This is a genomic window from Streptomyces sp. AMJ-169 (assembly GCF_055597585.1).
In genome coordinates, this window is the sequence record NZ_JBVLTJ010000002.1 from 228,885 (window position 1) to 341,824 (window position 112,940).

A 112,940-nucleotide genomic window follows, 5' to 3' on the forward strand; every position below is an offset into this window, starting at 1 on the left:
AGCACCGGCAGCACGACCTGTCCGGTGAACGTCACATCGACCTTGCGCATCTTGGAGACGATCAGCGCCTTGCCCTGCTCGACTTTTCGGAACAGCCGGGACATGAGAAAGAGAGCCGCGATCAGAAGGATCAGGGCCACGACGGCCAGCACAGCGATGACACCCATGGAGCACGTCCTTGAGACGGGAAGCGAAGGTGAGGTCATCGTGGCCCGGGCGCGCGGACCGGCGCATTGCCGGAATTCGGCAGTGTTCGGTGGGTGGTTGATGCCGGTAGACGTTAAGAAGGCATAAAGAGCGGGCCCGGCGGCTCCTGCTCCCGCCCCCGCGCCGCCAGCGCGCTCCCCTTCACCCACTCCCCCCACTCCAGGTTCCAGTCGCCGACTCCGTTGCTGAACGGCGGCATTCGGGGCCCCTCGGTGCCGACGGTCCGCGTGACGTCCCCCTCGCCCAGCACCCGGAACAGCCAGGCCGCGTCCTCGTCGCTCATCCCGACGCACCCATGGCTGACGTCCCGCTCCCCGAACGAGGAGGTCGCCCAGGGCGCGGCGTGCAGATACTCCCCGCTGCGGGTGATCCGGATCGCGTACCGGACGGGCAGGTCGTACGACTCGACGGTGTCCGACGGGATGCCGATGGTGTCGCTGCGCATCCGCAGCGTGGACTGCTTGTCGAGGACGACCTTGATACCCGCCCGGGTACGGTAGCCGGGCTTACCCGTGGTCACGGGGATGACCCTGAGGGTCGTCTCGTCGCGCAGCACGCTCATCCGGCGGGCCGCCGCGTCGACGACGGCCTCGACCCGGGCGCCGGTCCGCACCCGTAGGGGTGGCACGGGGGCGACCCTGAGATCCTTGCCCAGCCGCAGCCCGGCCAGGGCGTCGGCGCGTACGTCGATCACGGCGTGCGCGGGCCAGAAGTGGCGCGGCCGGTAGTGCAGCGTCGTGTCGTCGACCCAGTACCAGGCCCCGTCCCCGGCCGCCGGAACGGAGCTGACCCGCAAGTGCTCCTCCAGATAGGCCCGGCTCTCACGGGGGACGGGCCGGCTGAGGTGAGCGGTGATGACCTGCCCGACCCCGTAGGTGCCCACCCCGCCGATGCCTACGACGCCGGCGCGCGCGCCCGCTCCCTCGGCGCCGGTCCCGTAGGGGATACCCGGCCGGGGTCCCAGGGTGATCCGCAGCGCCTCCTCACGCGGGCGCGCGGTCGTGAACTCCGTGCGGTACACGGCCCGTTGGCGCTGTGGCTCGGTGCTGACCTCCGCCGTGTAGTGGGTCTCGGCGCGCAGGGGTCCGGTGCTGTGCCACACCCGCGCGGACGGGTCGAGCCGGCCGCCGACGCGGTGGCCGGCGTCGTCCCTGACGGTGACGTCGGTGAGCTGGCCCAGTCCCCTAAGGGTCACCAGGACGGGGGCGTCCGGGTCGGCTCCGGGTCCGGCGGCCGGTCTGGCGCCGACCCTGACCTCCGGCTCGGGGGCGGGCGGCTTGGCGTCACCCTGAGGCGTCTCAGGGCCGGTACTCAGGGTCGCGGTCAGCGCGACGGCCACCACCGTGGCGGCCGTCGCGGCGGCGCCGCACACCTTCAGGGCCTTCTTGCTCGACGCCAACGGGGCCTCCTGGGAACCGAGGGGGGAAAGGTGCTCGGCATGTAACCGGTTCCGCCGGGCGATCGCGGACCGACACGTCGGCGCGTCCGCGACGCCGGGATGATCAGCATCCGATCAGACGATCCGACGTCCGAGGTCCGCCACTCGTCTGACGTAGCGTCACCTCCGGTCGGGCGGGGGGGTTCCGGACGCCGGGGCGACACGTCGGAAAGCGGCCACCCCGGACGCCGTATCCGTCCGGGGCCGCCGCCGCGCACCCCGAACGGCGGCACCCGCGAGTCCAACTCCCTTGATTTCCCTGCTGGGTTACCCGGTCTCAACCCCCTCCGGGCGCCCCCCGAGAGAGTGGGGTGAATCCATGCGGCCATATGACGTCCGCCGCGCGTGCCGCGCCCGTTCCCGCAGGCCGACGTAATGATCATCACGATCATGATCATCCGACCTCCCCTGCGCCCCGGCCGCCTCACCGCCGGAGCCCTGGCCCGGCGGACCGTCGTACGGCTCGTCGTCCTCTGCGCCGCACTCGGCGCCTGCTGGCCCGCACCGGCGGCCGGCCTCTCCGGGGCGGGTCTGCCCGCCGACGGCACCGGCAAGCGGGGGCTTGAGCTGCGGGTGATCGTCAACAAACGCGAGGGTGTCGGCGCCGTCAGCCCCGGTATCCGCACCGGGCACCCGGTCGTCAAGGAGTACCGCCTGGTCAACAAGGGCGGCGCCGACATCCACGACATCGCCGTCAGCGACCCCGGCATGAAGGGCGCCCGGATCGTGTGCCCCGGCGGCGCGGGCTCGGGCCGGCTGCGGCTGCTGCCCGGGCTCGCCACCACCACCTGCACCGCCGAGGGCCACGCCGAGAAGGGCGCCCGCGTCGCGCACGCCACTGCCGTAGGGACCATCCCCTACCTGCACTCTCCCGTAAGGGCCAAGGCGCGCTCCGGGTACGCCGGTGTAGGGGGCACCCTCACCCTGCGGCAGACCGCGACGGTCACCGACCCCGCCACCTCGCACGGCCCGGCCCGCGTCGACGTCCGCTACGCCCTCGTCAACACCGGCAACCTGACCGTCCACGGCACCCGCATCACCGACCGCCAGCTCGCCCCGCGCGGCGTCAACTGCGCGGAGGGCGCGGCGACTTTGCGCCGGATCAGGCCCGGACAGACCGTGCGCTGCACGGCGAAGCTGCGGCTCGACCCCGGCGCCCACGTCAGCGAGGGGCTCGCCGAGGGCAGCGACCGCACCCGCACGCTCGACCGCAAGGGCAAGCTGCTCGAACCGCCCGTCCTCAGGGCACGCAGTCTGCTGCGCTTCGGCGTCGCGGCGGCGCCGGCCGAGCCGTCGACCGCGCTCAACATTCCGACGCCGGTGCCGATGGCGGTCGGGCCGGATCAGGGTCTGCCCCCAGGGGTCGGGAACGACGAGGTCCCTGACCGGCCTCAGGGGCAGGTTCCGGGGGAGGCGCCGGGGGAGGCGCCGGGCCATCCGCAGGTCCCCGGCGGAACCTCCGGGGAGCTGCCCGGCAAGCCCGTAGGGGAACTCCCCGGGGAGTATCCGGGCGAGGCACCGGGCCATCACCACCCTGAGCCGCCCCTAGGGTTCCTCCCCGGCGAATACCCCACTGGGTACGACCCGGACGCCCCTTGGGCCGAGCCCGGCAAACCTTCGGGCCACCATCACCCCACGCACCCCTCGGACCCCGGGCACGGCCACGGCCACGTCCCCGGTGAGGTGCCCCCCTTCTCCCTGCGCCCGTCGCACGACCCCCGCACCACCCCCGACCCCTACGACCCGTACGGGACGGACACGGCCACCGTCCCCGGCACCTCCCCTAAGGGTGCCGCCGAACTGGGCTGGTTCGGCGTACCCAAGCGGACGCTGTACATCGGGGCCGGCTTGATCGGGGTGGCGGCGATCGCGGGGGCGGCGCTGGTCCGCAGGGTGCGGAGGCGGGGGGATGAGCCGCCGTTGATTTGAGGGGGGCGCTGATTCGGGGGCGCTGGTCCGGGGGGGGCTGATCCAGGGGGGGCTGATCCGGGGGGCGGTCCCGGGGGGGCGGTCCCGGGGGGGCGGTCCCGGGGGGGGCGGTCCCGGGGGGCCCGGGGGCGGCCCGGCCTGGCTCACGCCGATCTGAGGCCGGCCGCCTTCAGAGGCTCCGCCGAGCTGAGGCCGGCCCCCCTTCAGAAGCGCCGCCAGCCTGAGGCTCGCCCCGCCCCAGGGCCGCCCCCACCAACGGGAGCCGAACTCCCCTCGCCCCCAAAGGACTTCAGCTGTTCCACGTCTCGTCGTACGGATCCTTCGGCTCAGCCACCGGCCGGGCCGAAGTCACGTGCAGGTACGGGATCGGGCCGTCGTTGACGGGGTCCTTCGTGCGGCGCGCGCTGTACGAACCGGTCACCAGCAGCCACGTGTCCGGCTGGAGCACCGGCGGGATCGCCCCCTCCAGCGCGACCTTCACCGGCTGGGCGTCGGCCGCGCAGCAACTCAGCGCCATGCGGACGAGATACGGCGTCCCGTCCGCGCCGAGCGCGACGAACCCGGCGATCTGCACCGAACGGCCTTGCAGCGTACGCCCCTTGTCGTACACCGCCCGCCCGGCGTAGTCGACGAGCGCCAGCCGCAGCGTTCCCGTCGCGGGCAACTTCCCGTAGGCGACGGGCTCTTGGAGCGCCGTACCGGTCCGGTTCGCGCTGTACGAGCCGAGCGCGGGCGGGGCGACGAGGATCAGGGCGAGGAGGGGGAGGATCAGCAGCCAGGCGACGCGGGGTTCGCGGTGTACGTGTACGTGGGCGTCGTCGCCGTGGGCGGGAGCGTGACCGGCGTCGCCGTGGACCTGGGCGTGGGCGTGGCCGTCACGCTCATCGGACACCGGAACCCCCGCCTCCGACGCCGCCCCGGCCCCCGCCGCCCCCGATGCCGCCCCCACTCCGGCCCCCACCGCCCCCGACGCCGCCCCCGCCCCCCGCCCATACCACCAAGCCGCCCCCGCCGCGACAACCAACACCACCCCCGCCGCCAACAGCAACGGCTGCAACCCGGCCTTCACGTACCGGAGATAGAGATCCGTGCTCCCGGCGTGCAGCATCGTCGCGCCGAGCAGGAACAGGACGGCCGACTGGGTCTGGCGATTCACAGGAGCACCGTCCCGACTAGTACCGAGATGACAATGGCCAGCACGAACGTCGCGGGTGCGAACCGGAGTGCGAAGGCCCGCCCGAACGTCCCGGCCTGCATCGCGAAGAGCTTCAGGTCGATCATCGGGCCCACCACGAGGAACACCAGCCGGGCGGTCAGCGAGAACTGCGACAGCGAGGCGGCGACGAACGCGTCGGCCTCCGAGCAGATGGACAGCACGACGGCGAGCACGGCCAGCGCGAGCACCGCAACGACCGGATTCTCGGCGGCAGTTCGCAGCCAGCTCTCCGGCGCGACGGCCTTCAGCGTGGCCGCCGCCATCGCACCCACGACGAGGAAGCCGCCCGCGTGCATCACGTCGTGCCGCACCGCGTCCCAGAACGCGGCCCCCTTCGTCCGCCCGGCGTGCGCGCGGTGCGCCGGGACTTTCAGCAGATCGGTACGGCCGAGCCGGAGCCACAGCCACCCCATCGCACATGCGACCAGCAAACTGGCGACGAACCGGGCGACGACCATCTCCGGGTCGCGCGGGAACGCGACGGCGGTGGCGGCCAGCACGATCGGATTGATCGCCGGCGCCGACAGCAGGAACGCCAGCGCCGCCGCCGGCGTCACCCCGCGCCCCACCAGCGCCCCCGCCACCGGCACCGACGCGCACTCGCACCCCGGCAGCACGACCCCGGCGACCCCCGCGACCGGCACCGCGAGCGCCGGCCGCTTCGGCAGCGCCCGCGCGAAGAACGACGGCGGCACGTACACCGCGAGCGCCGCCGACAGCAGCACCCCGAGCACCAGGAACGGCAGCGCCTGCACGACGACGGCCACGAACACGGTCGTCCAGCTCTGCATCACCGGCGCCGACAGCGCCCGCCGGACCGGCGCCTGGAACAGGGTCAGCAGAAGCAGGGCGAGCACGAAGAGGAGGGAGGAGTTGACCCTGGGCCCCTTAGGGGACGTAGGGCCCTTAGGGGACGCCGGACCCTTAGGGGACCTAGGGGTCTCAGTTGTCTCGTCCGCGCCGACAGTGATGGTCACAGCCCCCCATACGACACAAACCCCCCGCCCGTTCAACCAGTTGCTGGAACCACGCACCCTCTTGAGGCAGTCTTTCCCCTCGTGGCGACCGTACCGAATCCGGCCAGACCGGCGAGCACCCGCGCCGAGGCGCACATGGTGGTGTGCGGCGACGACGGGCTGGCCCACCGGCTGGCCGCCGAACTGCGCGGCGTCTACGGCGAACAGGTCACCCTCGTCGTCCCGCCCGACCGGCGCACCGTGCGCCCCCCGGTCGTCGGCCGGGCCCGCGCGGTGTCGGCGGCGCTGCTGGACCGGATGGTGAACGCGGCCGTCAACAGGGCGTCCGGCAACGGGAGTTCGGGCAACTCCGGGACAGGCAACGGAAGTTCACCGCCGCCCGCCCCGCCCGCCGCCGACGGAACCGTCCTGGAGGCCGCCGAGGCGACCGAACAGGTCCTGTCCGAGGCGGGAGTTGAACGCGCGGCGGCCCTCGCCCTGGTGTACGAGGACGACGAGACCAACATCCGCGCCGCCCTCACCGCCCGCCGCCTCAACCCCCGCCTGCGCCTGGTCCTGCGGCTGTACAACCGCAAGCTCGGCCAGCACATCGAGGCCCTCCTCGATCAGTCGGCGGCCCTCGCGGGCGCCGGGGAGGCCGGTACGACGACGGTCCTGTCCGACGCCGACACGGCCGCCCCCGCGCTGGCCGCCGCCGGCATCACCGGCACCACCAAGGTCGTACAGACCGACGGGCTGCTGCTGCGGGCGGTCGAGCGGCACGGCGAGACGGCGGGCCGCAGCCCCGGGCTCGCGACGCTCGCGCTGCTCTCCGACAGCGAGGGCAACGGCGAGCAGGGGCCCCAACTCCTGCCGGACGCAGGCGAGGTGAGCGCGGCGCCGGGGCGGGGGACGGTGGTTCTGGAGCAGGTGTCGTACGCGTCCGGGAGCACCTCGGCGGGGCGCGGGGCCGGGCTCGTCGCGCCTGTCGCGTCGCTGTTCTCGCGGCGGCTGCGGTGGTCGCTCGCGGGGCTCGTGGGGTGCGTGTTCGCGCTCGCGGTCACCTTGTGGCTGGCGACCGGGATCCATCCCCTAGGGGCGCTGTATCTGACGCTGCTGGACCTGTTCGCGATCAACGACCCGGCGATCGGCGCCCCGCTGATCCGGCAGATACTCCAACTCCTGTCCGGGCTCATGGGGTTGCTGCTGCTGCCGGTGCTCCTCGCGGCGGTCCTCGAAGCGCTGGGCACCTTCCGCACGGCGGGTGGACTCCGTAAGCCCCCTAGGGGACTCGGGGGGCACGTCGTCCTGCTCGGTCTCGGCAAGGTCGGTACGCGGGTGCTGATCCGGCTGCGGGAGCTGAACATCCCTGTGGTGTGCGTGGAGTCGGTCCCGGAGGCGCGCGGACTCGCCGTCGCCCGGCGGCTGCGGGTACCGGTCGTCCTAGGGGATGTCACCCAGGACGGCGTCCTGGAGGCCGCGAAGATCCACCGCGCCCACGCCCTGCTCGCCGTCACCAGCTCCGACACCACCAACCTCGAAGCCGTCCTGTCCGCCCGCGCGGTCCGCCCCGATCTGCGGGCCGTGCTGCGGCTGTACGACGACGACTTCGCGACCGCCGTCTTCCGCACCCTGCGCGCCGCGCACCCGCACGCGCAGACCCGCAGCCGCAGCGTCACCCACCTCGCGGCGCCCGCGTTCGCCGGGGCGATGATGGGCCGTCAGATCCTGGGCGCGATCCCGGTCGAGCGGCGTGTGCTGCTCTTCGCGGCTCTGGAGGCGGGCGGGCACCCGGAGTTGGAGAACCGCACGCTGCGCGAGGCGTTCCGCCCCGGCCACTGGCGGGCGCTCGCCCTCGACACCGGCACGGGCCTCAGCTGGGACCTGCCGCCGGACCGCGTCCTGCGGCCCACGGACCGGGTGATCCTCGCGGCGACCCGGCGGGGCCTCGCGGAACTCCTGCGCGGCCGGCCGCGCAACGGGGCCTGAACAAGCCGCCGGCCGCGCAACAGGGCCTGAACACAAGGACCTTGAGAGCGCCGGGCCTCGAAACCGGCGCTCTCAAGTGGTCCTCATTCTCCCAAGTACCGCTGCGCGAACTCAAGTTCAAGGCGAACTTGTTTGATCCGCTCGTCCACGACCAGCGATCCGTGCCCGGCGTCGTACCGGTACACCTCGTGCGCCGCGCCCCGCTCCTCCAGCCGGCGCACATAGTTGTCGACCTGGCGGATCGGGCAGCGCGGGTCGTTGACGCCGGCCGAGATGTAGACGGGGGCCTTCACCGCGTCGACGTACGTCAGGGGCGACGAGGCGGCGTACCGCTCCGGGACCTCCTCGGGGGTTCCCCCTAGGAGGGTGCGGTCCATCGCCTTCAGGGCCTCCATCTCGTCGTGGTACGCCGTGACGTAGTCCGCGACCGGCACCGCCGCGATGCCCAGCGACCAGAGCTCGGGCTGGGTGCCGAGGCCGAGGAGGGTGAGGTAGCCGCCCCACGAACCGCCGGTCAGGACAAGCCGGTTGGGGTCGGCGAGCCCGGAGGAGACCGCCCATGCGCGGACGGCCGCGATGTCCTCCAGCTCGATGAGGCCGACGCGCACCTTGAGGGCGTCGGTCCAGTCGCGGCCGTATCCGGTGGAGCCCCGGTAGTTGACCCTGATGACGGCGTACCCGTGGTCGACCCAGGCGGCGGGTCCGGCGGCGAAGGCGTCGCTGTCGTGCCAGGTGGGGCCGCCGTGGATGTCGAACACGGTCGGGAGGGGCCCGTTGACCCCTAGGGGGCGCTGGACCAGCGCGTGCACCCGGCCGCCGGGCCCCTCGACCCACACGTCCTCCACCGCGACCGAGGCCGGGGACTTGGGCCCCGGTGGATCGAGGACGACTTCACCGGTCGTGGAGCGGACGGCCGGCGGCTCGGCGGCCGACGACCACAGGTACTCGACACTGCCGTCGGGCCGGGCGGTCGCCCCCGAGACCGTCCCTGACGGGGTCGCGATCCGCTCCAGGGAACCGTCCCCTAGGTGATAGCGGAACAGTTCGCTGCGCGCCTCGAAGCTGTGCGCGACGAGCAGCGCGGAACCGTCCGGGCACCACTCCGCGCTGACGTCCCCCGGCAGGTCGAGCACCAGCTCGGTCTCCGCGCCGGAGGCGACGTCCCACACCAGCGGCTCCCACCGGCCGCGCCGCTGATGCCCGACGAGCAGCCGCGTGTCCCCGTCGACGGGCGCGAACCCCAGGACTTCCAGGCCGAGTTCGTCCTCGCCGCGCCGGGTGTCGTCGAGTTCGGCGACCGTCGTCCCGTCCAGGCGCAGGACCCGCAGCGCGGAGTGCATCGCGTCGCCGTGCTCGGTGTGCTCGACGGCGATCAGGGTCCCGTCGTGCGAGAGGTCGCCGACGCCGGCGGACTCGCGGTGCCGGTAGACCTCGCGCGGCGCCTCGCCCTCGACGACGACATGGATGCTGGTCCCGTCCTCGTCGGTGGAGCGCCCGACGACGGCGGTACGCCCGTCCCGCCCGAGCGCGAGCCCCGACGGGTACGAGGGCCCGAGTCCCGGGGCGGCGGTCAAGTCCTCGCCCCCGTCGAAGGGTTGGCGCCGCCAGACCCCGAACTCGTCCCCGTCCTTGTCGTCGAACCACCAGATCCAGGCCCCGTCCGGCGACAGCACCCCGTCCGTCGTCCCGTTCGCCCGCTCGGTGACCTGCCGCTGCCGCCCGCTGCCGCGATCCCACGCGTACAGCTCATAGGTCCCCGTGGCATTGGACACGAACAGAGAACGCTCCGGCGCGTCCTCGGCCCACTCAGGCAGGGACACCCGGGGCGCCCTGAACCGCTTCTCCCAGTCCGGCATGGCTTCTGCGTCGCTCATGCCCCTATTCTCACCGGCTGCGGAGGTCGCCCCGGTCGAGGGCTTCGTGCAGGAGCGTGGTGATCTCTTCGGGCAGGAGGTTGAGGGTGTCGAGGGCTTCGTGGGTGAGGGGGATCTCGTCGAGGATGTATTCGCCGCGGTCGTCGCGCTGGAACTCGGGGCCGCTGCGGTCGGCGAAGTTCCAGGTGCGGATGCGGGCGAGGTAGAAGTATTCGGTTTCGCCCTTGGCGTTCTCCGTCTGGTGGAGCAGGCGGACGATGTCGGCGTCACCGGCGATCTCCTCGCGGATCTCGCGTTGGAGGGCGTCCTCGTGGCCGGTGTCGCTGTCCTCGATGCCGCCTCCGATGACGACCCAGTAGGGGGCGATGCCGGGGCGGATGCGTTTCATCAGGAGCAGGGTGCCGGCGGGGGTGATCAGGACGGCGCGTACGCGTTGTTTCACGGGGTTCTCCTGGGTGTCTTGGGATGGGCGGGTCAGTGGAGGAGCCAGCCGCCGTCGATGTGCAACGACTGGCCGGTGATGAATGACGCGGGCGGGCCGGCGAGGAAGGCGATGGCGGCGGCGACGTCTTCGGGCTGGCCGCGTCGGGGGACGCACTGGCGGGCGATCTGGGCGTCGGGGTGGGTGCGGTGGCGGGCGGGCAGGGTGTGTTCGGCGTCGGTCTGGATGGCTCCGGGCAGGACGGTGTTCACGCAGATGCCGTGGGGTCCGAGTTCCCTGGCCAGGGAGCGGGTGAGGCCGATGAGTCCGGCTTTGGCGCTGCTGTAAGCGGTCAGGCCGGGGCGTCCGGCGCGGGCGTTGACGCTGGAGATGTTGATGACGCGTCCCCAGCGGCGGCGGATCATCGAGGGGGTGACGGCGTGGGTGGTGCGGTAGTGCAGGGTCAGGTTGACGTCGAGTGCGTGGGCCCAGGCGGTTTCGTCGGTGTCGTCCCAGGTGATGCGGGGGTAGGCGCCGGCGCAGTTGACGAGGATGTCCACGGGGCCGATCTCGCTGGTGATCTGGCTGACCATCGGGTGGGCCGCGTCCGGGTCGGTCAGATCGGCGCTGATCTCGATGCCGTCGGAGCCGAGGCGGCGGATGTCGTCGAGGACGGCGTGCACCTGGTCGTGCTGGGCGAAGTGGGCGGCGGCGAGTGTGGCGCCGGCGCCCGCGAGGGCCCGGGCGGTGGCCGCTCCGATGCCGGTCGCGGCGCCGGTGACGAGGGCGGTGCGGCCCTGGAGCGGGCGGGCGGTGAGCGGCGGATCGAGGAGAGGGGCGGTCACGGGGCCTCCACGGGAGTCGGCGGGTCGGTGTGGGTGAACGGGGCGCCGTCGGCGAGGCGCTGGGCCTGGGCGAGTCTGGCCAGGAGCAGCAGCAGGTCGGCGGTGGTGAGCCGGTGGGGTGGAAGGACGCCGAGGACGCGGAGGGTGAGGAAGGGGCCGAGGGCGGGGAGCCGGCGGTCGGCGGGGGGAAGTCCGGCGGCGTCGCCGAGGTCGCCGCTGACGCGGGCCAGCAGCCGGGTGAGGGCGGCGCGGCGGCCAGGGCCTGCGGGCCAGGTGTGGTGCAGGTCCAAGTGCCGGTGACGCAGGGACAGTTCACTGTGTCCGACGGCGGGTGTGGCGGGCGGGGGGAGGTGGAGCGGGAGGGTGCGGGCGTAGACGTCGGGCTGGTAGACGGGGACGAGCCAGCCGCCGAGCGCGAGGAGGTACCACAGGAGGTTGGCGATCTCCCCGGCCAGGGCGTTGCGTCCGGCGTGCTCGAAGTCGAGCCAGCACGCGCCGGCGCCGCTGGAGGCGATGTTGGGCTCGGTGGGGTCGCCCTGGGTGAGCGCGGAGCGCCACCGGCTGCCGGGGTGCAGCGCCTGGCGGGCGGCGTCGATGGCGGCGGGCACGTCGAGCGGGAGCGGCGGGGTGCCGTTGACCGTCACGGTGAAACCGGTGAGGTCACGGACGGGAATGGGCTCACCGGTGTGCGTGTCGGGGACCGTGAGGTTTCGCCGCAGGTACCAGGTGTCGACGCGTCCGCCGGGGCGGATGCGGCCGGCGTAGAGGGCGGGCACGCACGCGGACAGGGCCGTGGTGCGGCCGGTGCGTGCGGCGGTGCCGGCCAGGTCGTCGCAGACGGCGTCGACGAGGGCGGCCACGTCGCGGGCGGGGACGCGGCCGTGGTCGGCGAGGGCGATGAGGTCGCCCAGCAGGAGGCGGCAGCGGCCGGAGGCGAAGACGTCCTCGAAGACGAGCCCGTCGCGGTCGCGGCCGAGGAGGGCGGGGGTCTGGAGGTGGCCGGCGATCTGGAGCCGGCCGAGTTCCTCGGCGTCCGCCCGTGTGGCGGGAAGGGGCTTGTGGAAGGCGGGGGCGGTCATGCGGCGGTCTCGGCGGGCGGGATGGTGGCCAGCCAGCGGTCCAGGACGAGCTGCGCCAGCTTCTGCGCGGCGGCCCGGTCCGTGCGGGCGTCGCACACGGACACGTCGTGCGGCCGGCCGGAGCCGTGTTGCGTGAGGAGGTGGTCCAGGGCTTCGGTGTCCCCGGCCTTCTCGACGCCGTCGAACCGCAGCAGGGCCTTGGCCAGCAGCGCCGTGACCTTGAACAGGGCGCGCAGGTCCGGGGCGCCTTTGAGGAGCTGGCGGCGGATCTCGACGGCGGACTGGACGCCGGCTTCGAGGCTGGAGGAGACGTCGTCGGCCGGCGGCGGGGCGGGGATCGTCAGGCCGGGGCGGGCCCACAGCGGCTGGAGCGAGCCGGTGCCCAGGAGGGTCAGGACGTGCAGCAGCCGGGAGGTGACCGCGCCGGCGCGGCACTCGGCCCTGCTCAGGACGGTCAGGCCGAGCCTGACCTCGCCGAGTTCGCCCTGGACCGCCGCGAGGGCCTGGTGCAGCGCGGTGGTGCGGCCGGGGTCGGCGACGACGAACACGTCGAGGTCGGACCAGCCGTGCTGGTACTTGCCGCGGGCGCCGCTGCCGGTGACCGCGAGCAGGTCGATCAGCGGGTCGGGCCCGCCGGTGGTGCGGTGCAGCAGCGCGGTCAGGAACGCTTCCAGCGCCACGGGCAGTCCGAGCGCGTTGACCGGCGCGGTCGCCGGGACGACAGAGGGCCAGGCGGCGTCCAGGGTGATCCGGTCGAGGCGACGCTCCAGTGCCAGGCGCGAGCCGTTGTTGTCGACCGTGACATCGGCGATGCCGGCGATCCGCTCCGCGCCCCGGGCCGCCTTCACCGCGTCCCTCAGCGTCACGTCCTGCGGGCCCGCCGTCCCGCGCCGGGCCCGAAGCCCCGGCGCCGTGTCGAGGTAGGCGATGACCAGCTGATCGCCGAGCATACGCCGCAGCTCCACGGCCGTGTCGTACTCGTGCAACGACTCCAGGGTGACGCGGTCGAGGAAGTGATGCGCGTGCGCGTAGCGGTCCAGGCCGTCCAGGACGAGTTCGGCGCGGACGACGGGCGCGAGCGCGTACGGATCGCCGGCGCCCGCACGGTGGGCGGCCTCCTCGACCAGGTAGCCGATCTTCAGCCGGGCGTGCCGGTGACGGGTGCGCAGGTACTCGCCGGCGGTGCTCTTGCCGCTCTCGGACATCCCGCCGAGCGCGACCACCCGGACACCGGGCAGGCATCCGGCCGGTACGAGCGCGGCGCGCGGGTGGAGGCGGCGGCGCAGGTCGTCCTGGACCGCGACGACGGGACGGCCGTCCACGACGACGACCTCGTCGAACCGCCCGTCGGCGACCAGACGGTGGATCTGCCGGTGCAGGTGGTGCTGGTAGCCGGCGTAGACGGGCGTCACGCTCGCCTCGTGGGACAGCGCCCGGGCGGCGCCGGTGGCCGGGTCCTCGTGGTGCAGCAGCACGATCCCGTACTCGCCGGCCTCCGCGGCCTTCAACTCCCGCGCGTACGGCCGTAAAAGGGCGCGCGCCCGCTCGGCGGCCCGCTCGGGGGTGAGGTGTTCGCGCACCGCGGCGGTCGCGGCCACGGACGCCTCCAGCATCGGGATCCCCCGGTCCGTCAGCCGCAGCTCCGCCCCGCCGCCGTGCAGGGAACGCCGCAGGTAGGAGGAGGCCAGGACGTCCGCGACCTCCTGCATGGCGCCGGTCTCGAACCACCAGGCACCCATGCCGCCCTCCTTGACGGCCGTCCACCGCTCGTCGTGCGCGTCCAGCGGTCCGCTCAGCACCGCGGCGGGGCCGATCCGGCGGGCGAGGACGCCCAGCTGTTTCGTCTTGCCGGTGTTGTCCGCGCCGCTCACCGCGACCGCCGTCACCACGTCATCACTCACGTCGGGTCCCCGATCCGCTCCGGACTGCCCCGGGCCGGCCGGCCCGGGAAGGTGAAGTACAGCCCAACTCCCGCTGGGGGAACCAGCGTTCGAAGGTCATGCGGGGGTCATGCGACCCCCGCCGTTCCAGCCCCCGGGCGGGCCTCGCGGTGCTGTGATGGACGCGTGGACGCGACACCCCGGCACCCGCTCGTGATCGCCCGGTCCCTGCACGGCCTGTCCCAGACGGACCTCGCCGAAGGGATCAAGCAGGCGGCACGCCGCCGCGACCGCAGAGCCGGTACGACCAAACAGCAGATCTCCGTATGGGAACGGCCCGGCGCCCGCCCGCCGGACCCCTGGTACCAGCTCCTCATCGCCGACGCCCTCGGCATCGGTGAGGACCGCGTCACCACGCTGGACTGGCCGTACTGGCTGCCCGGCAACGAAGCGCCCTTCCCCCTCGGCACCGGGGCCACGGTCGCCGCTCTCAGAGAGGCCCGACGCCGCACCATGCTCAACCGCCGCACCCTCATCGGACTCGCCCCCGCCGCCCTCACGGCCCTCGCCCAGCAGTGGGCCACCCTCGCCCCCGCCCCCGCCCCCGCCACCACCGCCTCCCAAGGCCGCGCCGTCGCACCGGAGTTCATCACCTGGCTGGAGACCAGCGCCCACCACCTCACCACCATGGCCACCGCCGACCGCCAGTACACCGCCCAGCTCCTCGACAGCTACTACGACACCGTCCTCGGCCTCCTCGAACAAGGCGGCCACGACGAACCCACCGGCACCCGCCTGCACGTCCTGGCCTCCTCCCTCGCCCAGACCATCGGCTGGCACCGCTTCGACCACGAGGACCACACCGCCGCCGGCCACTACTGGAGCGCCGCCCTCCACGCCGCCCACCAGGCCCGCGACACCGACCGCGGCGCCGGCATCCTCGCCGACCTCGCCTACCAGAGCATCTGGCTCGGCCGGCCCACCCCCGCCCTCCACGTCCTCGACCACGCCCTCACCCGCACCCAGGACCCCACCGCCCGCTCCCTCCTCCACCTCCGCAAAGCCCGCGCCCTCGCCATGAACGGCGAAGCCCGCGCCTGCCGACGCGCCCTCGACGCCGCCGAACACACCCTCGACACCGCCCGCACCACCCCACCGGCCTGGTGCGCCTGGATGAGCCACGCCGACCTCGCCGTCGACACCGGCCGCTGCCTCATCGACCTCGGCGAAACCCGCCCCGCCCTCCACCAGATCACCCAGGGCGTGACCCTCCTGCCCATCACCCGCGCCAAAACCCAGGCCGTCTTCCTCACCTACGAAGCCGAGACCCTCCTCACCCAGGGCGAGATCGACCACAGCGCCGCCACCGCCCACCAGGCACTCACCCTCGCCCAGCACATCGGCGCCACCCGCTGCGTCCGCCAGATCACCGACCTCACACCCCGCTACACCCCCCACCACAAAGTCCAGGGCGTCCGCCAACTCCTCGACAGCGCGGGCCGCTGAACGGCGAAACGGCGATCGGCCCCGGGGAACGCGCCCCCGGGGCCGATCAGCGCGGAGATCCGCCTACTTGACGCCCCCGACGAAGGACGCCCACGCGTCGACGGTGAAGACGAGCGCACCGGCGGAGGGGTCCTTGCTGTCCCGGACGGGGACCAAGGAGGGGATGTTCGCGGCGACTTCAAGGCACTGACCGCCGGACTGGTTGCTGTAGCTGCTCTTGTACCAGTCGGCGCCGCTCAGCAGGTCGTCGGAGACCTCAAGGCACGCGCCGCCAGACTGGTTGCTGTAGCTGCTCTTCCGCCACGAAACGTTGCTCAGGTCGATGGCTCGCACGGTACTTCCTCCAACAGCTGCCGGATGAACTGGCGCGATTGGTCCGGCGATAGGGCCAAATCGCGTACCAGATCGTATCGGAGCTGGAGGTGCTCAACCTCCCCGTTTCTTTCTACGAGTTCACTGGTGTACCCGGTCTCGACCCAGGCGACGGTCCTCCCGCCCTCGTCACGCAGGAACATGACGTCGGTGCCCGTCAGCGCGTGCAACCCCACGGACATCGGCAGCACTTGGATGGTGATGTTGCCGCGCTGCGACATGCGCAACAAGTGCTCCAGCTGCGCGCGCCACTCGGCGGGGTCTCGCATCGAGGTGCGCAGCACCACCTCCGAGAGGATCGACCGAAAGCGCGGCGCGCTGTCCCCGGCCAGCAGCTCGCGCCGACCCATACGGGCATCGACCTGCGTGGTCAGTTCCTCGTCCTCCATACCGCTTGCCGCGAGGAACTCACGGGCGTAGTCCTGGATTTGAAGAACACCAGGCAGGTTCGCAGCGGCGTAGTGCCACATGCTGACCGCCTCGGCCTCAAGCTCCATGTACGGCCGGTACTCCACCCTGAACTGGCCCAGATCCGTGGACGCCAGCTCCCACAACGCCAGCAGCACCGGCGTCGTCCCGTAGTAGGTGTCGAGATCCTGGACGATCTCCGGCCCCCCGAGACTCTTCCCGCTCTCCATCTTGCTGAACTGCGACTGGTCCCAGCCCAGTTCAGCGGCCATCTCCCGCAGACTGACCTGCTTCGCCGCCCGTAAGGCCCGAAGCTCCTCCGCGAACCGCTGCCGCGGGTCCTTGCTGCGTCCGGTGACCGTCCGCCTAGGGGGCATCGCTCCCCTCCTCCGTCTGTTGAATTACCGGCCCTGAGTGTTTCCGTACCGCCCGCAGGGGCTGCGCGCGCCGCCGTTCTGGGTCATCCTCTTACTACCCAGAGATACGCAGAGTAGTACAACTGCCGCGATGCGTACACATGTTGGGCGAAAGGACCGAAACCATATGAAACCGGGAAATCTGTTCTACGACCCGGCGGTCAACAAGGTCGGCGAGTTCCAGGCGAAGTTCGGGAGATACGCGATGCTCCGCCCGCTCGGCGGCGGCATCGAGTGGCAGGCCGACCCGAGCGCGCTGCGGGCCCCGACGGACCAGGAACGGCTGAGCGCGAGCGTCAAGGCGCGCAACGAACTCACGTGGAAGGAGCCGAAGTTGGAGCACACGTACACGCCGCTGCCACCGCCGATCCCGGTCCCGGAGTGCGAGCGGTGCGTGGAACTGGCGCTGCTGAGGAAGAGCGCGCGGGAGGAGCACGACTACAGCGCCGAGACCGACGCGAACGTCCTGCTGCGCAGGCACCTGAAGCAGGCGCACCCCGAGTGAAGCAGCCGACCCGGGACCAGATCGAGCGGTCCGCACCACGCTGGGCGTGCCCCCCGCCCGTGATACCGCCACCCCCGCCCCCGCCCCCGCGCCGCCGCAACCCCTGCTTCAGCGAAGCCTTCTGGGCGACCGTCCTCACCGCCCTCAGCGTGGCCGCCCTCATCGCCGTACTCGCCGCGACGGCGGCCCACGCGCTGCCGATACCGGCATAGCGACCCCGCACAGGCCCCCGACACCGGGGGCCTGCCTCACCTCACCGGACAGCCCAGCCCCGGCATGGCCCGGTTCCGGGAGCAGCACACCAAGGCCAGCGACAGGAACAAGGGGCGTTCCAGGTAGAAGCCGTACGACACGTCCCCGCCCCGGCCGAGCCGTTCGGCAGCGGAGTCCGCCAGCAGTGCCATCCGCGTACTGTCGCGGTCCGCATCGGAGGCGAATCGAGGCGCGTACTCAGCGAGCCGTTCCCCGAGCCAGTACGCCGCTCCCTTCGGCTCCTCCCAGGTGCCCCGAACCAGGTTCCCTGACTTGACCAGCCAGTACGCCGTTTCGAGCGGCGGGAGGTCCACGACGGGGAACTCCGCCCTGACTTCCCGGTGCCGCTGGACCAGCTCCGGCCTGCCGTCAGCCGGAGGCGGATCAGGGTGCGGGGGCCGTCTCAACGCCTCGTCGTCGAACCGCTGCTTGGAGCCGGTCCACAGATAGCCATGGTGGTGCAACTGCCGTTCCGTTCACCGCGGGAGCAGGGGAACTACGACCGGTCCCAGCCTTCGGGGGAAGGACCAGGACCGATCACCGAGGGGAGCGGCCGCTCAGGCCGACAGGCCGAAGCGCGCCGGGTCGATACCGGCCGCGTCCAGTTCGGCGGTGGTAAAGCGCAACGGGGTCAGGTCGGGGCGCTTGCCGTCGCCCAGAGCCCACGCGTCCGGGCCGATCTTCGCGAGCGTCGCGCAGGACTCGCCGTCGGGGTGCGTGTTGCCCCCGCACGCCTTGAAGAACGTGACTCCGTCGACAGGCAGGCTGTACAGGTCGGTTCCGGGCATGGGTGTGCCTTCCTAGGTGACCATTTCTGTGTCTGCCCGACACATCCTCGGCCTGTCGCCGATAGACCTCTAGCCTCTTTCCTGTTGCCTCAAGAAGTCATCCCGGAGCCCTGCGACGAAGGCCCGCATTTCCTCACCCACGAGGGCAGCACCCTCGAACCCGTCGAACTTTCCCGCATAAAGCTCAATGTCCCTGAATTCGGTAGTGGTGATCTCGGCATGCGGGATTTCCACAATGGCCAGGCTCGTATCGAAGAGAACGAACGAGGAGGTAGGCAATTCCACCATGGACACCGAAAGGGGAAGAACTCCGATGTGCACATTCTGCATTCTTGATACGGCGATGAGCTTGTCCAGCTGCGCCGCCAGCATCGAGAGACGGACGATTCTCCATCTGAGCACGGACTCGGTGATCACGAATCGAAATGTTCGGTGGACGTCATGCAGGACCTCTTGCCTGAGCAGACGTGCGCCCAACATCTTCTCCAGCGCACCTTGCGTATAGCCGTGCCGACCGAGGATGGCGCGCGCATACTCAGGGGTCTGGAGCAGGCCAGGAATGCACGACGGCTGAAAGAGCCGCATAAGGGTTGTCTGAGCCTCTATGGCCCTGATTTCATCCTGATGTTTGTGAAGTCCGGTACGACGCAGGATTCGCCACGCTGTCGCCTCCGTGGCCGCCTTACGGGCCACTTCGGCGAACCGGCCCTTCACCTCCTCCGAGACCCCCAAGGCCGCGAGAAAAGGCGCTACGGGCGACCGCTTTAGCCTGCATCCCGCCGGCTTCCCGCAGTTCCCGTAGCGCCCGACCGATATTGATGTTGCTCACGCCGGCTTGTGCTGCTCCCACCAGTCACGGAAAGGCACAGCGATACTCATGGTCAAGTCTCGACGCTCAAGCCATTCCCGGGCCTGCTCCTCGGGGATCAGTTCAGCCCCCAGGAATTCACCACCATCGCCGTACCGCATGGTTACGACAGTGCGTTCATCGAACGCCCAGAAGTCCGGTACGCCCTCCAGCAAGTTCGGCTGGCCGGTGGTGTCGAGAATGAAGAACTCTTCTCCGGCCTCCTGGTTGCGCACATAACCCCACCCGAGTTCAAACCTCAGATAGTCGCTGAGGGGGCGGGAGAGAACGTGAACCCGGTACATGCGCTTACCGGACCGCGTAGCGCCCCGCACGGTCTTGACCCAATCGGCCGACTTGTACTCTTCCGGCTGAGGCTCTCCGGCCAAGAAAGCCCGATAGGCCTCGACGCCCCCCGACCTGCTGTAGTCGTCCAAGGTCTCCAGCCGGAATGCTTCCCGCTGAAACTCTTTGAAGAGGTTGCCGAAGTCTTCAGGCGAGATGTTCACGGGCCACCCTCAGGAGGAGAGACATGGGAACACGCACAGCGGTTTCGTTGCCGGGTAACCGCATGGTGGTGAGCGCTTCCTCGTCGTCCACCTTGAAGCCCTGCACCAGAACACTCTCCGTGCCCTCGATCGCCCACACGGTCGGGCACGGCCCCTCGTCACACTCGCTCGCAAGCTGGTTGAGCTTCACCGGCCGCCCCCTGCACAAGTTGATGTCCAGTTCGATCCTCGCGACGCTGTGACAGGCGGGTCAAGGTGGCCCGGTTGAGAGAACAGGAAACTTGGCGCGGCGATCCGTACGCTTCTCCGTCTGCCACCATCCAAGAATGCCCGAACTACACCTGCTGACCGGCCTCCCCGGCGCCGGGAAAACCACCACCGCACGCCAACTGGCAGCGGAGGAAGGCTTGTTGAGGATCACTCCGGACGAGTGGATGATCCCCCTGTTCGGTGTCTCCGAGAAGAACGGCAGGCGGGATGTCCTGGAGGGGCGTCTGCTGAGCGTCGCGCTGGATGCGGTGCGGCTCGGTACGGGGGTGGTGCTGGACTTCGGCTGCTGGTCGCGCGCGGAGAGGTCGGCGATCCGGTGGCTCACGGAAGCCGAGGGGGCGGCCTTCCGACTGGTGTATCTGCCGGTGACCCCCGAGGTCCAGCGGGCGCGCATCGCCCACCGCTGGTCGACCACTCCGGAGCAGACCTTCCCCATCACCGAGGAGGAACTGCGGCGCTGGCGGGGGCAGTTCGAGGAGCCGGGGCCGGACGAGATCGAGGGGAGCGCCACCGACGCGCCGCCGGAGGGGTGGGGGGACTGGCGGAGCTGGGCGGCGGACAGATGGCCGTCGTTCGCCTGAAGAATTCAGTGGTGCCCCCTCACGGGCCTCCGTACCGTCTCCCCCATGTCCACCCCCTCCACCCCCTCCGACTGGCGCGAAGCCAACCGGTCCCTCTGGGACGAACGGGTCCCCCTGCATGCCGCCGGGGACTTCTACGATCTTCCCGGTTTCCTCGCCGGGGCCGGCACCCTGCGGGAGTTCGAGGTCGAGGAAGTGGGGGATGTCGCCGGCAAGTCCCTCCTCCATCTCCAGTGCCACATGGGACAGGACACCCTCTCCTGGGCCCGCCGAGGCGCCCGCAAGGTCGTGGGGCTCGATTTCTCCGCCCCGGCGGTCGAGACGGCCCGGCACCTCGCCGAACAGCTCGAACTCCCCACTGCCCGCGCCGAGTTCGTCGTCTCCGATGTGTACGACGCCCCCGCCGCCGTCCCCGACCCCGGCTACGACATCGTCTTCACCGGCGGCGGCGCCCTCCTCTGGCTCCCCGATCTGCGGCGCTGGGCGGAGACGGTGGCCGCGCTGCTCGTACCCGGCGGGTTTCTGTACCTCTCCGAGTTCCATCCGCTCACCGACGTCCTCGACGACGAGACCGGCTCCCGGATCGTGCGGGACTACTTCGACGCCGGGGCCCAGGTGTACGACGAGCCGGGGACGTACGGATCCGCGGCCACCGACACCGTCCACAACCGCAGCGTCGAGTGGCAGCATCCCCTAGGGGACGTCGTCAGTGCGGTCGCCGGGGCGGGGCTGCGGATCGAGTTCCTGCGCGAACGGGACGTCTCCCTCTTCCAGCGCTTCGGCAACTTCGAGCAGCGCGACGGCTTCCACCGCTTCCCGGCCGGTCACCCCAGGATTCCCCTGATGTACTCCCTCAGGGCCCGTAAGGGATAGCCGCCCCCTAGGGGCCCGCCCGACCCTTAGGGGACCTGATCCGCCGGGCAGGCCCCCAGGACCCGTAAGGCCCGTAAGGGACGACCCCGCCTCCCGCCGCCCCGCCCCCGCCCCGTACGGTGGGATACGTGTACCGGTTTCTGCTGACGCCCCGCTGGTGGGGGATTCACGTCTTCGTGCTGCTGGCCATCCCCTTCTGCGTGTTCATGGGGTCCTGGCAGCTGAGCCGGTTCGAGGCGCGGATGGACGACCACCGGACGCTCGACGCCTCGGTGCGTGAGGGCAGGTCCGAGACGCCCCGGCCGCTCGCCGAACTGCTGCCCGTGGACAAGGCGACCGTCAACAAGAGGGTCACGGCCCAGGGGACGTACGGCAAGCAGCTCCTCGTGCCCGGCCGCCAGCTGCACGGCAAGAGCGGCTTCTACGTCCTGACGCTGCTGAAGACCGACTCGGGCACCTCGCTCCCGGTGGTCCGGGGCTGGCTCCCCGGCAAGGCCGAAGCGGCGAAGGCCCCGGCGCCCCCGGCCGGCGAGGTCACCGTCACCGGCGCGCTCCAGGCGACCGAGACCCCGGGCGAGAACGGCGTCTCCGCCCAGGGCGGCCTCCCCGCCGGGCAGACCGCCGCGATCAGCACGGGCTCCCTGGTCAACCTGGTCCCGGGCCGGCTGTACGACGCGTGGATCACCCTCAGCACCGCCGACTCCGGCATGACGACCGTCCCCGCGACCGCCCCCGCCAACACCGGCCTCGACCTCAAGGCGTTCCAGAACCTCGGCTACACCGGCGAGTGGTTCGTCTTCGCGGGCTTCGTCGTCTTCATGTGGTTCCGCCTCGTACGACGAGAGGTGGAGGCCCTCAGGGACGCCGCCCTCGGCATCGACCCGGGCGATCCCCTAGGGGGCCCCGGAAACCCCGGCACCCCCGGGGCCCCCGGCCCCCCTAAGGGAAACCCCGAGGGCCCCGGAGACCCCGAGAACCCCGAGACCTCCCCTAAGGGACCCGCTCAAGAAGCCGCCACCACACCCGTCCGGTAAACCGTCCCCGCACACGCGTCCGGCACAGTCGCCGTCACACTCGGCCCCCCGGCATCAGCGGTGTACGTCACGGCGACACTCCCCGCCGCCGTGGTCACCCCGCTCTCCGTGACCAACTGCGCCGACGTCCCGCTGCTCTGGCTGTCGCCCCCGCTGGAGGCGGCCTCGCTCGACGAGGGGCTCGGGGAGGGCGACGAACCCGTCTCCCCGCCGCTCCCGCTGCCGCCGGTGCTGCTCCCCGAGGTGGGACACGTCTCCAGCGGCACCCACGCGAACTTCACGTCGTACGCGGAACCCGGCGCGAGCAGGAGCTGGGTGACGTACAGGGAGGGGTCGGGCAGGGACGGTGCCGCGTCGCCCGCCGTGTGGGCGGTGACGCCGATCTTCGACTGGTCGGCGGCGCCCTGCGCGACGGTCGTCAGCGCGACCTTGCCCGCGACCGTGCAGCTCTTCGCGGAGTTGTTGACGACGCGGAAGGTGCCGTAGACGACACCGGACGAGTCGGGGCTGTCCACGCTCGACGTCGCCGCGCCGAGCTGGGCCGGCGTGCAGGCGGGGGCCGTCGCGCCGCCCGCCGAGGTGGCCGGGCCGCCGCTCGCCTCGTCGCTCGCGCCGCCACCGCTGCCCTTGCCCTCGCCGGAACCCTTAGGGGTCCCGGAGTCCTTGCCGGTGCCCTGGCCGCCGGCGCCGTCGGCCTTCCCCGAGGTACCCCCGTCAGGGCCCTTGCCCCCGCCGCCGCTGCCCTCGGTGCGCGAGGACTGGCCGGCCATCGAGGTGTTCGCGTCGGAGCTGTCGCCGGAGACGTTCAGCAGCGCGGGGACGGCCGTCCCCGCGAGCAGGACGGCCGCGGCGACCCCGACGACCGCCTGCCGCTTGCGCGCCCGCCGCGCGGGCACCGCCCGCCGCAGGTGGTCGAGCGCGCCGTCGCGCGGCCCCAGGTCCCGCACCGAACTGTGCAGCAGGTGCCGCAGCTCCAGCTCGTCCGAGTCGAGCCCGTCCCGGCTCTGGTCGTCGAGGTGGTCGTTCACAGTCTCGTTCCCAGCGTGTGATTGCTTCGGCTCCGATCCGGAGGAGCCCTTAGGGGGACCCGTAGGGAAGCCCGTACGGGACTCGGCTCCCCTAGGGGACCCGACCCCCCTAGGGAACTCCCCGCCCCCCTCAAGAGGTTCCTCCCAGTCCCCGGGTTCCCCGCTCACGCCGACGCCTCCATGGCGACACGCAGCGCCGCGATCCCCCGCGACCCGTACGCCTTCACCGACCCCAGCGAGATCCCCAGCGTCTCGGCGACCTGCGCCTCGGTCATGTCCGCGAAGTAGCGCAGCACCAGCACCTCCCGCTGCCGGCGCTGCAACCCCTTCATCGCCTTGATGAGGGAGTCGCGCTCCAGCTGGTCGTACGCGCCCTCCTCCGCGCTCGCCATGTCCGGCATCGGCTTCGACAGGAGCTTGAGGCCGAGGATGCGGCGGCGCAGGGCGGAGCGGGAGAGGTTGACGACGGTCTGGCGCAGATAGGCCAGGGTCTTCTCCGGGTCCCGGACGCGTTTGCGCGCGGAGTGGACGCGGATGAACGCCTCCTGGACGACGTCCTCGCAGGACGCGGTGTCGTCGAGGAGGAGGGCGGCGAGACCGAGCAGGGAGCGGTAGTGCGCCCGGTAGGTCTCGGTGAGGTGGTCGACGGTGGTGCCGGCCGCCACGGTCTCGTCGGCGCCGGCACGCGGGCTCGGGATACCGGCGCTCGCGGGCATGGGGGCGATCACCGGCAGCCCGCCGGAAGCCCCGCCCACGGCGCGGACACCGGGCCCCGCGCCCGCGCGGACGCCGGAACCCCCGCCCACGCCGGACACCCCGCCCGCGCGCGGCCGGACCGCCCGCCGGGGCGGACGCAGAACGGCCGCACGGGTCGCCGCTTGGAAGTCGAGTACGTCAGCCACGCCAGTTGGACACGCGTACCCCGGCAGGGGTTGTACGCGAGTTTTCCACCGACCCCGCACCCACAAGCGGCCCGCCCGCACGCCGAGTTGACGCACGTCGAGTTGACGCACGCCGCCCGCCCGCACGCCGAGTTCGCGTACGACGCCCCCGGCGCCCACATCGGAATCGTTTCTTCAGCACGCCCAGCGCCAGCGCCAGCACCGAACCCGACGCCGGCACCGAAGCCGAACCCGACGCCAGCACCGAACCCGACGCCGGCACCGGCACCGGCACCGAAGCCACCGCCACCGCCACCGCCCAAACCGACCCGCACGCCCGCCCGTCTACCGGCGCGCGCCCCCTCATCTACCGTCATGCGTCCCGCTCTTCCCCGGTTTCCCGTCCGAAACGGGCGTCCCCACGCCCGTTCACAGGCCGACCACAGCTACAGCCCGTGTTCACCCGCCTCCGCGCCCCGGCAAAGGTGACCGCAAAGACGCCCCGCGCGCCCCACCCGGTTGCGGGGCACGGAGGGAAAATCTTCGGCTGCGAGGCCACCCCGGGACAAGGTGTCAGGGGCATATATCCAGGCAGCGCTCTTGACCGGGATCCTACAAAGGACTTCCACCCTGGCCAGCGGCTTTTCGCCCGCAGGCGCGTCGCCCATTCGGCGGCACCCGATCAGACCGCCCCGGAACCCGCCGGCACCCACCCCGCCGGCCCCCGATCAGACCGCCCCGCCGGCCCCACCTCAGACCCCCCGCCCCCCACCACTCCCCCACTCCACCGCGACCAACTCCGCCACCTGCGCGGTATTGAGCGCGGCCCCCTTACGAAGATTGTCCCCGCACACGAACAGCTCCAGCGCCGTCGGATCGTCCAGCGCCCGCCGCACCCGCCCCACCCACGTCGGATCGGTGCCCACTACATCGGCCGGCGTCGGAAACTCCCCGGCGGCGGGATCGTCGAACAGAACCACCCCCGGCGCCGTGGCGAGAATCTCCCGCGCCCCCGAAACGGTCACCTCGTCCTGGAAACGGGCGTGAACGGTCAGCGAGTGCGTGGTGATCACCGGCACCCGGACACACGTCACGGCGACCGGCAGCCTGGGCAGCCCGAGGATCTTGCGGGTCTCGTCGCGGACCTTCATCTCCTCCGACGACCACCCGTCCTCGCGCAGCGACCCCGCCCAGGGGACGACGTTCAGCGCGACCGGCGCCGGGAACGGCCCGGTGTCGTCGCCGACGACCCGCCGCACGTCCCCCGGTTTGGTCCCGAGTTCCGCACCGGCAGCGCCCACGACCTGCGCCAGCTGCCGCCGCAGCGTCTCGACGCCCTCCCGGCCGGCCCCGCTGACCGCCTGGTACGAGGAGACGACCAGCTCCCGCAGCCCGAACTCGGCGTGCAGCGCGCCCAGGGCGACGATCATCGACAGGGTCGTGCAGTTGGGGTTGGAGATGATCCCGCGCGGGCGAAGGCGCGCGGTGTGCGGATTGACCTCGGGGACGACGAGGGGCACGTCGGGGTCCATCCGGAACGCCCCGGAGTTGTCGACGACGACCGCGCCGCGCGCGACGGCGACGGGCGCCCACTGGGCGGCGACCTCGTCGGGGACGTCGAACATCGCGACGTCGACGCCGTCGAAAGCCTCTTCGCTGAGGCCGATGACCTCGACCTCCTCGCCGCGCACGGCCAGCTTGCGGCCGGCCGAGCGCGGGGAGGCGATCAGGCGGATCTCGCCCCAGACGTCGGCGCGCTGGGACAGGATCGTGAGCATGACCGAGCCGACGGCCCCGGTCGCTCCCACGACCGCGAGCGTCGGTCGTCCGGACCCCGCCATCAGCGTCCTGTGCCTCCGTACACGACGGCCTCGTCACTGTCGGAGTCGAGCCCGAAGGCGGTGTGCACGGCGCGGACGGCGCCGGGGACGTCGTCCGCGCGGGTCACCACCGAGATACGGATCTCGGAGGTCGAGATCAGCTCGATGTTGACGCCCGCGTTGCTGAGCGCCTCGAAGAACGCGGCCGTGACGCCCGGGTTGGTCTTCATCCCGGCGCCGACCAGGGAGATCTTGCCGATCTGGTCGTCGTAGCGGAGGGACTCGAAGCCGATGCCGCCGCGGTTCTTCTCCAGGGCGTCGATCGCCTTGCGGCCCTCGGACTTCGGGAGGGTGAAGGAGATGTCCGTCAGGCCGGTCGAGGCGGCGGAGACGTTCTGGACGATCATGTCGATGTTGATCTCGGCGTCCGAGATCGTCCGGAAGATCGCGGCGGCCTCGCCCGGCTTGTCCGGCACACCGACGACCGTGATCTTGGCCTCGGAGGTGTCGTGCGCGACACCGGAGATGATGGCCTGCTCCACCTTCTTGTCCCCTCGCTGATACGGCGAACTGCTGACCCACGTGCCCTGAAGACCGCTGAACGACGACCGGACGTGGATCGGGATGTCGTAGCGCCGCGCGTACTCCACACACCGGTGGAGCAGCACCTTGGAGCCGGACGACGCCAGCTCCAGCATGTCCTGGAAACCGATCCAGTCGATCTTCTGCGCCTTTTTGACCACGCGCGGATCGGCGGTGAACACCCCGTCGACGTCCGTGTAGATCTCGCAGACCTCGGCGCGCAGCGCGGCGGCGAGGGCGACGGCGGTGGTGTCGGAGCCGCCGCGGCCGAGCGTGGTGATGTCCTTCTTGTCCTGGCTGACGCCCTGGAAACCCGCGACGATCGCGATGTTCCCCTTGTCCAGCGACTCCTGGATCCGCCCGGGGGTGACGTCGATGATCCGGGCTTTGTTGTGCACCGAGTCGGTGATCACGCCTGCCTGGCTGCCGGTGAACGACTGGGCCTCGTGGCCCAGGTTTTTGATCGCCATCGCCAGCAGGGCCATGGAGATCCGCTCCCCGGCGGTCAGCAGCATGTCGAACTCGCGCCCGGCAGGCATCGGGGACACCTGCTCCGCGAGATCGATCAGCTCATCCGTCGTGTCGCCCATCGCGGAAACGACGACGACCACCTGGTGGCCGTCTCTTTTCGCTTCCACGATCCGCTTGGCGACGCGCTTGATGCCCTCGGCATCGGCTACGGAGGAGCCTCCGTACTTCTGCACGACAAGGCCCACGTGCGCTCCTCGCTCAGTCCGGTCGTTTGCACCGGTCAGTCTAACGAGCGCCCGGAATTCCCCTAGGGGGTGCCGCATGGTGAGATTTCAACCACTAGGGTTCCCGCTGTGCGCGTACTCCTGGTGGAAGACGACGAGCCGGTCGCCGAGTCGCTCCGGCGTGGCCTGCGGCGTTACGGCTTCGAGGTGGACTGGGTGACGACGGGCGCCGCCGCGCTCGCCCACACCGACCCCCATGACGTCGTCCTCCTCGACCTCGGCCTCCCCGACACCGACGGCCTGGACGTCTGCCGGGCGATGCGGGAGCGCGGTGACGTCCCGATCATCGTCATCAGCGCCCGCAGCGACGAGACCGACCGGGTGGTCGGCCTGGAGCTGGGCGCCGACGACTACGTCTCGAAACCCTTCGGGGTGCGCGAGGTCATCGCCCGCATAAGGGCCGTGATGCGCCGGGTGCAGCCGCGTACGACGGCGGAGGCGGGCCCCGAGAGGTACGGCGCCGCCCTGACGATCGACCGCAAGGCGGCCCGCGTCCGCCTGCACGGCGAGGAGATCCCGCTCGCGCCCAAGGAGTACGACCTGCTGGCGTTCCTCACCGAGGAGCCGGGCGCGCTGATGACGCGCGAGCAGATCATGGAGGCGGTGTGGGACGCGAACTGGTTCGGGCCGACGAAGACGCTGGACGTCCATGTGGCGGCGCTGCGGCGGAAGCTGGCGGGGGCGATCACGATCGAGGCGGTGCGGGGGGTGGGGTTCCGGCTGGAGATCGTTTCTGGGGATGACGCATGATCCGCCAGCTCATCCTCAGCTACGTCCTCCTGGTCGCCGTCGCGATCGGCCTGTTCACCTTCCCCGTGGCCTTCACCCTCACCAAGCAGCTGCGCGACGACACCGAGCTGTCGGTGAAGCGGGAGGCGACGACGATGGCGCTGCTGCTGAGCGAGGGGGACCCGGCGTCGTGCCGGGCGCTGACGCAGCTCGCGCGGGCGTACGCGCGGGAGACCGAGGACGAGGTGCAGGTCACGGCGACGGCGAAGTGCGCGGCGCCGCTGCCGAGGCCGGCCGCCGGTGCCGCGCTGGACGCGGCCGTGCGGGAGGGCAAGGCCACCACCGACTGGGGCTCGGACTTCATCTGGGGCAAGGAGCTGACGATCACGGTCCCGGCGCAGGCCGAGGACGGGCCGCCGGTGGGGGCCGTGCGCATCGTCTACTCGACCTCCGGGATGACGAGCCGGCTGTGGAACATCTGGGGTTTCCGGGCCGGGCTCGCGGTCGCGGTGATCGGGGTGGCGGCGGCGATCGGCGCGGTGGTGGCGCGCAGGCTGACGCGGCCGCTGCGCCAACTCAACGAGATGGCCACGAAGTTCAGCGACGGCGACCTGACCGCCCGTACGCCGGAGACGGGCCCGCAGGAGACGCAGACCCTCGCGCGCACCCTGAACCAGGCGGGCGAACGCCTCGACACGCTGATCGCCTCGCAGCGCATCTTCGTCGCCGACGCCTCGCATCAACTCCGTACGCCGCTCACGGCGTTGAGGCTGTCGCTGGACAACATCGCGGACGGTACGGACGACGAGTTCGTGCGCGAGGACGTCGAGCAGGCGACCGCGGAAGTCGTGCGGATGAGCCGGCTGGTGAACGGTCTGCTGGTGCTGGCGCGGGCCGAGGCGAAGGTGACTGCCGCCGAGCCGCTGCCGCTTACGGAGATCGTGAACGAACGGCTGGCGGTGTGGAGGCCGGCCGCCGACGAGCGTGGAGTCACCATCACGCTCATGGGGGGTGTCGACGACCGGCCGTTCGTGTTGGCCGGCCCCGGTCATCTGGACCAGGTGCTGGACAACGTGCTCTCGAACGCCCTGGAGGTGTCACCGGACGGCGGCACGATCACCGTCCGCTGGGAGCAGCAGGGCTCGCGGACGGTCGTGCTGTCGGTCCTGGATCAGGGTCCGGGCATGTCGGACCCGGAGAAATCCCGGGCTTTCGACCGCTTCTGGCGGGGGCAGGGCCTTACGGGCCGCTCGGGGTCGGGGCTGGGGCTCGCCGTCGTCAAACAACTGGTGACCGACGACGGCGGCACGGTGACCCTTAGGGATGCTCCCGGAGGGGGCCTGTGGGTGGCGATCAGCCTTCGGGCATCATCGAGGAGTGGTGGTTGACGATCTTCCACTGGCCGTCGCGCTGCTTCTCGTACTCGTAGGTGTAGCGGGCCTTGACGGTGGTCTTCTTGCCCGTCTTGGGGTCGGTGAGGGTGAATTCGTAAAGCCCGGTGTCGATGGCGGAGTTGGAATCCAGCACCTTCACGATGGTGGTGATCTTCTTGCCCGTCGGCTTGTTGAGAAGGAACTTCTCGAAGTAGTCGACGATTTCCGCGCGGTTGGTGCGGATCTTGTTGGAGACGGTGGGGAGGAGGACCGCGTCCTCGGCGTACATGTCGGCGACCTTCTGCGGGTCGCCGGTGGCCAGTGCCGTGTCCCAGCGGTCGAAAAGTCCGGCGATCTGGGCCTTCGTCGCGAGCTTCGGCTGGGCTTTGTGCTGGGCCTTGTGCTCGGTCTTGTGCTCGGGTCCGGCGAAGCTGACGCCGGCGCCGAGGGTGCCTGCGGCGACGAGGGCGGCGGTGCCGATGACCAGGGAGCGCTTGGGACGCCGGTTCATCTCAACTCCAGTTGTCTCTGGGGCTTCTTGGCTTCCTTCCGGGGTCTGTGGGGAGGAAGTGACTCAAGAATCGCGTTTCACCGTTTAGCGCCCGTGCAGCTGTCGTACAGCGGAGATACAGGACTCACCCAATTCAGGCCCGGTCCCGGAGCAGGCTGACTCCGGCGCCCAGCGAGACGACGCCCATTCCGACGGCCGTCATGACCCCCTGCGTCCCGTCGACCACAAAAGGCGCGGCGACGGCGACGACCGCGTTGAAGAGGAACAGGAACCACAGCACGGGGCGGGAGGAGAGCAGCGACTTCATGGGGGGTTTCTCTCGTTTCAGGTCTCGTTGTCCGGGGCGGTTTTCAGCGCCGCCCTTGTGTGGTCAACAATTCCGGAATCGAGGAGGCGGAACGAGAGAGCCCACTCCCGAAGACGGGGTGTAGGAAAGTACACCCCTTGGGGGGAGGGTGAGAGCACCACCTAGGGGTTGTCCCTGGCCAGGGGAGGGGGCCGGAGGTGTGGAGGGGGCCCGAGGGCTAGCTGGAGGAGGGGCCGCACGGGGGAGCTGCGCTCGGCCCGGGGCCCCCGGACGGGCACAGGGAAGCCCCGGCTGGGGAAGGGGTGTTCCTGGCCGGGGCATCGGCGGCCTCCTGGAGAGCTCACACTGGAGGTCGGGCAAGGACCCTCGCCGTGCTGCCGGCAGGAGCTACTGTCGCCTCCATGCAGACCCCGCAGCCTCGTGGTGACGACCGCGCGGAGCTGACCGTCACGGTCCTCGTGAGTGGCTGGGCGGCGCAGCGTCTTCGCCGTGGTGCCGCGATCCGGCAGCGGCCCGTGGAGGAGATCGCCGCCGACTGTGTCAGCGACGAAATGCGCCGTCCTGTGTACGACATGCTCTACTGCGGCGGCGACGGCTACGCGGCCACCCTGGACGGGCTCGCGAAGCGTCTGGCGGTGGTCGTCCGCGACCTCGGCGCCCTGCCGTCCGCTGCCGCTGCGGAGGTCATTGTCCTGGCGGAGGCCGAGCAGGGGGTCCCGCTGCCCGATGAATGGCGTGAGCGGGTGATCCGCCAGCTCGCCGAGATGTGGCAGGGCTGCGCCACCGAGTCCGGCAAACGGTCGGACGGCTCCTTCGGGCCGCTGGACGACATCAAGGTCCACGCTGTCGTCACCCCAGCGCAGTGGGATGCTCTTGGTCGCATCGGCGATCCGGACAGCCTCAGCGCAGGCGTCCAGAAGGCACTGGAAACGGGAATTTCCGCCCTCGACGGCCAAGGCGGATGACCTGTTTCATCCAACTTCCAGCACCCGTCCAAGTGCCGCCGATTCCGGCATTGCTGATTACATCATGCTGTCCGGTACAGGAATCTTCTTGGCCATGCCGTGCGGTGCCGAGGTATTGCCACGGGAGATGAAGATGCCTCGGGCACGGTACGTTCACTACACCGCCGCAGGATCCTCGACCGGTGTAGATATTTTCGCTTTCATGTTTTGAAGACCCACTGTTGACTAACAACCGAAACGGCTCGCCAGGCGTACTGGCGAGCCGAAACAGCCTACCGATCCCGGAGCCTCTTAGGAGTCATAGCCGATCTCAAGGTCGCTGACGTAGGGCGACCCCTCCTCGTCGCTGTCATCCTCTACGGTCCGGAACGGAGTGACTCCGTCAAAAAGGTTGTACTTGAAACTGAAGCCGAGGTTGGCTGTGCCGGTCCTGCCCCCGACATTGACACGGAACGTGCAGTTTCCGTATAGCGTGTAGTCCTTGTTGCGGAGATTGTTGGGGACCGATGAATGCCAGGAATAGTTGACGGCAATATTGGCGTGGCTGTCGTGGTAAGGCAGCTGCATATGGCCAGCCGTGCATTTCATTCGGCCTACGGCTATGGCCTGCACAGCGGGAGATGTGCGGAACGACCAGGGCATAGGAGCAGGCCGACCGGCCGTCCCGGACATGTTCACCTGGCCGGTGAAGGTGCCGTTGGAGTCCGTCTTTTCGTAGTACGGGGATGACACCTTGAACGTGAACTTACCCTGCTGCGTCCCGGCGTGAGCGGGAACGGCACTCAGAGCGAGAACTGCGGCCAACGTAGCGGAGCCGACAGCAGCAACTCTTTTCATGGATGCAGAAGACACAGGATTCCTGTCTAGAGCGCACAGCAGAAGAGACCACACTACGACTGTGCGTGCCGATAGGAGAAGATCCGGCCAGTTACCGATGCTGCGTCAGGAATCGAACCTGATATCCAGGTGGGATGAAAATCCGGGCTCCTCATCCATGTCGGGCAAGCATCGCGCTCCCCCTTCAAGCCAGACAGAGACCGCACGGCAGCGGTACTCGTCCTGCTCAGCCCGCTCGGCCGAGAAAGTGACGGACTGCCCAACAGTCAGTTCACGATAGCCCTCGGCCTGAATCGCCGAATAATGTGCCCACACCTTGTCCGGGAAGGCATCGGAAGCGAGAACTCCCCAGCCCTCCTCGCTGTGCCACTCAAGCACGCGGCCGGAAAATACCTCTACAGACGTGGTGTCAGACATTTCCCCGTTCCCCCCTTGCGGCACCGGCAATTCGCCGTTCGGCGTGCGCTGTGGTCAGCAACGCTTGACCGAATCCAAGTCACCGTAACAGACAGCCCGGAGCCACACGATCTTAATTTCGCGCGGCGGGCAGACTTGACGCGATTACATCGCCTGCGGACGCGGCCAGACAGAGTGCACCCGCAGACGGATGCCAAGGTGCGCTCACTCGGCCACGTGCGGCCTCAACGTCACGTGGCGGCGTCCCCGCCAGCAGCCCCGGCCGTGTTCCACCTGGAGCAGACAGCTGCCGAAGGAACTCGCCTGACTTGCCAGATCAGCTTCTAGCTGATGTACCTGCGTCTTCGCTTGACAGCACTGGATAACGATCGCCCGCCCCCTCACGTCCGCCGCCACCCGCTCGCCGCCCGGATCGAGTCGGCCCAGCGGTGTACGCCGACGGCGTCGGGGACCGGGGCGGCCCGGAAGGTGGCCGGGATGTAGCCGGGCTCGGGCGCGTCGTCGTAGCCGTCCAGCTCCTCGTGGCACTCGCGGCACACCCCGTCGATGATCTGCGTGGTGCGTTCGTCGGCGTCGCAGGTGAGGCAGGCGAGCAGGACCCGGTCCACGCGGGCGCGCAGCGGGGCTCCCTGCGGACAGGCTTTCGGCTTCCTCGGCGGCATCTTGTCCTCCAGTCGGCGGCGGGCGAGTCCGCCCGGGTTGGTCACGGCGGACGGGAGTCCGTCGGTGAGGGCGCGCAGAACGTCGTTCGGGCTCGCGCCGCGCTCCAGCCACTGCTCCACGAGGGGTTCCAGGGCGCGGCAGTCGGCGGCGGAGAGGGGCATACGGGGGTCGGCGGCGCGGACTTCGGTGAGGGTGAGGTGGGCGAGGGTGGGTTCCGGCTGCGGCCCCGACTCCGGCCCTGGCTGCGGCTGCGGCCCCGACTCCGGCTGCGGCTGCGACTGCGACTGCGACTGCGACTGCGGCCCCAACTCCGGCTGTGGCTGCGGCTGTGGCTGCGGCTGTGGCTGTGACCCCACCTCCGGCTCCGGCTCCAACTCCGGCCCCGGCACGTCGTCCTCAGCCCGCTCCTCCTGCGCCTCTACGCCCTCCCCCTCCTCACCCTCACCCTCACCGAAGTCCACCCGCGCCAACCCCATCCCGTACGCCCCCGTCACGATCCGCCCACCCCGCGCCCGCGCGAACCCCTCCCACCACTCACGGGACTTGGCCACCCGCGACCAGTACGTCCGCGTCACCCACCGCATCGAGTTGTCCTCGACGGTCAGATGTTCGCGCAGCTGATGCAGATGCCCGGCGCCGCTCAGCAGCTTCATCGACGTCCGTACGGCCTGCTGGCCGTAAGCGGGATGCTCGGCGGCGATGACCTTGTACCCCATGGCGTGCCCGTCTTCGAGGTGGTCGATGAAGACGGCGATGTCGCGTTCACGGGGGCGCAGATGTGCGAAGTCCGGGTCGCCGTACGGGGGTTCGTCACCCGCGGAGCGCTTGCCGTACCCCGTTTTGGCGAGGGGGTGGGACGGGGAGGGGAGGGCGGGACTAGGCTTGGCAGTAGCCAGCATCGAATGAACCTCGATGTGTTCGGTGAGGCCCCGGAGCCGGTGTTGGCGCACCGACCGGGGCCGCTTTACGTTTGCGGTTGCCGCGAACCTAGAGCCGTTGAACGCTCCGACGCAACCCGATCACCCAACGTCACCCATTCGGATTAAACCCCCCGTACAACTCCGGTACAGGCTTGGTTGGTTGGATTTTTCCCACCCAGAGAAAACCCAGAAAACCCCATGGAAGAGCTCGGGGCCCGGGGCCCGGAACCCGGGGCTCGGGGTCCGAGGCGCAGGGGCGGCCTCAGCAACCGTGACCAGGGAGAACACGCGTGAGCAATGAGCAGTGGCGGCAGGCCGAGCTGATCTGGGACTACCACCGGATGCGGCACGAACTGCGGCCCGTCGACGTGGCGATCGGCCTGGGCAGCCATGACCTCGGCGTCGCGGCCCACTCGGCCCGCCTGTACCGCGCCGGCCTCTTCCCGACCCTGGTGTTCACCGGCGGCAACAGCCCCACCACCGCCGAGGTCTTTCCACGCGGGGAGGCCGTCCACTATCGCGAGCACGCCATCGCCCTGGGCGTCCCCGCCGAGGCGATCCTGTTGGAACCCGACGCGGCGAACACCGGGCAGAACATCACCCTCGCCCGCGCGGTCCTGGCCGCAGCAGGCGTCCACCCGACGACAGCGCTGCTGATCTCCAAGCCCTACATGGAGAGGCGCTCGTTCGCGACCGCCCGCAAGCTGTGGCCCGGCGTCGAGTTCCGCTGCGCGTCGGAGCCGCTGGAGTTCGACGACTACCTGAAGTCCATCGGCGACGAGAAACTCGTCCTGGACATGCTCGTAGGCGACCTCCAGCGCGTGATCGCCTACCCGAAGCTCGGGTTCGCCATCGAGCAGGAGGTCCCGGAGGAGGTGCGTGCCGCGTACGAGTCCCTCGTCCACGCCGGCTTCACCAGCCGCCTCATCACCACCTGACCTGCCCCGTCCAAGAGGGGCGGGGGTGTGGAGGGGGCCCGAGGGCTGGCTGGAGGAGGGGCCGCGCAGGGGAGCTGCGCCCGGCCCAGGGCCCCCGGACGGGCACAGGAAAACCGCGGCTCGGGGCTCGGGGCGCAGAGGCGCCAGGCCGGCGTCGCTCGCTTTCAGTTCCTCGGTGAGGGAGTACAGCTGTGTGTCCAGGGGCACCCGTGAAACAGCGGCGCGGCCCGCCGCCGAGCCGAGCCGCTGTCGGGGACCGGACCCGGGTTCACCCGATCCAGGTGTAGTTGTCGTCGGTGACGGCGTCGAGTGCGGCGTCGCCGACGGTGGCTCGGGGGTCGGGGAGGGCGGCGAGGGCGGGGCCGATGGGCGGGAAGATCGGCAGGTCGGCGGTCTTGCGGTAGTCGATCCATTCGATGACGCCGACTTCATGGGTGCCGTCGGGCTGTTCGTCCAGCTCCTGTTCGGCGAGGCCGGCGCGGACCTCGGGGGTGATGTGGAGGCGGTGGATGAGGTGGAGTTTGCGGGGCGGCGGGGTGGGGCCGGGGCGGGTGACGCGCTGGTCGACGATCCAGAGGAGGTCGCCGCCCTCTGCCTGTTCGATGTCGAGGGCGAGTTCTTCGGCGAGTTCGCGGGCGAGGGCCTGGCGGAAGTCCTCGCCGTCCTCGACGTTGCCGCCGGGCGGGGTGTAGTGGACGGAGCCGGGGCGGTCGCGGCGGATGAGGGCGACGTCGTCGCCACAGAAGACGAGGGCGCCGGTGCGGACCTTGATCCGGGAGAACGGGGCCGGGGTCTGGTCGGGCGTAGGGGTCATGGCGGCCAGTATCGGGGCCGTGCCCGTGCCCGGGGCGGGCTTTGCCCAGGTTCACCCGCCCCGGGAGAAACCGGTGCCCTTACGCGGCGGGCAGGCCGGGCAGGGCGTGGCCGGGCTGCGGCGAGATCCGCTGCCCCGGCCCTGATCCAGCCTCTCGGAAAGGCGCCGGAGCCCCGGGGGCGGGCACAGGAAAGCCCCGGCCGGGGAAGGGGTGTTCCCGACCGGGGCCTTTCAACTCCGCTCAGGCGGAGGGGAGTTCGCCTGACTTCAGGGCGGTGAGGAAGGGGGTCCAGGCGGCTTCGGCGATGAACTGGACCGGGCTGGAGGGGGACTTGCTGTCGCGGAGGGCGCGGCCCCCGAGGGGGGTGAGGGCGAGTTCGACGCAGTCGTTGTTCTGGGCCGAGTACGACGACTTGCGGAACGCGAGGGCAAGTTCGACGCAGTCGTTGTGCTGTGCCGAGTACGACGACTTGCGGAACGCGCTGACGATCTCGATCTCGGGGGTCACGATTCCTCTTACGTCGGCTAGTCCTTGTTGTCCAGCGCCTGGCGAATCCGGCGGGCGGACTGCGCGGGCGACAGTGCTGCCGAGCGTAGCCGATTGAAGACGTTGGAGTAGACGGCCAAGTCCTCCGGTCCCTCGACGACGGTGGTATTCGCGGGAGTTCGGACGGTCACGACCTCCGCGTAGGGCTCCACGCCGTAGGAGAAGGCTGTGAACGCGTCGGACATCGTCGCGGCCAGGAATGCCGACACCGGCAGGATCTGGAGCGTCACGTTCTGCCGACGCCCAACCTTCAGCAGGTGTTGCAACTGGTCCGCGTACACCTCGGAGCCGTCGGCGAGCGAAGTGAGCGCAGGCTCCCAGATGATCGCCGTGTACTGCACCGACCCCTCGTCGACCCTGCGCTGTCGCTGCATCCGGACCTCGACCAGTTCAGCCGCCTCGGCCTCCGCGACGAAGGTCGGTCCGATGGTGATGACCTTCTCCGCGTACTGGGCGGTCTGCAACAGGCCCGGAATCAGCACCGGATCCCAGGAGAGGATGTATGTCGCGTCGTTCTCCAGCGTGATGTGGTCGGCGTAGTAGGGCCGCAGCGTCTCCTCATAATCGACCCACCACCCCCGCTGATTACTACTACGCGCCCAACCCAACAGCCGAGCCCGCTCCCCCTCCTCCGTCACCCCGTACCGGTCGAGCAGGGTGTGCACTTCGAGGGCCGAGACCGAGACCTGACCACTCTCTATGCGGCTGACCTTGCTGATGGCCTTCATGATGGCCGTAGCCGCCGCTGCCTGGTCGAGGCCGGCGGCTTCGCGGTGGCGCCTGAGCGCTACGCCGAGCCTGCGACTACGCACGGTCGGCTTTCCCCCTGTGGGCATCTCCAGCTCCTCTCAACTCGTGTGGTGAGTCTGCCCTGTTGAAATGGGCGGGGTATAGATAGAACATTAGAGCGACCGCAAATTTGCGAGCAAGCACGTTGCGGTCGCGATTCGAACACGGCTAGCTTCTTGGACGTTGCCGACGTGCAGTCACCCACCTCGCAAGGGGATGAGCCATGCCCGCGAACGCCACGACCCCACACACCGTCGCCCTCCAATACCCCCGCCACCGCCGCAGCGTCACCCGAGCCAGAACCGCCCTCCACCACCAGCTGGCCCGCTGGCGCATCTGCGGTGAACTGGCCGACACAGCGGAGCTGTTGCTTACGGAACTGGCGACGAACGCCATCAACGCCAAGACGCTCCCCGGCCGGGAGATCAGGGTGGAGTTCGAGCTGACGGAAGACGAACTCCGCCTCGAAGTCGCCGACGCGAGCGAGGAGTTGCCGGAGCTGAGGAATGCGGAGCCGGACGAGGAGGGCGGCCGGGGACTCGTACTCGTAGACGCACTGGCCGAAAGCTGGGGCGTCAAGTCACGGGACGGCGTGGGCAAGGTGGTGTGGGCGGTGCTGACGCTCAACGGGGAGGGGAGGTGAGGAGGTTCGGGTTACGGAGACTGCTACTGAGGCTGCTGGTAAGCCTGTTGACGAGGGAGGCGACGCAACACGCGCTAGGAACATGCCACTTGGGAACACGAAACCCAAGCCGCACCCCACCCCACCCCGACCCGCCCTACGCCTCCATCCCCTGCACCCTGGGCACCCACACCCACTGCCAGGAAACCCACCCCCGCGACTCCGGCGTCCCCGGCGTCCACTTCCTCACCTGCACCTGCCGCTGCCACCACCCCTGGCCACCATGAGAACCCTCTTCACCCTCACCTTGCTGACGATATGGGCGACGGTCGTCCTGACCTTCGTCGCGGCGGTCGTACACCGCTGAGGGTCTCGTGGCGCAAACAGGCAACAGCCGGGCCCCCATCCCTTAGGGTCCCTTTTACCCGTTTCACGCAATCAGGCTTCCAAAGAAGGATCGTCCATGCGCAGAGCCGTAGCTTTGCCTCTGGCCGCTCTTGCGGGTGCCGTACTCGTCGGCGGTGTCGCTGTCGCGGCCGACGAACCGCCCGCGGAGCTGAACATCGTGGCCTCCGCGGGCGGCGGCATCGATCTCGGCAACTGGCTCCCGCCGGACTTGGCCGCCTCCGCGAAGGATGCCGCTCACGCGCCCGACGGCTTTGTCTGCACTATCTGGGTCGGAGCGGTTGTCGCCGACGGGCTCCGCGACATCAAGGCCGGCACGCACCAGACATGCACCGGCAGTTTCCGCAGTCAGTGGACCCAGGCGCAGTTCGCCTCCCAGAAAGACGGATGGCACCGCATCACCAACTCGATCGTCGGCCCGAGGACCAGCGACCAGATCAACGACAGCACCTTCGGTGTCGGCTGTAAGGCCAACCCCAAGGACGGCCAGCAGAACTACCGTCTCGAAGGCCGTGGCTACGCGATCGCCACAAACGGAGTGGAGGTGCGCGGCAACCTGCAATATGGGAAAGCGTCCAAGTGGACGTGCGTCTGACAACCGAGGTGCACCATGAGCCCTGACCACCACACGGCGGCACAGTCGTTCGGCTATCCCTCATCCTCGCCCAAGGAGGACAGGCCCGTCACCGAACCTCCGGCAGAGGGCCTGCTTCGCGGAACGGCGAGAAAGACCGAGCCCGGCGAATTCCCCCCGGACTACTGGGAGACACCGGCCGGCTGACCGGCGTACCCCACCCCCGCAGCCCGATCCGTCCCGCAGATCCGGCAGTTCTGGCGGAGCAGTCTGACCAGGCGGCCCCTCTGGTCGTAGCCGTACTCATCGCTCACGACCCCCGCGCAGTGGCTGGTGGCACAAGCGGCCGTCCCGGTCAGGGAGGCGTACGGGCCCGCGTAGGTCACGGACTTGTTACACCCCCGGCTCAGGCACTGGAAGGGGGTGATCCTCTCCTCGCCGGGGACGTAGCTCACGATGTAGCAGATCGACTCAGGGCTGTTGCAATGCGGGCAGATGGTGGCGGCAGCCATGGGCACATGCTCGCTTCCTCGGAACCGTCGAGAGGGAACGCCCTGCTCAACGACGGGAAGCCCGCCTCGTCACCCTTTCAGCGCATGGACCCCACAACCCCCTCAAGCTCAGCCACCGACAACGCCCGCCCCCAAACCCCCAACGTCCAAAGCCACTTGCCGTCCCCCCAGTGATGCACGAACGCCTCCGGAGACGAGACCCACCCCGGCTCGAAGGGCGCGGCCCCCGCCGGCCGCCGGATCAGGACCGCCATAGCCGGCGTCCCCTCAGGCGCACCGTCGTTGTAGAGATCGATCGCGAGCAGCCCGCTGTCAAGGTCCCCGTCGAACACCGAGACCTCGAAGTGCTCACGCCCCCCGGGCCAGAACTCCGGTACAGGCAGCGGCCGTTCACGGTAATACGCGACGACGGCGGCAACCCGCCTCTCCCGCGCCTCCCCCTCAGCCGCCATCACCCCACCCCACCGAAACCGCTCATCCGGCAACACCCCTGGAAACTCCAGCTCCGCCAACTCCTCCCGATACCCGGCCTCTTGGACCTCGGCCAGCAACAGAATCCCGGTCCGCGCGTCGACAACCACCCGCAACGGATGAGGAAGAGAAGGAACCCTCAGCACAACACCCCACCCCTCCCGCCCATCACGCCGCACAGCCACCGGCTCCCCCTCAGCCACCACCCCACCCAAAAACCCAGGCACGACCAAACGACAAGGCTCCGGCGCAAGATCCCAAGGAAACCCCACCCCGAACTCCAGCCCCGCACCCCCCGCACGCACGCCAAGGGAAAAATCCCCACCCCCATGATCAAGGAACCAGTCCCCGGGCGGCCGATAGGCAAAGCGAGTAGAGATCCGCACAGGACTATCGGGCGGCCACCCCTGGCCATCGCCGCGACGCGGCTGAACCGAGGTATGCAGGCCGACGACGGCAGGCTTGGGCCCGGCGATCAGCTCCCGCAGCCCGGTCCAGTCCACCATCGCCGTCCTCCGCCGTGCTCAGCTCAGCTGCCGTCGCCGGTACTGTGGCACAGCTTCGTGGTCGTGTTGGTGACGCAGACATCCCAGCCGCGGAACTTTTCTCCGTTTTTCCCGTCGTCACCGACCGCGTGAGAGCCGTCGGCGAACGTCACCATCAGGTTGACCATGGGGAACTTGGTGACCACAGCCGTACTGCCGAAGTTCTTCACGATCTTCTGCTTGTCCACCGCGACCCCGGAGCCCGGCCCCTGCGCGCCATCGCTTCTCCAGGTCGAGCACGTCTTGTCCCGTGCGCCGGAGATGTTGACGCCGCACTCGTAGGAGTAGTCCATATGGAACCCGGACGGACCGCTCCAGCGGCTGCCGTAGAACGTGATCTCCCAGACCTTCGACGTCCTGCCGCGCACATACTCCTTGATCGCCACCTTGACCTGCTGGACCGCCCGGCACTCGCTGGTGTCGCACCTGGCTTCGATGGCGTAGACGTCCGCCGACTTGTAGATGTAGTCCGTGCTGGCCGCCCCTTTGCGCAGCTTGTACCCGCTAGGGGTGTCGGTCTGCGGTGCCACCGCGCCGTGGCCCGTCAGCCGCTGCCGCACCGGGCCCGGAAGCTCCGACACAGGAGTGGCTTTCCCTTCCGCCAAGGGCTGGTCGGAGAAGAAGCCCAGCGTCACATCGTCCGCGGCCAGCGGCTCGTAGGAGAAGTAGCCGTGCTTCTCGTCCGGAGGGTCCTGTGGCCCCTGGGCGGGCGAGGGAGCGGCCCCCGCGAGACAGACGGCCACCGCAGCGACCGCGACTGCGGCACGCATCTGGCTGAACACCATGAACTCCCCCTGCGGAGCGGTTACGGCACGCTCTTCGCGGCCGGCCCCGGCCCGAGGCGGGCCGACGGCGACGGCAGCATGCCGCAGTCAGTCCGTACACCGCCCCCAGTTCCCCCGCCGAGTCACCCGATCAGCCGACAGAGACCACCTGTCCTGCACACCGGGCCGGCTCACTTCGTCCCCCGCACCCCCAACGGCCCCCCGATCTCCTCCGCCATCACCCTCCCCGCCTCCAACTCCAACGTCTCATCCCCGACGGCGGCCTGATCCGTGTCAAGACCGTCCAGCTCCTCCAGCGGCTGGTCCAACCGGATGTGCGCCAACACCGAATGCAACGCCCGCAGCGTCGCCGACGCCGTAGCCCCCCAGTTGGAGAAGTACGAGAACTGCCACCACCACAGCGCCTCCGACGTGCGGCCCGCGCGGTAGTGGGCCATGCCGTGGCGGAGGTCGGTGATGACATCGGTGAGGTCGTCGGAGATGCGGGCCGGGACGGGGGCCTTGCGGGGCTCGTACGGGTCGAAGACCTCGGAGTAGACGTCCACCGGCTCCAGCAGGCGGGCGAGGCCCTCGCGGAGTTCGTCCACATCGGCGTCCGGGCCCGTGTCCGGCTCGTACCGCTCATCGGGAACGATGTCCTCGTGCGCCCCCAACCTCCCACCCGCCAGCAGGAGTTGGCTCACCTCTAGCAACAAGAAGGGAACGGCGGAACCCGGCTCGTCGCCCTTGGCGACCTCCGTCACCGCGACCAGGAAACTCTCGACCTGATCGGCGATCTGGACCGCGAAGTCGTCCGGGTTCTGCCCGGTCGCGTGCAGCGTGGCGTCAGACATCTAGGAGTCGTCTCCCCTCGAAGGCGCGCCCGAGGGTCACCTCGTCCGCGTATTCCAGGTCGCCACCCACCGGGAGGCCGCTGGCCAGGCGGGTGACCTTCAGGCCCATGGGCTTGATCATGCGGGCGAGGTACGTCGCTGTCGCCTCGCCCTCCAGGTTCGGGTCGGTCGCGAGGATGAGTTCGGTGACCGTGCCGTCCGCGAGGCGCGCGAGGAGCTCCCTTATCCGCAGGTCGTCGGGGCCGACTCCCTCGATCGGGCTGATCGCGCCGCCGAGGACGTGGTACCTGCCCCGGAACTCACGGGTCCGCTCGACCGCGACGACGTCCTTCGGCTCCTCGACGACGCAGATCACCGTGGGGTCGCGGCGCGGGTCGCGGCAGATCCCGCACCGCTCCTCCTGCGCGACGTTCCCGCAGACCGCGCAGAACCGGACCCTCGCCTTGACCTCCATCAGCGCGTTCGCGAGCCGCCGTACGTCCGCCGGCTCCGCCTGGAGGATGTGGAAGGCGATCCGCTGCGCGCTCTTGGGACCGACGCCGGGCAGCCGACCCAGCTCGTCGATGAGGTCCTGGACCACGCCTTCGTACAACGGACTGCCGTCCTTCCTGGGGTTCCTTCAGTGCGTACGGTAGTTGGCGGGGCGCATCTCAGAAAGACAGGCCCGCGCGGAAACACAGGCTCGTTCAGAAAGGCAGGCCGGGGATTCCGCTGCCGCCGCCGAGACCCTGCGCCAGCGGCCCCAGCTTCTGCTGCTGGAGCGCCTGCGCGTTGTCGTTCGCCGCCTTCACGGCCGCCACGACGAGGTCCGCCAGCGTCTCCGTGTCCTCCGGATCCACCGCCTTGGGGTCGATCACCAGCGCCCGCAGCTCACCGGAGCCGGTCACCGTGGCCTTGACCAGACCGCCGCCGGCCTGCCCGTCCACCTCGGTGTTCGCCAGTTCCTCCTGCGCCGCCTGGAGGTCCTGCTGCATCTTCTGGGCCTGCTGGAGCAGCTGCTGCATATTGGGCTGGCCACCGCCGGGAAACACCATCGGCTCCTTGGATATACGACTGACGCACGACATCGGAAAAAGCACGGGGGTTCCCGCTCGGCACGAGCCTACGTGGTCGGTGCGGACGCTGCCCCGGCACTCTTTCGAGTGAGTCTGCCTCCCGGCCTATACCTGATCAAGGCCCACTTCCGGGCGTAAAAGCGGCGAAACCTTCCTCTTCGCCACCCATTGGGAGGTAGGAAGGGTGATCAGCATGCGGGAACGGGGTTCAGGAGGGAGTGCCGGGTGGGTCAGCAGCCGGAGATGCAGCCCGAGGGTCCGCCTCAGGACGGGCGGGACGAGGGCGGGGCTGGCCTTCGGCCGGGCGATCTCACCGCGCGGGTCTTCCCGCTCGGTGACTGGGGCGAGCCCGCGGCCCGGCTCGACGAGCTGTACCGGTGGGTGGAGCGCGGCGCGCTGGAGACGGCCGCCTGGTACCTCGCCGACCGCACCTGGAAGCGGCGCGGGGCGCGGGCGCTGCGCGGTACGGCGGTGGGGGGCGCGCTGGCCGGCGCGGCCCTGCCGCTGATCGACCTCACCGGCCTGCTGCCCGGCGCGGCCCCCTGGGGGTACCTCGCGCTGCTGCTGGCGGTGGCGTGCGCGGCCGCCGACCGCTTCCTCGGGCTCACCTCCGGCTGGATGCGGGACGTCGCCACCGCGCAGGCCGTGCAGCGGCGCCTTCAGGTGCTCCAGTTCGACTGGGCCTCGGAGAGCGTGCGCGAGGTGCTGGGCCCGGCCGAGGGGACGGCCGGGGAGGCCGCCGAGCGGTGTCTGGCGGTGCTGCGGCGGTTCTGCGACGACGTCACCGACCTCGTCCGCGCGGAGACGGCCGACTGGATGATCGAGTTCCGGACCGGGGGGACGCCGCTGGCGCTCCAGTCGGCGGTCGCGGCACCGACCCGGCATGATCCGGCGCTGCCCGCGCAGGGGAGGTTTCCGCTGCCGCCGGCGAATGGGGCGCGGCCGAACATGCCGCGGCAGCGGCCGCCGGAGCCGAGGTGAGGTGGGGTGGGTGAGGGCGGGTGCGGGCAGGTGAGGGCCCCCTAGGGGTTCCTTAGGGGAGCGGTCGGTGTGAGGGGAGCGGCGTCCCTTACGGGTTCCCTAGGGGAGCGGTGTGAGGGGCGCCCGTGTGAGGGGGCCGCGCCCCTTACGGGTTCCCTAAGGGAGCGCGCCGCCCGCAGCGCCCCTTACGGATCCCCTAGGGCCCCCTCCCTAGGCCTGCGGCGCCGGGAACGCCACCGGTCCCCGCAACCCCGCCCGATTCACCGCCCGCACCCCGAAGAACACGTTGTCCTTGGACAGCTCCACCTCGTACGACGTCACATCCCCGGCGGCAGCCACCTGCGTCCATTCGGGCGACGTCGTCTCCCGCCAGACCACCTCGTACCCGGCCAGGTCGGGCTCGCTCCCCCGGGTCCAGACCAGCCGGGTCGAGTTGGTCAGCGCCGACGTCACGATCCGCGCCCCGCGCGGAGTGCCCGGCGCCTGCGCCAGCGTCCAGAGCGCGGCGGCGTTGACCTTCGCGACCCGGGTCACGAAGGGGAAGTCGCAGAACTCCGGCAGATCCCCGTACTGCTTGCCCTCCACCACCCGCACGTCCTGATGCTGATGCGCGAAGTCCTCGGCGGGCTCGGTGAACCGGGCGGCGGGGAAGCCGCGTTCGAGGAACGGGATGTGATCGCCGCCGCGCAGATACCGGTCCCGCCGGTAGACCACCCGCACCCGCATCCCGGTCGCGTCGTTGTCAGCGACATCCTTGACGAACCGGGCGAGTTGCCGCGTGGCGGAGTCGTCCTCACCCCCGACCGACCGCCGCACGGCGGCCTGCTCGGGCGTCTCCGAAGACGGCACCCCTTCCGCGAACAGCCGGATCGTGTACGGGTCCTGACTCCCGTCGTCGGCGGTCAGACTCCCGACGATGTCGTTGGTGAACATCCCCTGTACGTCCGTCCCGGCGGCCTTCAACTGCTGCGCCAGGTAAGCCGATCCGTACAGCCCCTGCTCCTCCCCCGCGACGGCCGCGAACACGACGGTCGCCGCCGGCCTGCGCCGCGCGAACACCCGCGCCAGCTCCAGGACGACGGCCACCCCGGACGCGTCGTCGTCGGCACCCGGCGCGTCGGAGACGGCGTCCATGACGTCCGAGGCGCGCGAGTCGTAGTGCCCGGAGACGACGTACACCCGCTCGGGCGCCACCGAACCCCGCAGCGTGGCAAGGACGTTGGTGATACGGGTCGCCACCGGGACGCGGGCGGCGGGTTCCTGGACGTACGACTGGAGCCCGACCGTCATCCGGCCGCCCGACTCGGCCGCGTACGACCGGAGTTGGGCGTGCAGCCAGTCGCGGGCGGCACCGATCCCGCGCGTGGGGTCGTCCTGGGCGGAGAGGGTGTGGCGGGTGCCGAAGGAGGCGAGGGTACGGACGGTGGACTCGATTCTGCGGGGGTCCAACTCCTTGAGGAGGGCTCGGAGTTCACGGGTGGGGGGTTGGGTGGTGGCGGCGGGGTGGGAGGTGGGGTGCGTGGAGTTCAAGGCGGTCGGGGCGTCCGAGGTGTCCGGCGCGGCGCTCGCCGGGGCCGTCGCGGCGCTCAGGCCCGCAACCGCCGTTGCCGTCAGGACAGTTCGCCGGTCAGGGGTGGGGCCCATGTGTCCTCCTGGGGTGACGTCCGGTGGGCCGATCGTCGTGGACGCGTCCGGAGGAGACAAGGGGACCTCTCCAAGGGGCCTCCCTCAGGGGGTCCCTCAACAGGGCTCGGCTCAGGGTGAGTTGACCGGCGCCGGCTGCCCCGTCTCCGCGCACAGTTGCAGCCCCTGCGGGCTCCAGCAGGGAATGTTCCCGTAGGCACGGATCGCCGTCTGGCCCTTGCCCCGGATGAGGTAGGTGAGGAAGTTGTCCGCGAGCGAGCCCTCGGGCGGGCTGCCGTAGGTGTAGGCGTACTCGATCTCGCGGTACGGGTAGGCGCTGGTGCCGTTGGCGATGGCGGCGGTGGCGGGCGGGTCGCCGTCGAGGTCGAGCAGGTGCAGGCCCTTGGCGTGTTCGGCGACGTTCAGCTCGCTGTAGCCGATGGCGCCGGGGGTCGCCGCGACCGTCGTCAACACCTGGTCGGTGGAGTCGAGTTCGCAGCGGATGAAGCGGGCGGTCTCGTACGGCTCCTTGTGGGAGCAGTCGACGGAGGTGTTCGCGGGCTCGCCCTGGCCGAGGACGCGGCGCTGGAAGACCTGCCGGGTACCGGAGTTGGCGTCGCGGGAGACCATCCGGACCAGGAGGTCGGGGCCGCCCAGCTGGCGCCAGTTGGCGATCTCGCCCCGGTAGATCCGGCGGACGGAGTCGGTGGAGAGGTTCTTCAGGGGCACCTCGTCGTTAACGACGAGCGCGAAGACCGAGAGCGCGGCGCGGTCCTCGGCGAGGGCGTCCATGCCGGAGTCGGGCTTGGGGCCGTCGGAGAAGGCGATCAGCGCACCCTTAGGGGTACCAGCACCCCGAGCACCCTGAGCGGCACCCTTAGGGGAACCACCCTTACGGGCCGCACCCTGAGCACCCTGAGCCTCCAGATCCCGCAGCCCCGCCGTCGACCCGTGCGCGTCCACCTCGATCTCCGCGCCCCCGCAGTCCCGCTCGAAGCTCCGGGCGACGTCCCGCAGCACGGGCGCGAACGCCGTCGAACCCGTAAGGGTCAGCGCACCGCGCGCGCACTCGACCGGCGGCGGGGTGTCGTCATGGGCCACGACGATCGCCGCGAGCGTCACCACGCACACCGTCAGCATGACCGTGATCAGCCGCGCGGCCCGGCTGAACAGCGGGGGTACGTCGTCGGGGGTGGCGCTGCGGTTGGGGTGGACCTCGCCCTCCCTGATGCCGCCGTACAGCCGGATCGGGGAGCCGACGTCGCCGCCGGAGAGGAGGACCAGCAGCTTGAAGTGCTCGCCCCGGTTGAGGGGGACGCGCGGGACGCGCAGGGTGTGGCCGTCGTAGCCGAAGCCGCGGTCGGCCGTGAAGTGGTCCATCAGATGGTCGGTGTCGGTGGGCTGGGTGACCGAGACGCCTCTGATCGTGCGGTCGGTGAACACCGCGGTCAGGCCGTGCCGTTCGGGCGAGGTGTAGTCGTCGCGGTCGATCCCGACCGACCCGTCGTTCTCGATCCGCAGCAGCACCAGCGTCGCGTCCGACATGTCCGGCCCCTCGTCGAACAGCCCGAGCCGCCGGTTGGCCCGCCCCGATCTGACGCCGTCACCGATCGGGTTGTCCATCTGCACCCGGAACCCGATCCGCTTACGCCGCGGCACCCGCCGCTCGTACCAGACCATCACCCCGGAGGCGACGATACCCAGCACGGCCGTCCCCACGGCCACGATGTTCTCCGCGTCCAGCCACTCCACTGTGGTTCCCCCGCCACTGTGCCGATGGTGGCCCCACCGTACGGCCACACACCCACCCAGCCACCCACATAACGGACCAACTCCAGTAAGTTCAGCGGGTGTTCACCGCTTGCTGTACTCCAGCCGCTCCCCCGTGGCCGTGTTGAGACGTTCCAGGGTTCCGTCGGGCTGGAGGGTCACCTGAGTCGACGCGCCCGGGGTGCAGGAGGAGGGGGGTTCGCCGGAGGTCACTCGGGAGGGGCCGTACGTCAAAGGGCCGTCCGTCGTGGGCTGTTGGGTCAGGGTCGCCGCGAACTCGCAGTGGTAGCCGGGGCCTTGGGCGATCAGGGTCAACGCCGCCGCGCCCACCTCTCCTTGGGCGATGGTGAGCCTGCGTACGTTCGCCCCGCCGCCGTTGTCGATGGTCGCGGTCCAGTCGCCGAGGTATCCGGTGGGGACCGCCCCGTCACCGGGCGCCTCTCCAACTCCCGTGCTGCTCCCCGGAGTCGGCGAAGCCCCCGGCCCCCGCGCCTGCCCCCCGCCCCCGCTCAGCAGCGTATAGACGGTAGCCCCGGCCGCCAGCGCCACGACCAGCGCGACGGCTATGAGGAACAGGGTCGAGCGGGTGCTGGGGCGGGGCGCCGGTTCGTCGGGGTCGTACGGGTCGTCGACGAAGCCGTCGTAGGGATACGGCGAACTCGGCGCCGCCACCGGAGAGTTGTACGCCACCGTCGGCCCGGCCCCACCCGCGGCGCCGGCCCCGCCGGCCCCGTACGAGACCCGCGAGGCCGCAGCACCGGCCCCCTCCGCCGCCCCGAACCCGTCCACCGGGCCGAACCCTTCAGCCGGCCCGGCCCCCTCCACCGGGCCGAACCCGTCCGCCGGCCTGACCCCCTCCACAACCCCCGCCCCCTCCACAGCCCCGAACCCTTCCGCCGACCCGACCCCTTCCGCCGACCCAACCTCCTCCGCCGCCGACCTCACCCCCTCCAAGGGATACCCCGGCCCCCGCCCATGCTCGCGCGCCCCCGAATGCTCACGCGGCCCCGAATGCTCAGGCACCACCTCAGCCCTCCCCCCGGCAACCTCCGGCGCCCCCGCCCCCTCGACCCCCTCCGCCCGATCCGACCGCTCCCCGACCCGCTCCGTCCGCTCCCCGGCCCCCTCCGAACCCCCCACCGATCGCCCCCCGACCCGCTCCCCAGCCCCCTCGGCCCCCTCCCCCGACTCCCCCCGCTCCGGCCCCTCCGCATCCAGCAACCGCACCGCCTGCCGCCCCAGTTGAGCCACCAGGCTCCCCGGCAGCCAAGGCTCCCGCGCCCGTCCGTCCGTCACCGTGTCGTCCGCGCCCACCGCCGTCAGGACCGCCTCCGGAACCGGCCGCGCCCCCGGCTCCTTGCGCAGGCACGCCCGGACCAGATCGGCGATCCCCTCCGGGACACCCCCGAGATCCGGCTCGTCCTCGGCTATGCGGAACATCAGGGCGTGGACACCCCCGTCGGCGGTCCCGAACGGAAGCCGGCCGGTGGCGGCGTACGCGAGGACCGCGCCTAGGCAGAACACGTCCGTCGCCGCGGTGACCGCGTCCCCCCGGACCTGCTCCGGCGCCATGAAACCCGGAGAGCCGACCAGGGCACCCGTAAGGGTCAGCTCAGGGCCGGTCCCCTCCAGGGCGCGGGCGATGCCGAAGTCGATGACGCGCGGGCCGTCGATGGTGACCATCACGTTGGACGGCTTGAGGTCGCGGTGGACGAGACCGGCCGCGTGGATGTCGGAGAGGGCGTGCGCGAGCCCGGCGCCGAGGATGCGCACCGAGCGTTCGGGCAGCGGCCCGTGGTCGTGGCCGACGACCTGCTCCAGGCTGGGTCCGGCGACGTACCCGGTGGCCAGCCAGGGCACCGCGGCCTCGGTGTCGGCGTCGAGGACCGGCGCGGTCCAGGCGCCGCCGACCCGGCGGGCGGCGGCGACCTCCTGCCGGAAGCGCGCGCGGAACTCCTCGCGCGCGGCCAGCTCCGCGCGGACGAGCTTGACCGCGACCGTCCGCCCGCGCTCCGACCGGGCGAGGTAGACGGCGCCCATGCCGCCCCCGCCGAGCCGCGCGAGCAGCCGGTACGCCCCTATCCGCTCCGGATCGCCCGCCCCGAGCCGTTCCATGGCCGCCCCGCCTTCCCCCAGCACGTCCCCCGCACAGATGAACGGGCCGAGAATAATCCGGCCGCCCCGATACCCGTACGGCCCCTAGGGACCCGTAAGGGACACCGGACGGTTCCCCGGCCGCCCTGCCCCTAGGGGATCCAAGGGATCGCGGACCCCTACCCCCGACAGACTGTCGCGGATTCTCCCCACCGACCCCACATCCCGCCGATACCCCTTCCGCATCGCGGACATTTACGCTCACTGTCATGACCCCTGAGCCCAACCCCCAGGCCGGTGCAGCGGTGAAGGCCGCGGACCGCGCGCACGTCTTCCACTCCTGGTCCGCCCAGGACCTCATCGACCCGCTCGCCGTGGCCGGCGCGCGGGGCTCGTACTTCTGGGACTACGACGGCAACCGCTACCTCGACTTCACCAGCGGTCTCGTCTTCACCAACATCGGCTACCAGCACCCGAAGGTCGTCGCGGCGATCCAGGAGCAGGCGGCGACGATGACGACGTTCGCGCCCGCGTTCGCCGTCGAGGCCCGCTCGGAGGCGGCCCGGCTGATCGCCGAGCGCACCCCCGGCGACCTGGACAAGATCTTCTTCACCAACGCGGGCGCCGACGCCGTCGAGCACGCCGTACGGATGGCCCGGCTGCACACCGGGCGGCCGAAGGTGCTGGCGGCCTACCGCTCGTACCACGGCGGCACCCAGCAGGCCGTGAACCTGACCGGCGACCCGCGCCGCTGGCCCTCCGACACCGGCTCGAACGGGGTCGCGCGGTTCTGGGCGCCCTACCTCTACCGCAGCCGGTTCTACGCGGAGACCGAGGAGCAGGAGCTGGGCCGGGCGCTGGAGCACCTGGAGACCACGATCCGCTTCGAGGGCCCGGCGACGATCGCCGCGGTCATCCTGGAGACGGTCCCGGGCACCGCCGGGATCATGGTCCCGCCGCCGGGGTACCTCGCGGGCGTGCGGGCGCTGTGCGACAAGTACGGGATCGTCTTCATCCTGGACGAGGTGATGGCCGGGTTCGGGCGCACCGGCGAGTGGTTCGCGGCCGACCTGTTCGGGGTCGTCCCCGACCTGATGACCTTCGCCAAGGGCGTCAACAGCGGGTACGTCCCCCTAGGGGGCGTCGCGATCTCCGCCAAGATCGCGGAAACCTTTGGCAAGCGTCCTTACCCGGGCGGCCTGACGTACTCGGGGCATCCGCTGGCCTGTGCGGCGGCCGTCGCGACGCTCAATGTGATGGCCGAGGAGGGCATCGTCGAGAACGCCAAGCGGCTCGGCGCCGACGTCGTACGGCCCGCGCTCGACGAGCTGGCGGCGCGGCACCCGAGCGTCGGGGAGGTGCGCGGGACGGGCATGTTCTGGGCGCTGGAGCTCGTCAAGAGCCGCGAGACCAAGGAGCCGCTGGTGCCGTACAACGCGGCCGGGGAGGACAACGCGCCGATGGGGGCGTTCGCCGCCGCCGCGAAGAAGCATGGGGTGTGGCCGTTCGTGAACATGAACCGCACGCATGTCGTGCCGCCGCTGAACGTCACCGAGGAGGAGCTGAAGGAGGGCTTCGCGGCGCTCGACGCGGCGCTGTCGGTGGCCGACGAATACACGGTCTGAACAGGGAAGGCGACGCTGGGTGGCCTTTCGCGAGAAAGTTGGTTAAAGCCCCTCCTCGTTCGAACGCGTAAGGTGGCGTGCTCGTAGATATGGAAAAGAGCACGTCACCCCTGGCCGACCGAGGAGGCCCCCGACCTATGTCCGCCGGCAGCGGCAACGGCGCCGTGACCCGCAGCACCCTGCGGCAGCAGATCGCCGAGGCGCTTCGCGACGAGGTGCTGGGGGGCCGGCTGCAACCGGGCCAGGAGTTCACCGTCAAGGAGATCGCCGAACAGTACGGCGTCTCCGCGACCCCGGTCCGCGAGGCGCTGGTGGACCTGTCCGCGCAGGGCCTGCTGGAGGCCGACCAGCACCGCGGCTTCCGCGTCCACGAGTACTCGCCCGCCGACTACCGGGGCATGGTCGAGGCCCGCGCGCTGATCGTCGAAGGCATGCTGCTCGCCCTCGAACGCGACCCGCACCGCTTCCGCGACCCCGGCCGCGACCCGGCCGCCGCGGCGGCCCTCGCGGGCGTACGCCGCCGGGGCGAGGAGGCCGGACGGGCCGCGTCCGCCGGGGACTTGAACGTCCTGATCGGCTACGACCTGCGGTTCTGGCGGGAGTTGGGCGCCCTCTTCGGCAACCCCTACCTCGGCGACTTCCTCAACCGGCTGCGCGTGCAGTCCTGGGTCTGCGCGGTACGGCATCTGCGCCGGCTGACCGATCTGCGCGGCCATCTCTGGTGCGGGCACACGGAGTTGGTGAACGCGCTGGTGAGCCAGAACCTCGACGCGGCGCGGGAACTGCTCGCCGCCTACCACTCGGGGTCGGTGGCGCTGATCGAGCGGCTGGCCGCGGCGGAATGAGTGTTCCCGCCCTTTCGGTGGTCGTCCCGGCCTACAACGAGGAGCGGCGGCTCGGCCCGACCCTCGACGCGATCACCGCCCACCTCTCCCAGGACCCCTCCCGTAGCTGGGAGTTGCTGGTCGTGGACGACGGATCGACGGACGGCACCGCCGAGTTGGCGAAGTCGTACCCACGGGTCCAGCTCATCGACTCCCCCGCCAACAAAGGCAAAGGCCACGCCCTCCGGCTGGGGGTCGCTGCCAGCCGGGGCGAGCGCGTCCTGGTCACGGACGCCGATCTCGCCACCCCCATCGAAGAGTTGGAGCACCTGGAGAAGGAACTCCCGCCCGGCGGCGCGGCGATAGCCTCCCGCTCGGCACCCGGCGCCACGATCGGCACCCGCCCCCCGCGCTCCCGCCAACTCCTGGGCACCGCAGGCGACTTCCTGATCCGCCGCACGACCCTCCCCGGCCTGCGCGACACCCAGTGCGGCTTCAAGCTGTACGACGGCGCCGCCGCCCGCGAGGCCTACGCGGCGGCGCGGCTCGACGGCTGGGCGACCGACGTCGAGGTCCTGCGCCACTTCCGCACGGCCGGCCGTACGGTCACCGAGGTCCCCGTCCGCTGGTCCCACCAGCCCGGCTCCAAGCTCCGCCCCTGGGCCTACGTCCGCTTCCTCGCCGAACTCGCCTCGCTGCACCGGGTTTCACTGCTCGTCGCGCTGCTCTTCCTCGCCTTCTCCGTCACCCTCTACTCGGGCCGCTTCTTCGACCCCGCGCACCGGTATCTGACCGACTCGCTCCAGGACCAGAACCAGTGGGAGTGGTTCTTCGCGGTGACGGCGGACAACGTCGCGCATCTGCGCAGCCCGTTCTTCACGACGTTGCAGGGGTGGCCCGAGGGGGTCAACCTCATGGCGAACACAGTGATGTTGGGTCTTTCGGTGCCGCTCGCGCCGGTAACTCTGCTGGCGGGACCGGCGGTTGCGCTCAGCCTGTGCATGACGCTGGGGCTCGCGGGGACGGGGTTCGCCTGGTACCGGCTGTTCCTGCGGCGGCTGGCGGGCGGGCGTGCGGGGGCCGCTTTCGCCGGAGCCGCGCTCGCCGCGTTCGCGCCGCCGATGGTGAGTCATGGCAACGCGCATCCCAACTTCGTTGTGCTGTTCGTGATTCCGCTGCTCGTGGAGCGGGCGGTGCGGCTGTGCTCTGCCGGAGACTTCAAGCAGAGCCGTCCGGTTCGTGACGCCGTCGTACTCGGGCTACTGGCGGCCTACCAGTTCTTCCTCGGCGAGGAACCCCTCCTCCTCGCCGCACTGGGGATGCTGCTGTTCGCCGCCGCCTACGTGGCCGTCGATCCGGGCGTGGTCCGCGCGGCGGCTCCCCGGCTGCTGCGAGGCTTGGCCGTCGCGGCGGCCGTATGCCTCCCCCTCGTCTGCTGGCCGCTGGTCTGGCAGTTCCACGGGCCGCAGAGCTACGTCGGGATCGATCACGGGCCGAACGCGGGGAACAGTCCGCTCGCGCTGATCTCGTTCGCGGAACGGTCGCTGCTCGCGGGGGACGCGGCGCGGGCGAACGCGCTGTCCCTCAACCCGACCGAGCAGAACGCCTTCTACGGACTTCCGCTGGTCCTGCTCGCGCTCGCGGTGACCGTCGCGCTGTGGCAACGGCGGCCGGTCGTACGGGCGTTGGGGCTCACGGCCGCGGCGGCGGCGCTGCTGTCGATGGGGCCGCGCATCCCCGTCCCGTACACGGACGTCGTGCTGCCGGGCCCTTGGTCGCTGCTCGCCGAACTCCCGCTGTTCGAGTCGGTGTTGGAGAGCCGGGTCGCGATGATCTGCGCGCCGGTGCTGGGGATGCTGGTGGCGGTCGCGGTGCGGTCTTCCGCCGAGGGGCGGCCTGTCGTCCGCTACGGCGCGCCGGCCGTCGTAGGACTGGCGCTGCTGCCGCTGGTACCGGCGCCGCTGAAGTCCGAACCCCGGTCCGTGGCGCCCGAGTTCTTCGCGGGCGGGATGTGGAAGGCGTACGTGCGGCCGGGCGAGACGCTGGTGCCGGTGCCGCTCGCCGATCCGTCCGCCGCGGAGGCGCTGCACTGGCAGGTGGCGGCGGGGCTCGGGTTCCGGATGCCGGGCGGGTACTTCAACGGGCCTTATGGGAACGGGGATCGCAGCGGGGTGTACGGGGTTCCGCTGAATTTCACCGCGGGGTTGTTCACCGACGTGCGCGCGACGGGTGTCATACCTGTGGTGAACACGGTCGCGCGGGCGCGGGTGCGGGAGGAGCTGGCGGGGTGGAAGGCGGGGGCGCTCGTGCTGGGGCCGCAGCCGAGGGAACGGGAGCTGCGGGAGACCGTGGAGAAACTCTTGGGCCGCTCCGGTGAGCGGGTGGGCGGTGTCTGGGTATGGGACCTGCACGGGGGGAGCTGAGCGCGGGCGGCTGCGACTACGCTTCCCTGACGAAACCGACGCGTGATGTGACGTACGGACCGACTACGAGGAGCATTCTTTGGCCTGTGACCTGTGGCTGGTACCGCTCGTGGACGTGTTGTGCCACACCCCCGACAACCCGTTCGCCGACGAACTCGCGCAGTACAACTCCGTGCTCGCCGAGAGCGGGCTCCCGCCGGTGCCGGTGTACCAGTACATGCCGGGTCTGTCCGGCGAGGTCGCCCCGGTGGCCGGCTTCGACTACGACGCGCTGCACTTCCTGCGCCGCGCCTATCTCCTCCAGGCGTGCGGCCTGCCGGTGACGCCGGTCGGTGAACTGGGCGGCGACTACGAGCAGTTGCTGGAGATGTTCGAGGCGACGGCACAGCAGTCGCACCTGGTGTGGCATTACGACCACGCCGGCGCGTACGTCCCGGTCGACTTCCCTCAGCCCCTCTCCAACGACGATCTCCTCGCCGGCGGCGGCCCGTTGGGCTCTTCGCAGGCGCTGCTGCGGGAGCTGGAGTACGTCGCCCCCGCGCTCGGCATCGACCCCGCGAACCCGCCCGCGCCGCCGCAACCTCCTTCCGCGCCGACGGAGTTGGAGGAGCCGGCGGTGCCCGCGCCGTACGATCCGAGCCCGTTCGCGCGGGAGCGGCATGTGTGGCTGGGGCTGCATGCGGCGGCTACGCGGAGTCTGGCGCAGGGGTCGATGATCGTGTTCAGCTGAGGGCTTGGTGCCGGGAGCCGGGGTTTTTGTCCGGAGCTGCTCAGCGGAGCTGCTCAGCGGGGCTGGTCGGCGGAGCTGCTCAGCGGGGCTGGTCGGCGGGGCTGCTCAGCGGAGCTGGTCGGCGGGGCTGCTCAGCGGAGCTGGGAGAGGCCCGTCGCCAGGTCCTCCCGGTCCATCACCGGGGTGACGTCGATCTCGGCGCCGAGGTCCATGAAGAACGGCTCGGCGACCTGCGGCATGTCGGCGCTGTTCTGGAGGTCGATGAACAGGAACGCCGTGCGCTTGCCGTGGTCCACGCCGAAGTAGGCGGCTTCCGGTTGCAGCCGGTCCAGCGCCTCGCCCATCAGCTGCGGCATCTTGCCGGTGCGGATGACTTCGTTGGCCCGTTCGGTGTCGAGGCTCGCCTTGAGGAGTACACGCATCGCACTCACCTTCTCGGTCAAGAACAGGATATGCCCGAAAAGGTTTATTTGTTCTTACGGGGTGGTACAGGGCCGCCCCTTACGGGGCACGGGGAGCCGTCGGCCGAGGCGGCTGACGGCTCCCCTAGGGGCTGCTAGAAGACCGGCGTCCCGTTCTGCGTCAGCTTCCAGTTGACGTCGGCGAAGTCCTTCGGGTCGAGGGTCTTCTTCGCGGTCACGTAGTCGATCATCAGCTGCCGGATCTCGTTGGTGGAGCTGTACGCGATCTCGGCGGCGGCGATGTGCGGGTACCCCGAACCGCCGTTGGCGCGGTAGTTGTTGACGGCGACGACGAAGACCTGGCTGTCGGCGACCGGCTTGCCGCCGTAGCTGAGGTTCTTGATCCGGGACCCCTCGGCCTGCGCGATGTCGATCTCGTAGTCGACGCCGGCGGCGGTGTCGTACATGTAGTCCCAGAAGCTGTTGGCGTTGGTGAGGGTGGCGGTGTCCACCTTCGTGCCGGCCGCCACCTGGTGGTAGTACTTCGCGGCGTATTCCAGGTATTCCTTGAGCTGGGCGCCGGTCAGTTTCTTTCCGTACAGGGTGTTGTCGTAGATGTAGAGACCGGCGATGTCCTTGATGGTGACCGAGCCCTGCGGAATGTCGGCGGTGCGGCTGAAGGGGGCGGCGACCGAGATCAGCGGAAGTGCGGCGTCGGCGGCGGAAAGGCCGGCCTTGACGCTGTCCATCTGCACCTGGTGGATGAAGTCCATGATCGGGACGTCTTTCCAGCAGGAGTCGGCGGCCGAGAGATCGGCGGTGCAGGTGCCGACGGCGGTGTTGACGTACTTCACGACCAATTCGTGGTCGGCTGCGAGCAGCTTCTTGATCTCGGGGTCCTCGTCGACGGAATTCGGGTTGAGCGTCGCGGCCGTCTTGCTGACGACCTTCCACTGCCCCCGGACGAGTTCCATCTCGAAGTCGAAAACACTCAGCCGGTAACCCCAGCAGTACGGCTCGGAGAGCAGCACGTCCGCGCCGCTCTCCTCGTTCTTGACGGTGTACGACGGCACCTCGACGTGGGTGTGCCCGACGAGGATCGCGTCGATGCCCGGGACCTGCTGGGCGACGAGGTTGGAGGCGTTCTCGACGTACGGCAGCTCGTCGCCGTACGAGGAGGAGCCGTCGAGACCGGAGTGGTCGGTGAGGAAGACGACGTCACAGCCGAGCGCGCGCAGCCGGGGCACGTATTTCTTCGCCTGCTCGACAAGTCCGGGGAAGACCATTTTCCCGCTGACGTTGTCCTTGTCCCACAGCGCGATTCCGGGGTTGGTCAGGCCGAGAATACCGACCTTGATGTCCGGCGCCCCGGGGACGCAGATCCGCTTCACCGTGTACGGCTGGAAAGCGGGCTTCAGCGTCTTCGCGTCGAGGGCGTTGGCGCCGAGCAGCGGGAAATGACACTGCTTCTCGAACTTGCGGAGGGTTTCGATCCCGTAGTTGAACTCGTGGTTTCCGAGCGCCGCGGCGTCGTAGCGCATGTGGTTCATGGCGGTGGCCATGGGGTGCTTCGGGCCGTGCTTTCCGGTGATCGGCGCGACGCGGGCGAAGTAATAGGCGAGGGACGTGCCCTGAATGATGTCACCGGCGTCGACGAGGAGAATTCTCTCCTCGCCCTTCTGCTTCCGCTGCTGCTTGATGAGCGTGGCGACCCGGGCGACGCCGACGGAATTCCCCTTGCTGTCGCTGTAGGCGGCGTCCTTGTAGTAGTCCCAGTCGAAGACGTGGCTGTGCAGGTCGGTCGTACCGAGGATGGAGAACGTCCACGTCTTGTTCTTGTGGCCATGTCCGCCGCCGTGCTTCACCGGCTGCTCGGCCGCCTGCGCGGTCCCCGCCCCGATCGCCCCCGTGGCGGCGACGGCGGCACCGGTGACAGCCGATGTGTGCATGAACTGGCGGCGGTTCATGGGGGATCTGGGCATGAGGAGGGCTCCTGGGGCGCGCGGAGGGAGAAGGGCGGACGTGGGCATGACTACCCGCGTAGATGCTTGCCGGGTACGGGTTGGGGGCGGAACCAGGAGTTGGCCATGGACGGGTCAAGGATGTCTCAGGGGGCTCCCTTAGGGGAGGGGGAGCCCCTAGGGGAGCGGCGGCTTGAGGGAGCGGCGGCAGGCCCTAAGGGACCGTCCCTTAAGGGCTGGCTCCCTAGGGGGACGTCCCTCAAGGCCCCGCCGGCAGCACCAACCCCAGCTCCCCCTCCCGTACGCTCCACGTCCGTCTGCGGACCGGCCCCCCGACGGTCACCCCCGCCCGGTACCGGAAGTCCGCGCCGGAGACGGTGACGACCCCTCCGTGCCCCACGACGACGGACGCCTCGGCCCCCACGGAGACGGGGCGCACCTCGACGGTGGCCGTCCCGGAGGCCCCGCCGGTGATCAGGGAGACCGTCTCGACCGGCTGGTCCAGATCGACGAGCACCTTGCCGTCGACCTCGACCCGCAGCCGGGAGGGGCCGGGAACGGGCGGCACCGGGTTCTCGCGAGCGGCGGCGGAGAGGACGCGGACCAGGGAGAGGTAGGTGCGCCGCCAGGGCCGTAGGGGCCGTAGAGGCCGCAGGGACCCTAGGGAAGAACCCTGAGACGCCCCCGCAGCACCCGCCGGCCCAGCGGGACCCGCAGAACCCGTAGGACCCGTAGGGCCCGCAGAACCCGCAAGGGAACCCCCCAGCACCCCACCTCTGCCCCCACCCCCGCACTCCGGAACGCACACACCCCCCAGCACCACCCCATCACTGTCGTCGACCAGCAGATCCAGCCGCCGCTCCACCCCGTCGAGCACCGTCCGCGCCGCGGCGACCGTGTCCGTCGGCACCCCGAGGGACCGCGCGACCTCCACCGCACCCCCTACGGGTACGACCGACAGCGCGCACCCGGCCAGCTCCCGGCGCCGGTGCAGGAGGGAGACCGTAAGGGTCAGCGCGCGGTCGTCGCCGATGACGACGGGCCGCCGGGACCCCCTACGGGACAGCGCGCGGGCGAACTCCTCCGGATCGTCCGGCAGGCACACTTTCATCGCGGCCCCGGCGCTCAGGACATCTTTCGCGATACGTACGCTTTCACCGTCCATCTTCCGGGCGATCGGGTCGATGACCACCAGCAGCTGATCGGACGCCGGGAAATCGGAAGTCGCGAAAGTCGCCACCTCGGTCCTGCCTCGCTTCCTCGGGTAGCATCTTTGTGCAAGAGCCCCTTGCGCTATTGCGCCAGGGGCTTGGTCTATTCCGGGGCATCCGGGTCCGACGGGCGGCGGCCGTACAGCCGCCGGGGTACGAGGCACAGGGCTGTGCCGCGTACGCCCCTGACCTTGGACATGCCCCGCCCGGAAGGGGTGTACGCGCGTGCCCGCACTTGTGCTGCTCGGTGCTCAGTGGGGTGACGAAGGCAAGGGAAAGGCGACGGACCTGCTCGGTGGTTCCGTCGACTACGTGGTGCGCTACCAGGGCGGCAACAACGCCGGCCACACGGTGGTCGTAGGGGATCAGAAGTACGCCCTCCACCTCCTCCCTTCCGGGATTCTCTCCCCCGGCTGCACGCCGGTCATCGGCAACGGAGTCGTCGTCGACCCGTCGGTCCTGCTCTCCGAGCTGAGCGGTCTGAACGAGCGAGGCGTCGACACGTCCAAGCTCCTGATCAGTGGTAACGCGCACATCATCACGCCGTACCACGTCGCCGTCGACAAGGTGACGGAACGCTTCCTCGGAAAGCGCAAGATCGGTACGACCGGCCGCGGCATCGGCCCGACCTACGCGGACAAGATCAACCGCGTGGGCATCCGGGTGCAGGATCTGTACGACGAGTCGATCCTGACCCAGAAGGTCGAGGCGGCGCTGGAGTCGAAGAACCAGATCCTCACCAAGCTGTACAACCGCCGGGCGATCGGCACCGACAAGATCGTCGAGGAACTCCTCGCCTACGCCGAGCAGTTGAGGCCGTACGTCGCCGACACGGTGCTGGTCCTGAACCAGGCCCTGGAGCAGGACAAGGTGGTCCTCTTCGAGGGCGGCCAGGGCACGCTGCTCGACATCGACCACGGCACGTACCCCTTCGTCACCTCCTCCAACCCGACCGCGGGCGGCGCCTGCACGGGCACCGGCGTGGGTCCGACGAAGATCAGCCGCGTCATCGGCATCCTCAAGGCGTACACGACCCGCGTGGGTTCGGGCCCCTTCCCGACGGAGCTGTTCGACGCGGACGGCGAGGCGCTGCGCCGCATCGGCGGCGAACGCGGCGTGACCACCGGCCGCGACCGCCGCTGCGGCTGGTTCGACGCGGTGATCGCCCGCTACGCGACGCGCGTCAACGGCCTGACCGACTTCTTCCTCACCAAGCTCGACGTCCTCACCGGCTGGGAGGAGATCCCGGTCTGCGTCGCGTACGAGATCGACGGCAAGCGCGTCGAGGAACTCCCCTACTCCCAGAGCGACTTCCACCACGCGAAGCCGATCTACGAAACCCTCCCCGGCTGGTCCGAGGACATCTCCGCCGCCAAGACCTTCTCCGACCTGCCGAAGAACGCGCAGGCGTATGTGAAGGCGCTGGAGGAGATGTCGGGGGCACCGATCTCAGCGATCGGCGTGGGGCCGGGGCGCGACGAGACGATCGAGATCAACTCGTTCTTGTAGGGCTGATCCTGGCGGCCGGCCTGTGACGACGGGAGTCGGCCGCCAGGAGGAGTTCGGTCTCACGGGTCCTACGGCGAGAACGACCCCTACGCACCGCCCAGTCGCCGCATCACCGACTCGATGAACACCCCGGCCTCCCGCTCGGAGATCTCCACGTGATCGACGTCGTTGTGCCCCAGGTCGTAGCGGCGCAGGTACTCCGTCGGTTCCCAGCGGAGGTTGCGGGTGAACGCCTCGTCGTGCGATTCGCTGTCCCGGCCGACCAGACGCCGGCGGACGATCCCCCGCGGGCTGGCGCGCGGGTATTCCTCGCTGGTCTTGGCGTAGTAGGTGATACGGCCCGCCGCGTCCTGGTCGAGGGCGTCCAGCGTGCCCCGGGCGAGGGTGAGGAACGGCTCGGCGGCGAGGTTCGACCCGAAGGTGCCGTACGGGATCAGCACTCCGTACAGATCGATGAACTCCTCGATCGAATAGCCGCCGCCGCGCTCGAACATCAGCAGCAACGGCTCGTACAGATCAGGCAGCCCCTCGGCCCCGCCCCCGCCGGCCGCGCGGAACGCGGCCCAGCGCACCGCGCCCCGGCAGACCCGGGTCGTGGACGGCGTGGGCACCTTGTTCGCCAGGAATTCCTCCAGCTCAGACGTCACTCCCGCATCGAGCCGGAACGACGGCGCGACGAACTCGGTGAGGTCGTAGAACGGCCACTCCCCCTCGGCGCCGTACTCGCGGGCCCAGAGAGCGGCCCGCCGCAGGAACTCCCGCATCAGCAGCGCCCGCGAACGGGTGTGCGCGGCAGCCACGTCCCAGTCGCCGTACCAGTCGACCACACGCAACCGCTCCAGGACCGGACGCGACGGCTCAGCACTCATTACAGGTCCATCCCCTTCAGACGCAGCTGCTGATGAATAGCCTTCACCACGTCGTCGATGTTGGACAAATCATCCGCCAGCTCGACTTTCGGCGGTTCCATCCCGAGTGACCGCCAGTGCCGGAACCCGCCGGTCTTGTCGTTCGGGGCGAGGTCATGCGCTCCCGCGTCACGGACGTCCTGTGGGAACTGCGGCCGGTAGTACTTGCCGTCCGAGGGGTCGAGTTCCCACAGGTGCTCGTACTCACGGATGTAAGGCAGGCCGGACTTCATCAGCCGGCTCTCGACGTACTCGTGCGCCATCAGGTTCCTGAACTGCCGCACCCCTTCCTCACCGAGCTTGCCCTCGCGTGCGGCGTACCACAGTTCGCCGACATCCCTGCGGGGTGTGAACAGTCCCTTCTTGAAGGTGCCGGGGCCGACGGCCACCTCGTGCTGCGCCCGGAAGAAATGACTCTTCACCTGGCGGAGCACCGCCTCGTCCACCCCGGTGTGCCGGGAGATCTCGGGCAGTTCGGCCTTGTTGTCCGTGGCCCTGATGCTCTCGTACATCTCAGCCGCGACCACGGAGTCCGGGTCGTGGACGAGGTCCGGCTTCTCCACCCAGCCGGCGCCGGTCCAGCCGCCGTGCGCGGTCTCGGTGTACGGGCTGTCGTACGGTGTTCCCTCTCCGGCTCCATGGCCACCGAGCCGGATGTCCCCCGCTCCGTGCGGCACCGGAACCCTGGCGAACAGCTCGGACTGCTCGGCCCTGATCGCGGTGAGTTCATGAGCGGAGACACCGGGAAGGCGCTCCCTCTCGTACAGCGCGTGGCCGTCCGTCTTGGCCGTGAAGCTGTCCGCCGTGTGGAACTGCAACTCGAAGACCTGGCCGCTCGACGGATCGCGCCAGGTGGAGTTGATTCCCTTGTACCCGGCGGAGTCCCAGGTGTTCTTGAACGTGACGTTCTCGAAGCCGCCGGCCCGCAGATCGTCGACCGCCTGCCGGACGCCGTGGGCGTAGTTGTCGGCGGGGACCTCCATCGTGTAGCGGACGGAGTCCTTGATGTCGCCCAGCGCGCGGCCGTGGTCCATCCCGATGTCCTCGAGCAGGTCCGTGGCCAGCTTGCGCTTGAGCGAGTCCTCTCCCTTGAGCCGGTACTCGAGTCCGATCAGCCTGCCGCCGCCGGTGCGCCCCGCGACCGCCTGCACCGACTCCGTGATGTGCGGCTCGGCCTCCTGTGCGCGGCGGATGAATTCGTCCGCCGCCGCGTTCGTCCCCGGGTCCAGGCGCAGGCCGTTCTCGCCGGCCCAGGAGCCATCGGGCAAGTCGCTCCCCGGACCTTCCGGTACGACCGCGCCAGCGCCGTCGAAGCTGTCGTGCGGTGGTGCCGGGAGGTCCCCGCCGGAGTCGGCGGCGTGGCCCGTACCGTCCGGAACATGGTGGCCGTGCCCCTCGGCCGGCCCGTCGTGGTGAGGGGGCGAAGTGCCGTCACTCCCGGAGTGACCGTCCGGGTGCTCCGCCGACGGTGCCGGGCCGTGGTCGTGCGCCGAGCCGCCGGGGAGAGCGCCGTCCGCCGTTCCACCCGGCATGTGATGCGCCGCGCCCGCGCCGGGGAGGTCTCCGCCCGCGTGGACGGCCTCGGTGCCGGGGGCTCGGCCGGCGTCTCCGAGGCCCGTGTCCACGCTGCCGCCCAGCCGGATGTGCTGGGCGACGTCAGCGGTGTGCGGCGCCGCGCCCGCCATCGCCGGTACCCGGTCCGGGGACGGCGACGGCGTGCGGGGGACATCCGCTCCCGCGTCCGGGGTACCGTCGAGGCCCTTGGGCCCCTTGGCGTCGGTGTCGAGGAGGACATGGCCCTGACCGTCGACGACATGGCCCTCGGGGGCCAGGTAGATCGTGGGGTCGCCGTCCGGGGTCACCCGGTGGGTGCCCTCCGGCAGCACCGGCCCGCTGTCCTCGGCGACCCGCAGCGAACCGTCCGGCAACTCCCGCACGCCTGCCGGGATCGCGGCACCCTCCGGGAGGTGAACCGTCCCGTCGGGCAGCACGGCCGAGCCCTCAGGCAGGGTGATCGCATTCTCCGGGAGATGCGGGATCTCGATGCTCCCCGCACCCCGCAACACCTTCGTGATGTCACCGATCTTCGACAGCCCGGCGCCCGCGCCCTTCGCGATGTAGGTCATCGGGTCGATGACCTTCCCGGCCTTGCCCGCCACGGACAGGACCTTCGCGACAGCGCCCGCCTTGCCCGCACCCGAGGCCGCGGCGCCCGCACCGCCCGTGAAGACGGTCGTCAACACGTTGAACGTCACCGCGCCCGCCGCACGACCCGGGTTCTTCCCCCACTCGTCCCACGCGACCAGCGCCTTACCGGTCTCCTTCATCGCCGTCCGCGAATCCCGCAGCCACGACGGCAACTTGTCGTCCGGCGCCATCAGGAACATCGGCCCGACGATCGGCATGGACGACAACACCAGCCCGGTAGCGAGCTGCGCCAGCCCCTTCCACGCCTGCCCCATCGCATCCCAGCCACCGAAACCCACCAGCGTCCCAAGACCCTTGATAGTGCCCCAGATACCGTCGACGATCAGGCCGTCCCAGACGAACGACTTGACCCAGTGACCGACGTCGTACCAGTGATGCTTCTGCTCGACCGGATCACCCCACGGAACCTGCGCGTTCTTCAGGTCCGCCGCGTTGAACCCGTACTGATCCTTACGGTCCGAGCCGTCGCCCGCGACCATCTGCGTGCCGCCCCAGATCGCCGTGATCTTGTTGTGGCACGTCCGCTCCGCCGCCCAGAAAGCGGTGACGGTCTCGGTGATCTGATCACGCAGCTTGTTGTGCTCGTCGACCTTGTCGCCGTCGTACTCCCAATCACCGTCGTCCTTCACCGAGTTGACGAAGGTCTGCGCCTGCGTCTTGAGGTCGGCGAGCTTGGTCACCAGCGGGCGGATCTCCGTCGCGTACGACGACAGGGCGCCGGAGACCGTCTCCAGATGCGTGCCGAACGTGTCCGCGCGGTCCTTGACCGGCTTGGTCGTCGCGAAGAGCTGCTCCGCCTCGGGGGCCTTGTAGAACGCCGACAGGCCCTGGAACTGGGAGTCGACGTCGGCGCCGGTACTGCGGACATCGCCCGCATCCTTCTTCAACGCCGCGTGATCCAGCTCCAGTTGGGCCAAGTCACCGGTGAACTGCGGAATCTCCTCCGGCTTGATCACGTTTCGCCCACCCCCATCGACCGACCAGTGACCCGATCACTATATGAAGGGCAGAGGTGAACGCCCCGCAGTCAGGGGAGGGTGGGCCGTCAGAGGATCGGTCGAAGTCGCCCGGGTCGAGGACGCCGGGGAGCGCGGTGTGTTGGAGGGCGGCAGGGACGAGGTCCTGGCGGGGGCCGGCCTTCGCGGCGTCGGCGGCCGGGGGACGTCACCCCGGCAGCCCCTCCAGCTCGTCCTTCACCCCCACCCCGCTCCTCCCCAACTCCGCCGCCCGCCCCAGCAACGCGACCAGCTTCCCTGCCGCCAGCTCGTACCCCAGCCCCAGCGGTGGCCGGATGTTGGACAGGCAGTTGCGGTCGGCGTCGGTTGTCACTCCTGGGGTCGGGGCGTACGTCAGGTAGGCGCCCAAGGAGTCCGCCGCCGACATCCCGGGGCGCTCGCCGATGAGGACGATCACCGCGCGGGCGCCCATCGCGTGGGCGATGTCGTCGCCGAGGGCCACGCGGGACTGCTCCGCCAGGACGACCGGGGCGACGCGAACTCCGGGTGCCAGCAAGGCCGTTGTCGCGGTGATGACCGGCGCCGCGTGTTCGTGGACCGCCCGGCTGGAGAGGCCGTCGCCGGCCACGAACACCAAGTCCCAGTCGTCCACGGGGAGATGGGCCCGGTCCGTCGGGTGGAGGCGGCGGCCGAGGTCGGGGCGCTGGAGGTAGGTGAGCCGGTCGGGGGCGGCGCTGCGGACCCGTACGGTCGCAACTCCCGGCAGCAGCGCGGCGATCCGCTCCGGCTCGAACGGGGAGTGGACGGCGTCGCGCGCCTGGGCGTGGGCGGACTGGAGCTCCAGGCGGTGGCGGGTGGGGAGGGCGCTGCCGGCCCGGCCGAGGCCGATACGGGCCTGGGTACGGCGGCGCAGCACCTCCCACAGATCGGGCTGACGATCCGTCAACTCCCGCTGATCCAAGGCTTTCATGCCGGCACTCCTAGGATCTCCGGTCACACCAACGCCCCTGCGATCTCCGCCAACGGATGCCCCGCCAGCTCCCGCACCCCGATCCCCCCGTCCTCGTCCATCAGCCCCACCGCCCCGAGCCACGCCTCGAACTCCGGTGCCGGGCGCAGGCCGAGGACCTCGCGGAGGTACAACGCGTCGTGATACGAGGCGGATTGATAGTTGAGCATGATGTCGTCGCCGCCCGGAGTGCAGATCACGAACGACGCCCCGGCCACCCCCAGCATGGTCAGCATGGTCGAGATGTCGTCGGCGTCCGCGTCGGCGTGGTTGGTGTAGCAGATGTCCAACCCCATGGGCAGGCCCAGGAGTTTGCCGCAGAAGTGGTCCTCCAGGGCGGCGCGCAGGATCTGCCGGCCGTCGTAGAGGTACTCGGGGCCGATGAAGCCGACGACCGTGTTGACGAGCAGCGGGTCGTAGCGGCGGGCGACGGCGTACGCGCGGGCCTCGACGGTCTGCTGGTCGACCCCGTGGTGCGCGCCGGCCGACAGCGCGCTGCCCTGGCCGGTCTCGAAGTACATGACGTTGCCGCCGACCGTGCCCCGCCCGAGGGCGCGCGCCGCCTCGTGGGCCTCGTCGAGCATCGCGAGGGTCACGCCGAAGGAGGCGTTGGTGTCCTGGGTGCCGGCGATGGACTGGAAGACGAGGTCGACGGGGGCGCCGCGCTCCATGAGGTCGATGCTGGTGGTGACGTGGCACAGGACGCAGGACTGGGTCGGGATGGCGTACCGGCTGATCACTCCGTCGAGGAGTTCCAGCAGGTCACGGACGGCTTTGGGGCTGTCGGTCGCGGGGTTGACGCCGATCACGGCGTCGCCCGAGCCGAGGAGGAGGCCGTCGAGGAGGGCCGCGGCGACGCCGGCGGGGTCGTCGGTGGGGTGGTTGGGCTGGAGGCGGGTCGCGAGCCGGCCGGGCAGTCCGATGGTGGAGCGGAACGCGGTGACGACCCGCACTTTCCTTGCCACGGCGACGAGTTCGGCGTTCCCCATCAGCTTGGACACGGCGGCCGTCATCTCCGGGGTGAGCCCGGCCGCGACCGCCGCGAGGGCCGGTCCGTCGGCCGCCTCGGACAGCAGCCATTCCCTCAACTCCCCTACGGTCAAAGGGGCGAGGGGCGCGAAGGCGACGGGGTCGTGGCCGTCGAGGATGAGCCGGGTGACGTCGTCGCTCTCGTACGGCACGAGCGGTTCCGCGAGGAACCGGGTGAGCGGCACCTCCGCCAACGCCCAGCGGGCGGCGATCCGTTGGCGCTCGGATGCCGCGGCGAGGCCCGCCAGCCGGTCGCCGGAGCGTTCCGGGCTCGCGGCGGCCAGCAGCCGGGCGAGCGATCCGAAGCGGTGCCGCTCGCCGCCGAGGGTGGCGGTGTAGGTGGTCATACCGGCGACGGTACGGAAGGGAGGCGGGCCCGATCCAGCCGCCACCGAAGAGTTAACAAGACCGCGACTTCTAAAGGTCTAGTTGACGCACATTTAACGGGCGGACCCGTTCCCCCGACTCATTCGGACTACAGCATTCCTCCCGACCGGCCGATATACGGCTCTGGAGCAGCGGCACGGAGAGGGGCCACGATGGCAGTGGACGAGGGAGTCGTCCCGGCGGAGCGATCAGCGGGCGGGGGCACGGTGCACCGGCTCAAGCCCAACGCCGTGGGCCTGCTGGGCGTCGTCTTCATGGCGGTCGCGACGGCGGCCCCGATCACGGCAATGACGGGCAACGTCCCCTTCATCGTGTCGTCCGGCAACGGCATCGGCGCGCCCGCGAGCTACCTCGTCGCAATGGTCGTCCTGGCCATCTTTTCCGTCGGCTTCACCGCGATGGCGAAACACATCACGTCCACCGGCGCCTTCTACGGCTTCATCTCCTACGGCCTCGGCCGCAGCGTCGGGCTCGCCTCGGGGCTGCTCGCGACCTTCGCGTACGCCGTCTTCGAGCCGGCCCTGATCGGCATCTTCTCCTCGTTCGCGACCTCAACTCTCAAGGACCAGACGGGACTTCACATCCCGTGGTGGACGTTCGCGATCCTGATGCTCGGCGTCAACGCGCTGGGGACCTGGTTCGGGGTCTCGGTCGCCGAGAAGCTGCTGGTCGTGCTGCTCGCGACCGAGGTGACCGTCCTCGCCGCGATGGCGGTCTCGGTCCTCTTCCACGGCGGCGGCCCCGACGGCTTCTCCCTCGACCCGGTCAACCCGGTGAACGCCTTCAAGGGCACCTCGGCCGGGCTCGGGCTGTTCTTCGCGTTCTGGTCGTGGGTCGGCTTCGAGTCGACGGCGATGTACGGCGAGGAGTCGCGCGACCCGAAGAAGATCATCCCCAAGGCGACGATGATCAGCGTGCTCGGCGTCGGCGTCTTCTACGTCTTCGTCTCCTGGATGGCGATCAGCGGCGTCGGCGAGGCGAACGCGGTGAAGATCGCGACGGCCAACCCGCTGGACCTGTTCTTCAATCCCACCGAGCGGTACGTCGGCCACTGGGCGGTCGTCGTCATGCAGTGGCTGATGATCACCGGCTCGCTGGCGTGCGGCATGGCGTTCCACAACTGCGCCGCCCGCTACATGTACGCGCTCGGGCGGGAGGGGGTAATTCCCGCGCTGAAGAACACAGTTGGCCGCACCCACGCCCGCCACGGCTCCCCGCACATCGCGGGCCTCGTGCAGACCGGCGTCTCGGCCGTCCTGATCGGCGCGTTCTGGATCGCGGGCAAGGACCCGTACAACGGCACGTACGTGCTGCTCGCCATTCTCGGCACGATGGCGATCCTCGTCGTCCAAGCGGTGTGCTCGTTCGCGGTGTTGGCGTACTTCCGCGCCAACCACCCTGAGAGCAGGCACTGGTTCAGGACGTTCACCGCGCCGCTGCTGGGCGGGGTGGCGATGCTCGCGGTGGTGGCCCTGCTGGTGTCCAACATGGGCGTCGCGGCGGGTTCGGAGTCGGGCTCGCTGCTGGTGAAGGTGACGCCGTGGCTGGTGGCGCTGGTCGCGGCCGGGGGGATCGGGTACGCGCAGTATCTGAAGCGGAGGTCGCCGGAGCGGTATGCGCTGCTGGGGCGGACGGTGCTGGAGGAGACGAAGGAGCGGTAAGCCTTCCCCCTAGGGGAACCCTGCCCTTAGGGGGCTTCCCTGACGGGGGGTGCCCCTAGGGGGCCGCTGCCCTTAGGGGGCTTCCCTGTCAGGGAGGTCCCCTAAAGGACGTCCCCGAACCGCTCGTCCCGGTACACCCGCCACCGCTCCATCATCGCCACGACCTCCCCGTCCACGAACTCGAAGAAGGCCAGCGTCTCGGCCATCCGGCGCCCCGCCGGCGTCCGCTCCCCGAGGCTGGCGACCCCCTCCCGCAGCGCGCCCTCCCACCGCTTGATGACGGCCTCGCGGTTGGTCAGCGCCTCGTACCACTGATTGCCGCGCACGCGATACCGCTCGCGCCGCGACCCGGGCTCCCGCTCGCGGGTGACCAAGTGCTGCTGGGCCAGGTACCGCACCCCGCCGGACACGGCGGCCGGGCTGACCTGGAGCTGTTCGCCCAGTTCGGCGGAGGTGAGGACGCCCGCGTCGGAGGAGAGCAGCGCGGCGAAGATCCGGGCCGGCATCCGCGCCATCCCCGCCTCGACGAGCTGGGCCGCGAAGGTCTCGACGAACTTGGAGACGGCCTCGGCGTCCCGCCCGTCACCCCGTCCACCTGCTGCTTCACTCATGCCCTCACCCTACCCGGGCTTCGGAGTCTTCATTAACTTCACAAATTTCTGAAAGAAGCGTACGTTCTGAAGCATGAAGCAGGCAACCAGCACCGCAGCCGCGGCGGACCCGGCCATCGAGGTCACCGCGCTGCACAAGTCCTTCGGCCGCACCCACGCCCTGGACGGCCTGGACCTCCGGGTGGAGACCGGCGAGGTCCACGGCTTCCTCGGCCCGAACGGCGCCGGCAAGTCGACCACGATCCGCGTCCTGCTGGGCCTCCTGCGCGCCGACGCCGGCACCGCCCGCCTCCTGGGCCGCGACCCCTGGCGGGACGCGGTGGAGATCCACCGCCGCATCGCGTACGTCCCCGGCGACGTCACCCTCTGGCGCAACCTCTCCGGCGGCGAGGTCATCGACCTGTACGGCAGGCTGCGCGGCACCCGCCTCGACCCGCGCCGGCGCGCCGACCTGATCGCCCGCTTCGACCTCGACCCCACGAAGAAGGGCCGCACCTACTCCAAGGGCAACCGCCAGAAGGTCGCCCTGGTCGCCGCGTTCGCCTCGGACGTGGACCTCCTCATCCTCGACGAACCCACCTCAGGACTCGACCCGTTGATGGAGGAGGTCTTCCAGTCCTGCGTACGCGAGGAGCGCGCACGCGGCCGTACGGTCCTGCTCTCCTCCCATCTCCTCAGCGAGGTAGAGGAGTTGTGCGACCGCGTCAGCATCGTCCGCCAGGGCCGCACGGTCGAGACCGGCACCCTCGCCGACCTGCGCCACCTCACACGTACGAGCGTCAGCGCCGAACTCGCCGGTCCGCCCAACGGGTTGGCCCGCCTGCCCGGCGTACACGACCTCGACATCCAGGGGAACCGGGTCCGCCTCCAGGTCGACGCCGACCAACTGAACGGCGTACTGCGCCAGTTGAGCGAATCCGGGGTGCGGTCGCTGACCTCGACCCCACCGACGCTGGAGGAGCTGTTCCTCCGCCACTACCAGCCGGAGGAGGCGCGGTGATGACAACTCTCGCCGGGACAAGGGTTCTTGTCCGGTTCGCGCTGCGCCGGGACCGGCTGCTGATCCCGCTCTGGGTGGCCGTGTCGGCGCTGCTGGTCCTGTCGATGCCGGACGCCTTGAAGACGCTGTACCCCACCTCCGCCGGCCGCGCCGGACTGCTCGCGCAGGTGGAGACCAACTCCTCCTACCGGTCGCTCATCGGCCCCCTCTTCGGCACCTCCCTGGGCGGCCTCACGGTCTGGCGGACCGGGGCGTACGTGGCCGTGCTCACGGCGGTCACCGCGCTGCTGGTCGTCGTACGGCACACCCGCGAGGAGGAGGAGACCGGCCGGCAGGATCTCGTCTCGGCGGGGGCGGTGGGGCGCAAGTCCCCGCTCACCGCTGCCCTGTTGACGGCGTTCGGCGCGAGCGGGGCGATCGGGCTGCTCGTCGCTGTGGGGCTCGCGCGGCAGGGGGTGGCCGGGGCGGTGGTGTTCGGGCTCGGGCTCGCCGGGGTCGGAATGGTGTTCGCGTCGGCCACCGCCGTCGTCGTCCAGTTCACCGAAAGCGCCCGGCAGGCAAGGGGGTTGGCGGGCGGGCTGGTCGGGCTCGCGTTCGTGCTGCGGGCCGCCGGGGACGCGGCGCGGGCGGACGGTTCGTCGGGGTGGACGTGGGTCTCGCCGCTGGGGTGGCTGGAGAATCTGCGGCCCTACGCGGGTGAACGGTGGTGGGTGCTGGGGCTGTTCGGCGCCGCAGCCGTCGTACAGACAGCGCTCGCCTACCTCCTCGCCGGGCGCCGGGACGTCGGGGCCGGTTTCGTAAGTGCCCGGCCCGGTCCGGCGGTTGGGCGGCTCGGCAGTGCCGGTGCGCTCGCCTGGCGGTTGCAGCGCGGGAGTGTGGCGGGCTGGGCGGTCGGGTTCTTCGTCGCCGGGGTGGTGTTCGGGGGGCTCGCGGGCGGGGTCGCCGGGATCGTCGGGGACAACCGGCGGACGCGGGAGATCTTCGAGCGGATGGGCGGGCACGCCGGGATCACCGAGGCGTTCCTCGCCGCCATGAGCGGGATGCTGGGGATGGTCGCCGCGCTGTACATCGTCGGTTCCGTGCTGCGGCTGCGCGCCGAGGAAGTCTCCGGGCGGGCCGAGCCGTTGCTCGCGGGGGCGGTGGGGCGGCTGCGGTGGGCCGCCGGGCATCTCGTCGTCGCGTTCGGCGGAAGTGCCCTGATTCTGCTGGCCGGTGGGGTCGGGCTCGCGGTCGGGTACGGCAAGGAGGTCTGGGCGGTGGTCGGGGCGTGTCTGGTGCAGGTCGTCGCGGTGTGGGTGGTGGGTGGGGTGGCGGTGCTGCTGGTGGGGGTCGCGCCGCGCATCTCCTTGGGGGCGTGGGGAGTTGCCGGGGCCGTGCTGCTGATCGGGTGGGTGGGTCCTGCGCTCGGGGTTCCCCAACTGGTGCTGGATCTCTCGCCGTTCGGGCAGTTGCCCAAGTTGCCTGGGGCGGGGATGAGTTGGGGAGTGGTGGGGGTGTTGGTGGTGCTGGCTGGGGTGTTGAGCGCTGGGGGGTTGGTGGGGTTGCGGCGGCGGGATGTGGGGGTTTGATGGGGCGGGGTGAGAGGGGCGGGCGGGGTGAGGCCGAGCCCGCCCGGCACCCGTACCCACCCCCACCCCCACCCCCCTCTGCCGCTACACCGCCACCTTCAGCCCCTCCAGCCCCCTGATCACGAAGTTCGGTTTGAGGCGCGGTTCTTGGGTCGCGTGCAGGGTGGGGGCCTGGTCCAGGAGGGCCTTCATCGACGCGGCCAGTTCGATGCGGGCGAGGGGGGCGCCGATGCAGTAGTGGATGCCGGCGCTGAAGGAGATGTGCGGGTTCTCGGCGCGGCTCAGGTCGAGGCGGCCGGGGTCGGTGAAGGCGGCCGGGTCGTGGTTGGCGGAGCCGAAGAGCAGGGCGACTTCGGCACCTTTGGGTACGGTCGTCCCGGCGATCTCGATGTCCTCCAGGACCCAGCGTTCGAAGAGTTGCAGCGGGGTGTCGTAGCGCATCAACTCCTCGACGGCGGAAGGGATGAGGGAGTGATCGGCGCGGAGGGCGGCGAGCTGGTCGGGGTGGCGGAAGAGGGCGTGCCAGCCGTTGACCGTGGCGTTGACGGTCGCCTCGTGGCCGGCGTTCAGGAGGAGTACGGCCGTGGAGATCATCTCTTGCTCGGTGAGGCGGTCGCCCTCGTCGTGGGCCTCGATGAGGCCGGAAATGAGGTCCGTGCCGGGGGATTTGCGGCGGGCGGCGATCAACTCCCGCAGATACTCGGTGAATTCGACCGACGCCCGGACGGCCGCCGTGGCCGTCTCCTCGGCGGGGTTCAGCTCGTACATGCCGCAGATGGCGGCGGACCAGGGGCGCAGCAGCGGGCGGTCGGCCTCGGGGATGCCCAGCATCTCGGCGATGACGGCGACGGGGAGGGGTTCGGCGACGTCCTCCAGCAGGTCACCGCCGCCGCGCCCGACCAGCTCCGCGACGAGGCTCGCGGCCAACTCGGTGACGTACGGCTTGAGTTGGTCGACGGTCCGGGGGGTGAACGCCTTCGACACCAGGCGGCGGATGCGGGTGTGGTCCGGGGGTTCGAGGTCCAGCATGCCGTGGTCGTTGAGGGTGTGGAACGGCTCGTGCGCGGCCGGGGGCGCCTGCTGCCCGAACTCCTCGTGCGAGTACCGGTGTTGATAGGTCCGCCCCAGCCGCCGGTCGCGGAGCAGCGCGGAGACGTCGGCGTGATGCGGCACGAGCCACTGTCCGGTGGGCGCGTAGTGGATCACCCGGCCCTGTGCGCGGAGGTCGGCGTAGGCGGGGTAGGGGTTGGCGAGGAACGCCGGGTCCCAGGGGTCGAAGGGTGACATGGGGGGACGTTAGCCGCAGGGACCGGGCTCTGACCAGGGGTGTCCCTTAAGGGCTCGGAGCGGGGAGATCAGGGACGGATGGGGGAAGCGGGATCTTCCGGTACGGCGGCGGACAGGGAATGATGAGACACATGTTCGAAACTTCCCGCCGCGGTCTGCTGACCGCTCTCGCCGCCACCGCCGCCTCCGTCCCGCTCGCCGGAGCCGCCGCCGCCCCGTCGTACGCGGCGGGTACCGCCACCGCCACGGCGGCGACCGGCGGTCTGGGCGCGCCGCGTTCGTCGGTGACGACGGCACCGCTGGGCGGGTCCCATTTCGCGCCGGTGACGTTCGGGGCGGCGCTGACGGCGACGGTGCTGCCGGGGAGCCCGGCGAGGACCGAGGTGACGGCGGGCGGCCGGAGAGTGGCGCTGCTGACCGAGGGCGCGAGAACCGTCGTCGTCCAGGGCCCGGCGAGGACGTTCACCGAGAACAAGCGACCGTTCGCGGACGACTTCGGGCGGACGCTGCCGAACATGTCGCTGCCGGCGGCGGACCGGGTGTACTGGGGCACGTCCCCCGGCGGGGGCAGCTGGTCGACGCTCGGGCCGGACGCGGCGGACTACTCGGTGGCGCCGGGCGCCGGCCGGATCGCCCTGACCACCGAGAACGCGAGCCGGCACGCCACGCTCAGGGACGGCGAGATCGCGGACGTGGACGTGCGGGCGGTGGCCTCGTTCGACAAGGTGCCGGCGGGGCAGGCGTGCTCGTACGCGCTGTCCTTCGGCTACCAGGACACCCGCAACAGCTACCGGGCGCGGCTGTCGTTCCTCACGACCGGCGCGGTGCAGCTGCGGGTGGAGAAGGAGGTGGCCGACGTGGTGACCCAGCTGGCCGCCGCGCAGGATCTCGCGGCCGGCGTTCGCGCGGGCACCCCGTGGACGGTCCGGGTCCGCCGGGAGGGCACCCGCATCCAGGTCAAGGCGTGGCCGTCCGCCTCCGCCGAGCCGTCCGCGTGGGCGGTCGACCTGGAGGACTCGACGTTCGCCAAGGGCCGGGTGGGGCTGCGCGCGCTCGCCGGCACCGGCTGCACCAACCTTCCCGTCACCCTCGCCGTGACCTCGTTCCAGGTGACCGACTCCAGCTGGGCGAGCCCGCCGAGCGTCACCCACGGCGACTGGGTCCGGCTGCTGCCCGCGCCCTACGACGGGACCTGGACCGCCGAACTGGAGCGCACCGTCCGCACGTTCGCGGGTTCCCTCGCCCCCGACGCCCTCGCCTACGCCGCCATGTTCCTCGGCGGCGCCGACACCGTCACCGCCGGCGCCGGCCAGGCCCAGGGCAAGCAGGTGCTCGGCGAGTCCGGGTACGGCTACCTCGACCCGTACGGCTTCCGCTACGAGGGCGCCGACTTCCACGAGTACATGAACACCGGCTGGACCTTCGACGACGGCGGCTACACCGGTCCGTCCAGCAAGCAGGTCGGCAACATGGACTGCTCCGGCTATACGCGGATGGTGTACGGCTACCACCTGGGCGTTCCGGTCGCGAAGGGGGCCGACACCAGCGGGCTGCGGTTGCCCCGGAAGTCCCGTGACATGGCCGAGTACTCGCCGGGCGTCCGTATCGCCCGTACCGACGGGGCCGCTCCGCCCGCGGTGCCCTTCCTTCAGCCGGGGGACCTTGTCCTCTTCAACGCGGACTCCAGTGATGACTCGGTGTCCGTGACCGTCGATCATGTGGGCATCTATCTGGGGCTCGATGCCGTCGGCGGGCGGCGTTTCCTCTCCAGCCGCAAGACCGTCAACGGGCCGACCATGTCCGATCTGGGCGGGGCCTCGCTGCTGGACGGGGCGGGGACGTATGCGCGGACGTTGCATACGGTGCATCGTGTCTAGTGCGTCGGCCCTGAACGGGCCTTGTCCTCAAGCGCCGGACGGGCCGGGATTCACCCCGGCATCACCAACCTCGCCTCATAAGCGAACACCGCCGCCTGAGTCCGGTCCCGCAACCCCAGTTTCACCAGGATCCGGCTCACGTGGGTCTTCACGGTCGACTCCGCCACCACCAGCCGCTCCGCCATCTCCGCGTTGGACAGGCCCTGGGCGATCAGGACCAGCACCTCCGTCTCCCGCTCGGTCAACCCCCCGTACGCCGCCTGGGCGACGGCGAAGCGGGGGGTGTCGGACAGGCGGGAGAACTCCGTGATCAGGCGGCGGGTGACCGAGGGGGCCAGCAGGGCCTCCCCGGACGCCACCACCCGTACCCCTTCCGCGAGTTGGCGGGCCGAGGCGTCCTTCAGGAGGAAGCCCGAGGCTCCGGCGCGCAGCGCCTGGTACACGTACTCGTCGAGGTCGAACGTCGTCAGGACGAGCACTTTGGCGCAGCCGTCGGCGGCGACGATCTCCCGGGTCGCCTCGATGCCGTTCATCTCGGGCATCCGGATGTCCATCAGCACGACGTCCGGCGAGAGTTCGCGCACCTTGCGCACCGCCTCGCGCCCGTCGACGGCCTCGCCCACGACCTCGATGTCGGGCATGGCGTTGAGCAGGACGGAGAAGCCCTCGCGCACCATCATCTGATCGTCGGCGATCAGCACGCGGATGGTCATGCCTCCTCCACCACGGCGGCGACGGGGAGGAACACCGCCACCTCGTAGCCGCCGTCGGCCGTCGCCCCCGCCGTCATCCCGCCGCCGAGCATCGCCACCCGCTCCCGCATCCCGGTGATCCCGTGCCCGGCGCCGGGCGACGGCTTCACCAACAGCGGCTTGGGCGGCGCCTCGTTGACTATCCGTACCCCCAACCCGCCGAGTACGTAAGAGACTTCGACCCGGGCGCCGGCTCCGGGCGCGTGCCGCAGGCTGTTGCTGAGCGCCTCCTGCACGATCCGGTACGCCGACAGCTCCACCCCCTGAGGCAGCTCCCGCACGGCCCCGGTCACCACCTTCTCCACCTGAAGCCCGGCCTCCCGCACATTCGCCAACAGCCCCTCCAGATCGGCGAGTACGGGCTGCGGCGCGTCGGGCGCCGCGTAGTCCTCGGCGCGCACGACGCCCAGGACGCGCCGCAGCTCGGTCAGCGCGGCCACCGCGTTCTCGCGGATCGTCGCGAACGCCTTCTCCAGCTCGGGCGGGGTGTTCTCCACGCGGTAGGGCGCGGCTTCGGCCTGGATGGCGACGACGGACATGTGGTGCGCGACGACGTCGTGCAGCTCGCGCGCGATCGTCGTGCGCTCCTCCAGCAGGGTCCGGCGCGACCGCTCGTGCGCGGTGACCGTCTGCTGCGCCGACACCTCCGCCTCGGCCCGCCGCCGGGTGTGCCAGACGGTCACGGCGAGCAGGAGGAACGCGGAGGCCACCATCATGGGGCCGGTGTCGGTGCCGTACGCCGCGCCGCCGGTCAGCCCGGCGAGCAGGCCGTACGCCCCGGTCAGCAGCCACATCCAGGCCGCCGTGCGCGGGCGGGTGCGCAGGGCGACGACCGTCAGGACGGTCAGGTGGGCGAGGAAGCTGCCGGGCTGCCAGGGCCAGAGGGAGGAGGAGTCGCCGAGGACGGACATGACGGTCGTCGAGGCGAGGGAGGCCCAGAAGGCGAGGGCCGGGCGGACGAGGGTCAGCAGGACCGGCGCGAGCACGAGCAGGCCGCGCAGCACGTCGAGCAGGCCGCTGCCGCCGTACGGCGCGGCGGCGTTGAACATCGCCACGGCGCCGGCCGCCGCGACCAGCCCGTGCCGCCACCACACCGCGTACGTGCCCAGCCGGCTCTTGCCGCCCCGCGCCAGGCGGGTCTCGGGGCCCAGCGGGGGGAGCGGGCGGTAGGCGAAGGCGTCGTCGGTCAGGTCCTCGCGCAGTCCGCGCAGGGCTTCCAGCGCCGCTCTGGCCTCGGGGCTGCGGGGCCCGGTCCGGTGGATCTGAGTCGTCTCGGTCACAGTCAGAACGGTAAAGCCGACGCCCGCCGCAGGTCGTCCCCACTGAGAGGGTTCCGCGGGGTCCGTCTCAGGTACTAGGGAAGTCCCCCTGAGGAACCCGACACCTACGGGACCCGCCCTAGGGGACCGGACCTAGGGGACCGGACCTACGGGGTCTCACCTAGGGGATGCGCTCCTACGGGACCTCACCCAGGGGACCCCACCTACGGGAACCGCCCTACGGGACCGCTCCGCCCCATGGAACGCCCCCCAGCACACCCCGAGCCCCACCCCGAACACCGGCAGCCACAGCAGCCGCCACCCCACCCACGCGAGCGAGTCGGGGACGGTGTGCAGCCCGGGCAGCGGACCGGCCGCCAGCCCCACCGCCGTCGTGGCCATGAGCGCCGTCTGGTGCCACAGGAACACCGTCATCGCCGACAGGTTCACCGCCGCCACCCCCGCCCACACCACCGGCCGCCGCATCCCCCGCCGCAGCGGTCCGCGCAGCAGCAGCGCCAGCCCGCACTGCGCGAGGCCGAACGTGACCGCCGCGAGCGTCGGCGGATTCAGGTTGGACACGGCCGCGCCGGGCACCCCGACCATCGCCGCCGGATAGCCGCCCCACACCACCAGCGCGGCCGTCGCCGCCGTCCCCCCGGCGAGCAACACCCAGCCCGCGCGCGGCCGTTCGAGCTCGCCGCGCGTCCAGGCCGCACCGAGCGTGTACGGCACCGCCCAGCCCGCCGCCACATTGACCCACCCCAGCCACTCGGGCCCGCCGCCGAACCCGAAGCGGACCACGTCGACGTACAGGACGACGGCCAGCGGCCACAGCGGATGCAGCAGCCGCAGCAGCGGCGTCGCCGCCGTCAGCGCCGCGAACACCACCAGGAACCACAGGGGGGACAGCGCCAGCTTGCCGACCGTCCGCACGGTCGTGACCGGCGCCCCGCCCGCCAGCAGGCACCCGGCCGTCACGGCCCACACCCCCAGCAGCACCCCTACGGGTCCGAACAGCCGCACCAGCCGGGCCCGCAGCCAGCCCCCGTACGATCCCCTACGGGTCGTCCAACTAAGGGTCGCGACGTGGCCGCCCACCATGAAGAACACGGCGAGCGTCTGGAACACCCACGTCACCGGCGTCAGCCACGGCAGCTCCGCCAGCGGACTCGCCGTCCGCAGTTCGCCGCCGTCCGCCACCAGCGCCGTGACCAGCCAATGCCCCAGGACGACACCGCAGATGGCCAGCGCCCGCAAGGCGTCCACCGCCCGGTCCCGGCCCTTAGGGGTCGCCGCGCCGATCCGCAGCGCGGCCCTGAGTACGACGCCGTCATCCCTCATGGCCGGCCTCCGGGTACTCCCCGAGAACGATCCGGGCCATGTTGTCCAGCGCGACCGACCCCGGCGCGAAGTAGTCGCTGTGCCCGCCGTCCCCGGCCGCGAAGACCCGCGCCCCGTACGACGGCGACAGCGGGTCGGTGCCGAGTCCGAGGGTCGTCCCGAACACGTCGACGCTGGTGTGCGGCACGTCCGCGACCCAGTCCCCGGCGCCGCGCGCCGCCCAGACCCGGGCCCGGGTGCGCAGCGCGGCGACGTCGGCCGCGCCGGTGCCGGGGCTGCCCACGAGGACCAGGTCCCCGACGTCCGCCCCGGCCGCCGCGCGGGCGCACACCACCGTCCCGTAGGAGTGGCAGACGAGGCTGACGGCCGCCCCGGGTCCGGTGAGGGCGCGGATCCGGGACGTCAACTCCCGTAGCGCCGGGGCGGCTTCGTCGGCGCGGGTGGTGGTGAGGACGGTCGTGCTGACCGTCTCCGGGGTGGTGTACCCGAGCCAGCCGACCACCGCCGCACGCGGGCCGGCCTCGCGGCGGAGGCGGTCGTACAGGGCTGCTGCGGCGGCGTGGAACCGGCCGTAGGTGTCCAGGGAGGTGTCGGAGCCGGGGACCAGGACGGCGACCCGGCGGGCCCGCGCGAGATCGCCGAACACCTCGGTGACCCGCCCCTGCCCGCGCCCGTCGAAGACCAGCAACTGCCGTCCGGGAGCGGCTAGTTCACGGTCGGCCAGCGCCCGGTGCCGGTCCCCGTGCGCCGCCGCCGTCCGGGCAGCCTCGGCGGCGTTCGCCTGGTTCGCCGCGTACGTCCGCCCCAGCGTCGCCGGGGTCGGCGCGGGCAGGGCCGCCGGGGGCGGGGCCGGGATGTCCGGGTGAGCGGCGGCGGTGAGGGGGGCGGCCACGGCGGCGACGACGAGGGCGGCGAGGAGGGGGCGGAAGGAGCGGAGGGGGTGGAGGGGGTGGAGGCGGCGGAGGAAGGGGAGGGGGCGGGGCGGGCGTGACGGGGGGCGGCGGGGGTTCTCGTCCCGCTGTGGCTTGTCGTCCCGCTGTGGCTGCGTGGCTTGTTGCCGCGGGGGCGACGCCGGCTCCGGTGCGGGCCGCTGCGGCGCGGCTTGCTCCGGCGCCGCCTGCTCTGGCGTGGCTTGCTGTGCCGACGGCTGCTGCCGCGCCGCCTGCCCCGACGCGGCTTCCTTCACCGACAGTTGCTGCCGCGCAGCCTGCCCCGACGAGGCTTCCCGCACCGCCACTCGCTGCCGCGCGGCCCGCTCCAACGCGGCTTGCTGTGCCGACGGCTGCTGCCGCGCCGCCTGCTCCAACGCGGCTTCCCTCACCGACAGTTGCTGCCGCGCAACCTGCTCGGACACGGCTTCCTGCACCGCCGCTCGCTGCCGCGCAACCTGCTCCAACGCGGCTTCCTGCGCTGACGGTTGCCGCCGCGCCGCCTGCTCCAACACGGCTTCCCGCACCGCCGCCCGCTCCGACGCGGCCCGCTCCGGCACCGCTCGCTGCCACGTGCCCTGCCGTCGCGCCGCCCGCCCCGGCGTCTCCCGCTGCTGTGCGGTGTCCCGCCCCATCCCCGTGACCTCCCCGTCCGCCGCCCGTCCGTCGGGCGATGGAGGTGAAGTTAGGGAGCGGGGTCCGTAGGCCGCGTCCCGCTGGGGAAGTGTCCTGCGGGGTAGCTCTGAGGTACTACGGGTACGACGGGGGGCGGGCCCTTAAGGGGCGGCGTCGGCTCCCTTAGGGGCCTGCCCGTAGGGGAACCAGGAGCCGCCGGAGCCCTGAGCCGGAGCCCTTAAGGGACGCGCTCGGTCCCGTAGGGGAGGCACTCGATCCCGTAGGGGAGGCTCAGGCCCCTAGGGGAGGCACTCGGACCCGTAAGGGAGGCTCGGACCCGTAAGGGAAGCGCCCGCCCTCCTAAGGGACGCGCACGGCCCCCTTAGGAGACGACCCTCAGCACCCCGCCCCCTAAGGGACACCCCCAGCCCCCGCAGCCAACGCCCCGCACAGGCCAGCGCAGCGCCCCCTCACCACGCCAGCTGAGCGATCTCCTCCGCCACCACCGCGCACGCGTCCGCCGCCGGATCGATCAGCGGGAAGTGCCCGACGTCCTCCAGCAGCGTGAGCCCCACCATCTCCCCCGCCTTGGCCGCCGCGTCGGCATACGCCTCGGCGACCGCCATCGGCACGGTCTCGTCGGCCCGGCCCTGCACGACCGTGGTGGCGATCCCGGTCGGCAGCAGCAGCCCAGGGTCGGCGTACGGGCGCCGCTCGGTGAACTCGGCTTCTCCACCGAGGAGTTGGACGGCAGCCCCGGCGCACACGTCCAGCTTCCGGGCGACCTCGAAGTCCGCGATCGGCGCCAGCGCGACCACGCCCCGCAGCTCGGCGGGGGCCGCCGTGCGCCAGGGCGCGCCGACGGGCAGGACGTGCCGGGCGGCGGCCCACAGGACTAGGTGGCCACCGGCGGAGTGCCCGGTGAGGACCATACGGCGCGGGTCGGCCACCGGCAGAACGGCGGCGGCCAGAGCGGGCAACGCGTCCAGAGCGGCGGCGACATCATCGAGGGTGTCGGGCCAACGCCCGGCTACGGGAACGCCGTTCGGGTCGGAGAGGTCGGCGGAAGAGCCCACGGAAGCGTTTCCGCCGACACCGCCCACACCCGAGCCGACCGCACCAGCACCAACACCGGCACCAGCACCGGCACCGGCCCCCGAGCCACCCGCACCCGAACCCCCGGCCCCCGAACCCGAACCCGAACCCGCCCCCCGCCGATACTCCACATTCGCCACGGCGAACCCCCTCCGCGCCAAGAAGTCCGCGAACGGAGTGATGTGCGTACGGTCGTACCGCGCCCGCCAAGCCCCCCCGTGCAGCACGACCACCAACGGGGCGAGCGCCCCGCTGGCGGCGGCCGGAGTGCCCGCGTCCCCCGCCGCTCTGGGGGCGTAGAAGTCGATCACCTGGTCGGGGTGGTCGCCGTACGCGGCGGTGGCGTCGGGTGCGACGGGCGGGTGCGAGAAGGCGGACTCCTCCTCTGCTGCGGCCCGGGATGCGACGACGTCGTCCGGCATGCTCCAACCTCTCAGCGGCGAAATGGACTTGGCGACCAGATGACAACGGCCTGCTGACAATCCGTCCGTAGGCGGGGACGGTATCAGGCCCGTGACGTGCGGCGACACGTGGATGTCACGCAGGGTGAGGGGTAAACGGTTCTGCCCTGATTTGACGCCCCCTCACCCTTGGCACAAAGGTCCCTTTCCTACCGCAGCGCCTCCTTCAACTCCCGTGCCGCGCGCTCGACATCCGCGAACGAGACGTACAACGGCGTGAATCCGAACCGCAGTACGTCCGGATGCCGGAAGTCCCCGACCACGCCCGCCGAGACGAGCCGCCGCATCACATCGCCGGCGTCATCACACCGCAGCGCGACCTGACTTCCCCGCTCGGCGTGCGGCAGCGGCGTCACACATTCGACGCGCCCCTCAGGAACGTACTCCCCGACGCACTCCAGGAAAAAGTCCGTCAGCGCAAGGGACTTGGCCCGTACCGACTCGACCGGGACTCCGTCCCACACCCCAAGTGCCGCCTCCAGAGCCAGCATTGACAGGATGTCAGGAGTCCCGACCCGTCCCCGCACGGCGCCCTCCGCAGGCGCGTACGACGGACTCATCCCGAACGGCTCGGCGTGCGAGTTCCACCCCGGCAACGGGGAGTCGAACACCTCCTGGAGCTCCCGGCGGACGTACAGGTACGCCGGTGAACCCGGGCCCCCGTTCAGGTACTTGTAGGTGCAGCCGACCGCCAGATCCACGCCGTGTTCGTCGAGCCCGACCGGCAGCGCGCCCGCGCTGTGGCACAGGTCCCAGACGACCCGCGCCCCGGCGTCATGGACGGCGGCCGTCAGCGCGGGCAGGTCGTGCAGCCGGCCGCTGCGATAGTCGACGTGGTTGAGCAGCACCGCCGCCGTACGCGAGGACAGCGCGCCGGGCACCTCCGAGGGGCGCACCGGGCGCAGCGTGCAGCCCGTCATCCGCGCGGCGGATCCGGCGATGTAGCCGTCCGTGGGGAACGTCGTCGCGTCCACCAGGATCTCGTCCCGGCTCTCGCCGGCGATCCGACGTGCGGCCACAAGTGCCTTGAAGACGTTGACACTTGTCGAGTCGCCTACGACGACCTGGCCGGGGCCCGCGCCGATCAGCGGGGCGATACGGTCGCCGATCCGCTCCGGCGCCGTCCACCAGCCGCTCTCGTCCCAGGAGCGGATGCGCAGCTCGCCCCACTGGCGGCGGACGGCGTCGGCGACCGCGTCGGGGACGGCCGCGGGGAGGGCGCCCAGCGAGTTGCCGTCGAGGTAGACACCGTCGTCGAGGACGAACTCGGCGCGTTTGGCGGCCAGTTCGTCGGCCGCGTCCAACTTCTGTGCCCTGAGCGTGAGTTCAGACATGGGAGCGCGCCGTCCACAGCTCGGGGAACACGCTGCCGCGGGCCCGCTTCTCCAGCCAGGCGACCCCGGAGGAGCCGCCGGTGCCGGGCTTGGCGCCCATCGCGCGCCGGGTCGCGACCAGATGGTCGTTGCGCCATCGCCATACCAGCTCGGCGACGTCCGTCAACGCCTCGCCCAGCACGGCGAGTTCGGAGCCCTGGTCGCCCTGGTAGACGGCCGTCCAGGCCGCCTCCACCGACGCCGACGGCTCGTAGCGCCGGGTCACGTCACGCTCCAGCACCTCGGCCGGGATCGGCCGGCCGCGCCGGGCCAGGAGCGCCAACACCTCGTCGTACAGGGTGGGTTGTGCCAGCGCCTGTTCCAACTCGGCGTGGACGCGCGGGGATCCCTGGTGCGGGACCAGCATCGACGCGGACTTCTCGCCGAGCAGGAACTCCATCCGGCGGTACATCGCCGACTGGAAGCCGGTCGCCTCGCCGAGGGCGGTGCGGTAGGAGTTGAACTGCACCGGGGTGAGCCGACTCAGGGGCCGCCAGGAGGAGTTGAGGGCCTCCAGCTCCAGCGCCGAGCGCTTCAGGGCGTCGACGGCGCCCAGGACGTCGTCCGCGCGCAGGGCCTTCGCCGCCGTCTCCCACTCGTGGACGATGACCGTGAACCACAGCTCCATGACCTGGGTCGTGACCAGGAAGACCATCTCTCCGGGGTCCTCGGAGAGGGGCTGCTGGAGATGGGTGAGCAGGTCCGCCTTGACGTAGTCGTCATAGGGCGTCGTACCCGCGAAGTCTAGGAAAGGGGTCTCGACCCGATGGGTCTCGCGAGCCGCCTGGGACATCGCTGTCTCCTGTTGTTGCTCCGGGTAGCGGTCCGCCCCTGCCGGTATCGACACGGGGGCCCCGGTCCCCGCCCGGAATCTTCCTCGAACACCCGCGCACATGGCAAGGCCCGCCCGGCCGGACACCTGGGCGGACCTCAACTCATCGCGTCTTCGGAGGACTCGGGGGGGGGCTAACCGAGCGTCTGCGCCGCCGTCGCCGAAGAGTCCTTCAGGAACTGCGCGCACCGCTCGTACTCCTCCTGCTCCCCGATCGCCCCGGCCGCGCGGGCCAGAGCGTGCAGGGCGCGCAGGAAGCCGCGGTTGGGCTCGTGCTCCCACGGCACCGGGCCGTGCCCCTTCCAGCCGCTGCGGCGCAGCGCGTCCAGGCCCCGGTGGTAGCCGGTGCGGGCGTACGCGTACGACTCGACCACGGCGCCCCGCCCGTACGCGTCGTCGGCCAGCACCGCCCATGCCAGGGAGGACTTGGGGTACTTGGCGGCGACGTCGGCGGCGGGGGTGCCGCCCGCCAGCAGCTCGCGCGGCTCGGGGTCGTCGGGCAGGTGGGTCGGGGGCGGGCCCCCGAGGAGGTTCTCGTGGATCGTCATGGCTTCCAGTCTGTCACCGCACGTGGGAGGAGAGACGGGAAGGGCCGGGTCAGGCGCCCCCTAGGGGAACACCCGACCCGGCCCACCCCTTAAGGGACGGCACCCTTAAGGGACGGCACCCTTAGGTGACCGCCCCCTAAGGGACAGCACCCCTAAGGGACAGCACCCCTAAGGGACCGAACCCTTAAGGGACAGCCCCCTTAAGGGAACCGCTACTTGATCTTCGTCCCCGCCGACCGCAGATTCCGCGTAGCCTCCAGCACCCGCGCCGCCATCCCCGCCTCGCCCAGCTTCCCCCACGTCCGCGGGTCGTAGGTCTTCTTGGACCCGACCTCCCCGTCGACCTTCAGAACACCGTCGTAGTTCTGGAACATGTGCGCGGCGACCGGACGCGTGAAGGCGTACTGCGTGTCCGTGTCGAGGTTCATCTTGATGACGCCGTTGTCCAGCGCCGTCGCGATCTCCTCCGCGGAGGAGCCGGAGCCGCCGTGGAAGACGAAGTCGAAGGGCTGCGAACCGGCCGGCTTGCCGTACTTCGCGGCGATGCCCTCGTTGAGGTCCTTCAGCAGGTCGGGGCGGAGCACGACGTTGCCCGGCTTGTAGACGCCGTGCACGTTGCCGAAGGACGCGGCGAGCAGGTAGCGCCCCTTCTCCCCGAGGCCCAGCGCCTCGACGGTGCGGATCGCGTCGTCGACGGTCGTGTACAGGGAGTCGTTGATCTCGTGCGAGACGCCGTCCTCCTCGCCGCCGGTCGGGGTGATCTCCACCTCGAGGATGATCTTCGCGGCGACCGCGCGGGCCAGCAGCTCCTGGCCGATGGCGAGGTTGTCGGCGAGGGTCTCGGCGGAGCCGTCCCACATGTGCGACTGGAACAGCGGGTCGCGCCCGGCCTTCACGCGCTCCTCGGAGACGGCGAGCAGCGGCCGTACGTACGCGTCGAGCTTGTCCTTGGGGCAGTGGTCGGTGTGCAGCGCGACCGTGACCGGGTACTTCTCGGCGACGATGTGCGCGAACTCGGCGAGCGCGACCGCGCCGGTCACCATGTCCTTGCTGTACTGCCCGCCCAGGAACTCGGCGCCACCCGTGGAGATCTGGATGATGCCGTCGCTCTCCGCCTCCGCGAAGCCGCGCAGCGCCGCGTGCAGGGTCTGGGTCGAGGTGACGTTGATGGCCGGGTAGGCGAACTTGCCTGCCTTCGCCCGGTCGAGCATCTCGTTGTAGACCTCGGGGGTTGCGATGGGCATTCGTCCGCTCCTTGGGTGTGCGGGTTTGCGTACGTTGCGTACTTACGGCCCTGACCTAGACCTGGGGGATGACGTCGTCGTCATCCCCATCTTTCCAGACATGGCCCGCTGCTCCGGAGGCGCGCCCCCGGCTGTCAGTCCAGGCCCAGCTCGTCCTTGCCGAACGCGAAGAGGTACGGCACCCCCGCGCCCTCCTGGATCTTCTCGGCGGCGCCGGTCGCGCGGTCGACGATCGTCGCGACGCCCACCACCTCCGCGCCCGCCGCGCGCACCGCCTCGACGGCCGTCAGCGGGGAGCCGCCGGTGGTGGAGGTGTCCTCGACCACCAGCACCCGGCGCCCCCGGATCTCCGGCCCCTCGACCTGCCGCTGCATGCCGTGCGCCTTCGCGGCTTTGCGGACGACGAACGCGTCGAGCCGCTTCCCGCGCGCGGCGGCGGCGTGCAGCATCGACGTCGCGACCGGGTCGGCGCCCATCGTGAGCCCGCCGACCGCGTCGTACTCCAGCTCCGCCGTCAGATCCAGCAGCACCTGCCCGACCAGCGGCGCCGCCTCCCCGTCCAGCGTCACCCGGCGCAGGTCGACGTAGTAGTCGGCCTCCAGGCCCGAGGAGAGGGTGACCTTGCCGTGCACCACGGCCTTGTCCTTGATCTGTCGCAGCAGCTCAGCGTGTACGTCCGTCATGCCGACCAGCTTAGAGGCGGCCGGCGCCGGGCTCAGAGGCGACGCCAGGTCCAGGTCGTCGACGCCTCCAGGGGGTCGACCGGGGTGACCAGCCGGGGCTGCGAGTTGAGCCCGTCCGGCGGCCCGGTCTGCGGTTCCACGCACACGGCGGCCTCCTGCTCGTCGTACACCACCACCCACTCCTCCCGGCTGCTGACCTTCAGCTCCAGGGCGCCGGGCCAGGTCAGGGTGACGTCGACGCCGTCGGGCATCCCGAAGCAGTCGTCCCATGGGCCGGGCTTGGGGTCGATCCGGTGCCCGGTCGGCAGATGATCCTCCCCGCGCTCCTCCTGCCACGCGGCGCCGAAGTCGAGCTCCACGTCTCCGCCGACACCGAGGTTCCGGTTGAACCACGGGTGCCAGCCGATCTGCGCCGGGAAGGAGTTGTCGTACGTCTCCACGCCCATGGTCAGCGTCATCGCGTTCTCGCTCAGCTCGAACAGCTGGGTGACGCGCCCCTGATAGGGCCAGGGTTCGACGAGGTCGTACGTCAGCGCCGCGCTCGTCTCCGTCACGCGGGCGACCGTCCACGCGCCGTTCCTCGCGGTGCCGTGGATCGCGTTCGGCGGGGCGTTGAGCGGCATCTGGTGCACGGTGGCCCCGTCCCGGAACCGCCCGTCCCTGATCCGCCCGCACCACGGGACCATCGGGAAGCAGCCGAACTTCTCGCCCTGGCGCAGGAGTTGAATCCCATCAAGCGTCAGCGACGCGAGCCGGGCGCCGTTGGCGGGGTGCAGGGTCGCCTGGACCGGGCCTGCGGTCAGTGTGATCTCTTTGTTGCTCACAGGGGGACAGTACTAAGGGTGGGTGGGGGTGGGGTGGGTTGCTGGGGGGGTTGGGGGTGAGGGTCGGGGGTGGGGGGTTCTTAGGGGGGCGGGGGCGAGGTGGGTGGGCGGGGTGGTTCCTAGGGGGGCGGCGCTGGGGGTGGAGCGGGGTTGAGGGCCTCCCCTGGGGATACGGCGCCGGGGGCGGGCCGTCCCTAGGGACTCGGCGCCGAAGCAGGGCGGGCGGCGGGCGTCCCTTAGGGGGGTCGGCGCTGAAGGTGGGGTGGGCTGAGGCCAGGGGGCGTCCCCTAGGGAGTCAGCGGCGAGCAGATGGGACGGGGGTGTCCTCTAAGGGACTCGGCGTCGGGGGCGGGCCATCCCTAGGAGCTCAGGTGCTGCGGGCGTCCGTCCCCTAAGGGCTCGGCGCTGAAGGCGGGGCGAGGTTGGGGTCGTCCCCCAGGGGCTCGGCGCTGAAGGACGGGACGAGGTCGGGGTCGTCCCCCAGGGGCTCGGCGCTGAAGGACGGGACGAGGTCGGGGCCGTCCCCCAGGGGCTCAGCGGCGTCTGCGTAGCACCCTGCCTACGACCACCGCCGAGACGACGACGAACGCCGCTGCCGGGGCCGCCCAGCGCAGGGCGGTGTTCGGGGCGAAGGACTGCGGCGCGGGGACGGGGGCGTAGCGGCCGCGCGGTGGGGCGTGGTCGACCTCTTCGGCACTGCGCCCGATCATCGTGCGGCGCGCGTGCGCTGCTTCTGCTGGGGGGTCGGGGGTGGGGTGGGGGATTACGGGGTCGAAGGGTGGGGGTGGGGTGTCGGGGGGTTGGGGGAGGTCGGAGTCCGAGTCCGGGGACGCGTCCGGGGCGGGGTCGGAGTCCGAGTTCGAGTCCGGGGACGCGTCCAGGGCGGGGTCGGAGTTCGAGTCCGGGGACGCGTCCGGGGCCGAATCCAGGGATGCGTCCGAGTCCGGGTCCGGGGCAAGGGACGGGTCCGGATCCGTGTCCGCGTCCGGGTCGGAGTCCGGGGCTGGGGACTGGTCCGCGTCCGCTTCCGGGCGACGGGCCTGGGGCGGATTCGGCGCCGGGGGCTCCTCGGCATCGGAGCCACCAGAATCGTCGGAGCTACCGGAATCTTCGGAGCCGCCGGAGCTGCCCGAGTCATCGGAGTTGTCGGAGTCGCCCGATCCATCGGAACTGCCGGAGCTGCCGGATTCGGCGGAGCCGCCCAGGTCGCGGGAGACCCCCGAGTCTCCGAAGCTGCCGGATTCATCGGAGCTACCGGAGTCGTCAGAGCTGTCGGATCCGCCGACGCCGCCCAAGTCGCGGGAGTCGCGGGAGCTGCCGGAGCCGCCAGAACCACCCGCACCGCCGGAATCGTCGGAGCCGCCGGAGTCATCAGAGTTGCCGGAGCCGCCCGCGCCGCCCAAGTCGCCAGAGCCGCCCGCCTCGCCGGAGTTATCGGATTCGCCGGAGCCGCCCGACTCGCCGAAACCGTCGGAGCCGCCCAAGCCACCCGCACCGCCAGAATCGTCGGAGCTACCGGAATCTTCGGAGCCGCCGGAACTGCCCGAGCCATCGGAGTTGTCGGAGCCGCCCAAGCCGCCGGAGCCGCCCGAGCCATCAGAGTTGCCGGAGCCACCCGCGCCGCCCAAGTCGCCAGAGCCGCCCGTATCGCCAGAGCCGCCCGCCTCGCCGGACCCGTCCGCCTCGCCAGACCCGCCCGATTCCTCGGAGCCGTCGGACTCGCCGCCCGCAACCCCCTCCACCCCCGCAACCCCCTCCGCCCCCAAATTCACCCCGAACCGCATCAACAACCGCACAGCCGCCGACTCCACGTTCTGCGGCGGGAGTTCGGTCAGGCGGCCGGCCGCGGTGGCTGTTCCTGTGAAGGTCAGGGTCGTACCCGTAGGGGACTCGGTGAGGACGAGGGAGAGGGCGACGCGGACCTTTCCGGTGCCGCGGGCCTCGGTGGCGTCGGCCTCGACGGTGTAGACGCCGTCGGCGACCTGCTCGACGCGGGCGGTACCCCGGTACGTGATGGTGGCGCCGCCGACCCGCACCTTCAGCCGCCCGGCGACCGGCGCCGCCCCCGCGTCCTGCTGAAACCCGGGCACGGCCCGCGCCACCTGCACGGGATCCCCGAGCACGGCCCGCACCCGCGCGCCCGACACCGGAACGAACACCACTTGCTCCATGTCGGTGGAGCCTACCCAGCGGCTCCGGGAAAGCACCTGGGGAAGCGGGGATTAGCTCACCCGGGGAGGAAGGCCGGCCCTTACGCCGCCCGCCCTCACACCCGCCCACCCTTTCCGGCAACGGCAGCCCCCTAAGGAAACGGGGCTCCACTCAGCACGCCCCCTTCCGGCAGCGGCGGCCTCAGTCAGGCCGACACCCCGGGTCAGGCGAGCCCCCTCCAGTCAGGCCGACGCCCCCGGATCAGCCCAGCACCCCCCAGCCAGGCCGACGCCCCCGAGCCAGGCAAGCACCCCCAATCAGCCAGCACCCCCTCAAACCGCCCCCCTAATACCGCGGATGCACCAACGTAGAAACCCCCACCCCCCACACCCGAGTCCCCTCAGCCGCCCCCACATCCCCCACCAACCCCCCCACCGTCAACGTCTGCGGCGCACGCGCCCCCGGATCCAGCCCCAGTCGAGGCCGCTCCCCCACCCCCGCCAGCACGAACCCCCAGTCCTTCGGCGCCCGGGAGCGAGCCGTCGTGCGGTCCGGGCCCGCCGGGAAGCCGGGGTCGGCGCCCGTCACCCGATACGGCACCGTCAGCAACCCCGCCGCCCGAACCGTCGCATCGACCGTCCAGAAAACCCTGGGCCGAGTCGTCAACGGCCCCGCATGCACCGCCAGCCGCCCCCCAGCCGCCAGCGCCCGCCGCGCCAGCCCGTAGAACTCCTCGGAGTACAGCTTCGTACTGGCCGTGATCCCGGGATCGGGCAGATCGGCGATCACCACGTCGTACGTGTGCCGAGGCGTCGTCCGCAGGACGTGGAACGCGTCGCCGATCGTCACCCGCACCCGCCGATCCCCCAGCGCATGATCCGACAGCGCCGAGAGCGCCGGATCGGTGCGGGCCAGCTGGACCAGACCGCCGTCCAGATCGACGACGTCCACGCGCCGTACACCCGGATGAGTGAGGACCTCCCGCACCGCGAGGCCGTCACCCCCGCCGAGGATGAGGACGCGGGCGTGGGGACCGTACATCGCGGGGTGGACCAGGGCCTCGTGGTAGCGGCGCTCGTCGCGGCCCCCTACGCGCAGCCGGCCGTCGAGGTACAGGTTCAGCGGGCGGCCCCCGACCCCGCCGGTGAGGACGACCTCCTGGACGTCCGTCTGGAGGGCGACGCGGACGTCGTCGCCGTAGACCGCCTGGCGGGCCGCCCGCTCGAAGTCGTCGACCAGGACCGCCGCCGAGGCGAGGACACCCAGGACCGTGAGGTTGACGACGAGCAGGAACCAGCGGGCCCGGCGGGTCAGATCGCGGCGGAAGAGGCCGAGGATGAGGGCGCTGCCGGCCACGACGTTGACGGCGCCGGTGAGCAGGGAGCTGGTCAGCTGGCCCAGGAAGGGCAGCAGCAGGAAGGGGAACGCGAGGCCCCCGACCAGCGCGCCCACGTAGTCCGCGGCGAACAGGTCGGCCACCGCGCCGCCCGCGTCCTGCCGCCGGATGCGCTGGATCAGCTCCATCAGCAGGGGCACCTCGGCGCCGATCAGCAAGCCGATGGCCAGCGAGAAGGCGACGAGGAACACGCGCGGGCCGTACCCCCACAGCCCGCCCCAGTCGCCGGTCCACGCGAACACCGCGTACAGCGCCATCGCACTGCACCCGCCGGTCAGCGCGAGCCCCGCCTCGACCGCGCAGAACCCGGCCGCCGCGAGCCGCCGCAGCCGCTTGGCGGCGAGCGAGCCGATGCCCATCGCGAAGACCATGACGGACAGCACGACGGACGCCTGGGTGACCGAGTCACCCATCAAGTACGAGGCCAGCGCGACGAGTTCGAGTTCGTAGACCAGCCCGCAGGCCGCGCACACGAACACGCACGCCAGCACCAGGAACCGCCCCGTCCCCGGCCGGACGGGAAGCCTGGCCGGGCCGCCCCACGGAGGCGGGGCACCGGGCGGCGCGGGCGCGTGCGGTTCGATCACGACTGCGACGTTACGTCACAGGTCCGGCACTCCTTGTCACCCACACGTGTGGAACCGGGGGCGGAAGTGGCTCAGTTGGTTTACCCGGACCACCCGGGAACACCCTTAGGGGACCCGTTCAGCGCCCTCACTCCGGCTCGATCCCGAAGCCCCGGATCAGTCCCCTAAGGGTCAGTCCCCTACGGGTCAGCCCCCTACGGCCCCCACCCCCGCCGGCACCCGCACCCCCACCCTCGTACGCGTGGCGACCAGCTGCCCGTCCTGCGGATAGGCGTGCCAGGTCCGCCAGTGGACCGAGCCGTCCACGCGCTGGGCCAGCAGTGCGGTGAAGGCGTGCGGGCTGCCGGGGAAGACCCCGGCGAGGCCGTGCGGATGATCGGCGACGAGGGCGAGCAACTCCTGGGCGCGGCCCGCGAACTGGCCCGGCGAGAGCACCTCCACGCGGGCGGCGAACTCGTACTCCCAGTCGCCGACGCGCTTGGCGACGCCGAGCGGGAGCGGGGTGCTGCTGCCCGGGATGCAGGCGACGGTCTCCGAGCAGGAGGTCTCCGCCGCTTCGAGCAGCACCTGGTGCGAGGCGCCGAGCAGCCTCAACTGGAGGACGGCACCGGACAGTTCGAGGTCGAGCGTGGCGAGGGCGGGCAGCGGTTCGCGCCCCAGGGCCCAGGCGAGGTCGGCCGCGCGCGTGTCGGTGTAGGAGGTGGTCAGGGTCGTGAGCATGGATCGGCTCCGCAAGCACGCGAGGGAAGTCAGGTGGTTTCCGGCGCGCCCCGGTCGACTCCGGGGTGCGGCTGCGGCCGGCCCGGTCTGGGTGAGGACGTCCGCGCTTGACGTCCGCGGGGTCCAATAGGGGCTGCGTTGGTGATTTAGAGGGAATCATGAACTGCGGCCCCGCCACAGCGTTTTTACCCAACTTCGTGCGCTTTCCATCCCACCGAGGGCTCAACAGCTCAAGTGTTCAACTACGGCGTACGCCCGGTGGGGAGGGCGTACGCGGGGCGCGCGGGAGCGGAGGGGCGCCCCACACCCGTAGGGGACGCCCCGCAGCGGCCGTACGGGGCGCCCCGCAGCACCCGTACGGAACGCCCCTTAGGGGCAGCTCAGTTGCCCCCTCCCCCACACGAAGAACCCCCGCCCCCGCAGGAATGCCCCCCACCGCCGCACGAGTGCCCCCCACCCCCGCACGAGTGATGCCCCCCGGAGTGCCCGCCCCCGGAATGCCCCCCGGAGTCCCCGCCGCTCCACCAACTCCCGCCGCCCCCACCGGAGTCCCCGGAGGACGACGAGGACGACGAGGACGACGAACCGCGGCCCCCCTTCCCCACCACCGACCGCCCCTGAGACGACAGCTTCCGGTACCTCCTGCGGAAGCTGACGACAAAGATCCAGTTGACCAGCGCGACGCCGGCGAAGGCCGCCAGGATGATCACAATGGAAAGACCCACGACGACCACCCTCCTTTCCGTTTCCCCCGAAGCGGCCCCCCTGGTCGCCTCGCCCGCCCCGGCCACCCGGCGCGTGCAAGGGGAATGCCCCGCGTCTCACCTGCCAAAGCGCACTTGAGGAACTCCAGAGCTTGGGCGCAGGATGACGGGATGACCAGCAGCGAACGCCCCCACCTCAATCGCCGCCTCGCCGAGTTCGGGACGACGATCTTCGCCGAGATGTCCACGCTCGCCGCGCGGACCGGGTCCATCAACCTCGGCCAGGGCTTCCCCGACACCGACGGCCCCGAGGAGATCAGGGAGGCGGCTGTGCGCGCCCTGCGCGACGGCCGCGGCAACCAGTACCCGCCGGGCCCGGGCGTCCCGGAGCTGCGTACGGCGATCACCGCCCACCAGCGGACCCGCTACGGCCTGGGCTACGACCCCGACACCGAGGTCCTGGTCACCGCCGGCGCCACCGAGGCGATCGCCGCCGCGATGCTGGGCCTGCTGGAGCCCGGCGACGAGGTGGTCGCCCTGGAGCCGTACTACGACTCGTACGCGGCCAGCATCGCGCTCGCCGGCGCCCGCCGCGTCCCCGTCACCCTGCGCCCCGACCCGGAGGCCGCCCGCTTCCGCCTCGACCTCGACGAACTGCGCGCCGCCGTCACCCCGCGCACCCGCCTGCTGCTGATCAACACCCCGCACAACCCGACGGGTACGGTCCTCACCCGCGCGGAGCTGTCGGCGATCGCCGAACTGGCCGTCGAACGCGACCTGACGGTCGTCACGGACGAGGTGTACGAACACCTGGTCTACGACGACGCCGAGCACATCCCCCTCGCCACCCTGCCCGGCATGCGCGAGCGCACGGTGACGATCGGCTCGGCCGGCAAGACGTTCTCGTTCACCGGCTGGAAGGTCGGCTGGGTCACCGCGGCCCCCGAACTGGTCTCGGCGGTCCGCTCGGCCAAGCAGTTCCTGACGTACGTCGCCTCGGGCCCCTTCCAGTACGCGGTCGCCGAGGCGCTCGCGCTGCCGGAGTCGTACTTCACCGAGTTCCGCGCGGACCTGCGGGCCAAGCGGGACCTGCTCACCGAGGGGCTGAAGGAGGCCGGGTTCGGGGTGTTCCGGCCGGCCGGAACGTACTTCGTCACCACCGACGTACGCCCGCTCGGCGAGAGCGACGGGCTCGCGTTCTGCCGGGCGCTGCCGGAGCGGGCGGGGGTCGTGGCCATCCCGAACGCCGTGTTCTACGACCACCGGGAGGCGGGGGCGCCGTTCGTGCGGTTCGCTTTCTGCAAGAGGGTCTCGGTGCTGGAGGAGGCGGTCGCCCGGCTGAAGAAGCTGACGGGCTGACACCCTGTCAGGGCATCCCCTAGGGGTCGACTCCCCTTAGGTGACCTAGGGGGCCGGCTCCCCTAGGGGTGATCCGACGACCCGTCACATTCCCCCAGCTGGCCCTCCCTACGTGCACACACGCACCCAGCCCTGCAAGGTGCCCTGTGTGACTCACGCCACCACCCACGCCACCCCCCACGCCGCCCCCCTCACCGCACCCTCCTCCACCGCCGCCCCCCACCCCCGCGTACGCCGCCGCGCCGCCGGACTCCCCACCGCTCTCGGCCTGTTCCTGCTGGCGCGGCTCGCGGGGTGCGCGGTGCTGGCGGGGACGGCCTGGGCGGTGGGGCAGCGGCCCCTGATACTGCTCGGGCACTCCTGGGACTCCCGCTGGTACCTCGGCATCGCCGCGCACGGCTACGGCCGCACCCTGTACTTCCGCCCGGACGTCGTCCACAGCGACCTCGCGTTCTTCCCCCTCTACCCGGCGCTGGTGCGCGCGGTGACGGCGGTGACCGGGATCAGCGGCGGCGCGGCCGGCCTGCTGATCTCCTGGGCCGCCGCCGGGATCGCCGCGTGCGGGATCTACCAGGTGGCCGCGCGGCTGCGGGGACCGGCCGTCGCGGCGGTGACGGTGCTGCTGTGGGGCCTGCTGCCGCACTCGGTGGTGCTGTCGATGGCGTACACCGAGCCCGTGCTGACGGCGTGCGCCGCGTGGGCGCTGTACGCGGTGCTCGGCGGGCGGTGGGTGTGGGCGGGCGCGCTGGCGGCGGCCGCGGGGCTGGCCCGGCCGAACGGCTTCGCGGTGGCCGCCGCCGTCGTCGTCGCGGGAATCTGCGCGGCCGTGCGCTCGCGCGGCAGGGTTTCCCACAGGCTGTGGACGGGGCTCGCGCTCGCGCCGCTGGGGTGGGGGGCGTATGTGCTGTGGGTGGGATTCCGGAAGGGAGATCCCCTAGGGGGCTACTTCGCGGTGCAGCGGCTGTGGGGGTCGACGTTCGACTTCGGGCGCGGCTCGCTGGGGGTGGTGAAGCACCTGATGCTGCACGGGGACCGGCTGGTGTTCGCGGCGGCCCTGATGATCGTCGCCGCGGCCGTCGTCCTGTACGGGCTGCTGCTCGCGGAGCGGGTGCCGGTAGCCGTGCTGGTGTACACGGGGGTGCTGCTGCTGATCGCGGTCGGCGGGTCGGGGTTCTTCGAGTCCAAGCCGCGGTTCCTGCTGCCGGCGTTCCCGCTGCTGCTGCCGCTCGCGGCGGCGCTGGTGCGGACGGCGAGAGCCCGGCCCTGGCACGTGGCCGTGGTGGTCACGTCCCTGGCCGGGCTCTCGTTCGCCTACGGCGCGTACCTGGTCGTCCTGGCGCACACGCCGCTCTGACCGCGGGCGGGACCTACTTGTCGTCGTCCTCGGGCTGGTCCGCCTCGTCGACCTCTTCCTCCAGGCCGAGCTGCTCCACGAGCCACTTGTCGAACTCGATGGCGGCGCGGACCCAGCTGACCGTGGAGGAGACGAAGAACTCGATGTTCACGCCGGCGCCGATCAGCATCTGCGTCTCGCCGATGAGGCGGACCGTGCCGTCGTCGTGGGTGTGCGTGTAGAGCTTGGGCCACAGCGTCCGGCGGTTCCAGTCGTCGATGGCCTCGAGGAGCTGGGGCTTGTCGTCGATCTGGTGCGGCCGGTCGAAGAAGGTCCGCACCGAGTAGACCTGCTGCTCGCCCTCGCCGCGGAACATGAAGTACGTACGGAACTGCTCCCACGGCGCCGCGAGGTCACCCTCGTCGTCGACGACGTACTTGAGCTCCATCTGGTCGAGGAGCTGTTTCACCAGGTCCTGGTTGGGGACGACGGGGCCCGCCGGTCCTTGGGGCTGCGGCTCGGGCTGCGGGCCCCCGAAATTCGGAATCGAGGACGGGTCGATGCTCACCGTGTTTTTCCCTTCGTACGGTTGGCGCCATCCTCCCCCATCCGGGGCGGGGAGTGGCAAGCCCCACCGCCCCTGATCCGGCCGGAGCGGATTACAGGGTTTTCCCTGACATCGACCCCGACGCCGACCCCGACCCCGACGTCGCCCCGGACGCAGCCCCTGACTCCGCCCCTTACTCCGCCCCCGCCGCCGGCCCCACGATCAGCCCGTCCCCGAAAACGTCCACCCGGACCGTGTCCCCGTCCTTGACCTCGCCGGACAGGATCTCCCGGGCGAGCCGGTCGCCGATGGCCGTCTGGACGAGCCGCCGCAGCGGCCGGGCCCCGTACGCCGGATCGTTGCCCTCGGTCGCGAGCCAGGCCAGGGCCGCGTCGCTGACCTCCAGCGTGAGCCGCCGGTCGGCGAGCCGCCGGGCCAGCCGGTCGACCTGGAGCCGCGCGATCCGCGCCAGCTCCTGCGGGTCGAGCGCCGAGAACACGACGAGATCGTCCAGCCGGTTCAGGAACTCCGGCTTGAAGGCCATGCGTACGGTCTCCAGGACCTGCTCGCGCTTCTCGTGCTCACTGGTCACCGGATCGACGAGGAACTGGCTGCCCAGGTTGGACGTGAGGATGAGGATGGCGTTGCGGAAGTCGACCGTACGCCCCTGCCCGTCGGTGAGCCGCCCGTCGTCGAGGACCTGGAGGAGCACGTCGAAGACCTCGGGGTGCGCCTTCTCGACCTCGTCGAGCAGGACGACGCTGTAGGGCCGCCGCCGCACCGCCTCGGTGAGCTGCCCGCCCTCCTCGTACCCCACGTACCCGGGCGGCGCCCCGACGAGCCGGGCGACGCTGTGCTTCTCCCCGTACTCCGACATGTCGATCCGGACCATGGCCCGCTCGTCGTCGAAGAGGAAGTCCGCGAGCGCTTTGGCGAGTTCGGTCTTGCCGACCCCGGTGGGCCCGAGGAAGAGGAACGACCCGGTGGGCCGGTCAGGATCGGCGATCCCCGCGCGGGAGCGGCGTACGGCGTCGGAGACGGCGCGTACGGCCTCGCCCTGCCCGATGAGCCGGCGCCCCAACTCCTCCTCCATGCGCAGGAGTTTCTGCGTCTCGCCCTCCAGGAGCCGCCCGGCGGGGATGCCGGTCCAGGAGCCGACGACGTCGGCGATGTCGTCAGGCCCGACCTCGTCCTTGACCATGGTGTCCTTGGAGACCTCCTCCTCGGCGGCGGAGGCGTCGGCCAAGTCCCGCTCCAGGGTAGGGATTTCGCCGTACAGCAGCTTGGAGGCGGTGTCGAAGTCCCCGTCGCGCTGGGCCCGTTCGGCCTGGCCGCGCAGGTCGTCGAGGCGCTCCTTCAGCTCGCCGACCCGGTTGAGGGACTGCTTCTCCTTCTCCCAGCGGGCGTTGAGCCCGCGCAGCTCCTCCTCCTTGTCGGCGAGGTCACGGCGCAGCCGCTCCAGCCGCTCGCGGGAGGCGGGGTCGGTCTCCTTGCTGAGGGCCAGCTCCTCCATCTTCAACCGGTCGACGGCGCGCTGGAGTTCGTCGATCTCGACCGGCGAGGAGTCGATCTCCATGCGCAGCCGGGAGGCGGCCTCGTCGACCAGGTCGATGGCCTTGTCGGGGAGGAAGCGGGAGGTGATGTACCGGTCGGAGAGAGTGGCGGCGGCGACCAGCGCGCTGTCGGCGATCTGCACCTTGTGGTGCGCCTCGTAACGCCCCTTCAGACCGCGGAGGATGGCGATGGTGTCCTCCACCGACGGCTCGGCGACGAGGACTTGCTGGAAGCGGCGCTCCAACGCCGGGTCCTTCTCGATGCGTTCGCGGTACTCGTCGAGCGTGGTGGCGCCGACCATGCGCAGTTCGCCGCGCGCGAGCATCGGCTTGAGCATGTTGCCCGCGTCCATGGCGGAGTCACCGCCGGCCCCGGCACCGACGACGGTGTGCAACTCGTCGATGAACGTGATGACCTGTCCGTCGGACTCCTTGATCTCGGCGAGCACGGTCTTCAGCCGCTCCTCGAACTCACCGCGGTACTTGGCGCCGGCGACCATGGCCCCGAGGTCGAGCGAGACGAGCCGCTTGTCCCGCAGCGACTCGGGGACGTCCCCCTTGACGATCCGCTGGGCGAGCCCCTCGACGACGGCGGTCTTGCCGACCCCGGGCTCCCCGATGAGCACGGGGTTGTTCTTGGTCCGCCGCGACAGCACCTGCACGACGCGCCGGATCTCCTGGTCCCGCCCGATGACCGGGTCGAGCTTGCCCTCCCGGGCGGCGGCCGTGAAGTCGGTCCCGAACTTCTCCAGCGCCTTGTACGACCCCTCGGGATCGGCGGAGGTCACCCGCCGGGCACCGCGCGCCTTCTGGAACGCGGCCAGCAGCTTCTTGGCGGTGGCCCCCTGCCGGGTGAGCACCTCGGCGGCGGGCCCGCCCTTCTCGGCGATGCCGATGAGCAGGTGCTCGGTGGAGAGGTAGTCGTCACCCAGGTCACGCGCGCGGCTCTGGGCGTCGGCGATCACGGCCAGCAGGTCCCGGTTGGGCTGCGGCGGCGAGACGGTGGACCCGGTCACGCTGGGCAGCGCGGCGAGCACCTTCTCGGCACCCTGCCGTACGGCGGCCTGGTCGGCGTCGACAGCGGCGAGCAGGTCGGCGATGTTCTCGTTGTCCTGCCCGGCGAGCAGGGCCAGGAGCAGGTGGGCGGGGGTGAGGTCGGGATGCCCCTCGGACACGGCACGGCTGCTCGCCGCGTTGATCGCGTCCCGGCTCCGGTTGGTCAGCTCGGCGTCCACGGTCGGCTTCTCCTCCTGACGTCCTGCGGGTGTGTACGGGGGGCGCCGCGCGGGCTCCCTACGCTGCTATGTCCAACGTACACAAAGTTGAGTCTATTCCACTCAAGGTTGGGTCGCGAGGGGGTTGGCGGAATTTCCGCGACGGGCTGGAGCGAATCTCCCGGGGCACCGCAAGCACTACATTCGGGCCATGGCCGCATACCCCCAGGACCCGCACGCACCGGACCCCGCGTACGCCGCCTTCTGGCGCGAACACCACCTGTGCACTCTCACGACACCACGACCCGACGGCACCCCGCACGTCGTACCCGTGGGCGTGACCTACGACCCCGAGCACGGCCTCGCGCGGGTGATCGCCGACCAGGCCAGCACCAAGGTCCGCAACGTCCAGGCGGCCGGCCCCGGCGGGGCGCTCGTCGCCGCCTGCCAGGTCGAGGGACGGCGGTGGGCGACGCTGGAGGGGCGGGCGGTGATCCGCGCCGGGGCCGGCGAGGTGGCCGAGGCGGAGCGGCGGTACACGGAGCGGTACGGGAGGGTGCCGGCGCCGAATCCGACGCGGGTGGTGATCGAGATCGCGTTGACCCGGGCGATGGGGCGGGGGTGAGGGGGCCTTCACGGCGGGCCGGCGGGACGTCGGCGGGGTTCGGGTGACCCAGCGCCTGGATGGCTACTTTTCAGCCATCGGGGAGATCGCGGCAAACAGTTGCAAATCACCGCAAACAACAGCGGCGTCACCGTGTTCAGGTCACGGTGACGCCGCTGCGGGGGGAAGCACCTGCGCGATCTTTTACGACGGGGGAATCGCGTCAGGCACTGCGGGGGGTGGCTGAGACGGTTCGGGGGACCTCTGTCTCCGGCTCATCGAGCTGGTGGTCCCGCCGATCCAGGTTCACGAAGATCATTCCGTACCGGATGGCACACTGCACAGGCTGGGGGGCACCCCGGGGGCGGCGCAGGCATCGGTACGCCCGTACGTCCTCTTCCTCGTCCCGCGTGACGACCACCGGTTCACCGAAGACGGTCACCATCAACGAGTCACCGGCGTGGGGGATCGCGGTGACGAGGTCGATGAAGTGCCATCCCGAGCGGTAGGCGGTGGCCATTTCGCGGCGGAAGGAGCGGTCGTCGGGTGGGGTGGTCACGGTCAGCTCCAAATACTGTCGTTCGGGAAGGCGACAGTCTGACCAGTACTGGCCGCCGTTTGAACGCCCGACGACCACACACTGTCGTCCATCGGCGCCTCACTTCTCCCCGCCGAGGAGCCAATCAACATTCCGAAGGCAACGACGGCGGAGAGGCTGACAACAGTTACCGAGCGAAGCAATCTCTTGCGCATAGCCGGCTTCGTCCTCATCTGCTGGTCTCCTCTTTCCCCCGACGAGTACGACGATGGCTCATTCAGGCACGTCATGACCACACGATCGGTGCATCATGTTCCTGCACGTTCAGGACCCTGGGGGGTGGAGATTTAGTGATGAATCGGAAAAAGGGTACACATCCCCACGCCGCGACAGAGCTGTGCGACGAGGGAAGCCGTCTCTATGCGGAAGCTTTGCGCTCTGGCCGTATCCCACGTCGGGAAGCGGAAGCTGTCCCCTGCCTGACGGAATTCGCCCTGTTTCATCCCGATCCCGACGACGAAGAGTGGATGCTGCCCGTCTTCCCCTCGGTCGCGCTCGCCCAGCGGCTCAATCCCCTCGAACACGAGATCACCGAGCGCCGGCGGACATCGATCGAGCTGGCCGAGCTGTTCGAGCCGTTCATGGCGCTGAGCGCTCAGCAGATCGCCCCCACTCACTCGATCACCATCCTGGAAGGGCTCGACCGGATCAACGCGGCGCTGGACCTGGCCACGACCCAGTGTCGCAACGAGATGCTCACCGTGCAGCCCAGCGCCCGCCATTCCGAGCAACGGCTCATGGAAGCTCTGGAACGGGACAAGCCGCTGATCGAACGCGGAGTACGCATCCGCACCCTCTACCAGCACACCGCCAGGTACACGCCCGACCGGCTGGCCTATGTGGATCAGTTCACGGACGGCAAGGTCGAGTACCGCACCATCGACGAACTCGTCGAACGCCTGATCATCTGTGACGAGACAGTCGCCTTCATCCCCATCCGCGACGACCGTCAGGTCGCCCTGGAGCTGCGGCACCCCGGGCTGGTCAACTATCTGATCAAAGTCTTCGAGTTCATGTGGACCCGCGCGGTCCCGATGAGTACCCGCGCCCCCTATGAGGCCGCCGCCGACGGACTCACCGAGATCCAGCACTCCATCGCCAAACTCCTGATCGAGGGCCACGTGGACGAGGCCATCGCCCGCCGCCTCGGCATGAACGTCCGCACCTGCCGCGCCCACATCGCCAAACTCGCCACCGCCCTCGGCAGCGGCAGCAGGGCCCAGCTCGGCTACCTCATCGCCCAGTCGGGCATCCTGGACCGGGAGCAGTGAGCCTCCGTGACCGTGGACACACACGAGCACGGCACAGAGGAGTTGTGCGAACCCGGCATGGCGCTCTACGCGCGCGCACTGCACGAAGGCCACGTCACCACCCATGACGCCGAGAAACTCCCCTGCCTGATCGACACCGGCCTCCTCCAGCCCGACATGACCGACCCGCACCGCATGATCCCGGTCCCCCCGGCGGTCGCCCTCCCCCGCCTCCTGCGCACCGCAGAGGAGGACATAGCCCGCCGCAGACACCAGAGCGCCCGCCTGGCGGAGACGTTCGAGCCCCTCTTCGCCCTGGGCGGCACGGACGCGCCGGAGACCCGCCTCCTGAACGGCCTGGACCGCATCGACCAGGCCATCTCCCGCGCCATGTCCGAGGTCTCCGGCGAGATCCTGGCCATCCAGCCCTCGTACCCCGGCCGCCACACCAAGACCCTGGGCGCCGCCCTGGACCGCGACCAGGCCCTGCTGGACCGCGGCGGCCGTATCCGCGCCCTCTACCAGCACACCCAGCGCCACATCCCGGCGATCATCGCCCGCTACGAGCGCCTGCGCGGCGACGCCGAGGCCCGCACCCTCGACGAGGTCGCCGACCGCCTCATCGTCGTGGACCGCACGGTCGCCTTCATCCCGGCCAGCAAGGACCGCACCCTGGCCCTGGAGATCCGCCACCCCGCGCTGCTGACCTACCTGGTCACGGTCTTCGACCGCTTCTGGCAGCTGGCGACCCCCATGCACCCCGGAACCCTCCCCCACCACCCCCCTTCCGGCATCACCCCCCGCCAACGAGCCATCGCCCGCCTCCTGGTGGAGGGCCACACCGACGCGGTCATCGCCGACCGCCTCGGCCTCAACGTCCGCACCGCGCGGGAGCACATCGCGAAACTCGCGGCGGCCCTCGGCAGCGACAGCAGGGCCCAGCTCGGCTATCTCATAGCCCGATCCGGCATCCTCGACGAGGAAGGGAGCAGACAGTGAGCGTGCAAGCACCCCATCAGGAACACGGAGTGGAGCGGATGTGTCCCGCCGGGACGGAGTTGTACGCCCGCGCGCTGCGGGAAGGCAGGCTGCCCGCGGCGGACGCCGCCCCCGCGCCCTGCCTGGTCCGCTTCGGACTGCTGCACCCGGCCGTCGACGACCTGTCCCGGCTGGAGCCGGTCGCACCCGCCGTCGCCCTGCACCGGCTGCTGCGCGGCTCCGCGGACCGCATCGCCGACGAACGCCGCCGCGAGACCCAGCTCGTGGACGTCTTCGAGCCGCTGCTGCACCTCGACGTCTCACCGACGCTGTCGTACGACAGCCCCGCGCTGCGGGTCCTGAGCGGTACCGAGCGGATCAACGAGGCGCTCACCGACGCCATCGCGGGCGCGGCCGAGGAGATGCTGTGCATCCAGCCGTACGTCCCGTACCCCGTCGAGCGGCTGCTCGTCTCCCGTACGCACGCGCTCCACCGGGACCAGGCCCTGCTCGACCGGGGCGGCCGGCTCCGTACGATCTACCAGCACACCCAGCGGCATTCGCCGTACATCCTGGCCTACATCGAGCAGCTGAACGGCCAGGTGGAGTGCCGCACCCTCGACGAGGTCACCGACCGGCTCATCGTCGTCGACCGCGAAGTCGCCTTCATACCCGCCGGCGAGGACGGGCAACTCGCCCTGGAGATACGGCATCCCGCCATCGTCAAGCACTTCGCCACCACCTTCGACCGGCTGTGGCGGCTGGCGACGCCCATGTATCCCGAGCCGGCCAAGCAGCCGTCCGCCCTCAACGGCATCACCCCCCGCCAACAAGCCATAGCCGCCCTCCTCATAGAAGGCCACCAGGACGCCACCATCGCCGACCGCCTGGGCCTCAACGTCCGCACCGCCCGCGAGCACATCGCCAAACTCGCCGCCACCCTCGGCAGCGACAGCAGGGCCCAACTCGGCTATCTCATCGGCCGTTCGGGAATCCTCGACCAGGAACCCGAGGCAGACCCGCGGAGCGCGGAGCGGGGGCGGACGCGGGGACGGGACCGGGAGCGGGACCGGGGAGAGTGACCACCACGCCCCCGACCAGGCCGACTTGAGCGATCCGCACCCCCAACTGCGTACGGCTGGCCGCCCCCAGCGTCTCCGACAGCCGGGCGATGTGCGCCCGGCACGTCCGCACGCTGATCCCCAGCCGCTCCGCGATCACCGCGTCCTGATGCCCCTCCGCCAGCAGCGCGGCGATGGACTGCTCCCGGTGCGAGATCCCCTCGATCGCGGGCGCCGGAATGGGCGCGGTCAAGGGCACCGCCAGCCGCCACAGCCGGTCGAAGACCGTGACGAGGTAGGCGATCAGCGCGGGATGCCGCAGTTCGAGGGCCATCGTGCGGTCGGGGTTGGCGGGGATGAAGGCGACGGCGCGGTCGAAGACCATGAGCCGGTCGGTGACCTCGTCGAGGGTCCGCGCCTCGACCGCGTCCCCCATCAGGTCCAGGTAGTTCAGCAGCCCCTGGCCGTGCCGGGCGACGTGGTTGTAGAGGTCGCGCATCCGCACGCCCCGCCCCCGCAGGGCCATCGCCCGGTGCAGCCCCTCCGTCAGCTCGTGCTCACGGCGGATCCCGCCGGGCTGGATGGTCAGCGCCTCGACGGTGCACGCCTCGGTCGCCTCGTCCAGCGCCGCCTGGATCCGGGAGGGCCCGTCCAGCACCCGCAGCGCGGTGCCCTCGCCGAACGGCGCCGCCCCGCCGAGCCCGGCGTACCACTCGAAGGCGGCGACGGCGGAGCCCATCCGGCTGCGGCTCGCGCAGACCTCGTCGTACAGCCCGCGCAGCAGCCGGGTCATGACCTCCTGCGGGGCGGTGGGGACGAGCCAGTCCATGTCGTCGGGGTCGGGGTGCAGGAGGGCGAGTTCGAGGAGGCAGGGGGCCGGTTCGGCGTCCGCGCGGGGGACCCTGCCGCGGCGTACGGCGCGGGAGTAGACGCGGTCACCGGCCTCGCACAGTCGGTCGGCACCATGAGGATGCTGCTGCGCCCCGCGCCCGGCCATCGTCCATCCCACCCCGGCTGTTTGCTGTCTTCCGCAGCGCAACTATGCGTGGCCGCGGACCGGCTCCGCAACACGGAGCCCCGGACCGCCCGCCCCGACTCGCCCTGTTTGGAGGCGGTTTCGCCCCTCCTCCGCCCCTCCCACCGCAACAAGCTGACGGTGGTGGACCGTACCCGCCCAGGGCATGGTGGAACCACGTCCGGGGCGCCGCGCACCCGGCCGGACACTCCCCGTCCGGCCGACCCGCGCGCCCGCCCGGGACGGAAAACCGGGGGAGGTCTGCACGGGGGAGACCTGGAGAAGTACATCTTGGGGACGCGCCACGGGGGCGGCCCCAAGATGTACGACTCAACACGCCCCGCACTCGGCACGCCCCGCACGCGGCGCGCGGCGCCCCCAGGCTTACTTGAGCCCCACCGCCGAACAGGCCGAAGCGAACTTCTCCGTGCAGATCTGCGACACCTTGTAGATCCCGTCGGCGACCACCGTGCTCTTGATGTTGCTCTTGGTCACCGCGACGACGGTCACGAGCTGCGCCGGGATCTTCTTGTTCGTCGGGCTGTCGACGCGGTCGCGGGTGAGCGAGTCGAACTTGATGTCCTTGCCCTGCACCTTGGCGACGACCATCTCGGCGGCGGCCTCGGCCATCTCCGGGTAGGGCTTGTAGACCGTCATGAACTGCTCGCCGCTCAGGATGCGCTGGATCGCGGGGAGTTCGGCGTCCTGCCCGGTGATCGGCGGCAGGTCGCTCACCCCGGCCGCCTCCAGCGCCTTCAGCGCGCCCCCGGCCATCGCGTCGTTCGCGGAGTAGACGCCCGCGATGTTGTTCTTGCCGATCTTCTGGATGGCCTGCGCCATCTCCGACTGCGCGAGGCTCGGGCTCCAGCCGTCGGTGTCGTAGGAGGCGGAGACGGTGACCCGGCCCTCGAGTTCGCCCTGCGCGCCGGCCTTGAACTGGGCCGCGTTGGGGTCGGTCGGCGAGCCGTTGATCATGACGACCTTGTCGGCGGTGCTGGCCGAGCCGATGGCCTCGACGAGGGTGCGGCCCTGGACCTGGCCGACGAGTTCGTTGTCGAAGGAGACGTACGCGTCGATCGGGCCCTCGGCGAGCCGGTCGTAGGCGATGACCGGGATGCCGGCGTCCTTGGCCTTCTGGACGGTGGCGGCGATGCCCTTGGCGTCGACCGCGTCGAGGACGATCAGGTCGACCTTGTCGCCGATCATCTTCTCCATCTGCTTGATCTGCGTGGCCGCGTCCGACTTCGCGTTCTGGTACTCCATCTTGGCCTTGTCGCTCGTCAGTTCCGCGACCTTCGCCTTGAAGAACGGGTAGTCGAACTGCTCGTAACGGGTGTTGGTGTCCTCCGGGAAGAGCACGCCGACCGAGATGTCGTCACCCTTCGTCGGGCTCGCGTCGGCGGCGTCCCCCGTCGCGTTCAGCATGCCGCAGCCGGCGAGCGAGAGGGTCATCGTGGAGGCGACCACGGCTAGGGCGATACGACGCATCGGGTGCTCACTTCGGGTTACGTTCGGGGCGCAGATGTTCCAAAAGACAACGCGTCCGGCGTCCGCCCAGTCAAGCGGAATCACTTAACGAGATGGCAACATCACACCGCGCGCGGACAAGGGCGACGGCCCGGAGTCGGTGAAACTCCGGGCCGCCCAAGGGTGTTGCTCGATCCGGCGGGTCAGTCGCGCGGTTTCTTCGGCCGCCACACCACCAGCGCGCTGGTCTGCTGGACCTCCTGGTACGGGACCAGGTCACGCCGGTAGGAGGCGTGCACGGCCGCCTCGCGCTGCTGCATCGCCGAGGCCGCGCCGTCGAGCGCGGACTCCAGTTCGGCGACCCTCGACTGGAGGGCGGCGACCTGGTTCTCCAGCTCGATGATGCGTTTGATCCCGGCGAGGTTGATGCCCTCGTCCTGCGACAACTGCTGGACGTTGCGCAGCAGTTCGATGTCGCGGGCCGAGTAGCGCCGGCCGCGCCCGGCCGTGCGGTCGGGAGAGACCAGGCCCAGGCGGTCGTACTGCCGCAGGGTCTGCGGGTGCAGTCCGGAGAGCTGGGCCGCCACCGAGATGACGTAGACCGGGGTCTCCTCGGTCAGTTCGTACGGGTTGCGCCGCCGGCCGTCCATCTCTGATCATGCTCCCTTCGCGGCCTCGAACAGCTCCGCCCGCGGGTCGTCGCCCGCGGTCGCCTCGCGATACGCCTCCAGCGCGTCACGAGCCTTCCCCGTCACGTCCGCCGGGACACTCACCTCGACGGTGACCAGCAGGTCCCCGCGAGTGCCGTCCTTGCGGACCGCGCCCTTGCCACGCGCGCGCATCGTACGCCCGTTGGGCGTCCCCGGGGGCAGCTTCAGCGTGAGCGAGGGCCCGCCCAGCGTGGGCACCTTGATCTCCCCGCCGAGCGCGGCCTCCACGAACGTCACCGGCACGGTCACCGTCAGATTGTCGTCCTTGCGCCCGAAGACGGGGTGACTTCCGACGTGGACGACGACGTAGAGGTCGCCGGCCGGACCGCCCCGCTCGCCCGGGCCGCCCTTGCCGCGCAGCCTGATGCGCTGACCGTCCGTCACCCCGGCGGGGATACGGACCTGCATCGTGCGCGAGGACTTGGCCCGGCCGCTGCCGTGGCAGTCCTCGCAGGGCTGTTCGGCGATGAGGCCGCGGCCCTTGCAGTCGGGGCAGGGGTCGGTGAGCGAGAAGCCGCCGCCCGAGCCGCGCGCGACCTGGCCGGTGCCGACGCAGGTCGGGCACACACGCGGGGTGCCGTTCTTGTCGCCGGTGCCGGAGCAGGTCTTGCAGGCGGCCTGGGAGGTCATCCGCAGCGGGACGGTGGCCCCCTCGATCGCCTCGGTGAAGCTGAGCGTCACCTCGGTGTCGATGTCCTGGCCGCGCCGGGGCTGGGTGCGCCCGGCGCCGGCTCCGCCGCGGTTGAAGAGGCCGCCGAAGACGTCCCCGATACCGCCGCCGAAGCCGCCGTTGCCACCGCCCTGGGCGCCGCCGCCGAAGAGGTCGCCGAGGTCGAAGTTGAAGGAGCCGCCGCCCGCGCCGGGGCCGCCGGGGCGGTAACCCCCGGCGAACAGCGCGCGGGCGTCGTCGTACTCCTTGCGCTTCTTGGGGTCACCGAGGACGTCGTTCGCCTCGGAGATCTCCTTGAAGCGCTCCTCCGCCTTGGCGTTGCCCTTGTTGGCGTCCGGGTGGAACTCGCGGGCGAGTTTGCGGTACGCCTTCTTGATCTCGGCCTCGGTGGCGTCCTTGGGGACGCCGAGGACCTTGTAGAAGTCCTTCTCGATGAAGTCCTTGGTGCTCATCGGCCTCGACGCGCCCCCTTCCCGGTGCTTCGTTCAGTGTCGACGTCAGCCCTCCTCAGGGCCGTTGTCCTTCTTCTCTTCGCCTTCCGCCTCGGCCTCTTCGGCCTTGACGGTCTGTGCGCCGGGCTGCGGTTCGGCGACGGCCACCCGCGCGGGGCGGATGGTGCGTTCGCCGATCCGATACCCGGGCTGGAGAATCGCCACGCACGTCGTCTCTGTGACGTCCGGCGCGTACGAGTGCATCAGCGCCTCATGGATCGTCGGGTCGAAGGGCTCGCCCTCCTTGCCGAACTGCATCAGACCCATCTTGGCGGCGACGGACTCCAGCGACTCGGCGACGGACTTGAATCCGCCGAGCAGCTCGCCGTGTTCCCGCGCGCGGCCGATGTCGTCGAGGACCGGCAGCAGTTCGGTCAGGAGGTTCGCGATGGCGATCTCCTTGACCGCGATGCGGTCCCGCTCGACCCGGCGGCGGTAGTTCTGGTACTCGGCCTGGAGGCGCTGGAGGTCGGCGGTGCGCTCGCCGAGGGCGGTGCGCACCTGGTCCAGCTCTGCCACCAGACCGGCGGTCTGGTTCGCGTCCCCGGCCGGGGCCGCCCCTTCCTCGGGGGCGGCCTTCGGCTCGGCGTCGTCGGCGCCGGAGGGGACGTCAGGCTTCTCGTCGAAGCCCGGGGTCTCCTCCGTCACGCGGCACCACCCTTGGGCTTCTCGTCGTCGACGATCTCGGCGTCGACGACGTCGTCGTCGGCCTTGGCCTGCTGGGCGCCGCCCGCGGCCTCGGCGCCGCCCGCCTGGGCGTCCGCGTAGAGGGCCTGGCCGAGCTTCTGGGAGACGGCGGCGACCTTCTCGGTGGCGGTGCGGATCTCGGCGGTGTCGTCGCCCTTGAGCTTCTCCTTCAGCTCGGCGATCGAGGTCTCGACCTCGGTCTTGACGTCGCCGGGGACCTTGTCCTCGTTGTCCTTGAGGAACTTCTCCGTCTGGTAGACGAGCTGCTCGCCCTGGTTGCGGGCCTCGGCGGCCTCGCGGCGCTTGTGGTCCTCGTCCGCGTACTGCTCGGCCTCCTGGCGCATGCGGTCGACCTCGTCCTTCGGCAGCGAGGAGCCGCCGGTGACGGTCATCTTCTGCTCCTTGCCCGTGCCGAGGTCCTTCGCGGTCACGTGCATGATGCCGTTGGCGTCGATGTCGAAGGAGACCTCGATCTGCGGGACACCGCGCGGGGCGGGCGGCAGGCCGGTCAGCTCGAACATCCCGAGCTTCTTGTTGTACGCCGCGATCTCGCGCTCGCCCTGGTAGACCTGGATCTGCACGGAGGGCTGGTTGTCCTCGGCGGTGGTGAAGATCTCGGAGCGCTTGGTCGGGATCGTGGTGTTGCGCTCGATGAGCTTCGTCATGATGCCGCCCTTGGTCTCGATACCGAGGGACAGCGGGGTGACGTCGAGCAGCAGGACGTCCTTGACCTCGCCCTTGAGGACACCGGCCTGGAGGGACGCGCCGATGGCGACGACCTCGTCGGGGTTGACGCCCTTGTTGGCCTCGCGCCCGCCGGTCAGCTCCTTGACGAGCTCGGCGACGGCCGGCATCCGGGTGGAGCCGCCGACCAGGACGACGTGGTCGATCTCGCTCAGCGCGATGCCGGCGTCCTTGATGACGTTGCTGAACGGCGCCTTGCAGCGCTCCAGCAGGTCCGCGGTCAGCTGCTGGAACTGCGCGCGGGTCAGCTTCTCGTCGAGGTGCAGGGGGCCCTCGGCGGAGGCGGTGATGTAGGGGAGGTTGATCGACGTCTCGGAGGACGACGACAGCTCGATCTTCGCCTTCTCGGCGGCCTCGCGCAGCCGCTGGAGGGCCATCTTGTCCTTGCCGAGGTCCACGCCGTGGCCCGACTTGAACTGCTGGACCAGGTAGTCGACGACGCGCTGGTCCCAGTCGTCACCACCGAGGTGGTTGTCACCGTTGGTGGCCTTCACCTCGACGACGCCGTCGCCGATCTCCAGCAGCGAGACGTCGAACGTGCCGCCACCGAGGTCGAAGACCAGGATGACCTGCTCGTCCTTGTCGAGGCCGTACGCGAGGGCGGCGGCGGTCGGCTCGTTGACGATGCGCAGGACGTTCAGGCCCGCGATCTCGCCGGCCTCCTTCGTCGCCTGGCGCTCGGAGTCGTTGAAGTACGCCGGGACGGTGATGACCGCGTCGGTGACCTTCTCGCCCAGGTACGCCTCGGCGTCGCGCTTCAGCTTCTGGAGGATGAAGGCGGAGATCTGCTGGGGGTTGAAGTCCTTCCCGTCCAGCTGGATCTTCCAGTCGGTGCCCATGTGACGCTTCACGGACCGGATGGTCCGGTCCACGTTGGTGACCGCCTGACGCTTGGCCACCTCGCCGACGAGCACCTCGCCGTTCTTCGCGAAGGCGACGACGGACGGCGTGGTCCTGGCGCCCTCGGCGTTGGTGATGACGGTGGGCTCGCCGCCTTCAAGAACGCTGACGACGGAGTTAGTCGTGCCCAGGTCGATGCCGACCGCACGTGCCATTTTGATCTTCCTCCAGCTGACTTGAGTGGAACAGGCTCAAGCATGCATCACTCGCCCAGCCGAGTCAACAGAGCTGAGTCAGACCGACTCAACTCTTATCCGTTCCTTACACGCAATCCGGCCCTGACCTGCGAGGACTCAGGCCGCCGAGGCGGTTTCACCTGCCGCTCCCGGGTGACCTGAGGGGCCTTCGGGGCACCCACGGCACGCGGCCGACCTCCGGGAGCGGGACGCCTACGAGTCTCCGGCGACCTGCGGGTGTGCGCATCCGCAGCCCCGTACACGCGCACGCGCAGCAGCGCGGCCCCCGCGGCGGCCAGCAGGGCGGCGGCCCACACGGGCGCGGAGGCCGCCGCCCATCCCGCGTGCGCGAGGACGGCGACCATGACGCTGCCGAAAGCGGCGGCCCCCAGGAGGACGACGGCCCCCTGGGCGGTGACCCCGAGCCGGCGCAGCCGGTGGGCGAGGTGGTCAGGGGAGGTCCGCAGCAGCGCCCGCCCGGCGATCCGGCGGGAGGCGGCGACCAGGAGGACGTCCACCCCGGCGACGGCCGTCAGGGCGGTCAGCACACCCGCGCGGAGGGCCGGTTCATGCCCCTCATGGGCGACGACGGCCGCCGAGGCCAGCAGGAACCCGGTGAACAGGGAGCCGCCCGCGCCGAGCCCCACGCGCGCGTGCGGCCAGTTGTGCATCAGGAACCCGGTCAGCGCGGCGGCCAGGACGCTCAGCAGGACGGCGGGACCGTCCATGACCTCGGCGGCGGCGCAGGCGCCCACCCCGAAGGCGGTGACCACGCCGACGGTCCCGGCGACCCCGTCCGCGTGGTCCAGCGAACGGAAGGCGAGGGCGACGAAGGTGACCCATCCGGCGCAGAGCAGGCCCCCCAGGACGCCGAGTTCGCCGTACGGGACGACGGCGAGCGCCGCCAGGGCCGTACCGAGGACCAGGAGGCGGGTCTTGAGGCGGCGCAGGTCGGCGACGAGGCCGAGGAGGGCGACGGCGCAGGCGGCGGCCAGGAGGGCACCGACGCCGTCCCCGAGCCGCGCGGCGCCGCTCCACTCCCCCGCCCCGGCGACCGCGCACGTGGCGGCCACGACGGCCACGCCGCCCGACACCGGGACCTTTCGCTGCCGCTGCCGCCGCTCGACCAGCCCCAGCCGCAGGGCGGGGGCGCGCAGCAGGGCGGCCAGCAGGGCGGCGAGGAGGAGCGCGGCGGTGGCGGCGGCGATTCCATAGAGCACGGTCACAAATTAGTCATAAATGCTGCAATTCCGTACGAATGACATGAACGGAACGACCCCAAATCGCCGTCAAGAGCAGCCCTCACTGAGGCAAGCCTCAGCGATTCAGATCACCTTCCACCCCGCTACAGTGCGACGGAGAATACGGGGTACCCTCAGACCGACTACATAAGTTACCGCTTAGTAACCGCCTGACCATCCCTCGCAGGCCCGAGGAGCCCCCATGCAACTCGCCGCGATCATCGTGTCGCTGGCCCTGACCGTGGTCGGCGTCGCCCTGCTCGCGCGCGCCATCGGTCAGTTCGTCCGGTACTTCAAGCTGGGCCAGCCGGTCCCGGCCGGCACCCGGACCGACAACCCCTACGCGCGCAGCGTGACCCTGGTGCGGGAGTTCCTGGGCCACACCCGGATGAACCGCTGGGGGATCGTCGGCTTCGCGCACTGGTTCGTCGCCGTCGGCTTCCTGACGCTGCCGCCGACCCTCGCCCAGGCCTTCGGCCAGCTCTTCCGCGCCGACTGGGTGCTGCCGGTCATCGGCGACTTCCTGCCGTTCGAGATGTACACCGAGTTCATCGGCGTCATGACGATCCTGGGCATCGCCGTCCTGATCGTCGTCCGCCTGCTGAGCCTGCCCTCGCGCCCCGGCCGCAAGTCCCGGTTCACCGGCTCCAAGGCGGGCCAGGCGTACTTCGTCGAGTACGTCATCCTGACCATCGGCCTCGCGATCTACGTGCTGCGCGGCCTGGAGGGCGCGCTGCACCACGTGGAGAGCTACGACGCCGCGTACTTCGCGTCGTACCCGCTGGTCCTCGCGTTCAAGGGGCTCGGCGTCACGACGCTCCAGAACCTCGTCTACCTGCTCGCCATGATCAAGATCAGCACGTCGTTCATCTGGATGATCGTCGTCTCGCTGAACACCAACATGGGCGTCGCCTGGCACCGCTTCCTCGCGTTCCCGAACATCTGGTTCAAGCGCGACGCCGACGGCGGTACCGCGCTCGGCGCGCTCCAGCCGATGACGTCCGGCGGCAAGCCGATCGACTTCGCGGACCCGGGTGAGGACGACGTCTTCGGCGTCTCCCAGGTCGAGCAGTTCTCCTGGAAGGGCCTGCTGGACTTCTCCACCTGCACCGAGTGCGGGCGCTGCCAGTCGCAGTGCCCGGCGTGGAACACCGGCAAGCCGCTCTCGCCGAAGCTGCTGATCATGTCGCTGCGCGACCACGCGCACGCCAAGGCGCCCTACCTGCTCGCGGGCGGCGGCAAGACGGCGGAGGGCGAGGAGAAGGCGTCCGAGGAGGCGCTGAAGGACGTTCCCGCCGCCGCCCTGGCGGAGGCCGAGCGCCCCCTGATCGGCACCGCGGAGGCTGTATCTGACAGCGGCTTCGCCGCGGGCGGCGTCATCGACCCGGACGTCCTGTGGTCCTGCACCACCTGCGGCGCCTGCGTCGAGCAGTGCCCGGTCGACATCGAGCACGTCGACCACATCGTCGACATGCGCCGCTACCAGGTGATGATCGAGTCGTCGTTCCCCTCCGAGGCCGGCACGATGCTCAAGAACCTGGAGAAGAAGGGCAACCCCTGGGGCCTGGCGAAGAAGCAGCGGCTCGCCTGGACCAAGGAGGTCGACTTCGAGATCCCGGTCGTCGGCCAGGACATCGAGGACCTCACCGAGGTCGAGTACCTCTACTGGGTCGGCTGCGCCGGCGCCCTGGAGGACCGCGCCAAGAAGACCACCAAGGCCTTCGCCGAGCTGCTGCACATCGCGGGCGTCAAGTTCGCGATCATGGGCGGCGACGAGAAGTGCACCGGCGACTCCGCCCGCCGCCTCGGCAACGAGCCCCTGTTCCAGGAGCTCGGCATGGAGAACGTCATGGCGCTGAACATGGCGTTCGGCGAGGAGACCGACGACGAGGGCAAGGTCGTGCCCGAGAGCGCGAAGCCCAAGTCGGCCAAGAAGATCGTCGCGACCTGCCCGCACTGCCTCAACACCATCGGCAACGAGTACCCGCAGCTCGGCGGCGACTACGAGGTCGTCCACCACACGCAGCTGCTGCAACACCTCGTCGACGAGGGCAAGTTGGTGCCGGTGACGCCCGTCGAGGGCATCATCACCTACCACGACCCCTGCTACCTGGGCCGGCACAACAAGATCTACACCCCGCCGCGCGAGATCATCGCGAGCGTCCCGGGCCTGCGCAACGAGGAGATGCACCGCCACAAGGAGCGCGGCTTCTGCTGCGGCGCGGGCGGCGCGCGGATGTGGATGGAGGAGCGGATCGGCAAGCGCATCAACAACGAGCGCGTGGACGAGGCTCTGTCG

Annotated in this window: 102 protein-coding genes (2 of these 102 cut by a window edge); 32 read left to right on the forward strand and 70 right to left on the reverse strand. The window is 70.8% G+C overall.

The window, feature by feature from the left end:
* Window positions 1-167 carry the 5' portion of a flotillin family protein gene (locus ACYUD3_RS05580; protein ID WP_470964537.1) on the reverse strand. 1,870 nt of this gene lie to the left of the window's left edge, so the window shows 167 of its 2,037 coding nt (coding positions 1-167); it begins with the start codon at window positions 165-167; its stop codon lies off the left edge, out of view.
* A 113-nt stretch (window positions 168-280) separates the two neighbouring features.
* Window positions 281-1,606: a L,D-transpeptidase gene (locus ACYUD3_RS05585; RefSeq protein ID WP_470964540.1), complete on the reverse strand. Its 1,326-nt coding sequence runs from the start codon at window positions 1,604-1,606 to the stop codon at window positions 281-283.
* Between the two features lie 429 nt (window positions 1,607-2,035).
* Here ACYUD3_RS05585 and ACYUD3_RS05590 point away from each other — a divergent pair, with 429 nt between their 5' ends.
* On the forward strand, window positions 2,036-3,574 hold the full coding sequence (locus ACYUD3_RS05590) for a hypothetical protein (protein WP_470964543.1): 1,539 nt from the start codon (window positions 2,036-2,038) through the stop codon (window positions 3,572-3,574).
* A gap of 289 nt (window positions 3,575-3,863) precedes the next feature.
* Here the strand turns inward: ACYUD3_RS05590 and ACYUD3_RS05595 are convergent, their stop codons facing one another.
* Both ACYUD3_RS05595 and ACYUD3_RS05600 read right to left on the reverse strand, forming a co-directional pair.
* Window positions 3,864-4,730, reverse strand: coding sequence for a TIGR03943 family putative permease subunit (locus ACYUD3_RS05595; protein WP_470964545.1), 867 nt, complete (start codon window positions 4,728-4,730; stop codon window positions 3,864-3,866).
* The gene (locus ACYUD3_RS05600) at window positions 4,727-5,767 is read right to left on the reverse strand and encodes a permease (protein ID WP_470964548.1); all 1,041 of its coding nucleotides are present in this window, start codon (window positions 5,765-5,767) and stop codon (window positions 4,727-4,729) included. The genes ACYUD3_RS05595 and ACYUD3_RS05600 overlap by 4 nt, the downstream gene beginning before the upstream one ends.
* Window positions 5,768-5,902: 135 nt before the next feature.
* On the opposite strand from ACYUD3_RS05600, the gene ACYUD3_RS05605 reads away from it, so the two are divergent.
* On the forward strand, window positions 5,903-7,735 hold the full coding sequence (locus ACYUD3_RS05605) for an NAD-binding protein (protein ID WP_470966021.1): 1,833 nt from the start codon (window positions 5,903-5,905) through the stop codon (window positions 7,733-7,735).
* Between the two features lie 83 nt (window positions 7,736-7,818).
* Here ACYUD3_RS05605 and ACYUD3_RS05610 read toward each other — a convergent pair whose 3' ends face one another.
* The 5 genes from ACYUD3_RS05610 to ACYUD3_RS05630 are packed head-to-tail and all read right to left on the reverse strand — an operon-like array spanning window position 7,819 to window position 13,855.
* The gene (locus ACYUD3_RS05610) at window positions 7,819-9,609 is read right to left on the reverse strand and encodes a S9 family peptidase (RefSeq protein ID WP_470964551.1); all 1,791 of its coding nucleotides are present in this window, start codon (window positions 9,607-9,609) and stop codon (window positions 7,819-7,821) included.
* A 10-nt stretch (window positions 9,610-9,619) separates the two neighbouring features.
* Window positions 9,620-10,051 carry an NUDIX hydrolase gene (locus ACYUD3_RS05615; protein ID WP_470964554.1) on the reverse strand — a complete coding sequence of 144 codons (432 nt, stop codon included), beginning with the start codon at window positions 10,049-10,051 and terminating at the stop codon, window positions 9,620-9,622.
* Window positions 10,052-10,083: 32 nt separating this feature from the next.
* Window positions 10,084-10,875 carry an SDR family NAD(P)-dependent oxidoreductase gene (locus ACYUD3_RS05620; protein ID WP_470964557.1) on the reverse strand — a complete coding sequence of 264 codons (792 nt, stop codon included), beginning with the start codon at window positions 10,873-10,875 and terminating at the stop codon, window positions 10,084-10,086.
* Window positions 10,872-11,954 carry a hypothetical protein gene (locus ACYUD3_RS05625; protein WP_470964560.1) on the reverse strand — a complete coding sequence of 361 codons (1,083 nt, stop codon included), beginning with the start codon at window positions 11,952-11,954 and terminating at the stop codon, window positions 10,872-10,874. Before ACYUD3_RS05625 ends, ACYUD3_RS05620 begins: the two co-directional genes overlap by 4 nt.
* A complete protein-coding gene (locus ACYUD3_RS05630) occupies window positions 11,951-13,855 on the reverse strand; it encodes a nucleotidyltransferase domain-containing protein (protein WP_470964563.1) in 1,905 nt (634 codons plus the stop codon). The genes ACYUD3_RS05625 and ACYUD3_RS05630 overlap by 4 nt, the downstream gene beginning before the upstream one ends.
* A 165-nt stretch (window positions 13,856-14,020) precedes the next feature.
* On the opposite strand from ACYUD3_RS05630, the gene ACYUD3_RS05635 reads away from it, so the two are divergent.
* Window positions 14,021-15,340 (forward strand): helix-turn-helix transcriptional regulator, encoded by a 1,320-nt coding sequence (locus ACYUD3_RS05635; RefSeq protein WP_470964566.1) that lies wholly within the window; start codon window positions 14,021-14,023, stop codon window positions 15,338-15,340.
* Window positions 15,341-15,403: 63 nt separating this feature from the next.
* Here ACYUD3_RS05635 and ACYUD3_RS05640 read toward each other — a convergent pair whose 3' ends face one another.
* Window positions 15,404-15,673, reverse strand: a complete 270-nt coding sequence (locus ACYUD3_RS05640) for a DUF397 domain-containing protein (RefSeq protein WP_470964569.1) — start codon at window positions 15,671-15,673, stop codon at window positions 15,404-15,406.
* Window positions 15,655-16,497 carry a helix-turn-helix domain-containing protein gene (locus ACYUD3_RS05645; protein WP_470964572.1) on the reverse strand — a complete coding sequence of 281 codons (843 nt, stop codon included), beginning with the start codon at window positions 16,495-16,497 and terminating at the stop codon, window positions 15,655-15,657. Before ACYUD3_RS05645 ends, ACYUD3_RS05640 begins: the two co-directional genes overlap by 19 nt.
* 166 nt (window positions 16,498-16,663) lie before the next feature.
* Here ACYUD3_RS05645 and ACYUD3_RS05650 point away from each other — a divergent pair, with 166 nt between their 5' ends.
* Together ACYUD3_RS05650 and ACYUD3_RS05655 are read left to right on the forward strand one after the other, a co-directional pair.
* On the forward strand, window positions 16,664-17,041 hold the full coding sequence (locus tag ACYUD3_RS05650) for a hypothetical protein (RefSeq protein WP_470964575.1): 378 nt from the start codon (window positions 16,664-16,666) through the stop codon (window positions 17,039-17,041).
* On the forward strand, window positions 17,038-17,253 hold the full coding sequence (locus ACYUD3_RS05655) for a hypothetical protein (protein WP_470964578.1): 216 nt from the start codon (window positions 17,038-17,040) through the stop codon (window positions 17,251-17,253). Before ACYUD3_RS05650 ends, ACYUD3_RS05655 begins: the two co-directional genes overlap by 4 nt.
* Before the next feature lie 36 nt (window positions 17,254-17,289).
* On the opposite strand, the gene ACYUD3_RS05660 is transcribed toward ACYUD3_RS05655, so the two are convergent.
* From ACYUD3_RS05660 to ACYUD3_RS05680, 5 genes are all read right to left on the reverse strand, one after another.
* Window positions 17,290-17,757 (reverse strand): hypothetical protein, encoded by a 468-nt coding sequence (locus tag ACYUD3_RS05660; protein ID WP_470964581.1) that lies wholly within the window; start codon window positions 17,755-17,757, stop codon window positions 17,290-17,292.
* Between the two features lie 93 nt (window positions 17,758-17,850).
* Window positions 17,851-18,081: a DUF397 domain-containing protein gene (locus ACYUD3_RS05665; protein ID WP_470964584.1), complete on the reverse strand. Its 231-nt coding sequence runs from the start codon at window positions 18,079-18,081 to the stop codon at window positions 17,851-17,853.
* A gap of 69 nt (window positions 18,082-18,150) precedes the next feature.
* Window positions 18,151-18,795, reverse strand: coding sequence for a DUF5753 domain-containing protein (locus ACYUD3_RS05670; RefSeq protein WP_470964587.1), 645 nt, complete (start codon window positions 18,793-18,795; stop codon window positions 18,151-18,153).
* A gap of 111 nt (window positions 18,796-18,906) precedes the next feature.
* Window positions 18,907-19,437, reverse strand: coding sequence for a DUF6879 family protein (locus ACYUD3_RS05675; RefSeq protein WP_470964589.1), 531 nt, complete (start codon window positions 19,435-19,437; stop codon window positions 18,907-18,909).
* On the reverse strand, window positions 19,421-19,627 hold the full coding sequence (locus ACYUD3_RS05680; RefSeq protein ID WP_470964592.1) for a hypothetical protein: 207 nt from the start codon (window positions 19,625-19,627) through the stop codon (window positions 19,421-19,423). Before ACYUD3_RS05680 ends, ACYUD3_RS05675 begins: the two co-directional genes overlap by 17 nt.
* Window positions 19,628-19,763: 136 nt before the next feature.
* On the opposite strand from ACYUD3_RS05680, the gene ACYUD3_RS05685 reads away from it, so the two are divergent.
* The 3 genes from ACYUD3_RS05685 (at window position 19,764) to ACYUD3_RS05695 (ending at window position 22,195) form a co-directional block, all read left to right on the forward strand.
* Entirely contained in the window at window positions 19,764-20,288 is a 525-nt protein-coding gene (locus tag ACYUD3_RS05685; protein WP_470964595.1) for a P-loop nucleotide/nucleoside kinase family protein, read from the forward strand.
* A 45-nt stretch (window positions 20,289-20,333) separates the two neighbouring features.
* Complete coding sequence (locus ACYUD3_RS05690; RefSeq protein WP_470964598.1) at window positions 20,334-21,161, forward strand: class I SAM-dependent methyltransferase; 828 nt, start codon at window positions 20,334-20,336, stop codon at window positions 21,159-21,161.
* Window positions 21,162-21,289: 128 nt separating this feature from the next.
* Complete coding sequence (locus ACYUD3_RS05695; protein ID WP_470964601.1) at window positions 21,290-22,195, forward strand: SURF1 family protein; 906 nt, start codon at window positions 21,290-21,292, stop codon at window positions 22,193-22,195.
* On the opposite strand, the gene ACYUD3_RS05700 is transcribed toward ACYUD3_RS05695, so the two are convergent.
* The 4 genes from ACYUD3_RS05700 to ACYUD3_RS05715 form a co-directional block, all read right to left on the reverse strand.
* Window positions 22,165-23,223, reverse strand: a complete 1,059-nt coding sequence (locus ACYUD3_RS05700; RefSeq protein WP_470964604.1) for a hypothetical protein — start codon at window positions 23,221-23,223, stop codon at window positions 22,165-22,167. The two genes, ACYUD3_RS05695 and ACYUD3_RS05700, sit on opposite strands and share 31 nt — an antisense overlap.
* A 164-nt stretch (window positions 23,224-23,387) precedes the next feature.
* Window positions 23,388-24,125 carry a SigE family RNA polymerase sigma factor gene (locus tag ACYUD3_RS05705; protein ID WP_470964607.1) on the reverse strand — a complete coding sequence of 246 codons (738 nt, stop codon included), beginning with the start codon at window positions 24,123-24,125 and terminating at the stop codon, window positions 23,388-23,390.
* 731 nt (window positions 24,126-24,856) lie between these two features.
* Window positions 24,857-25,945 carry an aspartate-semialdehyde dehydrogenase gene (locus tag ACYUD3_RS05710; protein WP_470964611.1) on the reverse strand — a complete coding sequence of 363 codons (1,089 nt, stop codon included), beginning with the start codon at window positions 25,943-25,945 and terminating at the stop codon, window positions 24,857-24,859.
* Complete coding sequence (locus ACYUD3_RS05715) at window positions 25,945-27,222, reverse strand: aspartate kinase (protein WP_470964614.1); 1,278 nt, start codon at window positions 27,220-27,222, stop codon at window positions 25,945-25,947. Before ACYUD3_RS05715 ends, ACYUD3_RS05710 begins: the two co-directional genes overlap by 1 nt.
* A gap of 108 nt (window positions 27,223-27,330) precedes the next feature.
* On the opposite strand from ACYUD3_RS05715, the gene ACYUD3_RS05720 reads away from it, so the two are divergent.
* Entirely contained in the window at window positions 27,331-28,011 is a 681-nt protein-coding gene (locus ACYUD3_RS05720) for a response regulator transcription factor (protein WP_470964617.1), read from the forward strand.
* Window positions 28,008-29,378 (forward strand): HAMP domain-containing sensor histidine kinase, encoded by a 1,371-nt coding sequence (locus ACYUD3_RS05725; protein WP_470964620.1) that lies wholly within the window; start codon window positions 28,008-28,010, stop codon window positions 29,376-29,378. Before ACYUD3_RS05720 ends, ACYUD3_RS05725 begins: the two co-directional genes overlap by 4 nt.
* Here ACYUD3_RS05725 and ACYUD3_RS05730 read toward each other — a convergent pair.
* A complete protein-coding gene (locus ACYUD3_RS05730; RefSeq protein WP_470964623.1) occupies window positions 29,344-29,874 on the reverse strand; it encodes an SgcJ/EcaC family oxidoreductase in 531 nt (176 codons plus the stop codon). The genes ACYUD3_RS05725 and ACYUD3_RS05730 overlap by 35 nt on opposite strands.
* A gap of 133 nt (window positions 29,875-30,007) precedes the next feature.
* Window positions 30,008-30,181, reverse strand: a complete 174-nt coding sequence (locus tag ACYUD3_RS05735; protein WP_470964626.1) for a hypothetical protein — start codon at window positions 30,179-30,181, stop codon at window positions 30,008-30,010.
* Window positions 30,182-30,582: 401 nt separating this feature from the next.
* Between ACYUD3_RS05735 and ACYUD3_RS05740 the strand changes: the two genes are divergently transcribed.
* Window positions 30,583-31,146: a hypothetical protein gene (locus ACYUD3_RS05740; protein ID WP_470964629.1), complete on the forward strand. Its 564-nt coding sequence runs from the start codon at window positions 30,583-30,585 to the stop codon at window positions 31,144-31,146.
* Window positions 31,147-31,437: 291 nt separating this feature from the next.
* On the opposite strand, the gene ACYUD3_RS05745 is transcribed toward ACYUD3_RS05740, so the two are convergent.
* The 3 genes from ACYUD3_RS05745 to ACYUD3_RS05755 form a co-directional block, all read right to left on the reverse strand.
* Window positions 31,438-31,998 (reverse strand): hypothetical protein, encoded by a 561-nt coding sequence (locus ACYUD3_RS05745; RefSeq protein WP_470964632.1) that lies wholly within the window; start codon window positions 31,996-31,998, stop codon window positions 31,438-31,440.
* A gap of 90 nt (window positions 31,999-32,088) precedes the next feature.
* Window positions 32,089-32,400: a cold-shock protein gene (locus tag ACYUD3_RS05750; protein WP_470964635.1), complete on the reverse strand. Its 312-nt coding sequence runs from the start codon at window positions 32,398-32,400 to the stop codon at window positions 32,089-32,091.
* Between the two features lie 380 nt (window positions 32,401-32,780).
* Entirely contained in the window at window positions 32,781-33,962 is a 1,182-nt protein-coding gene (locus ACYUD3_RS05755; RefSeq protein WP_470964636.1) for a hypothetical protein, read from the reverse strand.
* A 362-nt stretch (window positions 33,963-34,324) separates the two neighbouring features.
* Between ACYUD3_RS05755 and ACYUD3_RS05760 the strand changes: the two genes are divergently transcribed.
* A complete protein-coding gene (locus ACYUD3_RS05760) occupies window positions 34,325-34,921 on the forward strand; it encodes a YdcF family protein (protein WP_470966024.1) in 597 nt (198 codons plus the stop codon).
* A 268-nt stretch (window positions 34,922-35,189) separates the two neighbouring features.
* On the opposite strand, the gene ACYUD3_RS05765 is transcribed toward ACYUD3_RS05760, so the two are convergent.
* From ACYUD3_RS05765 to ACYUD3_RS05775, 3 genes are all read right to left on the reverse strand, one after another.
* On the reverse strand, window positions 35,190-35,735 hold the full coding sequence (locus ACYUD3_RS05765) for an NUDIX domain-containing protein (RefSeq protein ID WP_470964638.1): 546 nt from the start codon (window positions 35,733-35,735) through the stop codon (window positions 35,190-35,192).
* A 241-nt stretch (window positions 35,736-35,976) separates the two neighbouring features.
* Window positions 35,977-36,243: a DUF397 domain-containing protein gene (locus ACYUD3_RS05770; protein ID WP_470964640.1), complete on the reverse strand. Its 267-nt coding sequence runs from the start codon at window positions 36,241-36,243 to the stop codon at window positions 35,977-35,979.
* Between the two features lie 17 nt (window positions 36,244-36,260).
* Window positions 36,261-37,118, reverse strand: a complete 858-nt coding sequence (locus tag ACYUD3_RS05775; RefSeq protein WP_470964642.1) for a DUF5753 domain-containing protein — start codon at window positions 37,116-37,118, stop codon at window positions 36,261-36,263.
* Between the two features lie 176 nt (window positions 37,119-37,294).
* Between ACYUD3_RS05775 and ACYUD3_RS05780 the strand changes: the two genes are divergently transcribed.
* From ACYUD3_RS05780 to ACYUD3_RS05790, 3 genes are all read left to right on the forward strand, one after another.
* Window positions 37,295-37,714, forward strand: coding sequence for an ATP-binding protein (locus tag ACYUD3_RS05780; protein WP_470964645.1), 420 nt, complete (start codon window positions 37,295-37,297; stop codon window positions 37,712-37,714).
* A gap of 89 nt (window positions 37,715-37,803) precedes the next feature.
* Window positions 37,804-37,980, forward strand: a complete 177-nt coding sequence (locus tag ACYUD3_RS05785; RefSeq protein ID WP_470964648.1) for a hypothetical protein — start codon at window positions 37,804-37,806, stop codon at window positions 37,978-37,980.
* A 176-nt stretch (window positions 37,981-38,156) separates the two neighbouring features.
* Window positions 38,157-38,693 carry a hypothetical protein gene (locus ACYUD3_RS05790; protein WP_470964651.1) on the forward strand — a complete coding sequence of 179 codons (537 nt, stop codon included), beginning with the start codon at window positions 38,157-38,159 and terminating at the stop codon, window positions 38,691-38,693.
* A 161-nt stretch (window positions 38,694-38,854) separates the two neighbouring features.
* On the opposite strand, the gene ACYUD3_RS05795 is transcribed toward ACYUD3_RS05790, so the two are convergent.
* The 6 genes from ACYUD3_RS05795 to ACYUD3_RS05820 all read right to left on the reverse strand — a co-directional run bounded on the left by ACYUD3_RS05795 (window position 38,855) and on the right by ACYUD3_RS05820 (window position 42,849).
* On the reverse strand, window positions 38,855-39,184 hold the full coding sequence (locus ACYUD3_RS05795; RefSeq protein WP_470964654.1) for a hypothetical protein: 330 nt from the start codon (window positions 39,182-39,184) through the stop codon (window positions 38,855-38,857).
* A gap of 77 nt (window positions 39,185-39,261) precedes the next feature.
* Window positions 39,262-39,840: a hypothetical protein gene (locus ACYUD3_RS05800; protein ID WP_470964657.1), complete on the reverse strand. Its 579-nt coding sequence runs from the start codon at window positions 39,838-39,840 to the stop codon at window positions 39,262-39,264.
* 344 nt (window positions 39,841-40,184) lie between these two features.
* On the reverse strand, window positions 40,185-40,970 hold the full coding sequence (locus ACYUD3_RS05805; protein ID WP_470964660.1) for a hypothetical protein: 786 nt from the start codon (window positions 40,968-40,970) through the stop codon (window positions 40,185-40,187).
* A 185-nt stretch (window positions 40,971-41,155) separates the two neighbouring features.
* Window positions 41,156-41,818, reverse strand: coding sequence for a DUF5063 domain-containing protein (locus ACYUD3_RS05810; protein WP_470964663.1), 663 nt, complete (start codon window positions 41,816-41,818; stop codon window positions 41,156-41,158).
* Window positions 41,811-42,410 (reverse strand): recombination mediator RecR, encoded by a 600-nt coding sequence (recR, locus tag ACYUD3_RS05815; RefSeq protein WP_470964666.1) that lies wholly within the window; start codon window positions 42,408-42,410, stop codon window positions 41,811-41,813. Before recR ends, ACYUD3_RS05810 begins: the two co-directional genes overlap by 8 nt.
* A 94-nt stretch (window positions 42,411-42,504) precedes the next feature.
* Window positions 42,505-42,849 (reverse strand): YbaB/EbfC family nucleoid-associated protein, encoded by a 345-nt coding sequence (locus ACYUD3_RS05820; protein WP_470966027.1) that lies wholly within the window; start codon window positions 42,847-42,849, stop codon window positions 42,505-42,507.
* A gap of 267 nt (window positions 42,850-43,116) precedes the next feature.
* Between ACYUD3_RS05820 and ACYUD3_RS05825 the strand changes: the two genes are divergently transcribed.
* Window positions 43,117-43,854: an SLATT domain-containing protein gene (locus ACYUD3_RS05825; RefSeq protein ID WP_470966029.1), complete on the forward strand. Its 738-nt coding sequence runs from the start codon at window positions 43,117-43,119 to the stop codon at window positions 43,852-43,854.
* A gap of 210 nt (window positions 43,855-44,064) precedes the next feature.
* On the opposite strand, the gene ACYUD3_RS05830 is transcribed toward ACYUD3_RS05825, so the two are convergent.
* From ACYUD3_RS05830 to ACYUD3_RS05840, 3 genes are all read right to left on the reverse strand, one after another.
* A complete protein-coding gene (locus tag ACYUD3_RS05830; RefSeq protein ID WP_470964669.1) occupies window positions 44,065-45,498 on the reverse strand; it encodes a M20/M25/M40 family metallo-hydrolase in 1,434 nt (477 codons plus the stop codon).
* 111 nt (window positions 45,499-45,609) lie between these two features.
* A complete protein-coding gene (locus ACYUD3_RS05835) occupies window positions 45,610-47,229 on the reverse strand; it encodes a substrate-binding domain-containing protein (RefSeq protein ID WP_470964672.1) in 1,620 nt (539 codons plus the stop codon).
* Between the two features lie 102 nt (window positions 47,230-47,331).
* Window positions 47,332-49,362: a serine/threonine-protein kinase gene (locus ACYUD3_RS05840; RefSeq protein ID WP_470964675.1), complete on the reverse strand. Its 2,031-nt coding sequence runs from the start codon at window positions 49,360-49,362 to the stop codon at window positions 47,332-47,334.
* A gap of 248 nt (window positions 49,363-49,610) precedes the next feature.
* On the opposite strand from ACYUD3_RS05840, the gene ACYUD3_RS05845 reads away from it, so the two are divergent.
* From ACYUD3_RS05845 to ACYUD3_RS05860, 4 genes are all read left to right on the forward strand, one after another.
* Window positions 49,611-50,966 (forward strand): aminotransferase class III-fold pyridoxal phosphate-dependent enzyme, encoded by a 1,356-nt coding sequence (locus tag ACYUD3_RS05845; protein WP_470964678.1) that lies wholly within the window; start codon window positions 49,611-49,613, stop codon window positions 50,964-50,966.
* 137 nt (window positions 50,967-51,103) lie between these two features.
* The gene (locus tag ACYUD3_RS05850; protein ID WP_470964681.1) at window positions 51,104-51,811 is read left to right on the forward strand and encodes a GntR family transcriptional regulator; all 708 of its coding nucleotides are present in this window, start codon (window positions 51,104-51,106) and stop codon (window positions 51,809-51,811) included.
* Window positions 51,808-54,213, forward strand: a complete 2,406-nt coding sequence (locus ACYUD3_RS05855) for a dolichyl-phosphate beta-glucosyltransferase (protein WP_470964684.1) — start codon at window positions 51,808-51,810, stop codon at window positions 54,211-54,213. Before ACYUD3_RS05850 ends, ACYUD3_RS05855 begins: the two co-directional genes overlap by 4 nt.
* 79 nt (window positions 54,214-54,292) lie before the next feature.
* Window positions 54,293-54,943: a hypothetical protein gene (locus tag ACYUD3_RS05860; RefSeq protein WP_470964687.1), complete on the forward strand. Its 651-nt coding sequence runs from the start codon at window positions 54,293-54,295 to the stop codon at window positions 54,941-54,943.
* 131 nt (window positions 54,944-55,074) lie between these two features.
* Here ACYUD3_RS05860 and ACYUD3_RS05865 read toward each other — a convergent pair whose 3' ends face one another.
* The 3 genes from ACYUD3_RS05865 to ACYUD3_RS05875 all read right to left on the reverse strand — a co-directional run bounded on the left by ACYUD3_RS05865 (window position 55,075) and on the right by ACYUD3_RS05875 (window position 58,545).
* The gene (locus tag ACYUD3_RS05865; RefSeq protein WP_470964689.1) at window positions 55,075-55,365 is read right to left on the reverse strand and encodes a hypothetical protein; all 291 of its coding nucleotides are present in this window, start codon (window positions 55,363-55,365) and stop codon (window positions 55,075-55,077) included.
* Window positions 55,366-55,499: 134 nt separating this feature from the next.
* Window positions 55,500-57,326, reverse strand: coding sequence for a bifunctional metallophosphatase/5'-nucleotidase (locus ACYUD3_RS05870; protein ID WP_470964692.1), 1,827 nt, complete (start codon window positions 57,324-57,326; stop codon window positions 55,500-55,502).
* Between the two features lie 238 nt (window positions 57,327-57,564).
* Window positions 57,565-58,545 carry a diacylglycerol kinase family protein gene (locus ACYUD3_RS05875; protein ID WP_470964695.1) on the reverse strand — a complete coding sequence of 327 codons (981 nt, stop codon included), beginning with the start codon at window positions 58,543-58,545 and terminating at the stop codon, window positions 57,565-57,567.
* A 196-nt stretch (window positions 58,546-58,741) separates the two neighbouring features.
* Between ACYUD3_RS05875 and ACYUD3_RS05880 the strand changes: the two genes are divergently transcribed.
* Complete coding sequence (locus tag ACYUD3_RS05880; protein WP_470964698.1) at window positions 58,742-60,025, forward strand: adenylosuccinate synthase; 1,284 nt, start codon at window positions 58,742-58,744, stop codon at window positions 60,023-60,025.
* Window positions 60,026-60,111: 86 nt separating this feature from the next.
* Here the strand turns inward: ACYUD3_RS05880 and ACYUD3_RS05885 are convergent, their stop codons facing one another.
* The 4 genes from ACYUD3_RS05885 to ACYUD3_RS05900 all read right to left on the reverse strand — a co-directional run bounded on the left by ACYUD3_RS05885 (window position 60,112) and on the right by ACYUD3_RS05900 (window position 66,482).
* The gene (locus ACYUD3_RS05885) at window positions 60,112-60,894 is read right to left on the reverse strand and encodes a hypothetical protein (RefSeq protein WP_470964701.1); all 783 of its coding nucleotides are present in this window, start codon (window positions 60,892-60,894) and stop codon (window positions 60,112-60,114) included.
* A complete protein-coding gene (locus tag ACYUD3_RS05890; protein WP_470964704.1) occupies window positions 60,894-64,097 on the reverse strand; it encodes a hypothetical protein in 3,204 nt (1,067 codons plus the stop codon). The genes ACYUD3_RS05885 and ACYUD3_RS05890 overlap by 1 nt, the downstream gene beginning before the upstream one ends.
* Window positions 64,098-64,305: 208 nt before the next feature.
* The gene (gene eutC / locus ACYUD3_RS05895) at window positions 64,306-65,067 is read right to left on the reverse strand and encodes an ethanolamine ammonia-lyase subunit EutC (protein ID WP_470964707.1); all 762 of its coding nucleotides are present in this window, start codon (window positions 65,065-65,067) and stop codon (window positions 64,306-64,308) included.
* Window positions 65,068-65,090: 23 nt separating this feature from the next.
* Window positions 65,091-66,482 (reverse strand): ethanolamine ammonia-lyase subunit EutB, encoded by a 1,392-nt coding sequence (locus ACYUD3_RS05900; protein WP_470964710.1) that lies wholly within the window; start codon window positions 66,480-66,482, stop codon window positions 65,091-65,093.
* A gap of 192 nt (window positions 66,483-66,674) precedes the next feature.
* Here ACYUD3_RS05900 and ACYUD3_RS05905 point away from each other — a divergent pair, with 192 nt between their 5' ends.
* The gene (locus ACYUD3_RS05905) at window positions 66,675-68,183 is read left to right on the forward strand and encodes an APC family permease (RefSeq protein ID WP_470964713.1); all 1,509 of its coding nucleotides are present in this window, start codon (window positions 66,675-66,677) and stop codon (window positions 68,181-68,183) included.
* 101 nt (window positions 68,184-68,284) lie between these two features.
* Here the strand turns inward: ACYUD3_RS05905 and ACYUD3_RS05910 are convergent, their stop codons facing one another.
* Window positions 68,285-68,794, reverse strand: coding sequence for a GbsR/MarR family transcriptional regulator (locus ACYUD3_RS05910; protein WP_470964717.1), 510 nt, complete (start codon window positions 68,792-68,794; stop codon window positions 68,285-68,287).
* Between the two features lie 73 nt (window positions 68,795-68,867).
* Between ACYUD3_RS05910 and ACYUD3_RS05915 the strand changes: the two genes are divergently transcribed.
* Together ACYUD3_RS05915 and ACYUD3_RS05920 are read left to right on the forward strand one after the other, a co-directional pair.
* Window positions 68,868-69,794 carry an ABC transporter ATP-binding protein gene (locus ACYUD3_RS05915; protein WP_470964720.1) on the forward strand — a complete coding sequence of 309 codons (927 nt, stop codon included), beginning with the start codon at window positions 68,868-68,870 and terminating at the stop codon, window positions 69,792-69,794.
* Window positions 69,794-71,362, forward strand: coding sequence for an ABC transporter permease (locus ACYUD3_RS05920; protein WP_470964723.1), 1,569 nt, complete (start codon window positions 69,794-69,796; stop codon window positions 71,360-71,362). Before ACYUD3_RS05915 ends, ACYUD3_RS05920 begins: the two co-directional genes overlap by 1 nt.
* An 84-nt stretch (window positions 71,363-71,446) precedes the next feature.
* Here the strand turns inward: ACYUD3_RS05920 and ACYUD3_RS05925 are convergent, their stop codons facing one another.
* A complete protein-coding gene (locus tag ACYUD3_RS05925; RefSeq protein ID WP_470964726.1) occupies window positions 71,447-72,649 on the reverse strand; it encodes a cytochrome P450 in 1,203 nt (400 codons plus the stop codon).
* 131 nt (window positions 72,650-72,780) lie between these two features.
* Here ACYUD3_RS05925 and ACYUD3_RS05930 point away from each other — a divergent pair, with 131 nt between their 5' ends.
* A complete protein-coding gene (locus ACYUD3_RS05930; protein ID WP_470964729.1) occupies window positions 72,781-74,526 on the forward strand; it encodes an NlpC/P60 family protein in 1,746 nt (581 codons plus the stop codon).
* Window positions 74,527-74,576: 50 nt separating this feature from the next.
* On the opposite strand, the gene ACYUD3_RS05935 is transcribed toward ACYUD3_RS05930, so the two are convergent.
* The 14 genes from ACYUD3_RS05935 to ACYUD3_RS06000 form a co-directional block, all read right to left on the reverse strand.
* Window positions 74,577-75,239 (reverse strand): response regulator, encoded by a 663-nt coding sequence (locus ACYUD3_RS05935; RefSeq protein WP_470964732.1) that lies wholly within the window; start codon window positions 75,237-75,239, stop codon window positions 74,577-74,579.
* A complete protein-coding gene (locus ACYUD3_RS05940) occupies window positions 75,236-76,558 on the reverse strand; it encodes a sensor histidine kinase (RefSeq protein WP_470964734.1) in 1,323 nt (440 codons plus the stop codon). Before ACYUD3_RS05940 ends, ACYUD3_RS05935 begins: the two co-directional genes overlap by 4 nt.
* A gap of 156 nt (window positions 76,559-76,714) precedes the next feature.
* Window positions 76,715-77,881: an acyltransferase family protein gene (locus ACYUD3_RS05945; protein WP_470964737.1), complete on the reverse strand. Its 1,167-nt coding sequence runs from the start codon at window positions 77,879-77,881 to the stop codon at window positions 76,715-76,717.
* On the reverse strand, window positions 77,871-78,773 hold the full coding sequence (locus tag ACYUD3_RS05950; protein ID WP_470966032.1) for an alpha/beta hydrolase: 903 nt from the start codon (window positions 78,771-78,773) through the stop codon (window positions 77,871-77,873). The genes ACYUD3_RS05945 and ACYUD3_RS05950 overlap by 11 nt, the downstream gene beginning before the upstream one ends.
* Window positions 78,774-79,895: 1,122 nt before the next feature.
* The gene (locus ACYUD3_RS05955; protein ID WP_470964740.1) at window positions 79,896-80,942 is read right to left on the reverse strand and encodes a prolyl oligopeptidase family serine peptidase; all 1,047 of its coding nucleotides are present in this window, start codon (window positions 80,940-80,942) and stop codon (window positions 79,896-79,898) included.
* Between the two features lie 188 nt (window positions 80,943-81,130).
* Window positions 81,131-82,315 carry a kynureninase gene (kynU, locus tag ACYUD3_RS05960; protein ID WP_470964743.1) on the reverse strand — a complete coding sequence of 395 codons (1,185 nt, stop codon included), beginning with the start codon at window positions 82,313-82,315 and terminating at the stop codon, window positions 81,131-81,133.
* Window positions 82,308-83,147 (reverse strand): tryptophan 2,3-dioxygenase family protein, encoded by an 840-nt coding sequence (locus ACYUD3_RS05965; RefSeq protein ID WP_470964745.1) that lies wholly within the window; start codon window positions 83,145-83,147, stop codon window positions 82,308-82,310. The genes kynU and ACYUD3_RS05965 overlap by 8 nt, the downstream gene beginning before the upstream one ends.
* Window positions 83,148-83,320: 173 nt before the next feature.
* A complete protein-coding gene (locus ACYUD3_RS05970) occupies window positions 83,321-83,734 on the reverse strand; it encodes a DUF3151 domain-containing protein (protein ID WP_470964748.1) in 414 nt (137 codons plus the stop codon).
* 212 nt (window positions 83,735-83,946) lie between these two features.
* Complete coding sequence (fbaA, locus tag ACYUD3_RS05975) at window positions 83,947-84,978, reverse strand: class II fructose-bisphosphate aldolase (RefSeq protein WP_470964750.1); 1,032 nt, start codon at window positions 84,976-84,978, stop codon at window positions 83,947-83,949.
* A 134-nt stretch (window positions 84,979-85,112) separates the two neighbouring features.
* Entirely contained in the window at window positions 85,113-85,661 is a 549-nt protein-coding gene (pyrE, locus tag ACYUD3_RS05980) for an orotate phosphoribosyltransferase (RefSeq protein ID WP_470964753.1), read from the reverse strand.
* A 32-nt stretch (window positions 85,662-85,693) separates the two neighbouring features.
* Window positions 85,694-86,485, reverse strand: coding sequence for an aldose epimerase family protein (locus ACYUD3_RS05985; RefSeq protein ID WP_470964756.1), 792 nt, complete (start codon window positions 86,483-86,485; stop codon window positions 85,694-85,696).
* A gap of 533 nt (window positions 86,486-87,018) precedes the next feature.
* Window positions 87,019-88,656, reverse strand: a complete 1,638-nt coding sequence (locus tag ACYUD3_RS05990; protein WP_470964759.1) for an SRPBCC domain-containing protein — start codon at window positions 88,654-88,656, stop codon at window positions 87,019-87,021.
* A gap of 325 nt (window positions 88,657-88,981) precedes the next feature.
* Window positions 88,982-90,619, reverse strand: coding sequence for a polyamine aminopropyltransferase (locus tag ACYUD3_RS05995; RefSeq protein ID WP_470964762.1), 1,638 nt, complete (start codon window positions 90,617-90,619; stop codon window positions 88,982-88,984).
* A gap of 186 nt (window positions 90,620-90,805) precedes the next feature.
* Window positions 90,806-91,339, reverse strand: a complete 534-nt coding sequence (locus tag ACYUD3_RS06000; RefSeq protein ID WP_470964765.1) for a DUF2617 family protein — start codon at window positions 91,337-91,339, stop codon at window positions 90,806-90,808.
* A gap of 875 nt (window positions 91,340-92,214) precedes the next feature.
* Here ACYUD3_RS06000 and ACYUD3_RS06005 point away from each other — a divergent pair.
* Together ACYUD3_RS06005 and ACYUD3_RS06010 are read left to right on the forward strand one after the other, a co-directional pair.
* Window positions 92,215-93,402 carry a pyridoxal phosphate-dependent aminotransferase gene (locus ACYUD3_RS06005; protein ID WP_470964768.1) on the forward strand — a complete coding sequence of 396 codons (1,188 nt, stop codon included), beginning with the start codon at window positions 92,215-92,217 and terminating at the stop codon, window positions 93,400-93,402.
* Between the two features lie 139 nt (window positions 93,403-93,541).
* On the forward strand, window positions 93,542-94,756 hold the full coding sequence (locus tag ACYUD3_RS06010; protein ID WP_470964771.1) for a hypothetical protein: 1,215 nt from the start codon (window positions 93,542-93,544) through the stop codon (window positions 94,754-94,756).
* Between the two features lie 13 nt (window positions 94,757-94,769).
* Here ACYUD3_RS06010 and ACYUD3_RS06015 read toward each other — a convergent pair whose 3' ends face one another.
* Both ACYUD3_RS06015 and clpB read right to left on the reverse strand, forming a co-directional pair.
* Complete coding sequence (locus tag ACYUD3_RS06015; RefSeq protein WP_470964774.1) at window positions 94,770-95,303, reverse strand: YbjN domain-containing protein; 534 nt, start codon at window positions 95,301-95,303, stop codon at window positions 94,770-94,772.
* Between the two features lie 172 nt (window positions 95,304-95,475).
* Entirely contained in the window at window positions 95,476-98,070 is a 2,595-nt protein-coding gene (clpB, locus tag ACYUD3_RS06020; protein ID WP_470964777.1) for an ATP-dependent chaperone ClpB, read from the reverse strand.
* Between the two features lie 190 nt (window positions 98,071-98,260).
* Between clpB and ACYUD3_RS06025 the strand changes: the two genes are divergently transcribed.
* A complete protein-coding gene (locus tag ACYUD3_RS06025; protein ID WP_470964780.1) occupies window positions 98,261-98,674 on the forward strand; it encodes a pyridoxamine 5'-phosphate oxidase family protein in 414 nt (137 codons plus the stop codon).
* A 202-nt stretch (window positions 98,675-98,876) separates the two neighbouring features.
* Here the strand turns inward: ACYUD3_RS06025 and ACYUD3_RS06030 are convergent, their stop codons facing one another.
* Window positions 98,877-99,212 (reverse strand): hypothetical protein, encoded by a 336-nt coding sequence (locus tag ACYUD3_RS06030; RefSeq protein WP_470964783.1) that lies wholly within the window; start codon window positions 99,210-99,212, stop codon window positions 98,877-98,879.
* A gap of 332 nt (window positions 99,213-99,544) precedes the next feature.
* Between ACYUD3_RS06030 and ACYUD3_RS06035 the strand changes: the two genes are divergently transcribed.
* The 3 genes from ACYUD3_RS06035 to ACYUD3_RS06045 are packed head-to-tail and all read left to right on the forward strand — an operon-like array spanning window position 99,545 to window position 102,561.
* Window positions 99,545-100,522 carry a helix-turn-helix transcriptional regulator gene (locus ACYUD3_RS06035; RefSeq protein WP_470964786.1) on the forward strand — a complete coding sequence of 326 codons (978 nt, stop codon included), beginning with the start codon at window positions 99,545-99,547 and terminating at the stop codon, window positions 100,520-100,522.
* A gap of 6 nt (window positions 100,523-100,528) precedes the next feature.
* Window positions 100,529-101,500 carry a LuxR C-terminal-related transcriptional regulator gene (locus ACYUD3_RS06040; protein ID WP_470964789.1) on the forward strand — a complete coding sequence of 324 codons (972 nt, stop codon included), beginning with the start codon at window positions 100,529-100,531 and terminating at the stop codon, window positions 101,498-101,500.
* Between the two features lie 38 nt (window positions 101,501-101,538).
* Entirely contained in the window at window positions 101,539-102,561 is a 1,023-nt protein-coding gene (locus ACYUD3_RS06045) for a helix-turn-helix transcriptional regulator (protein ID WP_470966034.1), read from the forward strand.
* Here the strand turns inward: ACYUD3_RS06045 and ACYUD3_RS06050 are convergent.
* The 7 genes from ACYUD3_RS06050 to ACYUD3_RS06080 form a co-directional block, all read right to left on the reverse strand.
* The gene (locus tag ACYUD3_RS06050; protein ID WP_470964792.1) at window positions 102,455-103,537 is read right to left on the reverse strand and encodes a helix-turn-helix transcriptional regulator; all 1,083 of its coding nucleotides are present in this window, start codon (window positions 103,535-103,537) and stop codon (window positions 102,455-102,457) included. The two genes, ACYUD3_RS06045 and ACYUD3_RS06050, sit on opposite strands and share 107 nt — an antisense overlap.
* 402 nt (window positions 103,538-103,939) lie before the next feature.
* A complete protein-coding gene (locus ACYUD3_RS06055) occupies window positions 103,940-105,043 on the reverse strand; it encodes a sugar ABC transporter substrate-binding protein (RefSeq protein WP_470964795.1) in 1,104 nt (367 codons plus the stop codon).
* Between the two features lie 182 nt (window positions 105,044-105,225).
* Window positions 105,226-105,672, reverse strand: coding sequence for a heat shock protein transcriptional repressor HspR (locus ACYUD3_RS06060; RefSeq protein ID WP_470964799.1), 447 nt, complete (start codon window positions 105,670-105,672; stop codon window positions 105,226-105,228).
* A gap of 6 nt (window positions 105,673-105,678) precedes the next feature.
* Window positions 105,679-106,854, reverse strand: a complete 1,176-nt coding sequence (gene dnaJ / locus ACYUD3_RS06065; RefSeq protein WP_470964802.1) for a molecular chaperone DnaJ — start codon at window positions 106,852-106,854, stop codon at window positions 105,679-105,681.
* Between the two features lie 45 nt (window positions 106,855-106,899).
* Window positions 106,900-107,541 carry a nucleotide exchange factor GrpE gene (grpE, locus tag ACYUD3_RS06070; protein ID WP_470964805.1) on the reverse strand — a complete coding sequence of 214 codons (642 nt, stop codon included), beginning with the start codon at window positions 107,539-107,541 and terminating at the stop codon, window positions 106,900-106,902.
* Entirely contained in the window at window positions 107,538-109,379 is a 1,842-nt protein-coding gene (gene dnaK, locus ACYUD3_RS06075; protein WP_470964808.1) for a molecular chaperone DnaK, read from the reverse strand. Before dnaK ends, grpE begins: the two co-directional genes overlap by 4 nt.
* Before the next feature lie 95 nt (window positions 109,380-109,474).
* Window positions 109,475-110,620 carry an MraY family glycosyltransferase gene (locus ACYUD3_RS06080; protein WP_470966037.1) on the reverse strand — a complete coding sequence of 382 codons (1,146 nt, stop codon included), beginning with the start codon at window positions 110,618-110,620 and terminating at the stop codon, window positions 109,475-109,477.
* 223 nt (window positions 110,621-110,843) lie between these two features.
* Here ACYUD3_RS06080 and ACYUD3_RS06085 point away from each other — a divergent pair, with 223 nt between their 5' ends.
* On the forward strand, window positions 110,844-112,940 hold the 5' portion of the coding sequence (locus ACYUD3_RS06085) for a (Fe-S)-binding protein (RefSeq protein ID WP_470964811.1). It continues 210 nt past the right edge of the window; only the first 2,097 of its 2,307 coding nucleotides appear in the window; the start codon lies at window positions 110,844-110,846; its stop codon lies off the right edge, out of view.

What these genes read in the sequence shown, in the direction of transcription:
- ACYUD3_RS05945 (WP_470964737.1), bottom strand. Translation starts at nt 77,881, where the DNA reads ATGAGGGATGACGGCGTCGTACTCAGGGCCGCGCTGCGGATCGGCGCG.
- fbaA (WP_470964750.1), bottom strand. Translation starts at nt 84,978, where the DNA reads ATGCCCATCGCAACCCCCGAGGTCTACAACGAGATGCTCGACCGGGCG.
- ACYUD3_RS05830 (WP_470964669.1), bottom strand. Translation starts at nt 45,498, where the DNA reads ATGGGCCCCACCCCTGACCGGCGAACTGTCCTGACGGCAACGGCGGTT.
- ACYUD3_RS06050 (WP_470964792.1), bottom strand. Translation starts at nt 103,537, where the DNA reads ATGGCCGGGCGCGGGGCGCAGCAGCATCCTCATGGTGCCGACCGACTG.
- ACYUD3_RS05765 (WP_470964638.1), bottom strand. Translation starts at nt 35,735, where the DNA reads ATGACCCCTACGCCCGACCAGACCCCGGCCCCGTTCTCCCGGATCAAG.
- ACYUD3_RS06035 (WP_470964786.1), top strand. Translation starts at nt 99,545, where the DNA reads ATGAATCGGAAAAAGGGTACACATCCCCACGCCGCGACAGAGCTGTGC.
- ACYUD3_RS05930 (WP_470964729.1), top strand. Translation starts at nt 72,781, where the DNA reads ATGTTCGAAACTTCCCGCCGCGGTCTGCTGACCGCTCTCGCCGCCACC.
- ACYUD3_RS05650 (WP_470964575.1), top strand. Translation starts at nt 16,664, where the DNA reads ATGAAACCGGGAAATCTGTTCTACGACCCGGCGGTCAACAAGGTCGGC.
- ACYUD3_RS05775 (WP_470964642.1), bottom strand. Translation starts at nt 37,118, where the DNA reads ATGCCCACAGGGGGAAAGCCGACCGTGCGTAGTCGCAGGCTCGGCGTA.
- ACYUD3_RS05850 (WP_470964681.1), top strand. Translation starts at nt 51,104, where the DNA reads ATGTCCGCCGGCAGCGGCAACGGCGCCGTGACCCGCAGCACCCTGCGG.
- ACYUD3_RS05725 (WP_470964620.1), top strand. Translation starts at nt 28,008, where the DNA reads ATGATCCGCCAGCTCATCCTCAGCTACGTCCTCCTGGTCGCCGTCGCG.
- ACYUD3_RS05925 (WP_470964726.1), bottom strand. Translation starts at nt 72,649, where the DNA reads ATGTCACCCTTCGACCCCTGGGACCCGGCGTTCCTCGCCAACCCCTAC.
- ACYUD3_RS05905 (WP_470964713.1), top strand. Translation starts at nt 66,675, where the DNA reads ATGGCAGTGGACGAGGGAGTCGTCCCGGCGGAGCGATCAGCGGGCGGG.
- ACYUD3_RS05910 (WP_470964717.1), bottom strand. Translation starts at nt 68,794, where the DNA reads ATGAGTGAAGCAGCAGGTGGACGGGGTGACGGGCGGGACGCCGAGGCC.
- ACYUD3_RS05665 (WP_470964584.1), bottom strand. Translation starts at nt 18,081, where the DNA reads ATGCCCGGAACCGACCTGTACAGCCTGCCTGTCGACGGAGTCACGTTC.
- ACYUD3_RS06055 (WP_470964795.1), bottom strand. Translation starts at nt 105,043, where the DNA reads ATGCGTCGTATCGCCCTAGCCGTGGTCGCCTCCACGATGACCCTCTCG.
- ACYUD3_RS05855 (WP_470964684.1), top strand. Translation starts at nt 51,808, where the DNA reads ATGAGTGTTCCCGCCCTTTCGGTGGTCGTCCCGGCCTACAACGAGGAG.
- ACYUD3_RS05730 (WP_470964623.1), bottom strand. Translation starts at nt 29,874, where the DNA reads ATGAACCGGCGTCCCAAGCGCTCCCTGGTCATCGGCACCGCCGCCCTC.
- ACYUD3_RS05710 (WP_470964611.1), bottom strand. Translation starts at nt 25,945, where the DNA reads ATGGCGGGGTCCGGACGACCGACGCTCGCGGTCGTGGGAGCGACCGGG.
- ACYUD3_RS05885 (WP_470964701.1), bottom strand. Translation starts at nt 60,894, where the DNA reads ATGAGTGCTGAGCCGTCGCGTCCGGTCCTGGAGCGGTTGCGTGTGGTC.
- ACYUD3_RS06060 (WP_470964799.1), bottom strand. Translation starts at nt 105,672, where the DNA reads ATGGACGGCCGGCGGCGCAACCCGTACGAACTGACCGAGGAGACCCCG.
- ACYUD3_RS05900 (WP_470964710.1), bottom strand. Translation starts at nt 66,482, where the DNA reads ATGACCACCTACACCGCCACCCTCGGCGGCGAGCGGCACCGCTTCGGA.
- ACYUD3_RS05955 (WP_470964740.1), bottom strand. Translation starts at nt 80,942, where the DNA reads ATGCCGGACGACGTCGTCGCATCCCGGGCCGCAGCAGAGGAGGAGTCC.
- ACYUD3_RS05870 (WP_470964692.1), bottom strand. Translation starts at nt 57,326, where the DNA reads ATGCCCAGATCCCCCATGAACCGCCGCCAGTTCATGCACACATCGGCT.
- ACYUD3_RS05840 (WP_470964675.1), bottom strand. Translation starts at nt 49,362, where the DNA reads ATGGAACGGCTCGGGGCGGGCGATCCGGAGCGGATAGGGGCGTACCGG.
- ACYUD3_RS05590 (WP_470964543.1), top strand. Translation starts at nt 2,036, where the DNA reads ATGATCATCCGACCTCCCCTGCGCCCCGGCCGCCTCACCGCCGGAGCC.
- ACYUD3_RS05750 (WP_470964635.1), bottom strand. Translation starts at nt 32,400, where the DNA reads ATGTCTGACACCACGTCTGTAGAGGTATTTTCCGGCCGCGTGCTTGAG.
- ACYUD3_RS05795 (WP_470964654.1), bottom strand. Translation starts at nt 39,184, where the DNA reads ATGGCTGCCGCCACCATCTGCCCGCATTGCAACAGCCCTGAGTCGATC.
- ACYUD3_RS05690 (WP_470964598.1), top strand. Translation starts at nt 20,334, where the DNA reads ATGTCCACCCCCTCCACCCCCTCCGACTGGCGCGAAGCCAACCGGTCC.
- ACYUD3_RS05610 (WP_470964551.1), bottom strand. Translation starts at nt 9,609, where the DNA reads ATGAGCGACGCAGAAGCCATGCCGGACTGGGAGAAGCGGTTCAGGGCG.
- ACYUD3_RS05645 (WP_470964572.1), bottom strand. Translation starts at nt 16,497, where the DNA reads ATGCCCCCTAGGCGGACGGTCACCGGACGCAGCAAGGACCCGCGGCAG.
- ACYUD3_RS05810 (WP_470964663.1), bottom strand. Translation starts at nt 41,818, where the DNA reads ATGTCTGACGCCACGCTGCACGCGACCGGGCAGAACCCGGACGACTTC.
- ACYUD3_RS05965 (WP_470964745.1), bottom strand. Translation starts at nt 83,147, where the DNA reads ATGTCCCAGGCGGCTCGCGAGACCCATCGGGTCGAGACCCCTTTCCTA.
- ACYUD3_RS05685 (WP_470964595.1), top strand. Translation starts at nt 19,764, where the DNA reads ATGCCCGAACTACACCTGCTGACCGGCCTCCCCGGCGCCGGGAAAACC.
- kynU (WP_470964743.1), bottom strand. Translation starts at nt 82,315, where the DNA reads ATGTCTGAACTCACGCTCAGGGCACAGAAGTTGGACGCGGCCGACGAA.
- ACYUD3_RS05915 (WP_470964720.1), top strand. Translation starts at nt 68,868, where the DNA reads ATGAAGCAGGCAACCAGCACCGCAGCCGCGGCGGACCCGGCCATCGAG.
- ACYUD3_RS06000 (WP_470964765.1), bottom strand. Translation starts at nt 91,339, where the DNA reads ATGCTCACGACCCTGACCACCTCCTACACCGACACGCGCGCGGCCGAC.
- ACYUD3_RS05605 (WP_470966021.1), top strand. Translation starts at nt 5,903, where the DNA reads ATGGTGGTGTGCGGCGACGACGGGCTGGCCCACCGGCTGGCCGCCGAA.
- pyrE (WP_470964753.1), bottom strand. Translation starts at nt 85,661, where the DNA reads ATGACGGACGTACACGCTGAGCTGCTGCGACAGATCAAGGACAAGGCC.
- ACYUD3_RS05625 (WP_470964560.1), bottom strand. Translation starts at nt 11,954, where the DNA reads ATGACCGCCCCCGCCTTCCACAAGCCCCTTCCCGCCACACGGGCGGAC.
- dnaK (WP_470964808.1), bottom strand. Translation starts at nt 109,379, where the DNA reads ATGGCACGTGCGGTCGGCATCGACCTGGGCACGACTAACTCCGTCGTC.
- ACYUD3_RS05790 (WP_470964651.1), top strand. Translation starts at nt 38,157, where the DNA reads ATGCGCAGAGCCGTAGCTTTGCCTCTGGCCGCTCTTGCGGGTGCCGTA.
- ACYUD3_RS06005 (WP_470964768.1), top strand. Translation starts at nt 92,215, where the DNA reads ATGACCAGCAGCGAACGCCCCCACCTCAATCGCCGCCTCGCCGAGTTC.
- eutC (WP_470964707.1), bottom strand. Translation starts at nt 65,067, where the DNA reads ATGAAAGCCTTGGATCAGCGGGAGTTGACGGATCGTCAGCCCGATCTG.
- ACYUD3_RS06025 (WP_470964780.1), top strand. Translation starts at nt 98,261, where the DNA reads ATGGCCGCATACCCCCAGGACCCGCACGCACCGGACCCCGCGTACGCC.
- ACYUD3_RS05990 (WP_470964759.1), bottom strand. Translation starts at nt 88,656, where the DNA reads ATGGAGCAAGTGGTGTTCGTTCCGGTGTCGGGCGCGCGGGTGCGGGCC.
- ACYUD3_RS05970 (WP_470964748.1), bottom strand. Translation starts at nt 83,734, where the DNA reads ATGACGATCCACGAGAACCTCCTCGGGGGCCCGCCCCCGACCCACCTG.
- ACYUD3_RS05845 (WP_470964678.1), top strand. Translation starts at nt 49,611, where the DNA reads ATGACCCCTGAGCCCAACCCCCAGGCCGGTGCAGCGGTGAAGGCCGCG.
- ACYUD3_RS05920 (WP_470964723.1), top strand. Translation starts at nt 69,794, where the DNA reads ATGACAACTCTCGCCGGGACAAGGGTTCTTGTCCGGTTCGCGCTGCGC.
- dnaJ (WP_470964802.1), bottom strand. Translation starts at nt 106,854, where the DNA reads ATGAGCACCAAGGACTTCATCGAGAAGGACTTCTACAAGGTCCTCGGC.
- ACYUD3_RS05935 (WP_470964732.1), bottom strand. Translation starts at nt 75,239, where the DNA reads ATGACCATCCGCGTGCTGATCGCCGACGATCAGATGATGGTGCGCGAG.
- ACYUD3_RS05865 (WP_470964689.1), bottom strand. Translation starts at nt 55,365, where the DNA reads ATGCGTGTACTCCTCAAGGCGAGCCTCGACACCGAACGGGCCAACGAA.
- ACYUD3_RS05780 (WP_470964645.1), top strand. Translation starts at nt 37,295, where the DNA reads ATGCCCGCGAACGCCACGACCCCACACACCGTCGCCCTCCAATACCCC.
- ACYUD3_RS05805 (WP_470964660.1), bottom strand. Translation starts at nt 40,970, where the DNA reads ATGCGTGCCGCAGTCGCGGTCGCTGCGGTGGCCGTCTGTCTCGCGGGG.
- ACYUD3_RS05735 (WP_470964626.1), bottom strand. Translation starts at nt 30,181, where the DNA reads ATGAAGTCGCTGCTCTCCTCCCGCCCCGTGCTGTGGTTCCTGTTCCTC.
- ACYUD3_RS05755 (WP_470964636.1), bottom strand. Translation starts at nt 33,962, where the DNA reads ATGCTGGCTACTGCCAAGCCTAGTCCCGCCCTCCCCTCCCCGTCCCAC.
- ACYUD3_RS06045 (WP_470966034.1), top strand. Translation starts at nt 101,539, where the DNA reads ATGTGTCCCGCCGGGACGGAGTTGTACGCCCGCGCGCTGCGGGAAGGC.
- ACYUD3_RS05825 (WP_470966029.1), top strand. Translation starts at nt 43,117, where the DNA reads ATGCAGCCCGAGGGTCCGCCTCAGGACGGGCGGGACGAGGGCGGGGCT.
- ACYUD3_RS05760 (WP_470966024.1), top strand. Translation starts at nt 34,325, where the DNA reads ATGCGGCACGAACTGCGGCCCGTCGACGTGGCGATCGGCCTGGGCAGC.
- ACYUD3_RS05740 (WP_470964629.1), top strand. Translation starts at nt 30,583, where the DNA reads ATGCAGACCCCGCAGCCTCGTGGTGACGACCGCGCGGAGCTGACCGTC.